Consider the following 110,739-nt stretch of genomic DNA (forward strand, 5'->3'; position numbering starts at 1 on the left):
GAGGGCGCGACCGTGCTGGTCACCCACGACCCGCTCGACGCGATGGTGCTGGCCGACCGGCTGATCGTCATCGAGCACGGCACGGTCGTGCAGGAGGGCCCGCCGGCCGAGGTCGCCCGCCATCCGCGCACCGACTACGTGGCCCGCCTGGTCGGGCTCAACCTCTATCGCGGCCTGGCCGAGGGCGTGCGGGTCAAGGTCGGCGAGGTGCTGCTGCACACGTCGGAGGAGCTCGACGGACCGGCGTTCGTGGCCTTCCCGCCCGCGGCCGTGGCGTTGTACCGCAGCCGCCCCGACGGCAGCCCGCGCAACCTGTGGCAGGCCCGGATCGAGGGCATCGAACGGCACGGCGACAACGTGCGCGTGCACCTCGACGGCCCCCTGACGGCCTTCGCCGACATCACCCCGGCCGCCGTCGCCGACCTCGACCTGACCCCCGGCCAGCGGATCTGGGCCTCCGTCAAGGCCACCGAGACGCACGCCTACCCGGCCTGAACGCCCCGATCCCACAGCCGTTCGCCCACGCCGACCCGGATGGTTCCTGCGCCGCTCCGCCGACTTGGCGGAGCGGCGGGCCACCGAGGAAATCGGGCGGAACCGGCTCTGGGCCACGAAGGCAGCCTCACGGAGTGAGGACGACCTTGTTGCACTCGTCCTGCTTGTGCTTGAACAGCTCGAACCCGCGCGGCGCCTCGCTGAGCGGCATGCGGTGCGAGACGACGAAGCTCGGGTCGATCTCGCCCGCGCGGATCCGCTGCAGCAGCGGCTCGGTGTAGCGCTGCACGTGGCACTGTCCGGTGCGGATGGTCAGCGACCGGTTCATGACGGTGCCCATCGGGAACTTGTCGACGAATCCGCCGTAGACGCCGATGACGGAGACCACGCCGCCGTTGCGGCAGGCCATGATGGCCTCGCGCAGCGCGTACGGCCGCTCGGTCTCCATCCGGGCGGCCTGCTTGGTGCGGTCGTAGGCGTACATGGCCGGGGTCGGGTGGTGGGCCTCCATGCCGACGGCGTCGATGCAGGCGTCGGGGCCGCGCCCGCCGGTCATGTCGCGCAGTGCGTCCAGCACGTTCACCTCCTCGTAGTTGAGCACCTCGGCGCCGGTGCGCTGGACCCGCCGCAGCCGGTACGGGAACCGGTCGATGACGATGACCCGCTCGGCGCCGAGCAGGAACGCGCTGGCCGCGGCGAACTGCCCGACCGGCCCCGCGCCCCAGATCGCGATGGTGTGGCCCGGCTTGATGTCGCACATCTCCGCACCCATGAAGCCCGTCGGAAAGATGTCCGACAGGAACAGCACCTGCTCGTCGGTCAGGTCGTCCTCGATCTTGATGGGGCCGACGTCGGCGAACGGGACGCGCACGTACTCGGCCTGCCCGCCGGCGAAGCCGCCCAGCATGTGGGAGTACCCGAAGATCCCGGCGGGCGCGTGGCCCATCAGCTTCTCTGCCATGCCCGCGTTGGGGTTGGAGTTCTCGCACAGCGAGTACAGCTCGGCCTCGCAGGCGAAGCAGGCCCCGCACGCGATGGGGAACGGCACCACGACGCGGTCCCCGGCGTGCAGGTCGCGCACGCCGGGGCCGACCTCGACGACCTCGCCCATGAACTCGTGGCCGAGGATGTCGCCCTTCTTGACGGTCGGGATGTAGCCGTCCACGAGGTGCAGGTCGGAGCCGCAGATCGCGGTCGAGGTGACGCGGACGATCGCGTCACGCGCGTTGAGGATCTGCGGGTCGGGGACGTCTTGGATCTCCAGGCGGTTGCGGCCCGCCCACACGTTGGCCTTCATGCCCGTCCTCCGATCGGTTGTGCGGGACGCTGGTGGAGCTGGCGCCGGGCGCGGTGGCCCTCGGGGCTGCCCTCGGAGCGGACCACCTCGCCGGTCTCCATGACCTGTTTGAAGCGGCGCAGGTCGTCGCGGAGCTGCTGCTCGGGGTGTTCGCCGAACATGCGGGCGACGGCGGCGGCGAGCTTGCGGCCGGGCGCGCCGTACTCCAGGGAGACGTCCACGACCGTGCCGTGCCCGCCGGGGCCGTCGGTGAAGCTGACCAGGCCGGCGGTGGCGATGCCGGTGCCGGGAACCGACCGCCAGGCGATCAGGTCGCCGAACCGCTCGTCGATGATCTCGGCCTCCCACTCCAGGTCGACGATCGGGCCCTTGGCCTTCCAGCGGGAGTGGCGCTGGTTGATGGTGCGTACCGAGTCCAGGTGGCCCATGAACGTGGGCAGGTTCTCCAGGTCGCGCCAGAAGCGGTAGACGTCGTCGCGGGGCTTGTTGATGGTGATGGAGGCGCGCACCTGGAGCGGGCCCTTGGCCTTGGCGGTGCCGCGCCGGGCGCAGGCGGCGTCCAGGGCGGTGAGGCCGGCGACGGCGCCGAGCGCGGCCAGCGCGCGGGTGCGGCGGGCGCCGGTGCGGCCGGCGGCGGCCCGGCCCAGGACGCCGAGGTCCATCGTGTCGCCGGCGACCCTGGTCCACACCCACTGGGCGGGGTTCTTGGCGCCGAGCAGCAGCGCGGCGTGCATGAGCTCGCGCCCGCCGACGAGCCTGGCGACGGCCGTGGCCCCGGGCGCGTCGTCGACGCCGCACAGGCGGGTCACGGCCCGCGGTGCCCCCAGTTGCGCCGCGCCCAGCGCGAGGCTGGCCCACCCGAGCGCACGGGCGAATTTGTCGGTCATCATGTGTCCTAACGCAGGTTGCAGTGGTTATGCGTACGCCGCAGGCGGCCCCCGGTCTGCTGACGCCCCCGCGTCCCTTGCCCCCGACAAAACGGATGACACCAGCGGATTCAGGCATTGAAGGTGGAGGTCGTCTGGATGGCCGTCCACGACGGACACCCGCCTCACCTGCTGCATCCAGACCTTCATCACCCGATACACGATGCATGTGCCGCACGACTGTGGGTATTCGGTCCCGGGATCCACCCGGCTACCGGCGAGGAGCGCTCATGGCCATCAGTGAGCCGCACCGGCCGGAGATCGTCGTCGGGCTCGTGGCGACCCCGCCGGACTATCCGGCGCAGGTGGTCGCGCGGCTCGCCGCCGAGCTGGCCGACCGGCTCGCCGAGCAGGTGGACCCGCACGTGCGGTGGACCGTCCGGGCAGGCTGGGGTGACGTGGCGCCGCGCCGCGACGGCGGCGTCGAGGCGCTGCTCGACGATCTCGCCCGCCGGCGCGCCGACGCCCGGTGGGACGTCGCGATCTGCCTGACCGACCTGCCGCTGCACACCGAGCGGGTGCCGCTGGTCGCGCAGACGTCCGCCCGGCGCCGCGTCGCGGCGGTGTCCCTGCCCGCGCTGGGGCTGTGCCAGCTGCGAGCGCTGCGCGCCGCCGTCCCGGATTTCGTGAGCCGGCTGCTCACTGACACCTCCGAGGAGCGGGTGCCGCCGGCCGGCCGGGCACCGGCCGAACTGGCCGCCCAGGTCGCCGCCATTCACCGGGTGGTCGGCGAGGCCGAAGCCGGGGAACTGGGCTACCTCGCCTCGCGGCTGGCCGGCCGGGTGCGGCTGCTGACCGGAATGATTCGGGCCAACCGCCCGGGGCGCGCCCTGCTGGGCCTGTCCAAACTCCTGGTCGGCGCCTTCGCCACGGCCGCGTTCGCGCTCACCACCAACACCATCTGGGAAATGGGTGACGCGCTCGGCGGACTCCGCCTCACCGTGATCATGTTTCTCGGGCTGACCGCGCTGGTGACCTGGCTGATCATCGCGCACGACCTGTGGGAGAAACCGGACCGCAGGACACCGGCCGAGCTGGCCCGGCTGTTCAACCTGGGCACGGTCCTCACCCTCGCCCTGGCCGCCGCGGTGTCCTATCTGGTGCTGTTCGCCGGAACGACACTCGTCGCGGCGCTGCTGATCGACACCTCCGTGCTGGCACGGAACCTGCAGCGGCCGGTCGATCTCACCGACTATCTGAAGCTGGCCTGGATCATCAGCTCGCTAGCCACCGTCGGCGGCACGATCGGCTCCGGGCTGGAGGACGAGGACACGGTGCGGGCCGCCGCCTACGGCTACCATCCCGAACCCGGCGGCTGGCGGGACGAGCGGGACGCGTGATCCCGCCTCGGGCCAGAAGCGCAGCCGGCGGCGTTCAGGCGCTGTGGCCGTCCTGGGACGGGTCGACGTACGTGATCTCCTGGATGGCGGCGACGTCGGCGAAGCCGGCGATCGTCAGGACGGGTTCGAGCACCGGGTTGGCGACGAGCCGGATCCGCGAGGCGTGCGTGAACAGCACGGTCAGGCCCGCGCTGTCCAGGTACTCCACCTCGCTCAGGTCGACGAGCACCATGCTGTCGCCGGTTCGGGCCAGCGCCTCCTCCAGGGCCCCGGCGTTGCTCATGTCGATCTCGCCGGCGGCGGCCAGGACCTGGGTGCCGTCCGGCCGCGTCGAGGCCGCAAGGGTCAGAGGGGTGGTCATGAGCTGATCCTCGCTTGCATGTCGACGGTGGTACCGGCCGCGCCGGGTTCGATGGTGACCTCGTTCATCAGGGCGCGCATGAGCGCCACGCCCCGGCCCCGGTGCGGGTTCGCCTCCGGCTCCGGAGGCTTCCAGCGGCCGGTGTCGGCGACGGTGAGCCGCAGGTCGCCGGGGGTGGCGACGGCCCGCAGGCGGATCGTCCGGCCGGGGGCGTTGCGGTGGCCGTGCTCGATCGCGTTGGCGCACGCCTCCCCCGCCGCCACGAGCACGTTCTGCACCAGCGAAGGGGTGAGCTGGCAGCGGGCCAGCCACTCCCGCAGGGCCGAGCGCACGGGGGCGAGCTGGCTCGACTCGGCCGGGAAGTCCACCTCCAGCGGGGCGGGCTGGCGGTAGAGCAGCAGCGCGACGTCGTCGTTGAAGCCGCCGTCCGGGGCGAGGGAGGACATGACGTCGCTGGCCAGCTCCTCGATCGGGGTGGACCGCCCGACCTGGACGGCGGTGCTGGCCTCGCCGATGCCCGCGGTCAGCGGACGCCGCCGCCGCTCGACCAGGCCGTCGGTGTAGAGCAGCAGGGTGGACCGGGGCGGCATGGTGCACCTGGCCTCGGTGCGCCCGCGGGCCGACCGTACGGCCAGCGGCGTCGAGCGGCCGCCCTCCAGCAGCTCGGTGCTGCCGTCCGCGTGGGCCAGGATGCCGGGGGGATGGCCGGCGCTGGAGTAGACGAGGTCGCCGGTGGCGGTGTCCAGGACGCCGCAGAAGACGGTGGTGCACTTGGCGCCCGGGATGAGGGCGGCGAACCGGTCGAGCGCGGTGAACACCTGGGCGGGCCCGGCGTCCTGGAGCAGCAGGGCCCGGCAGGCGCTGCGCAGCTGTCCCATGACGGCCGCGGCCTCCAGCCCGCGCCCCACGCAGTCGCCGACGACGATCCCGATGCGCTCGCCGGACAGCGGCACGATGTCGTACCAGTCGCCGCCGACCTCCAGCGGGCTGGTGGCGGGCTCGTAGCGCACGGCGAAGCCGCTGGGCAGCCGGGACGGGCCGAGGATGGCGCGCTGGAGCGCCACGGCCGCCTCGCGCTGCTGGTCGAGCTGGTGCACCCGGTGGAGGGCCTGGCCCAGGTGGCCGGCCAGCAGCGCCAGCAGGGTCTGGTCCTCGTGGGTGAACGGCCGGTTCTGGCCCAGGTCGATCCAGACGGCGAGCAGGCCCTCGGGGTGCTCCAGGGTGATGCCGGCCCCGTCCGTCTCGGAGGCGACGGCCCGCAGGGGCGGCTGCTCGCGCAGGCCCGTCAGCTTGGCCCGCACCTGTTCCGGCAGGTCCTGCCAGGCCGGGCCGGACGGCGCGGCGACCAGGCCGCGGGAGCCGTCCTCGTCCCAGACGACGGCCGCGACCTGCCGGGCGTGCCAGACCTCCTGCAGCGCGTCCAGCCCGCCGGCCAGGGCGTCGTTCATGTTGCCCGCCTGCGAGACGCGCAGGCCCAGCGCGGCGAGCGCGCTCTCGCGCTGCACGAGGTAGTGCTCGGCGGTCACGTCCCGCAGGGTGCCCACGACGCGGCGCCGCCGGGTGTCGGGGTCGGTGACCGAGTTGAACGTGACCGCGACCCACACCTGGTGCCCGTCGCGGTGGGTGACGGGGATGACCGCGCTGCCCCTGCCCTCGCCGACGAGCCGGCCGAACGCCTCGGCGACCAGGCCGTGGGCCTGCGGGTCGCGCCGCTCGTCCGGCCACCAGGGGTGCCGGGGCCGGTAGGGCAGGCCGTCGGGGCCGTAGCCGAGGATGTCGGTGAACGCCGAGTTGATCTCGATCACCGCGCCGTCCTCGTCGGTCACGAAGAACGCCTCCTGCAAGGAGTCGATCATGGCGTTGCGCCAGCGCGTGTGATGGTTGCGCAGCCGCGCCAGCTCCACGTTGGCCCGCGCCCGCGCCAGCAGCTCGGCCGCGGAGAACGGCTTGACCAGGTAGTCGTCGGCGCCCGCCGCCAGGCCCTCGATCGAGGCCTCCTGCCCCGCGCGCGCCGACAGCAGCAGCACCGGCACCCCGGCGGTACGCGGATCGGCCCGCAGGGCCGCGACCAGGGCCAGGCCGTCCAGGCGCGGCATCATCACGTCGCTGACCACGAGGTCGGGCTCCTCGGCGTGCACGGCGTCGAGCGCCTGGAGACCGTCGCCGACGGCGGTGACGTGGTAGCCGGCGCCCTTGAGCAGCCGGACGAGGTACTCGCGCATGTCCCGGTTGTCGTCGGCGATCAGCACCCGGGCCGGCGGGCCGTCGCTCGGCCCCTGTGAGCCGCCGCCGTCCGCCGAGACGTCCGAGGACGTCCCCGCGCCGGTGACGTCGTCCTCGGGCAGCCAGCGCAGCGCCTCCTGCACGAACGGCTCGGCGCCGGACGAGACCGACTCCGCCGGGCGGGCCGGCACCAGGCTCCCGGCCGGAAGGTGGTCGGCGCCGAAGGGCAGCCGGATGGTGAAGGTCGTGCCCTTGTCCTCGACGCTCTCGGCGGTGATCGTGCCGCCGTGCAGGCCGACGAGCTCCTGGACGAGAGCCAGCCCGATGCCGCTGCCCTCGTTGGAGCGCGAGCGGGCGCTCTCGATCCGGTGGAACCGCTCGAACAGGCGCGGCAGCTCCTCGGCCGGGACGCCGATGCCCGTGTCGGAGACGGTCACCACGGCCTGCCCGTCCCGCACGCCCACCTGGACGGCGATCGAGCCGTCGAAGGTGAACTTCAGCGCGTTGCTCAGCAGGTTGAGCACGACCTTCTCCCACATGCTCCGGTCGATGTAGACCGGTTCGTCCAGCGGTGGGCAGTCCACCTGGAAGGACAGGCCGGCCTTGTCGACCGCCGAACGGAAGACGCTGGCCAGGTCGGCGGTCACCGCCGCCAGGTCGACCGGCTCGTAGCGGGCCTGCATGCGGCCGGCCTCGATCCGGGAGAAGTCGAGCAGCGTGTTGACGAGCCTGCCCAGGCGCAGGGCGTTGCGGTGGACCACCTCCAGGTCCTGGCGCACCTCGGGGGCGGCGCCGGCCAGCGTGTTCCGCAGTTCCTGCACCGGGCCCATGATCAGGGTGAGCGGCGTGCGGAACTCGTGGCTGATGTTGGAGAAGAAGACGGTTTTGGCCCGGTCGAGCTCGGCCAGCTCCTCGGCCCGCCGCTGCTGGGCCTGGTAGCTGCGGGCCGAGGAGATGCCGGTGGCGACGTGCCCCGCGGCCAGCTCGACGAATCCGCGGTACCCGTCGTCCAGGGCGCGGTAGCGGTTGAGCGCGGCCACCAGGAACCCGTACGGCCTGCCTCCCTGCTGCAGCAGCGGCATCACCAGCGCGTGCGTGGGCGGCTCCGGCCAGTCCCCCGGCGGCAGCCCGGCGTACGGGGTCGCGTCGAGCGCCACGAGCGCCGGCTCGCCGCGGGCCGGGGTCTGGACCGGCCACACCGCGTCCGGGTCGCCGGGCGGGACGACGGCCGGGGCGGCCGGATGCCCGGCGGGCAGCCCGGTCGAGCCGGCCAGCCGCGCCCGGCCGTCGCCGTCGAACAGGTACGTCAGGGTGAAGGGCAGGTCCTGGAGGTTGCGGCCGAGCTGGCGGCAGGCGAAGGCGAGCATCTCCTGCTCGGTGCGGACCACGCTGGGGTCGGAGCCGAGATCGCGCAGGGTGGCCATGCGGCGTTCGCCGATGACCCGCTCGGTCTCCTCGCTGACCACGCAGAGCATGCCGACCACCGAGCCGTGGTCGTCGCGCAGCGGGCTGTAGGAGAAGGTGTGGTACGTCTCCTCCGGGTAGCCGGCCCGCTCCAGGAACAGCAGCAGCGCCTCGTCCCAGGTCGCCTTCCCGGTGGTCAGGACGGCGTCGATCCGCGGGCCGATGTCGTCCCAGATCTCCGCCCACACCTCGCGGGCCGGCCGGCCCAGCGCCCACGGGTACTTCTGGCCCAGCGTGTCGCGGCGGTAGGCGGCGTTGCAGAAGAACGTCAGCTCAGGCCCCCACGCCATCCACATGGAGAACCGGGACGACAGCAGGATGCTGACCGCCGTCTGGAGGCTCTGCGGCCAGTGCTCCGGACGGCCGAGCGGGGTCGCCTCCCAGTCGACCTCGGCCAGGTCACGGCCGACCTCGTCGTCCACGGTGAAGATCCCGGCACCGGCCGCCGCCGCCGGCCGCCGCTCACCGTGGTCGTCGTGTGTCATCCGGCTCCCCCTCGTTCGCTGCGGGCGCGCCTACCCCGCGTCGCGCCGGTGATGCCGCCGCGGCCGTGGACCAGCAGGTCAGGTATCACCTCGACCGTAGGTAGAATAGGGCAAATCACTCCGGGGGTCGGGCCTCCGCCCCTGCTCGGCGCCTGTGCCGGCGGAGCTGAGCGGAAGGAGCCGGACGTCAGCACCGCCGAAGACACGCACCGCGCGGCGGCCCTTCAGGGGCACGAACTCCCCGCCGTGCCGGGCCAGGCGACGCTGGACCGGGTGGCCTCGCTGGCGGCGCGCATGTTCCAGGCCCCCATGGCGACCGTGACGTTCGCCGGTGACGAGGGGGTGCGCCGGGTGGCCGCCCACGGCACGCCGGCCGGCTCGTTCCCCGGCGGCTGCGAGGAGAGCCTGTGCGCTGCCGTGCTCGCGCGGGGCGAGGTGTGCGTGATCCCGGACGTCACGGCCGACCCCGCGATGGCCGCCGATCCGTCCGGCGGGACCGGCGTGCGCTTCTTCGCGGCGGCCCCGATCACCGTCCCCGACGGCCGCTGCGTGGGCAGCGTCAACGTCATGGACGTCCGTCCCCGGCAGGCCGCGGACGAGGACGTCAGCGCCCTGCGCGATCTGGCCGCCCTGGTCATGGACGAGCTGGAGCTGCGCCTGGCCGCCTCGCGCACCCTGGCCACCGAGCGCGCGTTGCGCGCCGACGCCGAGCGCCTGGCGCGCACCCTGCAGCAGACGCTCGTCCCGCACACCCTGCCGGAGGTGCCGGGCCTGCGCGCGGCCGCCGCCTACCACCCCGTCTCGGTGGACGAGGTCGGCGGCGACTTCTACGACCTGTTCCCGCTCGACGGCAACCGCTGGGCGTTCTTCCTCGGGGACGTCTGCGGCAAGGGCGCCGACGCGGCCGTGCTGACCTCGCTCGTCCGCTACACCCTGCGCGCCGCCGCCGTCTACGACCCCGACCCGTGCGCGGTGCTGGCCAACCTGGACGCGGTCCTGCAGCAGGAGCACGCCGGTCAGGTCATGCCGCCGCCGTACTGCACGGCGGTCTTCGGCGTGCTCGACCCGGTGGCGGGCGGCTTCGAGGTCACGCTGGCGGGCGGCGGGCATCCGCCCTCGCTGGTGGTGCGCGCCGCAGGCGCGGTCGAGGCCGTCCATCCCGAGGGCGGGCAGCTCATCGGCATCCTGCGCGACCCGTACTTCGCCCAGGTGAGCACCCGTCTGGGGCCCGGCGACGCCCTCCTGCTCTACACCGACGGCCTGACCGAGGCGCGCACCGGCACCGGGGCCAGGCTGGACGAGGAGGGCCTGGCCGCCCACCTGGCCGCCGCCGCCCCCACCAGCGCCGACGGCCTGCTGGCCACGGTGCACAAACTGATCACGACCCTCGGCGACGGCGTGTCGGACGACACCGCGGTGCTCGCCCTGTCCGTCCCCGCCCGCTCGACGGGCGTCTGTTCTGAGGAGCCCCAGTGCAGCACGACCACGGTCTGACCATCACCTCTCAGCCCCACTCGGGACGCGTCCGCATCCTCACGGTGGCCGGCGACCTCGACCACCACACCTCCCCCCGCCTGCACGAGGCCCTGGACGAGCTCGGCCTCGCGCCGGGCGACGGCCTGGTGATCGAGATGTCGGGGCTGCGGTTCTGCGACTCCACCGGCATCTCCGTGCTGGTCAGCGCCCATCAGCGGGCCCAGGACGCGGGCGCCGGCCTGGCGCTGGCCGGGCTCAGCCCGGACATCGAGCACCCGTTCAAGATCATGGGGCTGACCCGCCTGCTGTCCTTCCACGACGACGTCGACAAGGCCGTCGCCGCCCTGCAGTGAGGCGCTAGCTGGTGGCCCGCCAGGCGAGCGAGAGGCCGGTGGCCGCCCGTTCGGTACGGATCTCCATCATGGTGCCCAGGATGGTGGCGTGGTCGGACACGACGGGAACGCCGTCGGGCGTGTAGGTGATCCGGGTGCTGACCAGCACGGCGCTGCCCTCGGGCTCGTGCAGGCGGCGCGCGGCGGCGGCGTCGAGCAGGCCGGGCCCGACCACCTCCGACGCGCGGGCGACCGCCACCCCCGCGTCGGCGAGCGCCGCGTAGAGGGAGACGGCGGTGAAGTCACGGTCGCGGATCTGGTCGGCCACCGGCCTGCGCACCCACGACACCTGATGGACGGCCGGCCGCCCGGCGAACTCCCGCACCCGCTCCAGCCGCAGGGCCGTGTCGCCGGGACGCAGCCGCAGCTCCGCGGCGATCCGGTCGGGGGCCCGGCGCATCGCCCGCCCGGCCACCACGGTCCGCACGTCATGGCCCTGTTCCCGCAGGTCGTCGGCCAGGCTGCGGAGCGAGCCGAGCTGGTAGGCCAGGTGGGGCGGGGCCACGTACGTGCCCTTGCCGGGCCGCTGCACGATCAGGTGCTCGTCGCTGAGCTCACGCAACGCCTGGCGCAGCGTCATGAGGGTGACCCCGTAGGAGGCGCTCAGCTCCCGTTGCGGAGGAAGCGCCTCCCCGGGGGCGTAATGGCCCGACCGGATCTTCGCGGCGAGGTCGGCGGCGATGGCGCGGTATCTCGCCTCGTGCCCGGCGTCGGGGGTCATCGTGGTGCGTCACTCCTGGTCGAGGGCCTTCCGCAGGGTCGCGACGAAGGCCCGCAGGTCGTCCGGCCCGGCGCCGTCGAGCACCCGCCGCATGACCGCGGCCCCGACCACCACTCCGTCGGCGTGCCGGCCGGCCTCCCGCGCCTGGTCAGGCGTGGAAATGCCAAATCCTAGCAAGATCGGCCGGTCGGTGCTGCGTCTGAGCCGGGCGGTGAGCTCCGCCGCCGAGGCGGCCAGGGTGGCCCGCTCGCCGGTGGTGCCCATCAGCGACACCGCGTAGACGAATCCGCGGCTGCGGCGCGCGATCTCGGCCAGCCTCGGCTCCGGCGTCGCCGGTGAGGCCAGCAGGACCAGGTCGATCCCGGCGGCGGCGGCCACGTCCGCCAGCTCGTCCGCCTCGTGCACCGGCAGGTCGGGCACGATCAGGCCGTCGACGCCGGCCCGCCGGAGCGCCGCGCAGAACGCCTCGGGCCCGTCGTGCAGCACGAGGTTGTAGTAGGTGCTGGCGATCAGCGGCACGCCCACGTCCCGCACGTCGGCGAGATCGGCGAGGATCCGGCGGGTGCTCGCCCCCCGGGCCAGCGCCGCCTGACTCGCCTGCTGGACGGTGACGCCGTCCAGCGTGGGGTCGGAGAAGGGCAGGCCGACCTCGACGGCGTCCGCGCCGGCCGCGGCGAACGCCCGCAGGTAAGCCGTCCACCCGGGCGTGATGCCGCCGGTGACGTACGGCATGAGCAGGGCGCGGCCGGTGTCCCGGCGGGCACGCAGGTGGCGCTCGACCGCGCCGGGGGTCAGGATGTCGGTCACAGCAGCTCCTTCAGGGCGGAGACGTCCTTGTCGCCCCGGCCCGACAGCGTCATCAGGACGGTCGATCCGGCGGGCAGCTCGCCGCCGGCCGCGCGGATCACCCAGGCCAGGGCGTGCGCCGATTCGAGCGCCGGGACGATGCCCTCGGTGCGCGCCAGCCGCAGCGCCGCGGCGACGGCCTCCTCGTCGGTCACCGTGACGTACCGGGCCCGGCCCAGTTCGCGCAGGTGGGCGTGCTCGGGGCCGACGCCCGGGTAGTCGAGTCCGGCGGCGACGGAGTGGGCCTCGACGATCTGGCCGTCGTCGTCCTGGAGGAACAGCGAGCGGCAGCCGTGCAGGACGCCGAGCCTGCCGCGGGCCGCCCCGGCGCCGCCCTCCGCCTCGACGCCGACGAAGCGCGCCGTGGTGCCGGCGAAGCCAGCGAACGTGCCGGCCGCGTTGGAGCCGCCGCCGACGCAGGCGACGACGTGGTCCGGGACGCCGGTCGGCTGGCCGGCCGCGAACTGGGCGCGCGCCTCCTCGCCGATGACCCGCTGGAACTCCCTGACCATCCACGGGTAGGGGTCCGGCCCGATGACCGAGCCGACGCAGTAGTGGGTGTCGCCGGTGACGCCGACCCAGTGCCGCATGGCCTCGCTGGTGGCGTCCTTGAGCGTGCGGCTGCCCGTGGTGACCGGGACCACCTCGGCGCCCAGCATGCGCATGCGGAAGACGTTCAGGCCCTGCCGCTCGATGTCCCGCTCGCCCATGAAGACGGTGGCCTCCAGCCCGAGCAGCGCGGCGGCGGTCGCGGTGGCCACGCCGTGCTGGCCCGCTCCCGTCTCGGCGATCAGCCGGCGCCGTCCCATCCGCCTGGCGAGCAGCGCCTGGCCCAGCACGTTGTTGATCTTGTGGGAGCCGGTGTGGGTGAGGTCCTCGCGTTTGAGGAGGAGCCGCACGCCCAGCTCCCCCGACAGCCGGCGGGCCGGGGTCAGCGGGGTCGGCCGTCCGGCGTGCAGCGCGAGCAGTTCGGCCAGCTCGCCGCGGAAGCCGGGGTCCGCCCACGCCTGCCGGAACGCCTCGTCCACCTCACGGCACGCCTCCACCAGGGACTCCGGCGCGTACCGGCCGCCGTACTCGCCGAACCGGCCGCGGGCTCCCGGCTCGCCCATCGGCCCGGCCGCCGGGGCGGGCTCGCGCAGTGGCGTCGCTTCTCGCATCCTGCTCACCTCGTTCTATAACTCTGACAAGAGTTCTATAACAGTGAGTGTGGCATGGCGACCGCCGGCCGCGCCACCCCGGCCCCGACTACGTCGCGGCGAACGGGGAATCTGGCACTTTCCAGTCGGAGGAGATCGTGATGAGCACTGAGGAGAGCGAGGGCGTGCGTCACGGGTGGGTGGACGACGTCCCCGTGGCATGGATCGAGCCGCCGGCCGGCGCGGGCGGAGCCACCGTGGCGTTGTGGCTCCCGCACCTGGGCGGCAGCACGAAAGCCTGCCTGCCCGCCATGCGCGAGCTGGCCGGACAGGGAATGACCGCCGTCAGCCTGGACCCGTGGCGGCACGGCCGGCGCGGCGGTGAGAGCGCCGCGCAGCTGACCGAGCGCGTCCTGGGCGACTTCCGCCAGGAGATGTGGCCGCTGCTGGGCCGTACGACGGTGGAGTGCGTCCGGGTCCTGGACTGGGCGGCCGCAGAGTTCGGCGCGGGACCCGGCGCGGTCGCGGGCGGGGTGTCGATGGGCGGCGACTGCGCGGTGGCGCTGGCCGGACTCGACCACCGGGTACGCAGGGTGGCGGCCGTCGCGGCCACCGCCGACTGGACCCGTCCGGGCATGTGCGCGCTGGACGACCCGGCCCGCCTCCTGCCGCAGGGGCACGCGGGCCGCCATGCCCAGTGGTGGTTCGACCGCCTGAACCCGCTCACCAACATCGGCGCCTACGCCCACGGCCCGGCCATCGCCTTCGAGTGCGGCGCCGACGACAGCCACGTGCCGCCGCAGGGCGCGCTGCGCTTCCGCGAGACGATCGAGCACGTCTACCCCCGGCACGCCGGCCGGATCAGGGTGACCGTGCACCCCGGAAGGGGCCACCTGGACGCGGCCCGCGACCCGGAACTGACCCGCCGGTGCCTGGCCTGGCTCGCTCAGCCCGACGGGCAGCCGTAGCCGCGGTCACGCCGGATCGGCATCGGGGACGGCTTCGAGGAGACGGGCGGCGAGGGCGCGGACGTGCCGGACGAGCTCGGGCGGCTCGTGCACCTCGAACGGCACGCCGAGCTGCGCGACCCACATCGCCAGCTCGTCCAGCGAGTGCGACCCGGCGGACAGGACGCAGGAGCCGTCGCCGGCCGGCTCGACCACCGCCATGGTCGGCGGCATCCGGGCGGCGACGACATCCGCCGGCGCCCGCACCGTGAACCGCCCCTGGTAGCGGTAGGGATCGACGGAGATCCGCTCGGAGACGTAACGCACGAGGTCGGCGGCGGGCGGCTCGCGAGGCGTGAAACGCGGGCCGTTCGGGGTGTGCAGCCGCAGCCGGTCGACGCGGAACGTGCGCCAGTCCGCCCGGCCGGTGTCCCAGGCCACCAGGTACCAGCGGCGACCCGAGTTGACCAGCCGGTACGGCTCCGCGGCACGGCGATCCCCGGCGCCGTCGTGGGAGCGGTAGTCGAACCGCAGGCTCTCCCGGCGGCGGACCGCCGCGGCGATCGCCGTGAGCGCGGCCGGGTCCACCGCCTCCGCAGCCCCCGCCAGCGGGACCGTGACCGAACGCAGGTCGCCGACGCGGTGCCGGAGCCGGGCCGGCAGCACCTGTTCGAGCTTGGCCAGGGCCCGGACCGAGGTCTCCTGGATGCCGGTCACGCCGGAGACCGCCGCCGTGCCGAGCCCGATGGCGACCGCGACCGCCTCCTCGTCGTCGAGCAGCAGCGGCGGGAGCCCGGCCCCGGCGCCGAGCCGGTATCCGGCCGTGCCCGGGGTGGCGTCCACGACGTAGCCGAGCTCGCGCAGCCGGTCGACGTCGCGGCGGACCGTGCGGGGCGAGACGCCGAGCCGTTCGGCCAGCTCTGCGCCCGACCACTCCCTGGGGGTCTGCAACAGCGACAACAGGCGCAACAAACGCGCCGACGTCTCCAGCATGCCGTTCATCCTAGGACCGAAGCTGTCCTAAGCCTTGTCTACGGTCATGGACATGAACGACGACCCGCGCATCCACCCGTTCCGCATCGACATCCCGCAGGCCCAGCTGGACGACCTCCGCGCCCGGCTGGCGGCGACCCGCTGGCCGGACGAGCTGCCCGGCGTCGGCTGGTCCTACGGCGTCCCGGTGGGCTACGCGAAGAGGCTGGCCGAGTACTGGCGCACCTCGTTCGACTGGCGGGACGCCGAGCGGCAGCTGAACGCCTTCGAGCAGTTCACCACCCTCATCGACGGGCAGAACGTGCACTTCCTGCATGTCCGCTCCCCCGAGCCCGGCGCGCTGCCGCTGATCGTCACGCACGGCTGGCCGGGCTCGGTCGCCGAGTTCATGAACGTCATCGGCCCGCTCACCGACCCGGCGGCCCACGGCGGCGACCCGGCCGACGCCTTCCACGTCGTCGCCCCCTCGATCCCCGGCTTCGGCTTCTCGGGCCCCACCACCGAGCCCGGCTGGGACCTGGAGCGGGTCGCGCGGGCGTGGGCCGAGCTGATGGATCGCCTCGGCTACCCCCGGTACGGCGCGCAGGGCGGTGACAGCGGCTCGGTGATCTCGCCGATGCTCGGCCGCGCCGCGCCAGGGAACGTCGTCGGCGTGCACGTCAACGGCGCGCTCGGGTTCCCCAGCGGCGACCCGGCCGAGCTGCGCGAGCTCACCCCCGCCGAGCTCGCCCGCCTCGCTCAGTACCAGGACCAGGACCGGGCCGGTTACGCGATCATCCAGGCGACCCGCCCGCAGACCCTCGCGTTCGGGCTGCACGACTCCCCCGCCGCGCAACTGGCGTGGATCGTGGAGAAGTTCAAGGAGTGGACCGACCCCGCCCGCGAGCTGCCCGAGGACGCGGTGGACCTCGACCAGTTGCTCACCGACGTGAGCGTCTACTGGCTCACCGGGACCGCCGCCTCCTCGGCCCGCCTCTACAAGGAGGGACAGAAGGGCTGGGGCGCGGTGGCCGAGTACTCCGGGCTGCCGCACGGCGTCGCCGTCTTCCCCGGGGACGCCGGGGTGCGCCGGATCGCCGAGCGCGAGCACAACGTCGTGCACTGGTCGGAGTTCGACCGCGGCGGCCACTTCGCCGCCATGGAGGCCCCCGACCTGCTCGTCGAGGACGTCAGGACCTTCTTCCGCCCCCTGCGCTGACTCCTCGGGTCGGCGTCGTGCGGGACGGTCAGCCCAGGTCGGCGTCGTGCACGAGGATGGCGGCCTGCACCCGGTTGGCCAGGGCCAGCTTGCTCAGCACCCGGCTGACGTGCGCCTTCACCGTGGCCTCCGTCAGCCTGAGCTCCCGGCCGATCTCGGCGTTCGACAGGCCGCGGGCCACGGCCCTGATCACGTCCTCCTCCCTGGCCGTCAGCGCCGCGAGCCGCCTGCGCGCCGACTCGGCACGGGAGGGCGCCCGGTCCACGAACGAGCCGATCAGCCGCTTGGTGACGGTGGGGGACAACATGGCCTGGCCCGCCGCGACCGTCCGGACGGCGGCGGCCAGGTCGCGCGGCGGGGTGTCCTTGAGCAGGAAGCCCACCGCGCCGAGCCGGAGCGCCTCGTGGACGTACTCGTCCAGGTCGAACGTGGTGAGCATGATCAACTTGGGCGCGTCCGGGGCGGCCAGGATGCGGGCGGCGGCGGTCAGGCCGTCGGTGCCGGGCATGCGCACGTCCATCAGGACCACCTCCGGCCTGAGCCGGGCCACCGCGGCCACGGCTCCGTCGCCGTCGGCCGCCTCGCCGACGACCACGATCTCGCCCGCCGCCTCCAGGATCAGCCGCAACCCCGACCTGACCAGCGCCTCGTCATCCACGACCAGGACGCGGATCATGCGGCGGGGATCCCGGCCAGCACCTGGAAGCCGCCCTCGTCCCGGGGACCGGCCTCCAGCCTGCCGCCGGCCAGCTCGACGCGTTCGCGCAGCCCCACCAGGCCCCAGCCCGAGCCGGGCAGGTCGCCGTCCGCCGCCGCGCAGGACCGGTTCCGGATCAGCACCTCCAGCTCGGCCGGCCGGTATCGGACGTAGACGTCGGTCTCGGCGTCGCCCGCGTGTTTGTGCACGTTGGTCAGCGCCTCCTGGACCACCCGGTAGGCGGTGCGCTCCGCGGTGGGCGGCAGCGGGCGGGGGCGTCCCTCGTCGTGGCGGTTGACCACGATGCCCAGGGCCCGGGACTGGTCGAGCAGGCGGTCGAGGTCGGCCAGCGTGGGCTGCGGGCCGCGTCCCGGATCGGGCGAGCGCAGCACGCCCAGCACCTCCCGCAGGTTCGTCAGCGCCTCCCTGCCCACGCCGCCGATGAGCGCGGCGGCCTCGGCCGTACGGGCGTCGGGGGCGTTGACCTCCAGCGCCCCGGCGTGCAGCACCATCAAGGACACCCGGTGGGCGACCACGTCGTGCATCTCCCGCGCGATGCGCGCCCGCTCCTGGTCGCGCGCCTGGTCGGCGCGGAGCACCTGCTCGCGCAGCAACTGCTCGGACTGCTCGCGCATCGCGTCGAGCACCTGCCGCCGGGCGCCCACCCACAGGCCGGCGACCAGCGGCAGCGCGAGCATCGCGCCGCCCATCAGCAGTACGTTGACGGCAGTGCCCGCGACCAGCGCGCGATACCCCTCGTTCCAGGACGACACCAGCCCCGCGAGCGCGAACAGCGCGACCGCGCCGGCGACGTAGAGCCACAGGTCGCGACGGCGGCGGAGCCGCGTGCCCGCGTAGTAGGAGGCCACCACCGCGGCGGGCCACATCACCAGCCAGAGGTGGGCCACCGCGCCCACCGCGACGAGCGGCCACAACCACCGCCGCCCGAGTGCCGCGGCCACCCCGCAGCACGCCGCCACCGCCACGAGCACCGGCAGGGGCAGCGCGGACCGCACCCCTGCCGAACCGGTCACCGAGGCCATGGACAGCAGGAGAACCGTCGTGCCGAGCGCCCACGGCGTGACCCGTTCGGCGATCGTCGATGTCCGGTCAATCATGGCCAGAGGCTACAAGTCCCGGCAGGCCACCCATCCCCTACGAAAGTCGCACATGGCCTGTGACTTTCGCCGGGGACGGTTCGGCGGGGGTGCGCGGCACGGTGGAGCGCATGCACAAGATCCTTGTCGCGGGTGCCCTCGCGCTCGCCGCCACCACTCCGCACCCCGCCCAAGCCGCGGCTGCTGAAGCCGTGACCACCGCGCCCGTGACCGCGCTGCCCGCGCCGACCGGCCCGTACCCGATCGGCAAGGTGGACCTGCACCTGGTGGACCGCGGCCGCCCCGACCCCTGGGTGACCGGCCGCGACGCCCGCGAGCTGATGGTCTCCCTCTGGTACCCAGCCCACAGAGGGACGGGCAGGCCGGCGCCGTACCTCACGCCGGAGGAGTCGGAACTGGTCCTCAAGGGCGTGCCGCAGCTCAAGGACCTCCCGTCCGACACGCTCGCCAGGACCAGGACGCACGCCCGCGCCGACGCCCCCGCGGTCAGGCGGAAGGGCGGATGGCCCCTGGTGGTCCTGTCGCCCGGCATGACGCTGCCCCGCGCGACGATGACCTCGCTGGCCGAGGAGTTCGCCACCCGCGGCTACCTGGTGGCGGCCGTCGAGCACACCTACGAGTCGGTCGCCACCACCTTCCCCGACGGCCGTACCGTCACCTTCGAGGCCGGCAAGGCCGGTCAGACCCCTGAGACGGGCGAGAAGGTGGCCCGGGTCAGGGCCGCCGACACCGAGTTCGTCCTCGACGAGCTGGACCGGAGCAGGCGCTGGAACGCGCTGATCGACGAGCGGCGCATCGCGATGGTCGGACATTCGGTCGGCGGCCAGAGCGCCGCGCACCTGCTGCCCGCCTCCCGGCGGATCAAGGCGGTGGTCAACCTCGACGGCACCTACAACCCGAAGACCCCCGCCCAGCCGCTGGACAAGCCCTTCATGATGATCGGCAACCCCCGGCACCAGCCGAGATCCGGCGGCCCCGACGGCTCGTGGGACACGTTCTGGCCGCACGTGACGGGCGACTGGAAGCGGTGGCTGACCGTGACGGGGGCCGAGCACATGAGCTTCATCGACTACGCGGTGCTCCAGCCGCAACTCGGCCTGCCCAAGACCCCGATCGACGGCGAACGCGTCATCGCGATCACCCGCAGGTACGTCACCGCCTTCTTGGACCTGCACCTCAAGCACAAGCCCGCCCCCGCCCTGGACAGGCCGTCACCGGACTGGCCCGAGGTGCGCTTCTGGTGACCACACCCGGAGCTCCGCTTCCGGCGAAGCGCGGCCCAGGCGATCCACGGCCGAGGCACTGTCCCGGCCGTGCGCGGTGCGGGGGATGAGAGCGCCGGGGACAGCGGCATCTCCAGGTCGACCAGCCGGCAGGAGCCGTCCGGTACGACGGTGACGTTGTTCGGCGTCAGGTCCCGCGACAGGAAGCCCCGGTCGTGCACGGCAGGTTGTCGGTTATCGCCCGGTGTGCCGGAGGATCGCGGCGGAGATCCGAGGAATCACCGGCGGCGGGAACCCGTGCCCCATTCCCTCGATGGGCAGGAACTCGCTGCCGGGAATCGCCGCCGCCAGGGCCTGGCCGTGAGCGAAGGGCGCCATGGGATCGTCCGAGCCGTGAATCACCAGAGTAGGAGCGGTGATCGAGCCGACCAGCCCGGAACGGTCGCGGGAGGCGAAGGCCGCGAGGATGTGGTTCTTCGAGGCGTGGCCCGCCTCGGTGGCGTTCTCGATCTCCCGCTCGATGATCGCGCGCGTGGCCGCCTCGTCGAACGCCGTCAATCGTCCGGCGAGAATGCGGGCCAGCTTGAGATGCGATTCGACGTGCTCCTCCCGGGTGCCGGGCGGGTTGGCGATCTGTTCGGCGTCCCAGGCGGCCAGTCGTGGATCGCGTGCCGTGCCCCGGAAGGTGTTGGTCGCGGGGTCGAGGGGCTCGGCGCTCGACATGATGACCGTCAGGCTGCGCAGCCGGTCAGCGTGTTCGAGCGCGATCTCCTGGGCGATCATGCCGCCCATCGACGCGCCGACCACGTCCGCCGTGGCGACGCCCAAGCCGTCGAGCAGGCCGATCGCGTCCTGGGCGAGGTCGATCATGGTGTACGGGTTCGCCTCGTAATCCACGCGGCCGGACAGCCCGGTGTCGCGGTTGTCGTAGCGGATGACGTACCGGCCTTCCTTCTGGAGAAGGCGGCAGAGCTCGTCGGGCCAGGTGGCGCCTCGGGCGCCGAGCCCCATCACGAGCAGCAGCGCGGGGTCGGCCGGGTCACCGAACGTCTCGCACCACAGGCGGATCCCGTTGGCCTCGACCATGCGTTCCATCATTCTGCCCCTCGTTCTGGCTCGCACCAGTGGCGACGACTGGCGCTACGACGTCCCGTACGAGGACGGGCGCGCACGGACCGTGCGCCGAGTCCGCTCCCACAGCGCCCTCCCATGAGCAAAAAGTATATACACGTTAACTTTTTACTTGATCCAGAGCCGTCACAATCCAGCCGGCACCTGCAGGACGGCGAGCATCTGGGCCCGCAGGTGCACGCTCAGCGCCCCGATGTCATCGCTCAGCCGGGCGGCGAGCACCGCCGTCACCATCCCCATGACGGAGGTGACGGCGATCCGCGCCGCGAGGTCCGACAGCTCCGGCCGTACCTCGATCAGCAGCCCGACCCATTCCTCACGTATCTGCCGCATCCGGCGGTTGAGCCGCCGCCGATCCTGCTCCGGCAGCCACAGCAGCTCGGCCTGCATGATCAGGGTCAGACTCCGGTTCTCGACGGAGGACCGGGAGAACCAGTCCACCAGGGCGATCAGCGCCTCCTGCGGGTCCCGGTCCCGGTCGGCCAGCGCGGCTTGCGTCCCCTCCTGAAGGCGTTCCAGCGACAACTCGATCAGGGCGAGGAGGATGGCCTGCTTGCCGGGGAAGTGCCGGTAGACCGCGGGGCCGGAGATGCCCACCGCGGCCCCGATGTCGTCGATCCCGGTGTCGGCGTAACCGCGCTCCACGAAGAGCCGGGCCGCCTGCAGCAGGATGACCCGCTTGCGCACCCCATGTTTGCGCCCCTGCGAGATGAGCGATTCCAGCTCGTCGGACTCGGCCACGTACGCACCTCTCTGAAAGAAACGGCAACCCCGGTTAACATATTGGATAGAGGCCGCCAGGCACACCGCGGAGGGGCACCCCGTCAGCTCCGGGCGGTTCCAGCACCTCGAACCCCTTCACCGCCACGTGCACCGCCGGCTCCCGCAGCGAGTTCGAGCCGGCCGTGAAGAGGCAGGTACGCGCGTCCACGCCTCCAGCCGTCCAGCGCTGGGCGACACACGCTTCGCCACCGTCTCCAGCGGGGGCGCAGCCTGACAGGATCGTGACCCATGATTGACGATTTCGCGAAGGACAACCTCCACGAGAGACTGCGACGGGACCGCAAGGCGCTGCTCTGGAAACTCGACGGCCTGTCCGAATACGACGCCCGCCGACCTTTGACAGTGACCGGGACCAACCTCCTCGGCCTGGTCAAACACCTGGCCACCGTCGAGGCCAGGTACTTCGGCGAGGTCTTCGACCGCCCTTCCCCGGAACCGCTGCCCCGATGGCAGGACTCCGACGGCAGCGATCTGTGGGCGACCGAGGACGAGACTCGCGATCAGATCATCGGGTTCTACCGGCGCACGTGGGAACACTCGGACGCGACGATCAACGAGCTGCCCCTCGACGCCCCCGGCCACGTGCCGTGGTGGCCGGAGTCAACGCCGGCCTGGCACATGAACCTGTTCGCCATCATGGTCCACGTGCTCGGCGAGTCCACCCGGCATGCCGGGCACGCCGACATCCTGCGCGAGGGCCTCGACGGCCGGACCGGGTCGCGCGCCGAATACGAGGAGCAGATCGACGAGGCAGCCCGTGCCGCCTACTGCGCGAAGATCGAGCAGGCCGCCAGGACGGCCCGAACCAACTAGGGCTCGACCCGCATCGCGCCACCGTGGCCGCGCCCTTGGCGGGCCACGGTTCACCTCCGCCCCCACCGGATTCCGGGGAAGGCGTCCTCGTCGCGCGGGTCCGTCCCGACCTCGGCGCAATCGACAGACGTCCTCGGCCGAGGAGGATGCCGCTCACAGCCACTCCGTTCGGTGGCCGGGGTAGCCGAACCGGTACGGCGTGGCGGTCATCCGCAGCGTCCGGCACGGGTATCCGGGCCGAGGAGGAACACTCGCCGCGAACCAGCAGCCATGAGCCCTCGCCGCCCACCGGAGCTCCCGCTGACTTCACCTTCAGGAAGGGCGCAGTGATGTCGGATCGCCCGCCCACCTGGTCTCCCGCAGGGCCGGGAGCCGCGGCCTCCATGGTGGGCACGCAAGGTCCGCCTTGGAGGCGCACTTCGATGAACGGGCTTCGCCGTACTGGACGGGATGTCTGGCTGAACCCTCCAGGCCGGCGGGGCGTCCTCTTGGTATGAAGAGATCGCGGTTGACCGTCATCGCGCTGCTCGCGTCGTTGTGCGCCTGCGGCCAGTCCGGTGCCGGCCCGGTGCCTTCTGTGGCCGGGACCGAGACGATCGTGTTGCCGCGGGCCGACCAGCCCAAAGCGCATCGGCCCACCCTGGAGCGGCTCAAGCGAGAGGCGGCGTCGTCGGGCCGCCCCCTGGAGGAGGTCGTCAAGCGGTACGCGACCCGGGTGGCTGCCACCTCCTCCCCCAGGCCGACGGACTTCGAGGGTTACGACCCTGCCGTGACCGACCCGGACATGGTCATCGACGGCATCCCCTACGCCGAGCTGGTCGACCTCGGGGCCGTCGCCAGATCGGAGGGCATCTCCTACGAGGAGGCCATCGACCGTTTCGGCTCACAGTCGTCCAACAGCCAGGTGATCGACAAACTGCATGCGGAGTTCCCTGACGAGATCTCCGGCGTCAGCTACGTCGACGGCCAGCGGGGGCTGCGCGTCGGCTTCAAGGGTCCCATCCCGGCTCGCGCGATCGAGCTGGCCAGGACCCTCCCCCTGGAGGTCACCCTGATCGGCGGCAAGGGATTCTCGGCCTCGGAGCTCCGGCAGGCCCAGGAGACGGTCGTCTCCTGGCTCCGGTCCCGTCCTGAGGTGGCCACGATGACGGCGCACCCAGATGAGGAGACCGGCCAGGTCAAGGTCACAATCCAGCCGAAGGTGATGCCGGACGATGCCGAGGAGTTCAAGCGTGGTCTTCAGCTCCCGCAGCCGGACAATCCGCGCATCACCGTCGAGGTCACGCTCTCCGCCGAATCGGTCGCCGTTCGGCCGCAGTGAAGGCCGCCGAAGCCCCCACGGCCCCAATTCAGCGCCCAACGAGCCCCCGTCATGACTCCGCCCGAACGCACTCTTGCCAGAGCCCTCACCGAGGTCGTCACCAGACTGGACCTCAGCGCCAGGCAGCTGACGGCCTGGGAGACACCGGCGACGCTCGGGCAACCACCTGAATGACGACCCGTTCGCCGAGCCGGCGATCGCGAGCCCTGTGATCACGGCAGATTCGACCGCTGCTGCCGGCCACGAAGCCTCTCCAGCGCGGCCGCAACCTCCTTGACCTGCTCAGGTTTCCGGGTGCTCCACTCGGAGACCTCGTTGAACCATCGGTTCCAGACCGCGCCCACAACCTCGGCTGTGACCTCTTCCTCACCGCGCACCAAAGCGGTCAGATCACGCACTTCAGGGTCGTACTCGTCCTCGGGAGCCCCCATGCCCAACAGGCCTTCGGGGTCGTACTGATTGATCAGCACACGGACAGCGGCGGCTACCTGATCATCCTTCATGCCTCCAGCATGCCCCTGCACCTCCGGGCCTTCCCATCACTCGCCGAACGTGCCTGGCAGGCCTTCGAACAGTCCTCGCAATCGGTGACCGCATGCTCAGTGCACAGCCCCAACCACTTGACCACTTCCGCCGCGGCCTCGTGCGCATTGACCGAACCGCTCCGCTTACCGGTCCCGGAATCGACGGTGATAGACATCCGGCGTGGAAAAGAACCTGGAGTTCCCTGACCTGCTGCGACTGATCGATGAACGGTCGACCGCCTTCCGCGCCACGGTCGCCGCCGCGCCCAGTCTCGACGCACCGGTGCCGACCTGCCCCGCGTGGAAGCTCTTCGATCTGGTGAAGCACCTGGGGGGAGGAGACCGTTTCTGGGCCGCCATCGTCGGCGCGGGGCCTGCCGACGCTCCCCCGGCCGAGGCCGCCGCCGCGCGCGCCGCGCTGGAAGTGCCGCGGGAGCGCGAGGCCCTGCTGGCCTGGCTTAAGGAGTCCACGCGACTTCTGCTGGACGTGCTGCGGGAGGCGGGCCCGGACGCCGGCTGCTGGGCGTGGTGGAGTGCCCTGCAGACGCCACGGACCTCCGGCGGAGTCGCCCGGCACCGGGTTCAGGAGAGCGCCGTGCACACGTACGACGCCCAGCTCGCCGCGGGCGCCCCGCAGCCGGTGCCGGCCGAGGTCGCCCTCGACGGTGTCGAGGAGTTCCTGTTCACCTGCGTCGCGACGCCCAGCGCCTGGCCGCACAAGCCCACAGCCTTCGACTTCCACGCCGCCGAGGGCCGCTCCTGGCGCCTCACGGTCGACGGCGACGGCGCACGCTCCATCCGCATCCCCGCGCCCACTGCCGCGCCCGGCGAGGACTGGGACGCAGCCGGCGCCTCCGTCCACGGCACGGCCAGTGAGTTGGTCCTCTACCTGTACGACCGTATCCAGGCCGACTCCTTGCACGTTGACGGAGACGCAACGCTGCTCGACCTGCTCCGCGCCTGGGAGCCGGAGGAGTAGGCCTCCAGGGACGATCGGACCGAGTCTTTGGCGCCATGACCACCGCGGCGACCTGATCGCCTTCGCCGCCCGCGAGCTACGAGGTCCGAGTCGCGCAGCCCGCGGTCCGAGGTGCGGTCCGGAGTGCGGTTCGGGCAGTCTGCGGCGCGCGGTGCGGCGTGTGGTTCTGGTTGTCTGCGGCGCGCGGTGCGGCGTGTGGTTCTGGTTGTCTGCGGCCGGGCGGGTGTTTCTGGTTGATGCCCGGTCCGCGCTGCCCGCAAGTCCGTTGCCCGGTGTCGCCCGCGGTCAGTCGGCCTGTGTCGCCTGTGGTTCGGGGCCGAGGGCTCGTTGGGTGAGTTCGGCGGCGACCGCTCGTTCCCGTAGGAGGGCGGCCTCGGCGCGTGCGGCGTCCAGTTCGGCCCGTACGTCCGCCAGGCGCATGCGCTCCAGCCGCAACTCCCCCAGCAGCTGGTCGCGTTCCTTGACCGCCGCCGCGGCCCGTACCTTCTCCCGGGCGTGTTGTCTGCGTTCCTTGGCCAGCGCCGCGGCGGCGTCCTCCTCGGCGGCCGCCAGCTTCCGGACCAGGTCGCCCACCTCGGTCGCGGCCTGGGCGGCCTCCCGCTGTGCGACCGCCCGGTCCCGCTCGGCCTCTGCGGCCGCACGCTCGGCACGTTCGGCCCGCTCAACGGCTCGCTCCCGCTCCTGCGCGGCCGCCTCCTCCCTGGCCGTGGCCGCGATCACCGCTCGCTCCGCCAGCTCGCGCGCCCGCCCGGCCGCCGCCGCCTCCTCCCGGGCGCGATCTCTCTCCTCCCGCGCCCGGTCCGCCTCCAGCCCGGCCTGTACGGCCTGCGCCCGCGCCTCCTCGGCCCGATCCTCGGCCGCCTCCGCCTGCTCGGCCAGCTCCTGGACGACCTGATCCCGGGTCTGCTCGGTCAGCTCCGCCTGGCGCGACGCCTCCTTCACCCGTCGTTCGGCCTGCTCGGCCCGCCGGACCGCCTTCTCGGCGGTCTGCAACGCCTGCCGTTCGGTGCTGGCCGCCTCGCGCAACGCGGCCAGGGCCTGCTCGCGGGCGCGTTCGGCGTCCTGCAGCGCCGTCTCGCGCTCGTTCTCGGCCTCCTCCAGCCGGGCTCGCATCTCGGCGGTCTGCCGGCGCGCGTGCTCGGTGGCCTCACGGGCCAGGCGTACCTGCTCGAAGGCCTGCTCACGTTCGGTGCGGGCGATCGCCACGCGCGTGTGCGCCTCTGCCTGGACGGCGCTCAGCTTGGCCTCGACCCCGGCCGGGCTCAGCTCGTCGGACAGGGCCTTGGCCAGCGGCTCGATGGCCGCGAGAAGCCCGGTCTCCATCCGGTCGTACAACTGCTCGGCCCTGGCCAGCGCTCCTTCCAGCCCGGGGGTGGCCCGCCGCAGCTCGCGCTCCCGCTTGGCCGCCGCCTGGCACCCCTTCTCCGGACAGTACGACTTCGGCCGCCCGCGCCCCGGCCGCTGCTCGATGGGAGCTCCACAATGCTTGCAAGGCGTCACCACGCCGACCTCCGCAGTCACGGCAACACCCTAACATTTTCTAATTTCTGGAAATTCAAATCCAGAAATTGACCATGCGCATGCGAGGTCGGGATGAAGTCGCCGCCGCAGCGACGTCCAGGATCGGTAGGACCTCGCCACCGCAGGTCAGCGTCCTGCCCGCGTGAACGGCCGGACGTCCGCCACTGAACGCAGACCCGGCCGCGCCGCCTCCGGCCCACCGGATGGACATGCAACGTCTCCGGCGTGTCGCCCTCTTCGCATCTCCGCCGCTCACCACAATGCCGTGCCGCACCGACAGTTCGTTCGTGTCCGCCGCCGTGCCAGCGTCCGCCACCGTGCCGGGCGTGACCACCAGCTCCACGTTCCCGCGCGCACACTCACAGGACGATGACCGCCTCGTAAGATTCGCGCCACCCTCGTCGGGCTCAGCGCCACGTCGCGCCACGCGGTGCGCAGGGCTGGCTGGCGGGGCAGCGTGAACACCCGGGCTCAGCGCCACGTCGCGCCACACGGTGCGCAGGGCTGGCTGGCAGGGCAGCGTGAACACCGTTATGAGCCCGCACGCGGTGACCGTGCGTTGCTGTGCCAGGACGCGCCCGCCGTGGCTGCGCGTGCGCCCGCCTGCGGCCGCCGGCGGTGGCTGTTCGTCCCTGTCGTGCCGGCGGAGCCGGCCGTCGAATTACCGGCTGTCAAGGAGTGGCACGGCGCCGCACATCGTGAGGGCCGCGGAATCATGGCGGCGTTCGCGCCGTCGCCCGGGGCGATCAAGGAGACAGGGCGGAGCTTCGGGGTGAGCGCGCCTGGCGATCAACTCCCGGCTCGGTCGAATCGCCGAGCGCCTCGACTCCGAGGTGAGCGCGCCTGACGATCAAGCCCCGGCTCGATCGAATCGTCGAACGTCTCGGCTTCGGGGAAGCTGCTCCGACGATCAAGTCCCGGCTCGCTTGAATCGCCGGGCGCCTCGACTTCGTAGCCACCCGGCCCGCTGCCCACGGGGGCCGACGTCGCGAGACGGCTGCGACGAGGGCGTCAAGGAGACCGGGGTCAGAGAGATTTGGACCGGAATCCGGCGTCAGCTGCGTTCTTTCGGGTCAGTGAACCCCTGCCGTCGCGGGCCGCCGAACGTCGTCAATGCCGGATTCCGCTCCGACGCACAGGGATTGGCGGGAAGACGGAACACCTGCCGCCGCTCGCGAGCCGCCCGGGATCCGGCAATCCGGCACATCGCGCACCAGGTGAGGGACTTAAACTGCACATCGTGTTTCCTCCAGTGAAGATCATCTCCAATGGGTTGGTGATTCGTGAGTTCGGGCCGCAGGATGCCGTGCCTGTGGCGGCATTCGTGGCCTCCGGGGATCGAACGGCCCTGCCGCCCGGCTCTCCACAGACGGTCGCCGACGTGCACGGGTGGCTGACCGACACCGTGCACCGGCGACGGCTGGACAGCGAGGGCGTACACCTGGCGATCGTGGAGCAGGCCACCGGCGAGATCGTCGGCAGTGTCGGGTTGCGCGACACAGACTGGGAGGCCGGCCGTACCGAGATCGGTTACGGAATTCACACTGGTCAGCGAGGTCGCGGCTACGCGACCGAGGCCGCGCGCGCGGTTGGACGGTGGGCGCTCGTCAACGATGGGATACGGCGTGTTCAGCTGCGCTCCCGGACCGACAACGCCGCTTCCCTAAGGGTTGCCGAGAAGGCCGGATACCAGCGGGAGGGCACGGTGCGGGTCGCGGAGCGCGACGGGTGCGAGGCTCATGACCTGGCCGTCTTCTCGATGATCGCCACATGAGCAGCCGCAGAGGCTGAAGAAAGCGCCGCTCGTGATCCGGGCGGACCTTCACCGACCAGTGGTCCGCCCTCGCCGCGCCGGTCACCGTGGCGGACCGGCGACGACCTCCAGCTCCACGTGGCGGGTCAGGTCGAGCTCGAAGCGCCCTTGATTACGCAGAGCCACCGCACCTCCGGTCGCTCCGACCCGAGTGGCCGGCCTTGGAGGCCGGCCACAGTCGAAGGTCGAGCCAAATCTCGTCGCTACCCCGCACCCGTGTAGATCGCACCGCTCAACGTGGCCGAGCTACTGATATCCCGGCTCAACTGGGCCCCGGACGGCAGAGCCCATGCTGCGCCGCCCGAGCCGGCCACGCCTCACCTGGCCCGATGCGGGGCGAGGTCGCGGCCGAGGAAGGCCAGCAGCCGCCGGTGGGCGGGTGCGCCTGCGGGCTGGTGAAGTTCGAGGCCGAACATTCCGGGGCGGCGGAAGGCGTCGAAGTCCATGCCGCGCATGGTGGCGAGCAAGTCGTCGCAGGCATGCTCGTCCACCAGCGTTTCCTGGTCGGTGGCGATCGCCAGGTCGACGCCGTGCACCAGGACCTCGGTCAGATGGATGAGTGCGGCCATCGGCCCGGGCACTTCCCCGAATCCCAGCCGCACGGTCGTCTTCAGGGCACCCTCGCGGCGCCAGGCCGCGAGGTCGAGCCGGGCGGCTCCGAGAAAGGCGCCCTGCGGGTCGGTGCCCAGCCAGTCATCCTCGTGCCGGCCGCCGGGGTCGGTGCCGGTGAGCTCGGCGGCGAAGATGCGCATGCCGCCGACGAGGTGGTTGAGCTCGGTGCGCACGTCCCATCCCGCGCAGGGTGTGGGGGCGGTGAGCCGCTCGTCGGTGATGCCCTTGACGATGGTCGTGGTCATGTGGACGGCCGGGTCGATCCGGCCGATGGTGTCGGTCATCTGGTTGCTCTTTTCGGTACTCATCGTGCTTGGGGATTGATCAGGTCCGGCCCGGGTTCACCGCTGAGGTTCACGGGTTGCCCCGGCTTTGAATCGGGCGGGCGAGAGGCGGACGGCGAGGGGTCCGCCGTAGCGGCGAACAGGGTCCGCGCCATCGGGTTGGCGATCGATGCGCCGATCACCGCGGTCGGGAACGGCAGGAAGGCGGCCAGGAGCAGGACCGGCGCGTGCCGGAACGCGAACCCCTTCGCCAGCCGGCGGACGACGTCCTTCAGCTGGTGGTGGCGGCGCCACACCCACCACGGCAGGACGAACGCCAGCGCGAACGCCAATGGGAGCCCCCGTTGGTCGACCAGGAAGTCCCACAGCCCCGGACTCCCCGTTGCTCCTCGTCCGGGAGCTCCGGCGCCACCGCCGGCAGCGTCATCGCGATCGCGAAGATCGCATCAGTGAAGAAGGCCGACCTCTCGGGAGCGAGCCCATGCTCCGGCCGCACATCTGCGTTCGCTGGTGCGCTTGTCGGTACCAGGCGTCCTCGTCGCCGGCCGGGATGGCCCGTGCGGTTCCGATCACCTCGCCCAGGTCGGCCCGCCGTGGGGAGCGAAGCACGCCGTACGAAGGGACTCGAAGAGGAACTTCACGGCGGACTCCCCTCATGGAGCGAGACGGAACGCGACCGTCTCGACATGTCGCACCATAGCCCCGGCCCGACCCGAGACGCAACCGTTCCGTCTCGGGTAAGCTCGGCGGCATGAGTCGATCGCCAGCAGCTCGCCCGCCCGGCGGGCCCGTGCTTCAGGGCGCCGTCACCGACGCGATCCGCACTGCCTTCCTCGAAGAGCTCGCCGAGGTCGGCTACGGAAGGTTGTCGCTGGAGGCCGTGGCCCGGCGTGCCGGCTCGGGCAAGGCCGCCATCTACCGGCGCTGGCCGTCCAAGGAAGCCGTGACCATCGACCTGATCACCCAAGTCTCCATCGCCGCAACCGACACCCCCGACACCGGAACCCTGCGCGGCGACGTCCTGGCCTTCCTGACCGCAGTCGACGAGGCGCTCCGGCATCCACTGGTGTCGCGCATTCTGCCCGACCTGTTCGCCGCGGGCGTCCACCATCCCAACATCGCCGACTCCCTGCGCGACAGGGTCGGTGGAGCTCGACGCGAGAAGGCGGTCAACGTCCTGCGGCGGGCCGTGGAACGCGGAGAACTCGCGCCCGACACCGACTTCGAACTCGGCCTGGACCTGCTGGCGGGCCCCCTCTACTGGAGCACCACCGTCCGCCAGGCCCCCGCCGACCCGGCCCGCCTGCAGCGGCTCGCGGACAAGGTGGTGGCCGCCCTCGCGGCATGACGAGGTGCCATCCCACCACCCGGCGACTTCAGCGGCCGTGGCGACGCGACCGGAGAAGGACCACCGATGCTCTTCGGAAGCCCCCACCGGCAAACCCGGCACGGAAGTCGGTGACGGTCGTCGACCGAAGCCAGGCTGTACCCCAGCTCGGAACCAGCCCGTTGTGACGTCGCTCACAAGCTGTCACAGCCACGGAGGGGGTTCCGTCTTAGAGCGCATGACGAACACGGAACGCACCACCGCACTGATCACCGGCGCCAACAAGGGGCTCGGTCTCGAAGCCGCCCGCCGCCTCGGCGCACTCGGCTGGACGATCTTCCTCGGCTCCCGCGACGAGGCCCGCGGGCAGGCCGCCGCCGCCCGGCTGGCCGAGGACGGCATCGACGTGATCATGATCCCCCTGGACGTGACCTCCGACGCGTCCGTGAACGAGGCCGCGCGGCTCGTCCGCGAGCACACCGACCACCTGGACGTGCTGGTCAACAACGCCGGCGCGCCGGGGAACGCCGTCCCGCCCGCGGACGCCACCGCCGGGGAGATCCACGCGGTCTACGACACCAACGTCTACGGCCCGGTCAGGGTCACCCACGCCTTCCTGCCGCTGCTCCAGGCCGCCGAGAACCCGCGGGTGGTGATGGTGTCCAGCGGCGGCGGCTCCTTCGCCGTCGTCACCGATCCGGACCAGCCCGTCTCGAAGATGCACGAGCTCGCCTACAGCTCCTCCAAGGCGGCCCTGAACATGATCACCGTCCGGTACGCCCACGCGCTCCCGCACATCAAGTTCAACGTCGCCACCCCCGGCGAGACCGCCAACCACAAGTTCGCCGCCACCGACATGAACCGTCACACCGGCCTGCTGACGGTCACCGAGGGCACGGACTCGATCGTCCGGCTCGCGACCCTGGGCCCCGACGGCCCGACCGGCGTCTTCGTCGACCGCCTCGGCCCGATCGCGTGGTGACCTCCGTGCGCCACCGGACCGGCCTGCCTGGCCACGAGGAGGTCCAGCCGCACGACTACCCTGCTGGGCGTCGTACGCAAGCACCTCCGGACGGGAAGGCCGAGCAGATGAGCCGCGGTACAGGAGCCGACGCGACCGACTCCCTGGCGGAGGAGCCGGACGTGACCGGTTACCGGCCGCTGCTGTTCTCCATCGCCTACGGGATGACCGGTTCCGTGGGCGACGCCGAGGACATCGTGCAGGACGCGTTCCTGGGCCTGACCAGGGCGCGCAACGCGGGCACCGTGATCACCGAGCCGAAGGCGTACCTGACGACCGCGGTGACGCGGCTGGGCATCGACCACCTGCGCTCGGCGCGGGTGCGACGGGAGACGTACGTGGGCGAATGGTTGCCCGAGCCGGTCGTGGCGCACCCCGGCGAGCCGGGACCGGCCGAGCACGCCGAGCTGGCCGACTCGTTGTCGATGGCGTTCCTCGTGCTGCTGGAGTCCCTGTCGCCGGTGGAACGGGCGGTGCTCATGCTGCGCGAGGTGTTCGGGTACGGCTACCAGGACGTCGCGCGGATCACCGGCAAGACCGAGGTGAACTGCCGGCAGATCCTCGCCCGCGCCAGGCAGCGCGTCGCCGCCGGCCGGCAGTCCCGCGACAGCGCGCCGACCCAGGCGCGGCGGGCGGCGGGCGAGGAGCTGGCCCGCAGGTTCTTCGACGCGGCCGGCGGCGGCGACCTGGACGCGCTGCTCGGCATGCTCGCGCCCGACGTGGTCCTGCACGGGGACGGCGGCGGCAAGGCCCAGGCGATGGCCAGACCGGCGGCCGGGGCGCCCCGCGTCGTCAAGATGCTGGTCGCGGGGCTGCGCCGGGTCCGCGCGCTCGGCGTCACGGTACGGACGGCCTGGGTCAACGGCCGCCCCGGCGCGGTCATGTACGACGCCGAGGGACGCGTGGCGGGCGTGGTCGAGCTGGACGTCGCCGACGGCGTGATCCAGGCGATCCACTCGGTGGTCAACCCGGACAAGCTCGCCCATCTCGGCCCGGTCTCCGACGTCGCCCGCCTCCCGGAGAAGTGAGCCGGGGGTCAGGAGGAGGCTGCGGCGGTGTAGCGGCGGGCCAGCTGGGCGAAGGCGTCCTTGAGCTCGGCGGGGCCGACGACCTCGATGTCGGCGTCGAACCTGCCGAGCGCGGCCGCCAGCCCCAGCCACGACCACGATCCCATGACGATCCGGCAGCGGTCCGGCCCCGCCTCCTCGACGAGCCCGTCCCGGACGTAACGGGACACGACCGCCGCGGGCAGCGCGAGGATCACCTCGCCGCGGCAGGGCCAGTCGCCCGCCTCGTCCGAGCCCCGGAAGCGCGCGGTGACGAAGGCGGCCACCCCGCCGCCGGGCAGCTCGCGGGGGGTGAAGCGCGGCCCGGTGGGCGTGCGCGGCCGGATGCGGTCGGCGCGGAAGGTGCGCCAGTCCGCGCGGTCGAGGTCCCACGCGACGAGATACCAGCGGCCGCCCCAGGTGACGAGGTGGTGCGGCTCCACCCGCCGGGGCGGCGGCAGCGCGCCGCCGTCGTCCGCCTCCGACGGGTAGTCGAAGCGCAACACCTCACGGGCATGGACGGCGGCGCTGAGTGCGACGAGCACCCCGCCGGCCACCTGCGGCTCGGGCCGTGCGCCCGCCCGTTCGACGGCGGTCACCTGGAGGGTGTCGATCCGGTGGCGCAGCCGTGCGGGCATGACCTGCCGGACGGTGGTGAGCGCCCGCGCCGCGGCCTCCTCGATGCCCGCCCCGGCGGTGGCGGCGATCTGGAGCGCGATGGCAAGCGCGACGGCCTGCTCGTCGTCGAACAGCAACGGCGGCAGCTCGCTGCCCGCGTCGAGCCGGTAGCCGCCGTCGGGGCCCTTGATCGCCGCGATGGGGTAGCCGAGGTCGCGCAGACGGTCGACGTCGCGGCGCACGGTGCGCGGGCTGACCTCCAGCCGTTCGGCGAGCAGCGCCCCCGGCCAGTCGCGGCGCATCTGGAGCAGCGAGAGCAGGGCCAGCAGGCGTGCCGAGGTCTTCTGCATGTTTCCCATGGTGCCGCAAGAAGAGGCCACAACCTGACCGCTTCCTCCGCCAGCATGGGCATCGCAACCGGGGGCCGGACGGCTCCCGGCGACCATGAGCCGAACCGGCGAGGAGCCTGCCATGTCTGTAAATGTCGTGATTCATCTGAACTTCCGGGGCGAGGCCGCCGCTGCGCTCGCGTTCTACCGGTCGGTGTTCGGCGGGGACGTCACCACCGTGACCTACGCGGACGCCGGGAACGTCCAGGACCCCGCCGACGCCGGCCGGGTGATGTGGGGCCAGGTGGCCGCGCCCGGCGGCTTCCGCCTGATGGCCTACGACGTGCCCGCCCGCCTGCCCTGGGACCAGGGCGAGAACGCGTTCTTCGTCTCGCTCGGCGCGGACACGGCCGAGGAGGCCGCCGCGTACTGGGAGGGGCTGGGCGCGGGCGCGACCGTCGTGCGGCCGCTCGGGCCCGCGCAGTGGGTGCCGCTGCACGGCATGGTGCGCGATCGCTTCGGGGTGACCTGGATCGTCGAGCACGGCGCGTCCTGAGCGCGGCAAGAAGAGCGCCCTGAACACGGGAAGAAGAGATGACCGTTCTAAGCACCAGGGCGCTCAACCGCGCCACGCTCGCCCGTCAGTTGCTGCTCGACCGCGCCGGCCTGCCGGTCCTCGACGCCGTCGGGCACCTGTGCGGCCTGCAGGCGCAGGAGCCGCAGGAGCCCTTCACCGGGCTCTGGTCACGGCTGCGCGCCTTCGACCCGGCCGCGCTGTCGGACCTGCTGACCGGCCGGGACGTGGTCCGGACTCACCTGATGCGGCGCACCGTCCACCTGGTCACCGCCGCCGACGTCCTGGCCTGGCGATCCCGGCACGACGCGATGTTGCGCCAGCGGGTGCTCGGGGTCTACCGCCGCGAGCTGGCCGGGGTGGACCTCGACGAGCTCGCGGCAGCCGGATGGGCGGTGCTGGCCGACGGCGAGCCGCGCTCGATGTCGCAGCTCGCGCGGGCGGTGGCCGATCGCTGGCCCGGGCCGGGGCCGCGGGCGCTGGGCGAGATGCTGGTCGCCGCGCTGGTCCCGATGGCGCAGCTCCCGCCGCGCGGGCTGTGGCGGACGCGGGCGGGCGTGCGCAACCTGCCGCTGTCGTCCTGGCTGGGGCGGGAGGTGGACCCGCCGTCCGCCGACGGCTCCGATCCCGTGGGGCAGGCTCTCGTACGGCGTTACCTGGCGGCGTACGGCCCCGCCGCCACGGCCGACCTGCGCGCCTGGTCCGGCCTGGCGGGCCTGCCCAAGGCCGTGGCGGCGGTACGCGACGAGCTGGTCGCCTTCCGGGACGAACGCGGCCGCGAACTGCTGGACCTGCCCGGCGCGCCGCGCCCCGACCCCGGCACGCCCGCCCCCGTGCGGTTCCTGCCGGCGTTCGACAACGCGGTACTCGGCTACGACGACCGCGGCCGCATCATCGACCGCGAACACCGCGGCCTGTCGGTCGCCGGCGCCCGGATGGTCCTGGTGGACGGCCGCGTCGCGGCCACCTGGACCGTCGAGGACGACACCGTGCTCGTCACGCCGCTGCGCGGCCTGTCCCCGGCCGAGCGCGCCGCCGTCGGCGAGGAGGGAGGTGCCCTGGCGTCGTTCCTCTCCGACGGGGCCGGCGACCGCACCCGGATCCTCGGCGGCTGAACACACCCCCATAAGCTCGGCCATACTGTCAGGACCGCGGGCGTCCCTGGTGATGGACGGGCCGGCGGGTAGGAGGTGGGGACGAGAGGAGCCGACACCATGAACGTGCCCGAGCACGACGCCGGGCCGCACCGGCCGCAGGACGGACGTCCCCGCGGGCTGCGCGACCTGACCCACGCGGGCGGGTACGTCGTGGACGACCGGGGCCGGATCGTCGAGGTCGCCCCGCGCACCGAGGCGCTGCTCCGCCGTCCCGCCGCCGAACTGCTCGGCGCGGACGCCCACGACCTGCTCCACCGCGGCCCGCGCGGAGAGACGCTGCCGCGCAGCCGGTGCGCGATGCGACGCCCGCTCATCACCGGCGGCACCTCCCAGGGCGAGCGGGAATGGCTGGCGCGCGGCGACGGCTCCCTGCTGCCGGCCTCCTGGCTGGTCACGCCCTGCCTGCTGGCCGACGGCAGGACCGGGGCGCTGGTGCTCTTCCACGACGCCGACGAGCCCGGCGCGCAGATCCCCGAGCCGGCGCACGAGACGTCGATGTCCGAGCTCGACCGGCTGGCGCTGCTGGCCGAGACCACCACGACGCTCACCGCCAGCCTCGACGTGGACGAGACGCTGCGCCAGCTCGTCCGCCTGGTGGTGCCGCTGCTGGCGGACTGGGTGGTGGTGGACCTGCTCACCGAGCACGGCGGCGTGAGCCGCGCCGCCGTCGTCCACCACGAGGACGGCGTCCTGGTGCACCACGAGGACCTGGAGGGGCCGATGCCCGCGGTTCCCGAGGAGTCGCCGATGCCGCTGTCGCGGGCGTTGCGCGGGGTCACCGCGACGCTGGCCGGGCCGGAGACCTACCAGGGCGCGCCCGACTCCGGCATCGCGGTCTTCCAGCAGGAGCTGTTCCGCAGGACCGGCATGCACTCGGCGGGCATCGCGCCCATCCGCGGCGTGCGGGAGGTGGTCGGGGCGCTGACGCTCGGCCGCGCCGAGCGGCCCGGCGCGTTCACCACCGCCGACCTGCTGCTGGTGGAGGACATCGCCCGGCGCGCGGGGCTCGCCCTGGACAACGCCCGCCTGTACGAGCGGCAGCGCCGGGTCGCCGAGACCATGCAGCGCCACCTGCTGCCGCGCCTGCCGTCGGTGCCCGGCCTGGAGATGAGCGCCCTCTACGTGCCCGCCCCCCGCGCCTCGCAGGTCGGCGGCGACTGGTACGACGCCTTCACCATGCCCGACGGCGCCACCGCCCTGGTGATCGGCGACGTGGTCGGCCACGACCTGGAGGCCGCCGCCGGGATGGCCCAGGTCTGCAACATGCTGCGCGCCTACGCAGGCGCCGAGCAGGACCTGCCCAGCGCCATCCTCGACCGGCTCGACCGCGCGGTGGTGCGCATGGCGCAGGCCACCATGGCCACCGTCGTCCTGGCCCGGCTGGAGCACACCGACGACGGCCGCTGGCTGCTGCGCTGGAGCAACGCGGGCCATCCGCCGCCGCTGCTGGTCGAGCGCGACGGCCGTACCCGCTTCCTGGAGGAGGGCCAGGGCCTGCTGCTGGGCACCGGCATCCGCGGGGAGCGCGCCGACGCCGTCGTGGAGCTGCCGCCGGGGTCCACCCTCGTGCTCTACACCGACGGGCTGATCGAGTCCCCGAGGCATTCCCTGGACGAGGGGCTGGCCCGCCTGAGCCGGTACGCCGCCTCCCACACCCACCGGCCGCTGAACGCGCTCGGCGACATGCTGCTGGCACGCGTCCGGCCCGAGGACAACGACGACGACGTCGCCATGCTGACGCTGCGCGTGCCGCCACGCGTCACGGCCCTGGACGGCCTGCGCGGCGGCGTGCTGAACGGCGGCCGGAGCCTGCCCGCGATCTGACGACCGGCGCGCGTCACGACCGTCCGCGCCGCGCGCCCGGGCAGACGTCCCGGTAGGGCACGTCCTTCAGGTGCCGCCGCCACTCCTGCGGGCTCATCGTGCGGCCCGCGCGCTCGCACACCAGGCGGGCCACGGACTCGGCGCCCACCGGGATCCGGATGATCGTGCCGGAGGTGTTGCCCGAGACGTACAGGGTCTGGTCGTCGGGGCTGAAGGCCAGCCGGTCGAGGATGCCGATGGGGAAGGAGCCGATCCGCTCCCGCGAGCCGACGTCCCAGACCTGGACGGTGTAGACGTCGTCGAACGTCTCCCCGATGGACCTGCCGATCAGCGCGAGCAGCGAGCCGTCGTGGCTGAACAGCACGGTCTCGACCTGCGCCCGGGCGGCCACGCGCAGCGCGGGCGGCAGTTCGCGGCCGCCGGCGACGTCCCACAGCTCGACAGTGGCCGAGCCGAGGGCGAGCACCTGCGCCTTGGGGCTGAGCGCGATCGCCAGGCCCGACCGGTTGAAGCCGGGGCCGACGGCCTTGCCGGTGCGCAGGTCGTAGACCTTGCCGGTGGCGGTCACCACGCCCGTGCCGTCGCGGGTGGACACGATGGTCTCGGTGGCCGTGGCCAGGGGGTGGCGGGCGAGCGTCCGGCCGGTGCCGGCGTCGAGGACGACCAGCTCGTTGCGGGCGTCCCGCTGGCTCAGCTCCTTGAGCGAGAGCACCAGGCGGCGGCCGTCGGGGGTGAACGTCTTCGACAGCACGAACTGCGTGCGCGGCACGGGGTGGCGCCACAACCGGCGGCCGGTGGCGACGTCCCAGAGGCCGGTCGAGGAGTCCGCGCCCTCGGCGGACAGCCGGGCGCCCGCCGGGTCGAACAGCTGCCCGCTGACGCCCGCGCTGCCGGCCATCGGGACGCCGAGCCGGCCGCCGTCCCACACGCGGACCGGCCCCGAGTCCTTGGTGGCGGCGGCCAGGCGGCCGTCCTGGCTGAAGGCGTCCAGCTCGTAGCCCTGCGGCAGCCGGGTGGAGGGGAGGCGGGAGGTCAGGTCGGCGGTGACGGTCGAGTTGTCGAGCACGTAGCGGACCGTGTGGCCGTCGGCCTCCAGCCAGACGTCCTCGGGCTCGCCCTCGGCCTGGTAGAGGGCGACCTCGTCGCCGTCGTCGGCGTCGAGCAGATGCAGGGTGCGGCCCTCGACGGCCAGCATCCGGCGGCCGTCGGGGCTCAGCCGCAGCCGTCCGGCCAGCGTGTCGTCCAGGGCCGACTCCTGCCAGAAGGGCCGGTCGGCGTCGGGCACCTTCCTGGCGGTGGCCAGGTCGAAGGCCGCGATGTCGCCGTTCGCGCACAGCAGCCGCCTGCTGTCCGGCGTGAACGCCACCACCGGCCCGCACGCCTTCGGCAGGCGGGTGTCCACGGTGAGACCGGGCAGGCGGATCACCTTGAGGCCGCCCTGGTTGGGCCCGACGCCCGCGATGTAGGCGCCGGAGGGCGCGATCGCCGGAGCGCCGCTCGCCTCCAGCTTCGGGGTGTAGGAGGCACCGGTCCTGGTGTCCCACAGGAAGTCCAGGGTGCTGTCGCGCATCACCGCGGCCAGGTTCTCGTTGCCGTCGAAGGCGACCTGCACGCCGCCCTCGCCGACGCGGTGCTCGCGCAGCTTGGCGCCCGTCCTGGCGTCCCAGGCGTAGGCCGTGTCCCTGCTGACCACCACCAGCGTGCGCCCGCTCGGGCTGAGCGCCGCCGCCGACGGCAGCGCGTCCAGGCCGCGCGGCCATCGCCAGAACGCGGTCTGCCGCCCGGAGGGCACGTCGTAGACCCGCACGCCGTCCTCGCCGGCGATGGCCCGGACGCGCCCGCCGGCCGCCGACGCCGACGCCGAGACGCCCTTGGCGCCGGGGTCGCGGAAGACGGCGCTCTCCGGCATCGTCAGCGAGGTCGTCAGGCTCCGCCGGGTGCCGGGAGTGGGAGCCAGCCGCCAGCCCGCCACGCTGAGCAGCATCGCCGTGACCGGGTCGCTCGTCCGCAGCCGGTCGGCCTCGGCGGCGGCCTGCCGCCCGACCGCCTGGTCGCGCTGCCGGCCAGCCAGGCTGCTCTGCTCGGTCACCTGCCTGCCGCGCAGCACGGCCAGGCCGCCCGCGGCCAGCGCAACCACCAGCAGCCCGGCCAGCGCGGCCGTGGTCAGCCGCCGGCGGCGCACGCGCCGCCTGGCCAGGCCGGTGCCCGCGGCCAGGAAGTCACGTTCGAGCGGGGTCAGCGTGATGTGCCTGCGGCCGGTGGCGGCCCAGGTCAGCGCCTGGTCGAGGCGGCTGCCCTGGAGCAGGTCGCCGTCCTTGCGGCCGTTGCCGGCCCACTGGCGGGCGGCGTCGCTGAGCTGGCCGAGCACGGCGAGCCCGTCGCGGTCGCCGTCCACCCAGACGCGCAGCCGCGGCCAGGCGCGCAGCAGCGCGGGACGCGACAGCGCCACCGCCTCGTTCTTCTGCGTCACCAGGTAGGAGAACACCTGGAGGATGTGCTCGATCGCGCGCGTCTCCCCCTCGGAGCGTCCGGCGAGCAGGTCCTCCTTCAACGCCCAGCGCACGGCCTCGTGCCCGTCCTCGGTGACCGTCACCAGGCGCAGGAACACCTCGGCGGCCAGCTCGCGCTCCTCGGGCGCGAGCGCGCCGTAGGCGTCTTCGGCGATCGTGCCGAGCGCCGGGTCGCCCTGCTCGGGCACGTGCACGCCCCTGGCGGCGCGGCTGCCCGCCGTCAGCAGCCCGCGGGTGTCGGCGCTGTTGCCGCTGACCAGGGCGAGCAGCAGGTCGCGGGCGGTGGGACGGGCCGCCGGGTCCTTCTCCAGCGCGGCCGACACCAGCGAGGCCAGCCGGGGCGGCAGCCCGCTCAGGTCGGGCTGGCTCGACAACACCCGGTGCATGACCCCGCCGAGGTTGTCGGCGCGGAACGGGTCCTCGCCCGTGGCGGCGAACACGATGATCGCGCCCCAGGCGAACATGTCGGCGGGCGCGCCCGCCCGCTGCCCGGTGAACACCTCGGGCGCCATGTACGTGGGCGTGCCGGCCACCTCGCCGGTCCTGGTCAGCGACATGTCCAGGGTACGCGCGACCCCGAAGTCGATCACCCGCGGGCCGTCGGTGCCGAGCAGCACGTTGTCCGGCTTCAGGTCCCGGTGGATCACGCCCGCGTCGTGCACGGCGGTCAGGGCGGTGGCGATCGCCGTGGCCAGCCGGTGCAGGTCGTCCCCGGCGAACCGGCGCCCCTGCTCGACCGCCCGGCGCAGGCTGGGGCCCGGCACGTACTCGCTGACGATGTACGGCCTGCTGCCCGACAGGTCGCAGTCGAGCACCCGCGCCGTGCAGAACGACGCCACCCGCCCGGCCGCGGCCGCCTCCTTGGCGAACCGCTCACGGCTCACCGGGCTGTCGGCCATGTGCAGCACTTTGAGCGCGACCCGGCGGCCTTCGGGGTCGTAGGCGTCGTACACCACCCCCTGGCCCCCGGACCCGAGCCGTCCGGCCAGCCAGTATTGCCCTATACGCTGCGGTTCTCCGGCGTTCGACGCTTCCACGGCGTGTTAGATGCCCTCTCCGGTCGCAAAGTTCCCCTCGCGCAGGTAGGCGTCCAGCGCGCCGGCGGCGGCGAGCATGGCCAGGCCCCTGGCCGTGAGCCGGTCGTGCCAGTCGCGCAGCGTCGCCTGCAGGGGTTCCATGCCGCCCGCCGCGCGCACCTGCTCCAGCACCTGCCGGATCTGCTCCAGCCCGTAGCCGCCGCGCCGCAGCTGGTGGGCCAGCAGCACGTCGCGGACGTCGGCGGCGGTGTAGACCCGGTAGCCGGTACGCGGGTCGCGCCGAGGCACGGTCAGCCCGGCCCGCTCCCACTTGCGCAACGTCGCCGGCTTGATGCGCAGCCGGCGGGCCAGCGGGCCGATGAACGTCACGCCCGGCTCCGGCTCGCGCGGCGGCGCCAGGTCGCGCAGCGCGCGTTCGACGGCCTCCAGCGTGCCGCGGTCCTCGGCGAGCTGGGCGTGGCCCTCGTCGATCAGGCGCAGCGCCGCCGCCAGGCCGCCGCCGTGCACGGCCCGCATGATCGCGGTCGCGGTCGCGTGCCCGTGGGCGGGGACCAGCGCCAGGAACGTCCGCAGCGCCGCCGCGTGGCGCGGGGTGTAGACGCGGTAGCCGTGCGCGGAACGCTCGGACGGCGGCAGGATCCCCGCCTCCTCGTAGTTGCGCACCGCCTGCGTGGACAGGCCGTGCGCGCGCGCCAGATCGATGGGCCGCATGTTGAAGCTATGCCCTCCTGCCCGCTGGGGAGATCGGCCAGAAGTTTACACGAGAAGTTCAACGATACGGTTGAAGGCATGACGGCCTCGATCCGGGACGCCGTCCAGGCGTTCACCGGCGGCGCCCTCGCCGCGCTGCTGCCCCCCGGCGTCCGCGTGCTGGGCCTGGGCGAGCCCACGCATGGCGTCGAAGCCTTCCTGGAGCTGCGCAACGAGCTCTTCCGCCACCTCGTGGAGCACGAGGGCTACCGGTCGATCGCCATCGAGAGCGACTGCCTGGCCGGCCTGACCGCCGACGCGTACGTCACCGGCGGCGACGTCACCCTCGACGAGGCGATGAGCCGCGGCTTCAGCCACGGGTTCGGCGCCTCGCCCGCCAACCGCGAGCTCCTGCGCTGGATGCGGGCCCGCAACGAGCGGTCCGCGCCGCGCGACCGGCTGCGCTTCGACGGCTTCGACGCCCCGGTGGAGATCACCGGCCCGGCCGCCCCGCGCCCGGCCCTGACCGCCCTGTACGACTACCTGGCCCCTCACCTCGACCTGCCCCTGACCCGCGAAAGGCTCGACGAGCTGCTCGGTCCCGACGAGCGCTGGACCGACCCGGCCGCCCTCACGGACCCCTCCCGGTCGATCGGCGGCACGCCGGAGGTCAAGGAACTCCGCCTGATCGCCGACGATCTGGGCGTGCTGCTGACCGCGCACGCCCCGCACCTGGCGGCCGTCACGTCCGGCGACGAGCGGTGGCGCGCCGGCCTGCACGCCCGCGCCGCCACCGGGCTGCTGCGCTACCACACCGGCATGGCCGACCCCTCGCCCCGCCGGCTCGGCGCGCTCATGAGCCTGCGCGACGCGATGATGGCCGGCAACCTCGACGCGATCGTCCGGCGCGAGGAGCGCCGGGGCCCCACCCTCGTCTTCGCCCACAACCGCCACCTGCAGCGCGACGAGAGCCGGTTGCGGTTCGCGGGCGAGGAGCTGCGGTGGTGGAGCGCGGGGGCGGTGATCGCCGCGTGCCTCGGCGACCGGTACGCCTTCGCCGCCTCGACGTTCGGCTCCCGCGGCGCCGACGTCCCGGCCTCCGACACCCTCGAAGGCCTGTTGTCGGACGTGTGCGACGCCCGCGCCGTCGTCGATCCGCGCCGCCTGGCCGGGGCGCTCGACCGCACGCCGGCGCCCCGCGTCCCGGTGGACCACACGTACCTGGCCCTCGACCCCGCCACCGTCCATCAGGCGGACGCGATCGTCTTCCTCAAGGAGATCTGAGGTCCGGCATTGTTGTTTATTATGTTTGGCGAATAATGTCCTCAGGGCGAATTCTTTTTGCGTGGCGACGCCGGACGCGCGCTCGTTAAAGTCGGGGTGACGTCAGGCTCCACGAAGCCCCAACCAGAGGACTCAGCTGATGAACTGCGGTCACTGCGACAGCCCCAATTCGCCCGATTCCCTGGTATGCGTTAATTGTGGCCGCCATTTCCAGGGCGATCGCCCGGCCGCGACGGAAGTCACCCGATATCTCTGCATCGCCATGATGCTCGACGCGAAAGTGCGTAATTCCACCATTCGCTCGATTCTTCATGACCGCTTCCGAGCCGTCGCCCAGTCCCCCGGCGTCGACCTGGCCACGATGCTCAAGTACGGCCTGATGGCCCGAAGACGCCAGCATGTGCGCGACGCCGTGCTGGCCGTGCTCGCCGTGGCCACCCTGGCCCTGCTGTCCAGCCCGCTCGTCCTGCTCCCGATCTTCCTGGCCTGGCTCGTCGTCTTCGCCGAGCTCTACGACGCCCACGAGTCGGTCATCCTGACCAGGCTGACCCGCGACTCCTTCGACCCGGCCGAGGCGCCGCTGCCCAGCTCGCCCGCGCTGCGCGACCATCTGGTGGACATCGCCGACCGCGGCGCCGGGAACGTCACGGTGTTCGCCGACTACTCGCCTTTCGTCGGCTACGGCAGCAGGATCAACAACTGGTCGTTCACCATGAACGTCGCCAAGGCCCGGCCCGGCGAGACGGTCGTGCCCTTCGCGGTCGGCGAGCTCTACGACCGGGTGGCCGCCGAGATCGCCGCCCTCGGCCTGCCCGGTCTCACCGTCGGCGACAAGCTCTTCGTCAACGGCCTCGACCTGCGTTACGAGACCGACCCCGAGCTCCAGGCCGCCGTGCTGCCCGACGCCCTCCTGCCGCCGGTGCCGACGGTGAGCGAGCGGTTCATCCACCAGCTGCGCGACAACCCGCGCACGCGGGCCCGCCCCTATCTCACGGTGAGCGTGACCGGCTGGGAGGGCGAGGTGGTCATCTCGATCTTCCTGCGGTTCGTGCTGCTCGCCGAGAAGGGCATGATGTTCACCGAGGCCGGCTACTCGCTGCTGCCGCCGCTGCGGGAGGCCTACCGCGACGTCGACCGGCTGGTCAACTGCGCGCCCTCGGAGCGGATGGCCCGCATCGCGCTGTCGGCGCTGCGGCGCACCGCCGCGGGGCTGGTGCTGGCCCTGCCCAACACCCTCGCCGCGCTCTCGGAGCCGAGAAGGCGCAGGCGGCAGCAGAAGGCGAGCATCAAGGCCATCCGCGGCCACACCTTCAACTACGGCGCGGCCTACAACCCCCGCGAGCACGCCACCGACCACCTCTACCACCGCTACTTCCAGCAGCTCGACAAGGAGATGTACGTCAAGGCCGCCGAGCAGCGCATCATGGACGCCGTCGCCGACTTCCTGGAGGAGCACAACGTCGACGTGAGCGACCTGCGCGACCGCCAGACGACCATCCTGAACAACGGCATCTTCGTCACCGGCCAGGCCCAGGTCACCGGGGCCAGCATGGCGGCCGGCACGGGCGCGGTCGCGCGGGTGGAGAGCCGCATCAGGCAGGGGGTCGGCCAGGCCGCCGCGGCGGCGCAGCGCCGGACCCCGGCCGGCTGACCCGATCCCCGAACGGGGCCGAGCGCTCATCGCGTGTCGCGCAGCCCCAGGATGTAGGTCGCGGTGAGCGCGACGGCGCGGTCGTCGTCCTGCGTCAGGTCGGCGAGGGCGCGTGACGCGGCGGCTCCCGGGATGTCGGCGAGCGCCTGCGTCAGCCGCCGGCGCGCGGACGGCTCGGCGCCACGCCGGGCGAGGCGGTCCACGAGCCCGGCGGCGATCGGGTCCGCCGCGCCGGGGCGGCCCGCCAGCGTGCTCAGGGAGTCGGCCGCGTCGACGTCGTTCGTCCCCTCGACGACCATGTCGATGAGCGTGGGGATGGCGTCGTCCACGCCGCGTGCCCCGAGCGCCAGGGCCGCGTAGCGGCGGACGACGACGTCGGGGCTGGTCAGGGCGTCCTGGAGCAGGGCGGTCGCCGTGGCGTCCGGGAGCTCGGCGATCGACTGGACCGCGCGCTTGCGCACCTCGGCCGCCGGTGCGTGCAGACCCTGCGCCAGCAGCGCGGCGGCGTCCTCGCCCGACTGCGCCAGAGCCCATCGCAGGGCTCCGGCGACGTTCGGGTCGCTCTCGCCCAGCGCCGCCTCGACCAGCGCCTCCACCGGGACCTCGGCGACCGCGGACAGCGCCGCGCTCTGGCGCCGGCCGGCGTTCTTCGACCCGAGGCCCTGCAGGAGGGAGACGACCTGGAGCACGTCGTCCCAGCCGGCGGGGTCGGCGGCGTCGATCCGGCGCAGTCGCGTGAGCAGCTCCGTCTCGGCCGCGATGCGCTCCCGGGTGCGCCGGATGAGGTCCTCGACGAGCCCGGACGGCGTGAAGCCGGGATCGTCGAGCGCCCGGCCGACGTCACGCAGCGACAGGCCCAGCGACCGCAGGCTCTCGATGTGGAAGATCCGCCGGATGTCCTCGCCGGAGTACTCGCGATAGCCGGCGTGGCTGCGGCCCGTCGGGCGCACCAGCCCGAGCGCGTCGTAGTGGCGCAGCATGCGGGCGCTCACCCCGGACCGTCGCGCGACGTCGCCGATCAGCACAGCCCATCATCCCTCCTGGCCGCCGGCGCCGAGGGCCACGACGCGCTTCGCCTCCTCGATCGCGAACTCGAATCCGGCCTCCGGGTCGCGCAGCAGCCGTTCCGTGGCCCCGGCGTGCGTGCGCACGCCGGGATCCGGGTCGGCCATCGCGGCCCGCAGCACCGGCTCGACCACCTCGCCGAGCGCGACCAGCGCCCGGCTGAGGCTCAGCTGGGTCTCCCGTCGGCCGCGCCCGAGCTGTGTCGACAATACTTCGGCCAGTCCGGGCTTCTCCTCTTCGGGTGCCAGCAGCACCGCGGTCCGCCAGGCGCTCCGCGCCACCTCCTCGTCGGCGTCGGTCAGCAGCTCGCGGGTGATCGCCGGCCACGCCCGCCGGTCGCCGATCTTGGACAGCGTGTGCAGCGCCTGGCTGCGGGCCTGCGCGCGTTCCGAACGCAGCTCGCCGAGCAGCCTCGGGACCGTCAGCTCCGCCGGGTGGCGGGTGAGCGCCCAGGTGAGCATGTCGCGCACGTGGAACTCCGGCTCGACCGCGCAGCGCTCGACGAGCGCGTCCACGAGGCGCGGGTCCGGCGTCGTGCCCACCGCCAGGGCCGCCCGCAGCCGTACGGACGGGTCGCCGGCCGCCAGCCCTCCGACGGCGCCGCTCGGGTCCGGGTCCTGTTCCTGCCTGGTCATCGGGACCACCTCCTCGGCGACCAGTGAAGACCTTGTCACAGTGTCAAGGTCAAGCGGCCCGGCCCGCGCGGTCAGTCGCGCGGCCCGGTGACCGCGTGCTGCCGTTCGGGCTCCACGGGCATCGGGCGTTCGTGGAAGCCGCCCTGCGCGCTCCGGACGATCACGCCGCTCTCCGGCCCGTGCTCCGCGTCGTGCCGGTCCTGGAGTCGCAGGCCGAGGCAGAGCCGGTGGGTCAGCCAGAAGGCGACGACCGGGCCGAGCAGGACGGCGTACCTGAAGAAGATCGTCACGGCCTCCACCGAGAGGTGGAACTGGTGGGCGAGCTGGTCGTTGGCCGCGGCGGCCCACAGCAGCCCGTAGAAGGCGACCCCGGCGGCGGCGACGGCGGTTCGCAGGGGCGCCTCGCGCGGCCGGTCCAGCACGGCCGGTCCGCTCGCCTCGGCGGCCAGGCGGCTCCTGCTCTTGGGCCGGCCGAGCGCGTCGCGCCGGCCGGGACGCCGCAGGACGAGGCGCTCGCCCAGCGGGTAGCTGGCCAGGACGGTGAAGAACACCCCGGGGACCACCAGCGTGGGCACCAGGACCGCGAGGCTGAGCGTGTACCCCCCGATCGTCAGCTCCCAGCCCGGCATGATCCGCAGAGCGCCGTCGAGGAAGCCCATGTACCAGTCGGGCACCGAGCCGGCCGAGATCTGGCCGGGCCCGGCCGGGCCGTACAACCAGATGGGGGCGATCTGGAAGGCCAGGCCGAGGATGACCAGGACGCCGATCGTCGTGCCCGCCATCAACGGCCGCACGCCCGCCCGAGCCGGGACCGGCGCGGCGAACCGCGAGTGCCCGTGCCGCCGCACCAGCCATTCACGGGCGGCCAGCAGCGCGACCATGGCCGCCGGGATCACCAGCACGTGCGTCCAGTACATGGTGGGGATGATGCTGTCGCCGGGGAACCCGGCGCCGAAGAGCAGCTGCGCGCCGTACGACCCCACGACAGGGATCGACAGCAGCACCGACTGGATCAGCCACAGGCTGCCGCCGGAGAGCATGTCGTCGGGCAGGATGTTGCCGGTCTCCCCCGCGGCCATCCCGAGCGGCAGCAGCGTCACCCAGATCAGCCACTGCGGCACGCGCGGCCGCCGGAACGCGCCGGTCACGAACATGCGCAGCAACTGCATCGCGACCGCCGCCACGAACACCAGCGCCGACCAGTGGTGCACCTGCCGGACGAAGAGCCCGCCGCGCACCTCCAGGCTCAGCCGCATGGTCGAGTCGAACGCCCTGCTGACCGGGACGCCGCTCAGCGGCGTGTACACGCCTTGGTAGAGCACCGGGGACATGTCCGGGTCGAAGAACACCATGAGGAACAGCCCGGTCACCACCAGGACGGCGAAGGACCAGATCGCCACCTCGGCGAACATGAACGACCAATGACCGAGCCCCGACGACTGACGTTTCCGCACCGATGAGCGCATCGGACCCTCCTCGTTTCGCCTTCGCCTTCAAGACGGGATCGGCGGCCGAGATGTGACGTCGAGGAGAGTGAGTTACGTCATAACGGGTCGTTCACGGCGGCGGGGCCTGCCGGAGCGCGGGCACTCCGGCAGGCCGACGTCAGCGGCGGGGCCGCGGCCTCACCCCTTCACCGCTCCGCCGAGCAGCCCGGAGACGAACTGCTTCTGGAAGACGAAGAAGATGAGCATCAGCGGCAGCGTGGCCAGCAGCGCGCCCAGCATCAGGCCCGAGTAGTCGACGCGGGTCAGCCCGGTGAGATGGCTGAGCGCGACCGGGAGCACGTACTTCTCCTCGCTGGTGAGCATGAGCAGGGGCCAGATGAAGGAGTTCCACTGGCTCATGAACGTGAAGATGACCAGCGCGCCAAGCTGCGGCCGGACCACGGGCAGCACGATCCGGTAGAAGATCCGCAGGTCTCCGGCGCCGTCCAGGCGTCCGCTCTCGATGAGCTGGTCGGGGAAGTCGAGGAAGGCCTGGCGCATGAGGAAGATGCCGAACGAGTTGGCCAGGAACGGGATGACGATCGACTCGTAGGAGTCGACCCAGCCGATGCTGGCCATCATCTGGAACAGCGGCACCAGCAGCACCTGGAAGGGGATCATCATCGTCGCCAGGATCACCGCGAGCAGCAGGCCGCGCCCGCGGAAGCGGTACTTGGCCAGGCCGTACCCGCCCATGGCGCTGACCAGCACGGACAGCGCGGTGTAGACGAGGGCCGTGCCGAGGCTGTTGAGCACCACGCGGGAGAAGCCGATCGTCTCCTCCAGCGACCGCAGGTTGTCCAGCAGGTCGTCGCCAGGCAGGAACGGGGGCGGGCTGCGGAACAGCTCCGACGTGTCGTGCGTGGAGGCGACGAACATCCAGTAGAACGGCGCGATGCTGACCACCGCGCCGGCCGCCATGAGCAGCCAGAGCAGCAGGCGTTTCATGACTTCTCCTTCCCGAACCACTTGAACTGGGCGTAGGAGAGCACCCCGATGAGCAGCACCACCACCCAGGCCATCGCCGCGGCGTAACCGAAGTCGAACTGCTTGAAGCCGACCTGGTAGAGCAGCAGGATCGGCGAGGTGGTCGCGTCGTCGGGGCCGCCGTCGGTGAGCAGCTTGTTCTCGTCGAACAGCTGGAGCGTGCCGATCGTGGAGGTGATCGAGCAGAACAGGATCACCGGCTTGAGCTGCGGCACGATCACGCTGACGAACGACCGCAGCGGCCCGGCCCCGTCGATCGAGGCGGCCTCGTACTGCTCCTTGCCGATCGCCTGCAGGCCGGCCAGCAGGATGATCATGTTGTAGCCCGTCCACCGCCAGGTGATGGACGCGATCAGCGCCACCCGCGCCCAGGCCGGGTCGTCCAGCCAGGCGATCTCGACGCCGAGCAGCTGGTTGACCATGCCGCCGTCGGTACGCAGCAGCACCCGGAAGACCACCGCGTAGGCGACCAGCGTCGTCACCGCGGGCAGGAAGTACGCGATCCGCAGCGTGGCGCGGAAGCGCAGCCACGACTGGTTGAGCACGTACGCCAGCGCCAGCGCCAGCCCGATCATGATCGGGACCTGCACGACCAGGATCAGCCCGACGTTGACCAGGGACTGCAGGAACCTGTCGTCGTGCAGGAGGCGCTGGTAGTTCTCCAGGCCGGCCCATTCGGTCACGCCGTCCTCGGTCCGCTGGAGGCTCTGCCAGAGGCTGGCCCCGAGGGGGTAGGCGAAGAAGAGCGCCAGCAGCGCGGCGGCGGGCCCCGCGAAGATCCAGGGGACCAGGCGGCGCCGAACGATCATCCGATCTCCCGCTTCGTGGCGGACGCGATCTGCTCGGCCGCCTCGTCCAGCACGGCCTTGGGGTCCTTGCCGCCCACCACCGCACGCTGCAGCAGCTTCTTCAGCAGCTCACTGGCCTCGGCGTCGTCGTCGGTGGACTCCACGGCCGGGATGGCGCGCACCTGGTCGGCGAAGATCTTGTTGACCGGCTGCCCGTCGAAGTACTCGACCGGCTCGGAGAAGTACGGGTCGGCCAGCGCGGGCAGGTAGGCAGGGAAGAGCGACTCCTGCTTCATCATCGACAGCTGGCTGTCCTTGTTGGCCGTGACGAACTCGACGAACGCCCACGCCGCCTGCTGGTTCTTCGTCTGGCCGGTGACCGCCAGCATGGACCCGCCGTTAGCCGAGGTGCGCACCCCGCCCGGCTCGAAAGCGGGCAGCGGGATCACGCCGAACTTGCCCTTGAGCTCCGGCATCTCCGACACCAGCGTGCCCGTCCACCAGACGGCGGTGGGCGCGACGGCCGCCTTGCCCTCCTTGGTCGCGGTGACCCGGCCGTCCCAGCCCTGCTCGTTCTGCAGCAGGCCCTTGTCGTTCATCGTCTTGATCAGGGTCAGCGCCTTGACGGCGGCCGGGGTGTTGACCGCGACCTTGCCGTCCACGAACCTGCCCTGCTTCTGCTGCTGCAACAGGGTGGTGAACAGCGGCTCGCTGTTGCCCAGGTCGGAGACCATGAGCTTCTTGCCGGTCTTGGCCTTCAGCGTCTCGCCGGCCTTGATCAGGTCGTCCCAGGTCTGGATGTCCTCGGCCTTGATGCCGGCCTGCTCGAAGTAGTCGCGCCGGTAGAACAGGCCGACGGGCGCGGAGTCCCACGGCAGCGCGAACAGCTTGCCGCCCTCGCCGGAGGCCGTCTGCCACTTGGCCGGGTCGAAGTCGGCCTTCAGCTTGCCGGCGACCGGCCCGAGGTCGGCCAGCCCGTTGGGGAAGTTCTTGGCGTAGCCGGGGACCCGCTCGTCCTCAAGGTGCACGACGTCGGGCAGGCCGGTGCCCGACTGCATGCCGACCGTGACCTTCTCGTAGATGTTGTCGTAGCCGACGTCCGTCACGTCGATCTTCACCTTGGGGTGCAGCTTGGTGAACTCGGGCGCCAGACGCTTCAGGGCGGTCGCACCCACGTCGAACGACCACACCTTGACCTCACCGGACAACTCCGCGGGGGTGGACGCGGCGATCGAGGGAGCGGGCCCCTTGGCCGTGCCCGTTCCGCCGGTCGCGCATCCGGCGGCGAGAAGTCCGGTGGCCAGCAGCCCGGCGGCGATTGTGTGGATCTTCACGGTGACCTCTGGATCTGTAACATGTCACACTCTGAATACTGAGTGCTGAGTAACGTACGCTGAATACGCCTGGCGCACCAGAGGTGAAATCGAACCGTTCCCGATGGATGTCAGCGGACGGGCGGAAAGGCCGTTTGCGTCCTGCTCGTCCTGCCGGAATGATCGGCCGCCATGGGGAACGTGCTGCTGACCGGCGCCACCGGAGGAATCGGAAGGCCGCTGGCCGCCGCGCTCGGCGCGGCCGGGCACCGGGTGATCGCCGTCGGACGTGACGTCGGGCGGCTGGACGTCCGCGGGATCGAGGCCGACCTGGCCGACCCCGCGTCGCTGGCGCCCGCCATGGAGTCGCTGGCGGCGGAGCTCACGGAGCTACGCGCGGTGGTGCACTGCGCCGGCATCTCCCCCGTGGAGGCCGTCGCCGAGGCCGGCCCCGACACGTGGCGGCGGACGATGGCGGTGAACGTGGCCTCCGCCGCCGAGCTCGTCCGGCTCGCGCTGCCCGCGTTGCGGCGGTCCAAGGGCCATGTGATCTTCGTGAACGCCTCTCCCGGGCTGACCGGCGTCCCGCGCTGGTCGGCGTTCGTGGCCAGCAAGGCGGCGCTGCGCGAACTGGCCGACTCGCTGCGCGAGGAGGAGGCCGTCCACGGGGTCCGGGTCACCACGGTCTACCCCGCGGCCACGGCGACCGACCTGCTGGGCGAGGTCAGGGCCGCCTTCGGTCGCCCGTACGACCCGCAGGCGTGCATCCGGCCGGAATCGCTGGCCGCGATGGTCGTGTGGGCGCTGAACGCGCCGGCCGACTCCTACGCCTGCGAACTGTCGGTGCTGCCGGGCTGAACCCGCCCGCGGCGGCGTGGATCGGCGCCCGCCGCCCCCGCCGCAGGGGCGCGGTGTCCGCCAGGGTCTGGCAGGAGGATCGCCGCGACCCGCACGCGGTCCAGGCGCGCGAGGGTCAGCGCTGCGCCGCGGTGTCGAGCTCGACCTCGATGTGCGGCGACAGCGCCCGCAGGAAGTCCGGCGCGTCGAAGATGCGCCCCGCCGACGCCACCCCGGCGGCCCTGGTCCGGCCGGTGAGGATGCGCTCGACGGCCTCCACCGCGAGCGGCGCGCTGACGGCGTAGATGTCCCGGCCGCGGGCCACCGCCCGGCGTTCCCCGGCGCCCGAACGCACGACCACGTCCACGACGAACGGCTGCGCCGACCGCCCGTGCTCGTCGGCCGCGACCGGCGCCGGGGTGTCGGGGTTCACCACGTCCGTGGCCGCCTCGACCGTCATGTAGTTGCGCACCTCCGGGATGTCCAGGTGGCTCGGGACGGTCACGATGTCGGCCATCGAGAACTCCGCGATGACGTCGCGCGTCCCGGTCGGCTCGGGGAAGGCCCACTTCCCGGCCGGTGCCCGGTCGTCGCGGTACTCCAGCCGGCCGCCGGCGTGGCGGACGCGCCGGTCGTCGCGCCGCTCCCTGGAGACCTTGCCCGCGGCCCGGGTGCCGGTCGTGGGGTGCCAGCTGTCCAGCCCGTAGGCCACGTGCGCCTCGTCGGCGCCGGTCCAGTCGTCCATCGCCGCCGTGACCAGCAGGTCGCCGAGCCCGCCGAAGAAGGCCATCGCGGGGACGATCACCGCCCCCGCCTCCCGGGCTCGCTCCGCGAACAGCTCGAAGGTGTCCACGTTGGCCTCGATCTCGGCCGCGACGTCCACGTACGGGACGCCGGCGCGCAGGGCCGCCTCGATCACGGGGGCGGCCGTGGCGGCGAAGGGCCCGGCACAGTTGATCACCGCGGTCACGCCGTCCAGGGCGCGGTCCAGCGCGGCCGGATCATCCACCGACGCCTGCCTGACCGCCGGCCCGGGGTACGCCTCGGCCAGCGCCTTGAGCGCGTCGCCGTCGCGGCCCGCCAGGACGGGCACCAGCCCGCGCCGCAGCAACTCCGCCACCACGAAACGGCCCGTGTGCCCGTACGCGCCGTAGACCGCCACCGCGGAGCCGGTCGTCCTCATCTGTGTCATGTGCGCATCAGCCATGCGGACATCCTGGCGGTCCACCGCGTCGCCGCACGAGCGTCCGGAACGACATAATGCGTACAATTCCGGACGTGACCACAGTCGCGGTAGCCGTCGCCGACGGGATCCTGCACTTCGAGCTGGCCCTGGCCTACGAGCTGTTCAGCTCGCCCCCGCCCGTCCCCGTCGAACGCTGGTACGAGCCGGTCATCTGCGGAGCCGGCCCCGTACGGGCCGACGGGCGGTTCCTGCTCGAACCCGACGCCGGGCTGGACCGGCTCGTCGGGGCCGACACGGTGATCGTCCCCGGCTGGGCGGAGGTGGACGAGGAGCCGCCGGCCGACCTCGTCGCGGCCGTGCGCGCGGCGCACGAGGCGGGCGCGCGGGTCGCCTCGCTGTGCACGGGCGCGTTCGTCCTGGCCGCGGCCGGCCTGCTGGACGGACGGCGGGCCACCACCCACTGGGCCCACACCGAGACGCTGGCCGCCCGCCATCCCCGCATCCAGGTCGATCCCGACGTGCTCTACGTGGACGAGGGCAGCGTGCTCACCGCCGCGGGCAAGGCCGCCGCCCTGGACCTGTGCCTGCACCTGGTCCGCCGCGACCACGGCTCGGCGGTCGCCAACGCGATCGCGCGCCGCCTGGTCGTGGCGCCGCACCGGCCCGGCGGCCAGGCCCAGTTCGTCGCCACCCCCGTCCCCGAGCCGCACGGGCATCCCCTCAGCGACCTGCTCGCCTGGGCGGGCCGACACCTGGACCAGCCCCTGACGGTGGAGGACCTGGCCCGCCGGGCGAACCTGAGCTCGCGCCACCTCGGCCGCCACTTCAGGTCGATGACCGGCACCACCCCGTTGCAGTGGCTGCTCACCCAGCGCATCCGTCGTGCCCAGGAACTCCTGGAGACCACCGACGACGGCGTGGACGCCATCGCCGAGGCCACCGGCATGGGCACCGCGGCCACGCTGCGCCGGCACTTCAACCGCACGGTCGGCGTGCCTCCGGACGCCTACCGGCGCACCTTCCGCGCCCGCGGGGCGACGCCCGCTCAGCGGCCGGCTGGGTGGAAGTCGTAGGGCTTGGAGTCGTACACGTAGTAGACGCAGTCGGCGCCCGCGGCGCATTTGCCCCAGTGCTCGGCCTTCGACGGGTAGTACAGGTAGTCGCCCGCGCCGATCCGGTACGTCTTGTGGCCCTTGACGTTCCACAACATCACGCCGGAGACGCCGACGACGTGCTCGGGGCTGGTGTGCCAGTGCGGCGGGAAGGGCGTGCCGGCTTTGAGGGTGAACACGGCCTCCGAGGGGCCGGTCTTCGGGTCGCCCTTCAGCTGCACGAACGTGCAGCCCTTCAGCCCCTCGCAGGGTGACCCGGCCTCCTTGTGCGAGTGGTGGACGACCTTGCCGGGGCCCGAGTCGGCGTACGCGCTCGGGGCGCCGAGCACCATGAGCGCCAGCGAACCGGCCGTGATCATTTGCTTGAGCATCTCAATCTCCAAGTGGACTGTGGTCCGAATATGTTCGGCAACGTATCGGACTGCGGTCCGGTTGGTCAAGGACGGCACGACCCGCCGCCGCGTGCCAGACTCCTGGCCATGGCGGACTCGACCAGGACGGACGGCGACGGCGGGCAGCTGCGCGTGGACGTCCTCGGCCCCTTGTCGCTGGTGACCGCCGGCGGCCCGGCGCGGGTCGGCGGCGCGCGGCTGCGGGCGCTGCTGGCCAGGCTGGCTCTGGACGCCGGGCGGGCCGTCCGGCCCGAGACCCTGGCCGAGGCGTTGTGGGACGACGCGCCGCCCGAGGCCCCCACGCACGCGTTGCAGTCGCTGGTGTCCCGGCTCCGGCGCGTCCTCGGGCATCCCGGGCTGCTCACCTCCGGCCCCGCCGGGTACCGGCTGGCCGTCGAGCCGGACGCCGTCGACGCCGTGCGGTTCGAGCGGCTGGTCAGGCAGGGGCGGGCGGCCGCTCGGGACCGGCCCGCCGAGGCGGCCGCCGTCCTGCGGGAGGCCCTGGGCCTGTGGCGCGGACCGGCCCTGGCCGACGTACGGGCGGCGCCGTTCGCCGCCGCCGAGGCCGACCGGCTCGAACGCGCCCGGCTGGCCGCCCTGGAGGACCGCATCGAGGCCGACCTGACGTTGGGCGCCGACCTGACACTGGGCGCTGACCCGACACTGGGCGCTGACCCGAGGCTGAGCGGCGACCTGACGTTGGGCGGCGGCCTGAGGCTTGACGGTGACCTGACGTTGGGCGCTGACCCGAGGCCGGGCGGTGACCCGAGGCTGAGCAGTGACCGGACGTTTGGCGCTGACCTGAGGCTTGGCGGTGGCCTGGGCCTGGTCGCTGAGCTGGAATCGCTGGTCGCCGCCCACCCGCTGCGTGAGCGCCTGCACGCCCAGCTCATCCGGGCGCTCGCCCGCGACGGGCGCGGGGCCGAGGCGCTGGCCGCCTACCAGCGCATCCGCGCCCGGCTCGCCGACGACTTCGGCGGCGACCCAGGACCGCACCTCCAACAAGCCCACCTGGCGGTCCTGCGCGGCGACCTTCCCGGCCCCCGCCGGCCTTCGGGGCCCTCCGGGCCGTCCAGGCCACCTGGCCCCTCCAGGGCGCCTGGGCCGTCCGGGCCACAGTCCGGGGCGCCCGGGCCACAGTCCGGGGCGCCCGGGCCGCCGTCCGGGGCGGGGTCGTCGGGGCAGCCTGGGCCATCCGAGCCATCCGGAGCGCCTGGGCCATCCGGGCCGCCTGGGCCATCCGGGCCGCCTGGGCTATTCGAGCCGCCTGGGCTATTCGAGCCGTCCGAGCCTTCCGGACCGCTTGGGCCGTCCGGGCCGTTGCCGTCGGGCCGGTCGCATGGCAATCTCGACGTCCCGCTCACCAGCTTCGTGGGCCGCGACGAGGACGTGCGGCGGGTGACCGGCCTGCTCGGCCGGGAACGGCTGGTCACCCTGGTCGGCCCCGGCGGGGCGGGCAAGACCCGGCTGGCCGGCGCGGTCGGCCGGCGGCTCACGCCGTCCGGCGGGGTGTGGTTCGTGCCGCTGGCCGCGGTGGGGCCCGACGACGTCCCCCGCGTGCTGCTCGACCTGCTCCGGACGCGTAAGGAGGGCGCGCCCGCGCGGGCCGAGCCGGACGACCTGGTCGAGCTCCTCGCGGACGACGATCTGGTCCTCGTGCTGGACAACTGCGAGCACGTGATCGAGGCCGCCGCCACGCTGTGCGGGACGCTGCTCGGCCGCTGCCCCCGGCTCCGGGTGCTGGCCACCAGCCGCGAACCCCTGCGCATCGACGGCGAGACCCTGCACCCGGTGCCGCCGCTGGACCTGCCAGAACCGGACGCGACGCCGGAGGCGGCACGGTCCGTCGCGGCGGTCCGGCTTTTCCGCGACCGCGCCGCCGCAGTACGGCCCGGCTTCGTCCTGGAGGGCGGCGCGCTGGCGGCGACCGTCGAGATCTGCCGTCGCCTCGACGGCCTGCCGCTGGCGATCGAGCTGGCCGCCGCCCGGCTGCGCGCCCTGCCGGTCGAGGCGGTCGCGGCCCGGCTGGACGACCGGTTCCGGCTGCTCAGCGCCGGCAGCCGGACGGCGCTGCCGCGCCACCGCACCCTGGCCGCCGCCGTCGCCTGGAGCTGGGATCTGCTCGACCCCGGCGAACGGTCCCTGCTGGAACGGCTGTCCGTCGTGCGCGGCAGCTTCACCGAGGCCGCCGCAGCCGCAATCGGCGGCTCGGATGCCGCGGCGGCGTTCGGCGGCTCGAAGGCCGCGGCCGCAATCGGCAGCTCTGACAACGCAGCCGCCATCGGCGGCTCGGAGGCCGCGGCGGCGTTCGGTGGCTCGAAGGCCGCGGCCGCAATCGGCGGCTCTGACGACGCGGCCGCCATCGGCGGCTCGGAGGCCGGGGCGGCCATCGGCGGCTCGGAGGCCGGGGCGGCCATCGGCGGGGCGGGCGACGTGCCGGAGTTGCTGGCGGCGCTGGTCGACAAGTCCCTGCTGCACCTGGTGGACTCCGCCGACCCGGCCGAGCCGCGCTACCGCCTGCTGGAGACCATCCGTGAGTACGGCCTGCAGCGCCTGGCCGACCGCGCCGAGGTCACCGCCACGCGCGACCGGCACGCCCGGTTCTTCCTGCGGCTGGCCGAGGCCGCCGACCCTCTCCTGCGCACGTCGGACCAGCTCCGCCCGCTGGCCCGCCTGTCGGCGGAACGGGACGACCTGTCGGCCGCGATCCGCTGGACGGTCGAGTCCGGGGACGCCGGACGGGCCGTGCGGTTCGGCGTCGCGCTGAGCTGGTACTGGTTCCTGCGGGACTTCCCGCCGGAGTCGCTCGACCTGCTCGGCCGCGTGCTCCAGGCCGACGGCCCGGCCGACCCGCGATCCCGCGCGCTGGTCGCCGCCGCCCACGCGATCGCCACCGTCGAGGCCGCCGGGCCGGAGGAGACCGACGCCGCCTTCGACCGGATCAGGACGGCCCTGGCCCAGCTCGTCCCGGGCACGCATCCCATCGCCGAGATGGCCCGCCTGGCGGTCGGCATAGCCGCGAAGGGCGACCACGCCGTACCGGCCGAGGGGACGGATCCGTGGAGCCGGTCGCTGGCGTTGCTGGTCAGCGGCGTGCTGGCCATGAACACCGGCCACCTCGCCGAGGCCGAGCACACCCTGGCCCGCGCACTGGCCGGGTTCGAGCAGCTCGGCGAGCGGTGGGGCCAGGGCATGACGCTGAGCGCCCTCGGCTCGGCGCTGGTCCGGTCCGGCGCAGGGGCCGCCGCGCCCGCCCTGGCCGAGCGCGCCACCAGGTGCTTCCGGGAGCTCGGCATGCCCGAGCACACCATGGAGAACGAGGTGGCCGCCGCGCTGCACCGGGCCGAGTCCGGCGACGTGGACGGCGGCCGGCGGGACCTGACCGGCCTGCTCGACCGGGCCGGGCGCAGCGGGTCGGCCGAGTCGAGCACCCAGGTTCGCCTGGGGCTGGCCCGGCTGGAGCTGGCCGCCGGGCGGGCGGCGGCGGCCCGCGAGCACGCCCTGGCCGGTCTGGCCTGCGCCCCTCCCGACCGCTCGACCACGCCGCCGCTGACCGCGCTGCTGCTGGGCGTCCTGGCTCGGGCGGACCTCGCCGAAGGGTTCCCCGACCAGGCGGCTCGTCGGCTCGACCATCCGGCGGTGCGCCTGACGCTGACCTGGCACACGCCGGTCGCGGCCGCGACCGCGGTGGTGGCCGCCGCGATCGAGCTCGGCCGGGACCGGCCGGAACGGGCCGGCCGGCTGCTCGGGGCCGCCACCGTCCTGGGCGGCTGGATCGGCCCCGGCGACCCCGACCTGCGGCGGCTCACCCGCCGGGCCGAGACCGCCCTGGGCCCCGCCGCGTTCGCCGCCGCACACGCGGGCGGCGCGGCGATGTCACGAGCACAGGCCGAGAGCCTGGTGACAGCAGCCGTCACGACGCCGCCCAGCTAGCGAGGCTCAGCCAACGCCGCCCGCCCAGTCACGCGCCGCCCGGTCACCGCGCCGCTCAGTCGGCGTCCGGCACCGGCTTGCCGAACATCGTGCAGGTCACCGCCGTCTGCAGCGCCTGGACGGCCTTGGCGAGCTTCGGGTCGGCCTCGAACTCGGCCCAGTACTCCGACGCGACGAGCACGGTGGCCGTGCGGCGGCCGGTCCGGTCGGTGAGGCCGGTGGTCAGGTAGCCCGGCATGCCGCCGTCGTGCCCCCAGAACGTGCCGCACGGATGGGCGGCGGTCTGGATGCCCAGCCCGTAGCCGGGCCCGTCCGGCTGCCGCGGGTCCATCGGGACGGTGGTGCGCAGCTGGGCGAGCTGGGCGGCGGGCAGCAGCCTGCCGGACATGAGCGCGGCGTGGAAGCGGGCCCAGTCCCGGGTGCTGGACACCACCGCCCCGGCCGGGCCGCCCCAGCCGGGGTCGTGGCCGGAGACGTCCACATGCCCGTCGTGGCGCGGCCCGGCGAGCCGCCGGAACGCGGCAGGCACCGCGGGCGGCTGGTGGGCGGCGTCCGGCTCGTAGCCGCGCGCGTACGGGCCGCGCCAGGCGGGCCCGGTCGCGTAGTAGGTATGAGCGAGGCCGAGCGGCCGGGCGATCCGGTCCCTGACCAGGCCGGCCAGGCTCGCCCCGGTGACCCGCTCCAGGACCGCGCCGACGGCGGCATAGCCGGTGTTGCTGTAGGACCACTTGGCGCCGGGCGCGAACAGCGGAGCGTGCTTCACCCCCAGGGCCAGCAGTTTCGCCGGGGTCCACCGCCGCCTGTCCTTGCCGAGCATCGAGGGCCGGATCGCGGGGTCGTCGGTGTAGTCGTACAGGCCGCTGGTGTGGTTCAGCAGCATGCGCAGCGTGATCGCGCCGCCGCCCGGCACCTGGCCGGGCAGCCACTTGTCCACCGGGTCGGTCAGGGCGAGCCTGCCCTCGGCCACGAGTTGCAGCACCAGCACGGCGACCATGGTCTTGGTGTTGGACCCCATGCGGAACTCGTCGTCCGCCTTGAGCACGTGGTCGCGTCTGGTCCAGGCGGCCTGCTCGGCGATCTCGACGGGCCGGCCCCGGCCGTCGTCGACCCGGACGAGCACGCCGGGCGCCCCGGCCGCCACCACCTCCCGCGCCAGGCGCTGCAGCAGGGCGGGCGTCCCGTCCAGGGCCGGCCGGGACGTGGCGGCGGCCGGGAGCGCCGCGACCACGGCCAGGCCCGCGGCCGGCACGGCGGCCGTGAGCGCGCGCAGCCACCGCGGCCGGGCGGCCCGCCGGGACGGGACATCACAGGGGTACATGAACCGGTTCCTCCTCCATCGGGTGACACCAACGCCCTCACCCTCGGGCCCCCTGCTCACAAACCGCACACATCCCGCTGTCAGCCCGCCGCCACGGCGATGAGTTCGCCCCACCGGCGGAGTCTCCATGGCGACGGGAAGGAGTGGTCCGAGTGGATCTGTACAGCGTGGTGTGCGTACGCGACCGGGCGGCGGCGCAGCAGTGGTACGAGGCGTTCTTCGGCCGCCCGGCGGACGAGGTCGTCGGCGAGGAGCACCTGTGGCAGGTCGGCGAGAACGCGTGGGTCGTCATCGACGACCGGCACATGCGCGCCGCGCGCGTCGGCGGCACCATGATCACGTTCGGCGTGTCCGGCCTCGACGACATCCTGGCCAGGCTGGCCGGGCACGGCATCGAGCACGGGCCCGTGGAGACGTACGGCAACGGCGTGCGTCACGTGGACGTCCTCGACCCGGACGGCAACAGCCTCTCGCTCGCCGAGGCCCCGCCGCAGTGATCCGGTTAGGCTCGGGACGTGTTCGACTCGCCCGACTTCGACCTGGCGCCCTACGCCGGCCTCGACACCTCGGCGTACGTGCGGCACACGTACAACAGCTGGGACGACGCCGGCTGGCGGTCGCTGCTGGTGCAGGGCTTCCGGCACGCGCCCGAGGCCGAGCACTTCGCGCTGCCCGCCGTGTCCGACCTGCATCTCGTGCTCTGCGTGGCGGGGAACGCCGACCTGCGGATGCACGCGGGCGGCAGGCCGGCCCGGCGGCGCTGGGTCCCGGGCCACCTGGAGCTGATGGTCCCGGGCCGGGCCGGGTCGATCAGCTACCGGGCGGCGGCCGGGCTGCGCACCGTCCAGGTGCACGTCCCCGCGGCGGCCGTCCGGCGGGCCGCCGACGCGCTGGGCGGTCGCGAGCCCGACCTGGAGGCGACCGCCGCGGCCCTGGCGGCCGGTGATCCGGTCGTCGAGCAGCTCCTGCGCGCGCTGCCGGGCCGCGCGGCGGCCGGCGACCTGTACGCCGAGTCCGCCGCCGCCTTCCTCGTGACGCACCTGCTGACCCGGGGCGGGGCCGAGCGCCTGCCCGGCCCGGAGCACGCGGCCGTCCGGGCGGCTGTCGCCATCATGACCGAGCGCCTGGCCGAGCCGCTGACGCTGGCGGCCGTCGCGGCCGAGGTGCATCTGAGCGTGTACCACTTCGTCCGGGTGTTCCGGGAGGGCACCGGCCAGACGCCCCACCGGTACCTCACCCGGTTGCGCGTCGAGGAGGCGCGGCGGCTGCTGTCGTCCACCTCGCTCAGCGTCGAGCAGATCGCCGGGCGGTGCGGGTTCGCCGGTGCGGGCTCGTTGTCGTCGGCCTTCCTGCGGCAGACCGGCGTGCGGCCGTCGGCGTACCGCAAGAACTGACCGATCGACGGCAATCGTGCGCATGGCCTCCGGGTGGGGCCGGTGCCTACGTTGGGGCTCATGCCGTACTCCTTCGCCGTGACCGCCCGCTCGCAGGCCGCCCCCGAGGCCGTCTTCGCGGCGCTCACACACGCCGCCACCTGGCCGTCGTGGTCGCCGATCGACTCCGCCGACGTCGAGGGCGGCGATCCGGCGGCCCGGCAGCAGGCGGGCGACACCAGGGTCTTCCGCACCGGGCGCAACGTCTCGCGCGAGCGCGTCGTCGAGCTCGTCCCCGACCGGCGGTTCGTCTACGACAACCTGGGCGGCCCGTTCCGCTCCTATCGCGGGACGGTCGAGCTCGCGCCGGCCGCCGGCGGCGGCACCGACATCACCTGGTCCGCCGCCTTCGAGCCGAGGATGCCGCTCTCGGGTGGCTTCTGGCGGTGGTACCTGACCCGTTTCGTGCAGGGCATGGCCGACGGCCTCGCCGCGTACGCCGCCCGCGCGGCGAAGTGACCGCGGCCCGATGTTTGGCGCGGCTGAACCGGGAAGAGTGGGTGGGCAACGTTCTCTAGATCATCAGGAGGAAACCCCTTGTCTCAGGACATGTGGAGCTACGGTTCCGACGTCTACGGCGACAAGACTCTCGACGTGGTCGGCTTCGACGTCGAGGCCACCGACGGCTCGATCGGCTCGGTGGACGAGGCGAGCCACACCGTCGGCGACAGCTACCTGGTGGTCGACACCGGTCCGTGGATCTTCGGCAAGAAGGTCGTGCTGCCGGCCGGCACCGTCACGCGGATCGACCCGCAGGAGCGCAAGGTCCACCTCGCGCGGACCAAGCAGGAGATCAAGGACTCGCCGAAGTTCGACGAGGACGCCGTGTACAACGACGACGTCCACCGCAACGAGGTGGGCGCGTACTACAGCCGCTTCAACGGCACCGTCTGACGTAACCCGGGTACCCGCCGGGGTGCCCGCCGGGCGCGACGCGCGCCGCAGCAGCTGCCAAGGCCCCACAGCTCTGCGACCGGCGGGCCCCCGAGGGCCGGACGTCTCAGGACGTCCGGCCGCTCTGCTGGGTCAGGATGCGCAGGGCGTCGGCGGAGGACGGGTCGGCCGGGGTGTAGATCTCGACCCGGTGGTCGGGGCTGTCGGGCTGGAGCCAGACCTGGTAGTCGACGTCGACCGCGCCGACCGTGGGATGCCGCAGGCGCATCGTGCCCACCGTGCAGTCGGCGACCTCGCCCACCGCCCACAACGCCGCGAACTCCGCGCTGTGCATCGTCAGCTCCCCGATCAGCTCCGCCAGGCGGGCGTCCGAGGGGAAGCGGCCCGCGGTGAGCCGGAGGTAGGCGACATGGATGCGGGCTAGTTCGTCCCAGTTGCGGTGCAGGTCGCGGAAGAGCGGATCCAGGAAGAACATCCTCGGGACGGACGGGCGGTCCGCCGGATCCCACGGCGCCTCGAACGGCAGATGCTCCCCCATCAGCGCATGACCCGTACGGTTCCACGCGAGCACGTCCCCACGCCGGCCGAGCACGACCGCCGGCGTCGTGTCCTTCAGCGACTCCAGCAGCGCGAGCACCCGCGGACGAGGCTCCTCCACGGGCGGCCGGGACAACCGGGACCGGGCCGGTTGCCGGGCGAGATTGTGCAGGTGGACGGTCTCGATCCGGTCGAGCCGCAGCACCCGCGCCAGAGCGTCGAGCACCTGCTCCGAGGCGGTCTCCGCCTGCCCCTGCTCCAGACGCGTGTAGTACCCGGCGCTCACCCCCGCGAGCTGCGCCAGTTCCTCGCGCCGCAGCCCCGGGACCCGGCGGCCCGTCCCGAACGTGCGCAGCCCGATCGCGGCGGGCGTGACCCGGTCACGACGGCTCTTCAGAAACGCTCCGAGACTCTCCACGCCACCGAGCCTAGGCCGACCGGCGGGCCGCGTGGGTACACCTGCTGGGTGCACCCACGCCAGGGGGATGGTTGCCGGGCGCGTCCTGCCCGAGTGTCGGCGCCATGTATCGACAGCACACGCGCACTTCCCCGGGCCTGCGGGCCTGGCTCGGTCTCCTGGTGATCCTCGGGCCCGTCCTGCTGGTCTCCATGGACGGCTCGATCCTGTTCCTGGCGATGCCCCGGATCAGCCAGGCCCTCACCCCCACCGCGGGCCAGGCCCTGTGGATCCTCGACGTCTACGGCTTCGCCGTCGGCTCCCTGCTGATCGCGTTCGGCAACCTCGGCGACCGGTACGGGCGGCTGCGGCTGCTCATGGTCGGCGCCGCCGTCTTCGGCGCCGGCTCCACGGCGGCGGCGTTCGCGCCCAGCGCCGAGCTGCTGATCGCGGCCCGCGCGCTGATGGGCGTGGCGGGCGCGACCCTGCTGCCGTCGGCGCTGGCCGTGCTGAGCGAGCTGTTCGCCGACCCGCGGCGCCGGGCGCAGGCCATCGGCGTGTTCGCCGCGGCGTTCGCGGCCGGGTTCGCCGCCGGGCCGATCGTGGGCGGCGTGCTGCTGGAACGGTTCTGGTGGGGGTCGGTCTTCCTGGTCAACCTGCCCGTCCTCGCCCTGTTCCTGGTCTTCGCGCCGATCCTGCTGCGCGAGGTGCGGGCGACCCGCGCCGGGCGTGTGGACGTGCCCAGCGTCGTGACGTCCGCGGCCGGGCTGCTGCTCGCGATCTACGCGCTCAAGCACGCCGCCGCCGACGGGCTGTCGGCCGTCCCGGTCGTCGCGGGGGCGGCCGGGGCGGGGCTGCTGGCGTGGTTCGTCCGCAGGCAGTGCGGCCTGGCGCAGCCGCTGATCGAGTTCTCGCTGTTCCGCGACCGGGTGTTCACCGTGGCGATCGTCACCGGGCTGCTGCCGCTGGCGGCGTGGTCGGCGACGGCGTACCTGTCGGGCGTCTACCTCCAGTCCGTGCTCGGCCTGCCCGTGCTGGACGCGGCGCTGCTCGCGTTGCCCGGCGCGGTGGTGCTCACCGTCACCTGCGTCGTCACGCCCTTCGTGGTGGACCGCGTCGGCCGGCGGGCCGCGCTCGCCGTCTGCCACTTCTCCGTCGCGGCGGGGCTGCTGCTCCTGCTCCCGACGGCCGTCACGGGCGGTGCCGGCTGGTACGTCGCGTCCACGGTCGTCGCGGGCGTCGGGTACGGCATCTCGTTCAGCGTCGTCGCCGACACCGCGGTCGGGGCCGTGCCGCCGGAACGGGCCGGAGCGGCGGGGGCGCTGGCCGAGACCAGCAACGAGATCGGCAACGCCCTCGGGATCGCGCTGCTCGGCTCGCTCGCCGCCCTGGTCTTCCGGCTCCGCGGGCCGGACCTGGCCCCCACCCTGGACGAGACCCTCCAGCTGCCCGCCCTCGTGCCGGCGGCGGCCGCGCAGGCCGAGTCGGCGTTCGTCGCCGGGCTGCACGTGGCCGCGGCGGTGGCCGGGGTCCTGCACGTGGTGCTCGGCGTCGTCGCCCTGCTGCGGGCGCGGGTGCGGGACGCCCCGCGGCCGGTCGGTCCTTGAGGGGCGGGTCCTCAGCCGTCGGTCAGGAAGGCGAGGGCGTCGGGGGCGAATCTCCTGTCGGTGAAGGTGCCGCTGTGGCTGCGGCCGGGGTAGACGACGAGCTGGGCGTCCGGGATGCCCTCGACCGTCTGCCGGGCCAGGTCCAGGGGGTAGACCAGGTCGTCGCCGCCCTGGATCAGCAGGGTGGCCGCCTTGATCTCGGACAGCCGGCCGCGCAGGTCGAAGCCGTCCTCGGCGTTGAGCACGGTGACGGCGTCGGAGTGGTCGGCGCGCCCGCCGTCCGACAGCCACAGCAGGCCCCTGAGCAGGACGCGGCCGAGGGCCGACGCGGTGACGATCTCGGCCAGCGCGGGGCTCGGCCGCCTGCCCTGGCGGGCCCGTTCGACGTAGCCGCGCTGGGCCCGCCGGCCGGCCGGGCCGAGGGTGCAGGCCGTGCCCGCCAGGACGAGCCGGTCGACCAGGCCGGGATGGTCGGCGGCCAGTTGCAGGGCGATGGATCCGCCGGTGGACAGGGCCAGCACGTTGACCGGTCCGTCGAACGTGGCCCTGATCGCCCGGGCGAAGATCGCGGCGAGGTCGGCCATCGTCGTGGTGGGGGGCAGCCCGGGCGGGCGGTTGACGACGTACACGGTGAAGTCCCGGGTGAACGGCCGGACCAGCCGCATCGTGGACCAGCGCGTCATGCCCGTGGGGTTGGCGGCCTGCGGGGTGTAGATCAGGACGATCAGCGGCGGCCCGTCGCCGGCCGACAGGTACGGCAGGTCGTTCAGCATGGGGGGATCCCTTCCGTGGCCGCACCGGCCGACTGTATCCGTATGAACAGATTGGATTTTTGTTCACAGCATACGCGAGAACGGGCGGCCCGTCGCGGCGTCGACGGCTCTGCGGCACCCGAGCCGATGGGCTACAGTCGTCCGCCATGGCCGACTCCTCCTACCTCACGGCGACGGCGCGCGCCTACGACGCCGTCGCCGACCTGTACGCCGACCTCGCCCGCGACTCGCTCGACCGCCTGCCGCTGGACCGCGCGCTGGTCGCGGCGTTCGCCGAACTCGTCCGGGCCGCCGGGCCCCGGCCCGTGGTCGAGGCCGGGTGCGGCCCCGGGTACATGACGGCCCACCTGCGTGACCTCGGCCTGGACGCGTTCGGCGTCGACCTGTCCCCCGCGCTGCTCGACATCGCCCGCAGGGACTATCCCGGCCTGCGTTTCGAACTCGGCTCGATGGACGCCCTCGACGTGGCCGACGGCGAGCTGGGCGGCCTGATCTCCTGGTATTCCATGATCCACGTCCCGCCGGCGGAACTGCCGCCGTACCTCGCCGAGTTCCGCCGGGTGCTGGCTCCCGGCGGCCACTTCCTGGTCGGCTTCTTCGAGTCCGAGGGCGGGCCGGTCACGGAGTTCGACCACAAGGTCACGCCGGCCTACCGGTGGCCGATCGACGAACTGGCCGACCTGGCCCGCAAGGAGGGGTTCGTCGAGGTGGGCCGGATGCTCCGCGAGCCGCTGGAGGACGAACGCTTCCGCCGCGGCCACCTGCTGATGCGCGCCGCGTCCCCCGACGACGCACACTAGGCGAACGAGCACACGGGCGTCCCGGCCCCGACCGGCATGCCCGCCGCCCGGACACGCAAGCGAGGTGAGGTGCCGTCCTCTTGAGACGAGTTGTCCTGGTCGTCATCGTCTGCGGCATGGTCCTGGCCGGCGGCGGGGTTCTGGTGTCCTTCGGGTGGCCCCTGATCTACCGGTGGCAGCACGAGGAGACGACGGCGCAGGCCGAGAAGGAGACGCGGCGGCTGGCCGACGGCTACGCGGGCGGCCTGCGAACCCTGCTCACCGGCCGGTGGCCGACGGACCAGCAGGTCCGTGATCTCGGCAACGGTTACGAGGTGCGCGTGTGGCACGTCACCAACCAGCAGCCGTCCGTCCAGGTTGAGATCGAGACGATCACCACCGTGCGCGAGTCCTTCGGCGGCGGCCTGTTCCGGGCCTGTTTCCACGTCGAGGCGACCAAGGCGGACGGCGGCGTCCGGGCCTCGGTCACTCCCCGCGGCCGGTGCTCGGGCTGACCCGCGCGCGTTCTGTGAGTTCGGTGTACTCCTTTTCGGTTGTGGCGAAGGCCAGGGTGCCGTGCTTCGGGTCGGTGAGCACGAAGTACAGCCAGGAGCCCGCGGCCGGGTGGAGGGCGGCCCTGAGCGCGGCCGCGCCGGGGTTGGCGACGGGCCCAGGAGGCAGGCCCTGGTGACGGTAGGTGTTGTACGGCGAACGCACCCGCACGTCCTCGACCGTGACGGGCCCCCGGAGCCTGCCGAGCGCGTAGCGGACCGAGCTGTCGACCTGCAGCGACATGCCGCGGGCCAGCCGGTTGCGCAGGACGCGGGCCACCTTCGGCATGTCGGCCTCGGTGGGCGATTCGGCTTGGACGAGACTGGCCACGATGACGACGTCCAGGGCGTCGGGCCGGGCGGCCAAGCCGAGTTCGTCCGCCGTCGCGCGGAAGCGGGCCACCATCTCGCCCAGGATCTCGGCCGGGGCGGCGGAGCCGGCGAACCGGTACGTGCCGGGGAAGGCGAAGCCCTCCAGCCCGCCCTTCGCGTACGGAGGCAGGCCGAGCGCCCGGCCGTCCCCGGCGGCCTTGGCGAACGACTCCGCGGGCCTGCCGGTCAGGCGGGCGAGCTCGTCGAACAGGCCGGAGACCCGCTCGCCGTCGTTGACGACCTCCACCTGAGCCCGTCCCGGACCGGGCCGCGCGGCCACGGACGGCTCCGGGCGGCCCGGCTCCGGCGCGAGCGCCCGGACGGCGACCGTGCCCCCGGCGGCCAGGACGGCGACGGCGGCCGCCGCCGCCAGCGCGACGCCCCTCCGGCGGGCAGGACGATGCCGCAGGAACCGGGCGGGACGTTGCGGGAGGAACCGGGCGGGAGGCGGTGGCGTCTGCTCGTCCGCCATGTCGGCGAGGGTCTCACGCAGCAGGTTCTCGATGTTCAACGGAACTCCCTCACGGCGCTCAGCTCGGGGGCGGTCTTCTTCAGCCGCTCCAGTGATCGGTAGATCTGGCTGCGGACCGAGCCCACGCGCACGCCCAGCAGGTCCGCGATCTCGGTCTCCGACTTGTCCTCGAAGTAGCGCAGGACGAGCATGGTCCGCTGCCGGGGCGTCAGCCGGGACAGCGCCGCCCGCATCGTCAGGCGCAGGTCGGCCGCGTCGGCGTGCCCGTCGCCGGGCCGGTCGAGCCGCTCCTCCGTGCTCACCTCCACGACCCGCGACCGGCGGCGCCACCGGCTCACCTGCTCGTGGTACATGGTGCGGCGGACGTACCCTTCGACGGCCTCGGGGTCGCGCAGGCCGCGCGACCGTCTTCGCCAGGGCCGACTGGACGAGGTCCTCGGCGGCGTGCCGGTCGCCGGTCAGCAGGTACGCCGTGCGGAACAGCGCCCCCGACCGGTCGATGACGAACTGCCGCAGAACCGCCTCGAAGCCTGGATCCACCCGTCCTCCTCCTCATGTCACCCACCAAGGACGAGCGGGCGTCCCGGAACTATGCCGGACGCCGGAATGGCCCAGGATTCGGCGACTTGAGTTCGCCCATAGGCGAACTCCTAGCGTCGGCCCCATGACGGAAACCAACGCCGACAGCCGCCTCCGGATCGCCGTGGTGATCGGAAGCGTGCGCAGGCCCAGAATGGCCGATCCGCTCGCCGCCTGGCTGGAGCGCGAGCTCAGCACCATCGACTGGCTCGACCTCGACATGATCGACCTGGCCGCGGTCTCGCTGCCGATGCACGAGCTGCAGCCCGGCGGAGGGGCCGCGTCCCCGATCGGCGACGCGCTCGCCGGCGCCGACGGGTTCGTGTTCCTCGTCCCGGAGTACAACCACAGTTTCCCCGCCGCCGTGAAGAACGCGATCGACTGGCACTTCACCGAGTGGGCGTACAAGCCGGTCGCGTTCGTCGGGTACGGCGCCTCCGGCGGCATCAGGGCCGTGGCGCAGCTGCGCATGGTCTTCCCCGAACTGAGGGCCGCCACGGTCCGCGAGTCGGTGCTGATCCCGATGGCGTGGGAGCACCTGGACGCCGGCGGCCGTTTCGTTCCCCCGCCGGGCACGACGCAGGCGCTGCACGCGACGATGGGCGAGCTGCGCACGTGGGCGCGGGCACTGCGGTCCGTCCGCGTCCCGGACCTGGCCGGTCGGCGGTGAGCAGGCTGACCGGGCCGGAACTGCGCGCCGCGGTCGTCCTGATGGCCGGCGGGCTGCTCGCGGTGCTGGACGCCACGATCGTCGTGGTGGCGCTGCCCGCGCTGATGGCGGCGTTCGGGGCGTCGCTGAGCTCTGTGCAGTGGGTCGTCACCGCGTACGCGCTCGGGATGGTGGCGACGATGCCGCTGGCCGCCGGGCTGGCCGCGCGCTGGGGCGCGCGGCGCGTGTACCTGGCGGCGCTGGTCGGCTTCGCGGTCGCCTCCGCCGCCGCCGGCGCGGCCGGCGGCCTGGACGGGCTGATCGCCGCGCGGGCGGCGCAGGGCCTCAGCGGCGGCCTGCTGGCGCCGCTGGGGATGGCGATCGGGTTCGGCGCGGTCGCGCCCGAACGCCGCAGCCGGATGACGGCGGTCACCGGGGTGCCGATGCTGGTCGGGCCGATCCTGGGCCCGCTGCTCGGCGCGGCGCTCCTGGGCGCCGGCTCCTGGCGCGCGCTGTTCTACGTCACCGTGCCGCTGGCGCTGCTGACCGCCGCGGGCGCGCCGGCCTGGTTGCCGGCCGGCCGCGCGGGCGGCCGGCGGGTCCGGCCGGACCTGGTGGGGGCGATCCTGCTGGTGCCCGGCATCGTCGCGGTGGCGTACGGCATCAGCGCCCAGGACAGCCCGGCCTGGACGCGGATCGCCGCGGTGGCCGCCGGCGCGGTGCTGGTCGCGGCCTTCTGCGCGCGGGCGCTGAGCCGTCCGGAGCCGCTGCTGCGGATCCGGCTGCTCGGCGATCCGACGTTCGGCCGGGGCGCCGCGGTGCTCGCCCTGTACGCCGCCCCCTACTTCGGCTCGGCTCTGCTGATGCCCGCCTACGTCCAGACGCTGCGTCTCGACAGCGCCTCGGTCACGGCGGCGCTGATGGTCCCCGGCGCGGTCGGCATGGGCCTCAGCCTGCAGGTGGCGGCCCGGCTGCTGGAACGGCTCGGCCCCCGGCGGGTCGTCGGCACCGGGCTCGGGCTCGTGATCGCGTCCGGCGTGGTCCAGGTGATCATCCTCGCGCCGGACACCCCGTACCCGGTGCTCGGGCTGTTCGCGCTGCTCCAGGGAGCGGGCACCGGCGCGATCATGATGCCGACGATGTCCGGTTCCAGCCGGAACCTCCACGGCCCCGACCTGGCCTCGGGTTCCGCGCTGTTGTCGCTGGTGAGCACGGTCGCCAACGGCATGGGCACCGTGGCGGTCGGCGCGCTGTTCACGGCGCTGACCGCCGCGATGACCGGCGGCGCGTCGCTCGCGGGCCTGGCCGCCATGGACGCGGCGGACAGGGCGGCGCAGGCGGTCACGGTCACCGACGCCCTGCGGCTGACCCAGGCGGCGGCCCTCGTCGTGATGTCGCTGGCCCTCGTCGTACGATTGCGCTCTCCGGCCCGGCACTCGGCGACACCGGGCCGGCGGGAGTCGGCTGAGAGGACGGTGAGCGCGCCGTGACCGTCACAAACCGTCCCGGCTCCGAGACGATCCCGGCCTCGCTCTCGGTCGGGCAGGTGGCCAGGGCCGCCGGGGTGACGCCCAACGCCGTCCGCTTCTACGAGCGCTACGGCGTGATCACCGGCCACCGCAACAGCGGCAACGCCCGCCGCTTCACCGTCGACGCGGTCTGCCGGATCAAGCTCGCCCTCGCCGCGCAGCGGGTCGGCATCACCCTCAAGGAGAGTGCCGACATCCTCTCCGGCATCCCGCCCCTGTCCCGCGACCTCGGCCAGTGGATCGCCGCGGGCGAGGAGCTGGTCCGGATCGGCCGGGCCCGCATCGACCAGCTGCAGACGACCGTGAACGAGCTGGCCACCCTGGATTTCCTCCAGTCCCCTTGATCGCCCTGCGGGCGTCGAGCGGCACGCCTGCCGCCCGCCCGCGGCCTTCGGGTGACTCATCCCCGATCGACAGGAACACATCATGAGCAACCTCCATGGCAAGACCGCGCTCGTCACCGGCGCGAGCAGAGGGATCGGCCGGGCCATCGCCCAGCGCCTGGCCGCGGACGGCGCGCGCGTCGCGGTCCACTACGGCGGCAACGACCAGGCCGCCGCGCAGACCGTCGCCGCGGTCGAGGCGGCGGGCGGGCAGGCGTTCGCCCTGCGGGCCGAGCTGGGCACGCCCGGCGACGCCGACCGCCTGTGGGCCGCCTTCGACGCCCGCGCCGACGGGCTGGACATCCTGGTCAACAACGCCGGCATCCTCAACGACGAGCCCGGCATCGAGCACGTCACCAGACGGCAGTTCGAACGGCTCTTCGCGGTCAACGCCACCGCCCCGTTCTTCGTCACCCAGCTCGCACTCCCCCGCCTGCGTGACGGCGGCCGGATCGTCAACGTCTCCACGATGCTGACCCGCGGCTCGGCGATGCCGACGGCGATCAGCTACGCGATGTCCAAGAGCGCGCTCGACGTGCTCACCTCGACGCTGGCCAAGCAGCTCGGGCCGCGCGGGATCACCGTCAACACCGTGGCGCCCGGCGTCATCGACACCGACATGCACCAGGGCAGACTCGTCGGGGAGGCGCTGACCTGGTTGTCGTCGTTGTCCCCCATGGGCCGCGTGGGCACCCCCGCGGACGTGGCCGACGCGGTGGCCTTCCTGGCCGGCGACGACAGCCGCTGGGTGACCGGCCACTGGCTGGACGCCTCGGGCGGCACCCTGCTCTGACGGCGCACCCCGGCCAGCCCCTACCCGAGCAGCCGCAGCACCCGCTCGGCCTGGACCGCGAGCGTGCCCGGCGGGTTGTGCGGCGCCGCCGGGCCGCCGGGGCCGAGCTGGAGGAACCAGCCCAATGCGATCAGGAGACGGAAATCCCGCACGCGCCGGGCCTCCGCCGGGGTGAGGTCGACCAGGGCCAGCAGTCGCCGCGCGTCCAGGGCGCCGTCGAGGCGGGAGATGTGCTCGCACAGCTCGCCCAGCTCGAAGGCGCGATCGTTGCGGCCGGAGTCCTCCCAGTCGATGAGCCGGACGCGGCGGTCGTGCTCGTCCCACAGGTAGTTCGCGCGGTTGCCGTCGGCCATCCCGAGAACGGGCGTACGGGGATCGGTGGCGAGGCCGTCGGGCGCGGAGGAGTCCAGCCAGGCGACGCCCGCGCGGTACGCCTCCCGCACCACGGGTTCGTCGCCGAGCTCGGGCCGCCTACCTGCCCAGGCCCGAGCCTTGGCCACGGCCGCCACGGGCCCCCAGGAGGCGGGGCCGACCGTCTCCACCACCCGGCGCGGCAGCCGGTGCAGCCGGTTCAGGGCGTCGGCCGTCGCCTGGATCTGCTCGCCGGTGGCCTGCTCGCCGCGCAGGACGCGGCCGGGCAGCCGGCTCATCACGATCAGCGGCGGACGGCCGTCGAGCGCGGCCCGCACGGGGACAGGGCCGAGGCCGGGGGCGTGTTCGGCGAGCAGGGTGAGCGCCTGCCATTCCCGGCGCGGCTCTCCCCGCCCCCACGAGGCGTACCGCTTGATCACGACGTCGTCGTGGAATTCGAGGTCGTGCGTGCATCGGCCGGCTGTCATCTGCCCGTCGCGCCCCTTCCGGTCCCGTGCGGCCGGCGGGCGGGTGGCCCTCCGACCAGGTCTCCCGCGAGGGGACGGAAGGGCTCCGAGCCTATCGGTCGCCGAGGGGCACGCGTCGCCGGAGCGGAGCCCCGACAATGGGAACATCATGGACAATCACCTCACCGCAGCCACGAGGGGACGCGCGCGGGCGCGCGAACTGGGCGTCGTCGTCGGCGCACTGCCGACCGGGCCGTTGAACGCGATCACCGACGTCGAAGGCGTCCTGGTCGGCCACACCACCCTCGACGACGGCGCCGACCTGCACACCGGGGTCACCGCCGTCGTCCCCCGTCAGCTCACCGCCGAAGGGCGGGCGCTGCCCGCGGCCGTGTACGCCGGCAACGGATACGGCAAACTGGTCGGCTCCACCCAGATCGACGAGCTCGGCGTGCTGGAGTCGCCCGTCGTGCTGACCGCCACGCTGTCGGCGTTCCGGGCGGCGGACGCGCTGCTCACCTACCTGATGGACCGCAGCCCGGAGGGCATCTCCTTCAACCCGGTCGTGGGCGAGACCAACGACGGCTACCTGTCCGACATCCGGCGCCGCCCGATCACCGAGCGGCACGTGCTGGACGCGCTGGAAGGTGCGTCCGGCGGGCTGCCCGCCGAAGGGTGCGTGGGAGCGGGCACCGGGACGACGGCGCTGGGCTACAAGGCGGGCATCGGCACCTCGTCCCGGCGGCCGGTGGCCGAGGGGGCCGCGGTGACGGTCGGGGCGCTCGTCCAGGCGAACTTCGGCGGCGTGCTGACCGTGGGGGGCGTCCCGATGCCGGTCGAGGAGCTCGTCCCGGGAGCCACCGGCGAGGAGCCCATCGGCAACTCCTGCATGATCGTGGTGGCCACCGACGCGCCGCTCGACGCGCGTCAGCTCGCCCGCCTGGCCCGCCGGGCGATCTTCGCCATGGGGCGCGTCGGGGCGTCGTACTCCAACGGGAGCGGCGACTACGCCATCGCCTTCAGCACCGCGTCGCCGGAGCTCCCGCGCCTGCCCGACGCCGGCCTGAACCCGCTGTTCGCCGCGGTCATGGACGCGGTGGAGGAGGCGCTGCTCAACTCGCTGTTCACCGCGACGACCACCACCGGCGTCCGCGGCCGGACCCGTCACGCCGTTCCGTACGATCGGCTGCCGCGGACCGGCGCGGGAGAGCCGGTCGGCTAGCTGTTCCGTCCCGTGAGGTGGGGCACGCGGCCGGCGGGTGGGCAAGCCGGTCAGGACGCCTGGACCTCGTCGAAGACGGCGATGGCTGTGGCGGGATCCGGGCCGACGAGACGTTCCAGGCCGTCCGCCGTCATCTTCGCCCACCTGCCGGCCCGTTCCCACATCCGTTCCTCGAAGGCGCGGACGGCCTCGTCCGGATCGCCGGGGCCGGCGGCAAGGGCCTCGGCGAGCTCGGCGCCCTCCAGCATCGCCAGGTTCGCGCCCACCCCCAAGGGCGGCATCAGGTGGGCGGCGTCCCCCAGGAGCGTCACCCCGGGGACGTGGGCCCAGGTGTGGGAGACGGGCAGGACGTAGAGGGGGCGGTCGGCGAACGCGGTGCCGCGGCGCAGGAGGTCGAGCACGGGGTCGGCCCAGCCCTCGAACAGCGCCAGCAGGCGGGACCGCACGGCTTCGGCGCCGTCCGAGCCCGTGCCGGTGTCCGCGTGCCGGTTCAGCGGCGCGCGGAACTGGGCGTACACCTTGACGTGGCCGCCGCTGTTGCGCTGGGCGACGATGGCCCGGTTCACGCCGTAGACGGCCACGGAGCCGTCGCCGATCAGCCGGGCGAGGTCCGGGTGGCGGGTGTCGACGTCGTCGAGGGAGGTCTCGACCGCGGTGACGCCGGTGTACTGCGGCGTCGCGGCAGAAAGCGCCGGGCGGACCCGGGACCAGGCCCCGTCCGCGCCGACCACGAGGTCGAACGTCTCCTGCCGCCCGTCGGCGAAGCGGAGCAGCACGCCGTCCCGCGTTCCGGGCGTCACCTCCGTCACGGCGTGCCCCCATCGGACGTCCAGGGAGTCGAGCAGCAGGTCGCGAAGCTGCCCGCGGTCGATCTCCGGATTGGCCCGGACGTCCGGACGGGGCCGCCAGTCGCGCAGCATGGTCCCGTCGGGGGCCAGGATGCGCATGGCCTGCCCCTCGGGACGGGACAGCGCCTGGAACTCGGCCAGCAGCCCCGCCTTGTCCAGCGCGCGCTGGCCCATCCCCTCGTGCAGGTCGATCGTGCCGCCCGGAGGATGGGCGTCGGGCGCGGCATCGCGTTCGAAGACGGTGACGGGATGGCCGTGACGGTGCAGGACGCGGGCGAAGGTGAGGCCCGCGGGGCCGCCTCCCACCACGGCGATACGTTGTCTCATGTCGATACACTGTATTGCTGCAATACGCCGTATCGCAACAGTACGATGTATCCATGACTGTGTGGGACCGTCCGGAGCCGCCGACCCGCCCCGCGCCGCTCGACCGGCAGCGGATCGTCGCCGCGGCCGTCGCGCTGGCCGACGAGGGCGGGCTGGAGGCGGTGTCGTTGCGCAAGGTCGCCGCCCGGCTCGACGTCGGCCCGATGCGGCTGTACGGATACATCTCCACCAAGGAGGAGCTGTTCGACCTCATGGTGGACGAGGTCCACGCCGAGATCCTGCCCGACGGGCCGCCCGGCGACTGGCGGGAGGCGCTGCGCGGCCACGCGGTCCGCACCAGGCAGGCCGCCCTCCGCCACGAATGGCTGGCCGACCTGCTCGGCGGCCGTCCGAGCCTGGGCCCGAACGCCCTCGCCGTGACCGAACGCACGCTGGCCGCCCTCGACGGCCTCGCCCACCTCGACACCGTCATGCACGCCGTGCAGACCGTCGGCGCGTACCTGACCGGCGCGATCAGGCGCGAGATCGCGCAGCTGCGGGCCGAGCGCGCCACGGGCCTGTCCAAGCTCGACTGGCAGCGCGCCTACGGCCCGCACGTGAGCCGGATGCTGGCCACGGGCCGCTACCCCACGCTGGCCAAGTTCGTGCACGACGGCACGGAGGTGGCCGCCGAGGAGTCCTTCGCGACCGGCCTGGAGTGGGTCCTCGACGCCGTGGCCGCCAGACTCGACCGGCCGCAGGCGTGACGCCCCCCGCGCCGCCTTCCGGGCCGCCCGCCACACCGCCCCCCGGGCCGCCTTCCGGGCCGCCCGCCACACCGCCCCCCGGACCGCCTTCCGGGGAGCCCACCACACCGCCCCCTGTGCCGCCTTCCGGTTCCGCCGCGGCGGCGCGCGCGGCGGCGGGCCGGCGGATGTGGCCGCTGTACGCGGCCGGGTTCACCACCGCGTTCGGCGCGCACGGCATCGCCGCCAACCTCGGCGGGTTCTCCACGGACGCGGTCACCTCGCTGCTCGTCCTCGGCGGCCTGCTGGCCCTGTACGACGGCGCCGAGGTGCTGCTCAAGCCCCTGTTCGGCAGCCTCGCCGACCGCGTAGGCGCCCGTCCGGTGCTGGTGGGCGGGCTGGTGGCGTTCGCGGTCGCCTCCGGCCTGTACGTCGTCGCCGACAGCCCCGGCTGGTTGTGGGCCGCCCGCCTGGGCCAGGGAGCGGCGGCCTCGGCGTTCTCACCGTCGGCCTCGGCGCTGGTGGCCAGGCTCAACCCGGCCGCCAAGCTCGGCCGGGCCTTCGGCGGCTACGGCTTCTGGAAGTCGATCGGCTACACCCTGGGCCCGCTGCTGGGCGGTGTGCTGGTGTGGGCCGGCGGCCTGCGGCTGCTGTTCGCGGTTCTGACCGTGCTGGGCGCGGCGGTCGCCGTGTGGGCCGCGCTGGCCGTGCCCGCGGTGCCGCCGCTGCCCAAGGTCCGCCAGACGGTGCTGGACCTGGCGCGGCGCCTGGCCGATCCGGCCTTCCTCGCGCCGACCGCCGCGCTGGCCGGGGCCACCGCCGCGCTGTCGGTCGGCGTGGGCTTCCTGCCCGTGTCCGGCCGGGCCGCCGAGCTGGGCACGGTCGCGACCGGCGCGGCGGTGTCCGTCCTGGCGGCGTGCGCGGCGGTGGTCCAGCCCAGGGCCGGGCGGGCCCTCGACGAAGAGCGTCTGTCGACCCGTACCGGCCTGCTGGGCGGGCTGCTGGTCACCGCGGCCGGGCTGGCCTGCGCCATGCTGCCCGGCCTGGCCGGCATCCTGTCGGCCGCCGTGCTGATCGGGGCCGGGACGGGGCTCATCACCCCGCTCGGTTTCGCCGCCCTCGCCGCCCGCACCCCGGCCGAACGCATGGGCCAGACCATGGGCGCCGCCGAACTGGGCCGGGAGCTGGGCGACGCCGGCGGCCCGCTGCTCGTGGCCGGCGTCGCCACCCTGGCCTCGCTCACCTACGGTTACGCGGCCCTCGCACTCCTGCTCGCCGCCGGCCCGCTCGTCGCCCTCACCCTGCGCCGCCGCACCCATTGAAGAACCGCCACGCCGGCGATCCCTCGCCGGGGTGTCCCACAGCATGGCCCCCACGAGCCCGTGCCGGCTCAGTCTCATACCCGACAAAGGTGGTACGGAAGATGTCGGGCCACCGGGGCCGGTGTGGTCGCAGGCTGGTGGCATGAATGACACGACCTTGGTATCCCGTTTCCTCCGCGACGGCTTCGTGAAACTGGAGGGAGCCGTCGCGCCGCGCGTGGCCGCAGACTGCGCGCGGCTGCTGTGGCGGGAGACGGGTTGCGACCCCGACGACCCGTCGACGTGGACGCAGCCCGTGCACTGGGTGGGCGGCATGGCGCAGGGGCCGTTCGCCGCCGCGCCCAACTCCCCCTTCCTGCACCACGCGTACGACCTGCTCGTCGGCGCGGGCCGCTGGGAGCCGCGCTACTCGCTCGGCACGTTCCCGCTGCGCTTCCCCCACGAGGACGAGCCGGAGGACGCGGGCTGGCACATCGAGGGCAGCTACCTGCCGGAGGGCGAGACCTGGTACTTCACGAATCTGCGCTCCCAGGGACGGGCGCTGTTGATGCTGTTCCTGTTCAGCGAGGTCGGCGAGGAGGACGCCCCGACCCGGATCCGGGTCGGCTCACACCTCGACGTGCCGAAGGTGCTGGAGAAGTACGGAGAGGACGGGGCGAGCGGGCTGACCCTCGCGCCCGACGTGGTGGCGGCGTCCGACCACCGGCCACTCGCCCTCGCCACCGGGTCCCCGGGCGACGTCTTCCTGTGCCATCCGTTCCTGGTGCACGCCGCGCAACCGCACCATGGGGTGCGACCGCGCTTCATGGCCCAGCCGCCGCTGATGCCGGCCGCGCCGTACGAACTGGAGCGGGCTGACGGTGCGTACTCGCCCGTGGAGATCGCGATCCGCCGGGGCCTGGGACGGGACACCCCCGGTCCGGACGGGGACGGCGCCGGCAGCAGCGCCGGGTAGACCTGCTTCACGGCTATCGTCGGCAAGATGGCCGTGAAGAGGGACGAGGACGGAGGCCAGCCATGCTGGAGCGGCTGAACCAGGCCCTGGAGCACATCGAGCGCCATCTCGACCAGGCCATCGACATGGAGCAGCTGGCACGCATCGCGGCCACCTCCGAGCACCACCTGCGCCGGATGTTCTCCGCCCTTGCGGGCATGCCGCTGTCGGAGTACGTCCGGCGTCGTCGGCTCACCCTCGCGGGCGCCGAAGTGCTCGCGGGGCGTGAAACGCTGCTGGAGATCGCGGTGCGCTACGGCTACGGCTCCGGTGAGGCGTTCGCGCGGGCGTTCCGTGCCATGCACGGCATCGGACCAGGCGAGGCCCGGCGTACCGGCGCCGCACTCAACTCCCAGTCCCGGATGGTCTTCCGTCTCGTCATCGAAGGGAGAAGCAGCATGCGGTACCGCGTCGTGGACAAGGCGGACTTCACCGTCGTCGGGTTCAAGACCCGGGTACCGCTGGTGCACGCGGGCCCGAACCAGGCGATCATGGACTTCGTCCGTGGGATCGACGCACAGACTCTGGAGCGCCTGGAGAAGCTGTCGGACCAGGAGCCGCACGGCATCGTCGCGGTCTGCGACGACATGGACCCCAGCCGCGCCGAGGGCACCGAACTCGACTACCACCATGGCGTGATCACCTCCGCGGCCGCTCCGGAGGGCACGACCACGCTGGACGTCCCGGCCGGTACGTGGGCGGTCTTCACCACCTCCGGGCCGGCGCCACAGGCCATCCAGGAGCTGTGGCGGGACGTGTTCACCGAATGGTTCCCGTCGAACCCGTACCGCACCCGCACCGGTCCCGAGATCCTGCGCATCCACCTGTCGCCGGACAAGACCGAGGCCGACGCCGAACTGTGGCTCCCGGTGGAACCCGAGCACAGCTGAACACCGCGGCCCCCGGACAGCCGGGCCTCAAACCTCGCGCTCGTTCGCGAGGCCGGAGCCAGACCTGCCCAAGACCGCGCCTTCATGTGCCGGCCCCTGCCCCCAGGGAGCGCGTTAGCAGACGTCGAGGTAGCCCCGCACGCAGGCGCAGATCAACGCCGCTTCGCGTCCGGACCCCGAAGGGCCGCCGCGACAGCGAGGCGGCCCTGTGACAGCGGGGTGACAGGCGTCGTTCGGGGCGTGTTAGGCGCTGATCCCTATAACCGTTGGCATGTCGATCACCGACCTCCTACGCCGGGAATGGGCCGCGTTCCGCCGTCCCGGCCGCCTGACCGCCCTTGCCGTCGCGGTCCTCGCCGTCATCGGGCTGGGCCTGTTGTCGGCGTCCGGGAGCCGTTCCTCCTGCGACGGCCCCTGCCCCGCCACCCCCGTGGCCGCCGACGGCTCCGCCGTCGGCGACACGTTCTGGTTCCTGCACCGCAGCCTGGGCCGCCAAGGCGCCATCACGGTCCGGATGACGTCCATGACCGGGACGATCACCTACCCCCCGCCGAACCACGACAGCATCGTCGCCGGTCTGGTGCCCTGGGCCAAGGCCGGGATCATCGTCAAGGACGGCACGCGCCAGGGCTCCCGCTACGCGGCCCTGGCCATGACCGGCGCCCACGGCGTGCGCTTCCAGTACGACTACCGGCACGACGTGGCGGGCAGCCGCGACCGGCTCCCCCGCTGGCTGCGCCTGACCCGCTCCGGCGACACCATCACCGGCGCCGAGTCCGCCGACGGCAACCGTTGGCACACCGTCGGCACGGCGACGCTGGCCGGGCTGCCGGACACCGTGCGGGTCGGCCTGTTCGCCACCTCACCCGGCGACCTCACGCTCCGCGAGACCGGCCTCGGCGGCGCGGTGGAGGAGTCGCGGTTCACCCAGGCCGTCGGCGTCTTCGACCACGTCACCGTCGAGGGCGGCGACGGCGGCTGGGTCAGTGAACCCGTCGGTCAGATGAACCAGACCGACTGGGAGAAGTACCACAATCCCTCCGGAGCCGTGCGGAAGGGCGAGGTCGTCACGGTCAGCGGCACCGGCGACATCGGGCCACTCGGCGAGGACAGCCCGCGCGTCGTCGAGAACCTCCTGGCCGGGCTGGTGCTCGCGCTCGCCGTCGTGCTCGTGGTGGCGGCCCGCCTCGGCTCGCGCACCGCCCGGGAGGCGGCCCCGCGGCGGGTGGTCGCCGCCCGCGCGGCCGTCGCAGGGGTGGCCGCCTTCGTGACCGGGCTGGTCGCCGCGGGGGTGGCCCTGCCGGTGGGCCTCGCGATCATGAAGGGGAACGGCGTGCCGGCGCAACCGCTGCCGCTGCTCACCGGGGCGCGGGTGATCGCCGGCGCCGGCCTGGTGCTCGCGCTCGGCGCCGTCCTCGCGTACGGGCTGGGCGTGTGGCTGCGCCGGACGGCGGTCCTCGTCACGCTCGCGCTGGTCGCGCTGCCGTACGGCCTGACGGCGTTCCCGCTGCTGCCCGACGCCGTCGCCGGCTGGCTGCTGCGGCTGACCCCGGCGGCGGGCTTCGCCGTGCTGCAGACGCGGGTGGAGTATCCGCAGGTGACCGCCCATTACGCGCCCTCGGCGGGATACTTCCCGCTGCCCGGATGGGCGGGGCTCGCCGTGCTGGGCGCGTACGCGGCGGTCGCGACGTGGTGGGCCCTGCGCCGCGGGGCCGCGCCGGGACCGTCCGCGCCGCCCGGTTCTGGCATCATCGCCGGATGATCCCCATGACGACCGACCGGCTGCTGCTGCGTCTGCCGGACGACGACGACCTCGCCCCCTTCACCGCCATGAACGCCGATCCCGAGGTCATGCGGTACATCGGCGACGGTTCCGTCCTGCCGCCGGACCCGGACCGCACGGCGGCGTGGATCGCGCGCGCCCGGCGGGAATGGCAGGAGAGCGGGCACGGCCCGCTCTCCGTCGTCGTGCGCGAGACCGGGCTGACGGCCGGCTGGGTCACCCTGGCGGTGCCCGCGTTCCTCCCCGAGATCCTGCCCGCCGTGGAGATCGGCTGGCGGCTCGGACGAGCGTACTGGGGCAACGGCTACGCCACCGAGGCGGCCGGACGGCTGCTGCGGTTCGGGTTCGCCGAGTGCGGCCTCGACCGGATCGTCAGCATCCGTCACGTGGACAACCAGCGGTCCCGCCGGGTGATGGACAAGCTCGGCCTGCGGTTCGCGTTCGAGACGGTGGTCCCGGGCCACGGACGGCCGGTCGCCGTGCACGAGATCACCAGAGCCGCCCACGAGGAGCCGGCACCTCACCCGCGCCTGCCGTAGACGCCGGCTGGCGGTTCCTGCGCCGCCATCCCCTGCGCTGCGCCTGGTCGGCGGCGGCCGGGCATGAGCCGCTAGGCGAGGTCACGGGGAGGCCCGGAGGGCCAGGCGACGTCGTCCACCGCGAGGAACGGCGAGAGCGCGACCGTGGCCGGCGTCACCCCCGCGAAGGTCATGACGTCCCTGTGCAGGTGCGACTGGTCGGCGTAACCGCTCTCGGCCGCCACCAGGGCGGCCCGCTCACCGGCGGCCAGACGGTGGGCCGCCTGGTCGAAGCGGATGAGCCGGGCGACCCGCTTGGGCGTGAGGCCGACCTGGGCGCGAAACCGGGCCCACAGGCGCTTGCGGCTCCAGCCGGCCTCGGCGGCGAGCCGCTCGACGGGCACCCGCCCGCCGCTGGCCGCCATCCGCCGCCACGAGAAGGCGACCTCCGGATCGGCGGCCCGGCCCTCGTCGGCCCGCCTGGCCAGCGCGTCCCGCGCGATCGCGAACCGGTCCTCCCATGACCGGGCGGCCCGCAGCCGCTCCTGGACGCGTTCGGCCTCGCGCCCCCAGAGGTCGTCGAGCGCGACCACCGTGCCGCTCAGTTCGGCGGACGCGCCCAGGACGGCGTGCGCCGCCATCGGCGACAACCGGATCTGCAGGCACTCCATCCGGCGGGTCAGGCCGCTCCCTCGCACCTGCCGGGGCGCGAGGCCGGCGACGACGCGTCCGAGTTGCCGGGAGCCGCGGTCGTCCTCGATGACGAACGGCTCGTCGCCGAGGTCGAAGAGCAGGGTGACCGCAGGGTGCGGGACCAGGGCGAGGTCGCGGAACTCGTTGGCCCGGTCGCTGAATCCCGCCATGACGACCCCGGGCAGGCCGCCGGGCCGCGACGGGACGGTGATCTCCCATCCGGGCACATGACCGCGAACCGGCACAACTGACCGCACCCCGCCATCGTACGAGCCCCGCGCCGCGGGTGATCTCGGCGGCCGGGACCACACCCGGCGAACACCACCCGGCTGGATTGCTAGGGTCACGCGCATGCGATCGACGTATCTCGCCTGGGACGATGCGGTTGACCTGTTCGAGCGGCGCGGCCTGCCGAAGGAGACGTACGGGAACCTGTACGAGGAGGAGTACATCCTCGTGCCCGGTCCCGCCACGGTGAGCGGCGAACTCCCCCTCGACGAGCACGAGCGCACGCCGTGGCGCGAGCACGCCCCCGACGCCGCGACCGGCTACATCGTGGACGGCGACCTGGTCGTCGACGGGAACGTGACCGACGTGGACGACGGCTCCGCCGCGCTGATCGTCCTGGGCGACCTGCGGGCGCGGAACGTCTACCTGGCCGGCGACGCCAAGCTGGTCGTGCGCGGCCACGTGACGGCCGAGACGTTCGTCGGCGACATGACCGACAAGCTGGTGATGATCCATGGCGACCTGCGCACCACCGTCTCGATCTTCTGGAACGAGTTCTGCCCCGACCTGGTCGCCGGCACCCTGCGCGGCAGGACCCTCACGCCGGCCTACCTCGACCTGTCCGACGCCGACGTCGGCGCCCTGGCCGACCCGTCGCCCGAGGTCCCGCTCAGCCGCCTCCTCGTGCCGGAACTGCTGATCAGCGGCGCCCCCGGCCCCGACGACCTGCCCGAGATCGGCGTCCGCGGCGACGTCCTGCGCGACCGCCTGCTGTCCGGCCTGCCCCTCACGATCGCAGGATGAGCTCCGCACGCCGATCGCGCATGACAGGCGTTTCCGCTAGGCAGATCCTCCATGGCAGGTGACGTAACCCCTTGATCGGCGCAATTCCGGCGCGCCGGAAGGCCGTCGCCGTCACGCTCCGGTTGCTGATATCTCAACTCTTGCCTACTGTGATCCCAGTTTGACCGGAGGGGACGCGGGCCGTCGCGCCCGCCGGAAACACTGGACGGAGAATGTCGTGACCACTGCACTCATCATCGGCGACCTCCAGCGGGGCATCACGGGCGGTTACCCGTTCGCCCAGCAGGTCGTGCCGCCGCTCACCGAACTGCTGCCCCGCGCCAGGGCGGCCGGCGTCCTGGTGGTGTTCGTGCACTTCGCGTTCCGGGCCAACGGGGCGGACGTGCCGCCCGGCAGCGCGCTGATGAAGTCGTTCTTCGAGGCCGGCGACGCCTTCCACGAGGGGTCGGCCGGAACCGAGCTCGCCCTGCCGGTCGCCGACGAGGACGTCGTCGTGCTGAAGCGCCGCGCCAGCGCGTTCGCCGGGACCGACCTCGACCTCGTGCTCCGCGCGCGGGGCGTCACCACTGTGGCGGTCGCCGGGGTCGCCACCAGTGCGATGGTGGCCGCGACCTGCTACGACGCGGCCGACCGCGGCTACCAGGTGACCGTGCTGAGCGACGGCTGCGGCGACGGCGATCCGGCCCTGCACGACTTCTTCGTGGACGCCGTCTTCCCGAGCCGGGGGTTCGAAGTGGTGTCGTGCGACAAGTGGCAAGTCTGATCGCGGACGGGCGGGAGGCGTCCCGGCCGCTCCACCGCGTGACCGCGCGATGGCTCACCTGCCCGCGTTGCTGCTGGTCGGCCAGGAGGTCACCGGCCTCGACCGCGCCGGCCAGGCGTACCGGGCGATCCGGCGTCAGATCATCGACCTGACGCCGCCGCCGGGCAGCGGCTTCAGCGAGGCGTCGCTCGCGCGGCAGTGGCAGATGAGCAAGACGCCGGTGCGCGACGCCCGGGCCCGCCTGCGGCGCGACGGGCTCGTGGACGCGCTGCCGCGCGCCGCGGCGTCGAGGGCCCGGCGCTGGTGCGGGTGCTGCGGATGGCCGCGTTGATCGCTCCGGAGGTGGCGAGCCCGCCCGGGGAGCTGGCGGGCGTCCACGAGCGCCTGCGCGCCCGGGACGCGGACGGCGCCCGCGAGGCCATGCGCGGCCGGTGCGAGCGCGTGCGCCGGGACGTGTTGCGGGTCCTGACCAAGAGCACCTCCGTCAGCCGGGCCGGCATCGAGATGCCATCCCAGACGTGGGCCCATCGCTCGGGACGACGCGACCGGGCTCGTGGAAACACTGTTCACGGTCAGCCGTGGGCGGTGGCGCCGGTTATGAGGTACATCAAGGACTCCTGGTTTCAGAACGAAGCACTCAGTTCCGACGCTGTAAGGCGGCGCAGAGCGCGTCGACCTCCTCGTCGGTGTTGTAGTAGTGCACCGACGCCCGCACCACGGCGGCCAGGCCACGCCCGCCCAGGTCGTAGCGGGCGGACGTGACCGCGGACACGCTGGTGTTGATCCCGGCCGCGCTCAGGCGGCGGTGCACGTCGGCAGCGGACTCGCCGTCGACGGTGAAGGTGACGATCCCGCACAGCCGCTGCCCCCGGTCCTGAACGGTCACCCGAGGCAGCTCCCCCAGCCGCCGCCGCAGCCGGGCGGCCAACGCGGTGACGCGCTCCGCGATCGCCTCGACGCCCCAGCTCAGGGCGTAGTCCACCGCGACGCCGAGGCCGATCTTGGCCGCGTAGTTGGCCTCCCAGTTCTCGAACCTGCGCGCGCCTGAACGGATCTCGTAGGTGTCCTGGCCGGTCCAGGTGGCAGCGTGCAGGTCGAGGAAGGGCGGTTCCAAGGTGTCGGCGAGCCGCTCGGAGACGTAGAGGAAACCCGTGCCGCGCGGCCCGCGCAGGAACTTGCGGCCGGTGGCCGACAGCAGGTCGCAGCCGAGCTTCCGCACATCGACCGGGAGTTGCCCGACGGACTGGCAGGCGTCGAGCAGGAACGGTACGCCCGCGGCGCGGGTCAGCCGGCCGATCTCGGCCGCGGGGTTGACCAGTCCGCTCTGGGTCGGGACGTGGGTGACGGCCACGAGCTTGACGTCGGCGGCGAGCCGCCGCTCCAGGTCGCGCACCGACAACTGGCCGTGCTCGTCGTCGTCGACCACCTCGACCCGAGCGCCGGTACGGCTCGCGACCTGCAGGAAGGCGATCACGTTGCTGGCGTACTCGGCGCGGGAGGTCAGGATCCTGTCCCCCGGTCCGAAGCGCAGCGCGTAGAAGGCCATGTCCCAGGCGCGGGTGGCGTTCTCGACCACGGCGATCTCGCCCGGCAGGCAGCCGATCAGCCGGGCGATCGCCTCGTAGACCGCGTTCACCTGCGGAGCCGCGACGGCGGCGGCCTCGTATCCCCCGAGCCGCCCCTCCAGCCGCAGGTGTCCGATGACGGCGTCGAGCACCGGGGCCGGAGCGAGCGCCGCACCGGCGTTGTTGAGGTGCACCACCTCGGCGCATCCCGGGGTGTCGAGGCGGGCACGTGCCACATCCAGGAGACTCACGGCAGTCGAGGTCCCGCCTCGCGCTGGGCGGCGAGCCAGTTCTCCACCTCGTCGGCCCGGCTGGGCAGCGCGCCGGACAGGTTGACCGCGCCTTCCGCGGTGACCAGGATGTCGTCCTCCACCCGGATCCCGATCCCGCGGAGCTCGGCGGGAACCAGATCGTCCTCCGGCTGGAAGTACAGCCCGGGCTCGACGGTCAGCACGTTGCCCGCGCCGAGCTCGCCCCCGCGATAGCGCTCGGGCCGGGCGTTGGCGCAGTCGTGCACGTCGGTGCCCAGCATGTGGCCGAACCCGTGCAGCGTCCACCGCCAGTAGTGCATCGACGCCGGGTCCATCGCCTCGTCGGCGCTCACCTTGAGCACCCCCAACTCGACCAGGCCCTCGGCGAGCGCCCGCATGCAGGTCAGATGGACGTCGGCGAACTTCACCCCCGGTTTGACCGCTGCGATACCGGCCTGCTGGGCGGCGTGCACGATGTCGTAGACCTCGCGCTGGAGCGGGGTGAAGACACCGGAGACCGGCAGGGTGCGGGTGATGTCGGCGGTGTAGAGCTGATGGCCCTCCACTCCCATGTCCATGAGCAGCAACTCGCCGGGCGCGGTGAAGCCGTCGTTGCGCTTCCAGCACAGGATCGTGGCGTGCGCTCCGGCGCAGACGATCGAGCCGTAACCGACGTCGTTGCCGTCGTGCCGGGCGCGCAGCCCGAAGACGCCTTCGATCAGCCTCTCGGACACACCCCGGTCGGCGGGCAGCACCCGGGCGACGTCCTCGAACCCCCGGATGGTGGCGTCCACCGCCTCCTGGAGCCGGCGGATCTCCCACTCGTCCTTGACGAGCTTGAGTTCGGCGATCGCCGCCGCGAGCGCCCGGTCACGGACGTCGTCGGCGGGCACGGCCGCGTCGACCCTGGCGTCGAGCCCGCGCAGCACCCGGGTGCGCCCTGGCACGCATCGCGCCAGGGCGGCGTCGAGGCCGGCCAGCGGGGCGGTGTCGACACCGAGCTCGGTCGTCTTCTCGTCGAGCGTACGGCGGCGCCCGGCCCACAGCTCGCCGGCCCGGTCGCGGAAGAACTCGTCCGTCTCCCGCGAGGAGCGCTGGTGGGTGTAGAGCAGGGCGTCACCGCCCGGTCGCAGGACCAGCACACCGTCGGGGTCGTGGTCGCCGGTGAGGTAGGAGAAGTCGCTTCCCGGGCGGAAGCGGTAGAGGGTGGCATTGGCGCGGATCTTGGCAGGTCCGGTGGGGATGACCAGCGTCTCCCCGGGAAAAGCGCGCGACAGCTCGGCGCGGCGGCGCGCGTGGTGCGGCACGCCCGGTTGGGGACGCACGTCCAGCGGCTGGTCGAGCCAGGCCGCGCGCATGAACTCCAGGAGCCTGGGCGGGAAGTCGGGGTCGTGGGCGGCCTTGGCCATCACCGGCTCCCGGCCCAGTCGACGTGGAGTTCTTCGTGAGCGGCGAAGCGCAGGAGATGCCTGGTGACGACGTCCTGGACGCCGCCCAGCGCGTCGAGGTCCGCGGCCTCGACGACCAGGACGAGCACCCCCTGGCTCGACCGCAATGAGCAGGCGCCCGAGCGGAAGGTGATCGTCGCGCACCCCGGGCCGGTGTGCTCGGCGGCGGCCTTGTGGCCCAGATGGGAGACGAGCTGTTTGGCGTACCGCTCGGGGCGGTCGGTCGCGACGTGTGCCGTGGACACAAGCATGCGCCCTCCAAGTGTTTAGATATGTCGACGCTTTAGGCGCTCGGCAGTCTGCCAACGTCCCGCGCGATTTGTCAAAAGCGTCGACGATCCTCGACACTTGACCCCATGACCGATGAGCAGCTCCTCCCTCTGCGCTCATCCGCGCAGTACAAGGCGCTCGGGCACCCGATGCGCCACCGCATGGTGAACCTGCTGCGCCAGCGCCCGGCCACCCTCAGCGAGCTGACCACCGCGCTCGACTCCACCAAGGGCACGGTCGGCTACCACGTGCGGGTCCTGCGCGAGGCCGGGCTCGTCCGCCTCGCGAGCACCCGCCAGGTGCGCGGCGGCACTGAACAGCGCTTCGAACTCGTCAACCGCGGCTTCCAGCTCGACGAGGAGACCGGCGCCAGATTCCTGCACGACGCGGCCCTGGCCGAGATGTCACCCGTACGACCGGGCGACCCTGGCCACACCGTGCTGCACCACGTCTGGCTCACCCCGGAAGAGGCCCGCACGCTGGCAGGACGGATCGAAGACTACGAACACGGTCAGCGCCTCAACCCCGAGCACGGCACCGAGCCCTACGGACTGCTCCTCAGCCTCTACCGCGCCGACATCCCCCGCCTGCCACCGGAAGGTCGCCCCACGTGACAACCACGCCGACCGGCCGACGGGGCGACAAGCTGCTGCCGTTCCTCAGCAGAGGACGACATCCCCCTGCGCGACGCCGAGCAGATGGTCAACCAGCTAGCACTGCATGGTGAGCCGGGCTTGGTCGAAGCGGTGGGTGGCCAGGTGTTCGGGGCGGATCAGCCAGTAGAGGGCGCCGGTGTCACCCCACGTCATCTTCGCGTCGCTGTCACTGTCGAACTGGGCGAGCAGGATCCAGCGTTGGGCTTCCCGGTCCAGGGCGGGGGTGCCCCAGGAGTGAACGCCGCCGAGCGCCGCGTTCGCGACCTCGTACTCCACCGGGCCCTGCACCGGTACGGCGTGGCCGCCGATCTGGTGGCCGATGCGGGTGCGCAGCCGCCGAAAGGCCCGGACGAACGGCCGGAGCGGGGCGGGGGTCTCGCGAGGGTCGGGCCAGGGCCTACCGTCGCCGAGCAGGGCTTCCCGGGCCTGAGGCAGCCACAGGTCGGGGGCGCTCTCCTCGACGCCTGCGGCCAGTTCCACGTACGGGTACGGTTCCAGCTCCCGGGGTGTTTCCGCCCGGAGAACCGGCGTGCCTCCCGGGACGTACAGCACCTGGGCCCCGTCCCACGTCTCGGGGGCGTCGAGGGAGCCGGACGAGCCGCCGTCGTCCATGTCGTCGTGGCCGTCGGAACAGAAGAACAGCAACGTCCCGTCCTGCGGGAAGGCCGCCGGCAGCCCGGCGCGAGGGAGCGCCGAGCACCGCACCGATGCGACGAAGGACAGCGGGCCGTGCCCCGGCCACCCGGGCCAGACGGCCCCGGCCGGCAGTTCCGGCTCCCCGCCGAGGGTGGCGACGGCCTGCTCGCCGTCCGCGGCCCGGCGCAGACGTACGCATGGACGCAGCAGTGCGGTCCACCGGTCGGCGAGGTCGGCGGGCAGATGCTCGGCGGCGAGACGGGAGTATCGCTCATCAGTCATGAGAGCCATGGTGCAGCGCGTCACTGACGTCCGTGCCGTCCACCGGACCGGTCGATGACAGTCCCGCCACTGCCCGCCTCGGACGCGGTGACGCGGGCTGAGTCTCGTCCAAGAAAACCCCGCGGCTGCGCGACTTCGCACAAGATCCGCGTCCCCAATTGCAAACATCTCTTCGCGAACAAGTCTTTGCGAAGGACTGTTTGCGGTCTACGCTGCCTGACATGACCGAACCCTCCGAGAGCGTGGTCGTCCTCGACGCCAAGGGCCTGCGGGCGCTGGCCCACCCGGTACGGGTGCAACTCGTGGACCTGCTGCGCAAACACGGCCCGTCCACCGCCACCCGCCTGGCCGAACGCCTGGGGGTGAACTCGGGCACCGCCAGCTACCACCTGCGCAGGCTCGGCGCCGCCGGGTTCGTCGCGGAGGACACCGAGCGCGGCAACGCCCGCGAACGCTGGTGGCGCTCGGTCCACCACGTCACCCGGCTCACCGATGACGAGCTGTCGGAGCGGGAGCCCGAGGCGGTGCTCGCCTACATGCAGTCGATCGCCGCCCTGTACGGCCTGCGCACCCAGCGGACGCTCAACGAGCTGCCGACCATGCCGGCGGAGTGGCGGCGGGTGCTCGACCTCAGCTCCATCGCGCTGCGGATCACGCCGGAGGAGGGGCTTCGGCTGCGCGAGGAGCTGGCGGAGGTCGTCGACCGCTACCGGCGCGACACGCCCGGCCAGCCGGCGCCCGAAGGAGCCGCCCGGGTCTCGCTGATCACCCAGCTCCTGCCCGAGCTGCCGGATGCAACCGATCCGCCCGAGGGTGCGTGATGGGGGCGCGCGAGTCGTTACGCCCGATGGCCGGCCTGCTCGCGGCCATGACGGTGTCGCTGACCGCGACGCGGGTGTCGGCCATCGCGTTGCCCTGGTTCGTCCTGACGACGACCGGGAGCCCGGCGCGGACCGGGATGGTGGCGTTCGCCGAGATGGCCCCGTACGTGCTGGTCAAGGCGCTGGCCGGGCCGCTGGCCGACCGGGTCGGGCCGCGCCGGATCTCCTGGATCGGGGACGTGGTGAGCGCCGCGGCGGCCGGGGCGGTCGTCCTCCTGCACGCCCTGGACCTGCTGCCGCTGGGCGCGCTGATCGCCCTCGTCGCGGTGGTCGGCGCGGCCCGCGGTCCGGGCGATCTGGCCAAGGAGATCATGATTCCGGAGGCGGCCGAGCGCGGGCGGGTGCCGCTGGAGCGCGCCACCGGGCTGATGGGCGTGACCGAGCGGCTGGCCCAGACGGTGGGGCCCGCGGCGGGCGGGGCGGTGGTGGCCCTGCTCGGACCGCTGGCCAGCCTGGGCATCAGCGTCACGTGCTTCGCGCTCGGATCGGTGATCGTGACGTGGGCGCTGCCGCGCGGCATGGGACACCGCGCTCCGGCGGAGGAGGCTCTGGAGGCGAAGGAGGGCTACTGGCGGCGGTTCGGCCAGGGCTTCACGTTCCTGCGCGGCGAACCGCTGCTGCTGTCCGTGGTCGTCATGGTCGGCGTCACGAACCTGCTCGACGCGGCCTTCAGCCAGGTGCTGGTGTTCGTGTGGGCCAGGGAGTCCGGTCACGGCGCCGCCGTGGTCGGCCTGAACAGCAGCGTCATGGGGTTGGCGGCGGTCGGCGGCAGCCTGGTCGCGGCCGCAGTGGCGCACCGGATGCGGCGCAGGCCCGTGTTCTTCGTGGCGTTCCTGCTCGCCGGGCCGACCCGGTTCCTCGTCCTGGCGGTGGATCCGCCGTTGTGGGCCATGGCGGCGGTGTTCGCGGTGGGCGGCTTCGCCGGCGGGTTCCTCAACCCGATCCTCGGGGCGATCTCCTACGAGCGGGTGCCCCGGAGCCTGCTGGGCCGGGTCAACGCGCTGAAGGACTCCCTCGCCTGGGCCGGCATCCCGCTCGGCGGGCTGGTGGGCGGGGCGCTGGTGGCGGTCGCGGGGCTGACGCCGGTGCTGCTCGCCGGCGGTGCGGTCTACGCCCTCACCACGAGCCTGACGGGGCTGCGGCCCGAGTGGCGGCAGATGGACCGGCTCCGCGGCCAGGGCCCGCCCGTCCCGCCCGCCTCGCCGGCGCTGCCCGCGCCACCGGTCACCCGCCGGCGGCGATCTTGAGGAGCACCACGCCGCCGATGATCGCGGCGAACGAGGCGAGCTGGGCCGGCGTGATCTTCTCCTTGTAGATCAGCGCGCCGAGGACGCCCCTGCCGATCGAGCCAATGCTTGCATGTGCATGTATGCTTTTGTCAATCCCGCGTCCGAGAGACCGGGTCCTCAGAGAAGGAGGAGGCTTCCATGGCTCCGACGACACCCACTCCGCACCCGGCCCCGGCGCCCTCGGCGGTGTCCAGCTCCTGGAACGACGTCCTGCTGCTGCACGCCCGCGTGGAGAACGCCCTGGCCACCGCCCTCCAGCGGCGGCACGGCATCGGCCTGTCGGAGTACCGGGCGCTCGGCCATCTCGCCACCTCGGACGCCGGCGAGCTGCGCATGCAGGAGCTGGCCGACCGGATCGGGCTCAACCAGAGCTCCGTGACCCGCCTGGTGACCCGGCTGAACACGGCGGAGCTCACGTACCGGGACCTGTGCCCGGACGACAAGCGCGGGGTCTACACCGTCATCACCGACGCGGGCCGGGCGCGCTACGCCGAGGCGAACGTCACCTACGAGGCGACGCTGAGGACCGCCCTGGAGGAAGCCGCCCAGGCCGACCCGCGGCTGGCCGCCGCGCTGCCGGCCCTGGGCCTGCTCGACCGGTGACCCCGCCATTCCCCTTGTTTCGAATATCGAGGAGTTGAACATGCGTGCTGTGCGGATCACCCGCTTCGGCGGCCCGGACGTCCTGACGGTCGCCGAGGCGCCGCCGCCCCGGGCCTCGGACGGCGAGGTGCTGGTGAGGGTCGTGGCCTCCGCCTTGAACCCGGTTGACGACAAGACCCGTGAAGGGGTCATCGGAGAGGGCACCCCTCCCCTGCCGACGACCCTGGGATGGGAATTGGCGGGCATCGTCGTGGACAGCCGGGACGATGCGCTGCCCGTGGGTGAACGGGTCTTCGGCATGTCCCACCAGCTCGGCACGGGCCGGGGGACGTGGGCCGACCTCGTGGCCATGCCCGCCGGCTCGCTGGCCGTGGCGCCGTCGGCGGTCAGCCTGGTGGAGGCGGCGACGCTGCCGTTGCCGGGGCTCACCGCCCTGCAGACGCTCGACTGGCTGGACGTCCGGGCGGGCGAGCGGCTGCTGGTGGCGGGCGCGGCCGGCGCGGTGGGCGGGCTGGCCGTGCAGCTGGCGCGGGCGCGCGGCGCCCGGGTGGACGCGCTGGTCTCCAGGCCGGCGCAGGTCGAGGTGGCCACCGAGCTGGGGGCCGAACGGGTCACGACCGACCCCGCCGACCTTCCGGCGGCGGCCTACGACGCCGTCTTCGACACCTTCGGGGCCTTCGCCGTCGAGGCCGTGGCCGACGGAGGCCGCTACGCCTCCGTCGCCACCCAGGCCGGGCCGGTGCCCGACCTGTCCCGTCGATCGGTCCGCACCACCGTCAACCAGGTGCGCGAGGACGGCCCCGGCCTCGCCGAGCTGGCCAAGGCCGTCGACGCGGGCCAGGTGAGGACCCGGGTCGAGGCCCAGTACGGCCTGCAGGACGTCGGTGCGGCCCACGAGCACTTCCGGCGCGGCCGGCTGAGCGGCAAGATCGCCCTGGTGCTCTGAGCCCGGCGGCGCTCAGATCATCCGGCGCAGCGCGGTCTCCACGGCGTCGATCAGCGCGTCCCCCTCGGTCTGCGGGTGCCGGGCCAGGCCGAGCTCGACGTCGGGCAGGGCGGGCAGGGCGTCCGGGTCGTGGCAGGCCATGTCCGGTTCGAGGTTGCCGGGCATGAGCGCGGCGACCCCGAGCCCGGCCCGCAGCGCCGCGAGCACCCCGGCCAGGCTGTTGCTCTCGAACACCGGCCGCCACCGCCGGCCGGTGCGGTCGAGCGTCTCCACCACCGACGTGCGCCACGCGCACGTCCCGGTGAACAGCACCACCGGCAGCGGATCGGCGGCCGGGTCGACGCCCTGGCCGACCGCCCACACCAGCGGGCGCCGCACGGTCCAGCGCGGCGGCGCGGGAAGGTCGCTCGCCTCGTCGAGCACGAGCTGCACGCGGCCCGCGTGGTAGGCCTCCCGGATCGTGACGCCGGAGAGGCTCAGCACCTCCAGCGTCGCGCCGGGGTGCAGCCGGGCCAGGTCGGCGAGGGCCTGCGGCAGCTGCGCCGCGGCCAGGTCCTCCAGCAGCCCGACGCCGCAGCGGCCGGTGAGCGCGCGCCCGGTCGCGGTGAGCGCCTGCGCGGAGAGCGACAGGATGCGCTCGGCGTAGGGCAGCAGCTCCTCCCCCGCCCGCGTCAGCGACACGCCGGACGGCGACCGGTGGAGCAGCGGGCGGCCGACCGCGCTCTCCAGCTTGCGCAACTGCTGGCTGAGCGCGGGCTGGGTGTGCCCGAGCGCGGTGGCGGCGCGGCTGATGCTGCCCGCCCGCACAGCCGTGACGAACGACCGCAGCAACGACGTGTCCAGGTCTCTGGCCATAAGCATCCATTATGCCGGGTCCAACGAAAAAACGTCTTCCTATGGCCCGCGGGATGACCTAGCGTCGCCCGGGTGACCGGATACCGACAGGTTCTCGCCGTGCGCGGGATGGCGGCGCTGCTGGGCGTCTCGCTGCTCGCCCGTGCCGCGATCACCGCCGACGTGACCGCGCTGACCATGTACGTCGTGCTGCGCCTGGACCTGGGCTACGTGGCGGCGGGCGGGGTCGCGGCCGCCCTGACCGCCGGGGTGGCGCTGGGCGGGCCGCTGCTGGGCCGCATGACGGACCGGCGGGGGCTGCGCGCCGTGCTCACGATCACCGTCGCGTCGCAGGCGGTGTTCTGGGCGAGCGTGCCCGTCCTTCCGTACGCGGTGCTGCTGGGCGCCTCCTTCGCGGCGGGGCTGCTGATGGTGCCGGTCCAGGCGGTGACCCGGCAGGCGATCGCCGCGATGACGACGCCGGGGCAGCGGCGGGCCGCGTTCGCGCTGGAGTCGGTGCAGGGCGAGCTGGCGTACATGGTGGGGCCGGCGGTGGTGATCCTCTGCGCGGCGGAGCTGTCTCCCCAGGCCGTGGCGTGGGGGCTCGGGGCGGTGATCGTGACCGGCGGGATCGGGATCGCCCTGCTCGATCCGCCGCTGCGGGCCGAGGGCGAGGTGGCGACCGGCTCGCCCGCCCGTCCGGCGCGCCGGGAGTGGCTGGACCGCCGCATGGTCGCCATGCTGGCGATGGGGTTCGGCGCCACGGCCCTGCTCAGCGGCATCGACCTGGCCATCGTGGCCACACTCAAGGAGGCGGGCCAGGTGTCCTGGGCCGCCGCGGTCGTGGCCGTGTTCGGCGTGACCTCCGTCGCCGGCGGCCTGGTCTACGGCACGCTGCGCCGTCCGATGCCGACGTGGCTGCTGCTCGGCCTGCTCGGGCTGCTGACGATCCCCGCCGGGCTGGCCCACGACTGGCGCTGGTTGTGCCTGGCCGTCGTCGGCGCCGGGCTGCTCACCGCGCCGACCCTGTCCACGGTGGCCGACGCGGTGAGCCGGCTGGCGCCGGCCGGCGTACGGGGCGAGGCCACGGGCCTGCAGGCGTCGGCGGCGAGCGCGGGCTTCGCGCTCGGCTCGCCGATCGCCGGGCTGGCGATCGACGCCGCGCTGCCAGGTGGCGGCTTCGCGGCCGCCGGGCTGGCCGGCCTCGCCGCGGCCCTCGTCGGGCAGCTGTTGTCCCGCTCCCGGCGGGCGGACGACCGCCCGCCGGGCCGGCAGTCTGGACCTACATCAGAAGAAAGGGGAAGTCCTGTTTCGTCCTCCGATTCGGTGGGATGTCGATCTTGATGCGGCGCGCGACCTCGTCCCGGCCGACGCCCAGCCCGAGGCTGATCAGCCGTTCGGGACGCAGCGGGACGGGATCGTCGAAGGCGACCGTGATCCGGACGGGCCACGGACTCTCCGGAACGGGCGGCGCGTCGAGCTCCCAGCACCCGTCCCAGTCGAGCGAGTACCGGTTCCGGCGGGCGGCCGCCGGGTCGAGCAGGGCCCGCGCCACGAGGGACGGCGAGTTGCCCGAGTACCCGGCCAGCAGGCCGGCGTCCAGCGAGCGGACCGGAACGCGGTCGTGGACGGTGAGCTTGCCGGTCCGGTCACAGGCCACGCAGTTGACCAGGAGCCAGACGTCGAGCAGCTTGCCGTTGGCGTTGACGCGGAACCGGCCGTCACCGACGGTGGCCCGCCCGGACGGACAGGCCACGCACCGCAGGACGAGCAGGGGCAGGCGGGTGCGCCGCACCACCCAGGGCAGCACGATATGAGGATGTGAAGACATGATCTCTCTGAAGACCTGACGAAGAGCACGGAGAACAGAGCCGACGGCGTCCGTCGGCGACCGATGCGCGGGAAGGTGTCAGGTCTGAAGAGCAGGCGGCGTCATGCGCGCGATGTCCTCACGAAGGGGTTGGTCAGGGGGCGCTCAGCTCAGGCGGGCGCGCAGCAGGCAGAACTCGTTGCCCTCGGGATCGGCCAGGACGTGCCACGGCTCCTCGCCGGTCTGGCCGACGTCGGCCGGACGCGCCCCGAGCTTGAGCAGGCGGTCGAGCTCGGCGGCCTGGTCGCGGTCGGTGGCGTTGACGTCGAAGTGCAGCCGCAGCGGGCCTGCCTTGGGCTCGGTGGTGGGGTCGAAGACCAGGGTGGGCTGCAACCCGCCGAACCCCTCCCGCGGGCCGATCTCCACCGAGCCGTCGTCCGGGGTGTCGAGCACGACGAAGTCGAGCACCTCGCACCAGAAGGCGGCCAGGCCGTGGGCGTCTCGGGCTGGGACGATCAGTTCGGAGATGCGGCAAGCCATGATCGGCACCCTACCCGTCGCCGGCCGCCGCCCTCCAATGCTTAACGGCCCCCCGGCGACGTGCGGCCCCGGCATCCGCGGCGATCACTTTGCAGTGGCTTGATCACCATCGTTCTCTCTCCGGGTACGTGACCTGATACACCCTGTAAGGGAGGGGGCGGGCGATGACCGTGAGGTTGGCATGGGTCTGCGCGCTGCTGGCCGTGATCGCCGCGGTGGTCCCACCGGCGCTGAGCGCGAAGCGCGCCAAGGAGCCGTCCGCCGCCGCCCGCGCCGACCTGTCGTCCGTGCCGTTCGGGGTGTTCCTCGCCTCCGACTGGCGCGGGCCGCACCTGCTGGGCGCGTTCGAGTCGTGGCTGGGGGCGGAGGTCCGGGTGGGGCGGACGTACGTGCCGGGCGAGGCGTGGAACGCGCTCGGCGGGCCGGACTTCGTCCTGCAGCCGTGGATGCGGTGGCGGGCGGCCAAGCCGGGGCGCATGCTCGTGCTCAACGTGCCGATGGTCATGCCGAACGAGGGCGGCCTGCCGGACGAGGCGGTGTCGGTGCTGCTGAACGCCGGCGCGGACGGCGCGTTCGACCCGTACTTCGACCGGCTGGCCCGGACGCTGGTGGCCGGGCGCGCGCCGGACACGGTGATCGTCCCGGGCTGGGAGATGAACGGCCTGACCTACTCCAGCCGCTGCTCGGCCGACCCGCCGGCGTGGCAGGCGTACTGGCGGCGGATCGTCGCGGTGATGCGGGCGGTGCCCGGACAGCGGTTCCGCTTCGACTTCAGCCCCAACCGAGGCCCGGACGCCATCGGCTGGACCGAGTGCTACCCCGGCGACGACGTGGTGGACATCATCGGCATGGACAGCTACGACCAGGGCCCCGGCCACCGGTTCGCCGACTACGTCGACCAGCCGTACGGGCTGGAGGCGCAGGCCGACTTCGCCGCCGCGCACCGCAAGCCGATCTCCTTCCCCGAGTGGGGGCTGTTCCGGTACGGGGACCGGCCGGAGTTCGTGCGCGACATGCTCGACTGGATCGCCCGGCACGACGTGGCCTACCACTCGATCGTGGACTACTGCCCGCACGGCGTCTGGCAGTGCCCGGCCAACCCGCGGTCGTCGCGGGTGTTCCGGCAGCTCATGCGCGACCCCGCCTTCCGGCGCGGTCCGTCGGCGCCGCCGACCACCCCGCCCGCCACGTCACCCGCCCCGACGTCCCCGCCCGCGCCCGCCCCCTCCCCTGAGCCGAGCGGGAGCGGGTCGCCGGCGCCTCAGCCCCGCCCGGCCGTCACCGACGCGCCCGCGGCGGCACCGGCCGCGGCCTGACCCGGCCGGGCCAGGCGCAGCGTGTGCGCCGCCAGCCGGTCGAGGGTGACGCCGAGGTCGAACTCGGCCGCCCGCGACGGCGCCGCCCGTTCCTCCGCGCGCCGCACGGCCGGATCGGCCAGCCGGGCCACGATCGCCGCGGCCAGCGCCCGCGGGTCCTGCGGCTCGACGAGCGCTCCGGTGGCCGGGGTGACCACCTCCGTGAGGCCGGGGACGGCGGCCGCCACCACGGACCGCCCGCTGGCCATGGCCTCCAGCACGGTCAGCGGCAGCCCTTCCCAGCGGGAGGGCAGCACGACCAGGTCGGCGGCGGCGTACCAGGACCGCGGATCGGCGCTGGCCCCCGGCATGAGGACGCCGGGCGGCGCTTCGCGGCGCAGGCGGGCGAAGTCGTCCCCGTCGCCGACGAGCGCCAGGCAGGCGTCCGGCACCTGGGCCGCGACCTGCCGCCAGGACTCCACCAGCAGGTCCTGGCCCTTCTGGCGGGTGATCCGGCCGACGCAGACGACCAGCGGCGCGTGCGGGGACAGTCCGAGGCCCCGGCGGGCGGCGACGCGCTCGTCCGGTGTGACGGGACGGAACCGGGCCAGGTCCACGCCGTTGCGGACGACGGCCAGCGGGCCGCCCACGCCCGCGTCCCCGGCCTGCCGGTGCTCCCCCTGGCCGACGCAGAGCACGAGATGCGTCCACCGGGTGGCGGCCCGTTCCCAGGAGGCGGCCGCGGCGGCGAGCGTGCCCCGGCCGGCCAGCCAGGACCAGCCGTGCGGCTGGAACAGCGTCGGCACGCGGCCACGCAACACGATCCGGCCGACCAGCCCGGCCTTGGAGGAGTGCAGATGCACCACGTCAGGACGGAACCGGCGCACGATGCGACCGAGGGCGACGGCGGCGGCCAGATCGGCCGGATGCGGCGCCCGTACGGCGGGCCAGGGCAGATGCGGCAGCCCGAGGGCGGCCAGCCGCTCGCGGAGCGGTCCGCGCGGCGGCGCGGCGACGGCGACCGTCCAGCCCCGGCGGCGCTGGTCGGCGCAGGCGCTCTCGACGCAGGCCGCGACGCCGCCCTCGGTGGGCTGGGTGACGTGCAGCACGCGCGGGGTGAAGGTCGTCATCGCGGCCTGCGCAGGACCCGGTCGAGCGCCGCGCAGCGGCCCCGGAGCGCCCGGCCGCGCACCCGGGCGCGGGCGGCGAGGGCGTAGAGCGTCGCGGCCGGCGTCCTGGCCAGCAGGAGCCGGTTGCTGACCGCCGGCCGGCCGCCCCACTTGGTCTTGTGGGACTCGGCCCCGCGCAGCAGCGACATCGTCGGCCGGCCCAGCCGGTGCGCGAGCCCGAGGTCGGTGCGCAGCAGCATGGTCACGACGTCCACCTGGCCGCGCAGGTCGGGATGGGTGCCGTAGAGGTAGCCGCCGACGAAGTCCTTGCCCACGACCAGCAGGTCCACCGCGACGACCCGGCCGTCCAGGTGGTATTCGGTCAGCTTGGCCTGCCGGTCGGCCAGCAGCCGCCGGGCGGCCCGGGCCAGGTGGGCGTGGAAGCGCGGCCTGGTGTGCTCGACGTTGATGCCGCGGCCCTGCCACTGGAGGGCGTGCAGGTCGAGCAGGCGCGCGACGGCGTGCTCGGCCTCGTCGGCCGGCACGTCCCGGACCTCGATCGGGGCGTCGTCCACGCGTCTGAGCTCGCGGCGCAGCTTGGTGCCGTTCCTGCCGGGCAGCCCGGCGAGCAGCTCGTGGAGGGGGACGCCGGGCAGTTCGACGCAGGTCGAGGCGGGCAGCCGCCAGGAGCGGCCCGGCCAGGCCGCCGCGAGCCGTTCGGCGTCGGCCCCCGGGCGCACCTCCGGCAGGTCGAGCACGTCCCATCCGGGCAGCTCGGCCAGGGCCCGGCCGAGCGCCGCCGGCAGGTCGGGGTCGCCGTCCTCGATCAGCACGTCCGTGTAGTCGGACTGGTCGCCGCCGAGCGGCCGCAGGACGCGCAGCCCCGCGCGGCGGACGGTCATGACGGGGGCCGCGGCGACCAGCCGTCTCCGCCGGCGCAGCAGGACCACGTTCAGGCCCGGGGCCTCGCCGTAGGTCTCCCACCAGGACGACAGCCAGGCGTGCGACTGGAACGGCGTCGCCGCCGGGGAGCGGTCGTGCAGGCCGGCCCACTCCCCCGCCAGGGCGTGCAGGCGTTCCGCGCCGGTCACGACCTCGGTGGCCAGGTCCGGGGCCTGGCGGATCGCGGTGGTCATGCCGACGCCGTCTCGGCCGGCCGGCGCGCGGGCGGGACCTGCCGGTCGTCCCGCCGGTCGTCCTGCCGTGGCCCGGCGGGGGCGGCCAGCCAGATCAGGGCGGCCAGCAGCAGGCCGCCGGCCGTGCTGACGGCGGTGGCGAGCAGGGGCCGCGGCGAACTGGGCGTGGCGGGCGGCACGGCGGGAGCGAAGCTGGACAGCCGGACGCCGGTGTCGGCGCTGTGCCGGTTGGCGTAGGCGGTGAGCGCGGCCGTGGCGCTGTTGGCCCGCCGGGCGGCCTCGTCAGGGGTGCCGGCGAGGGCGGCCAGCCGGATCAGCGGCGCGTCCGGCGAGGCCGACGCCTGCAGCGTGGTCCGCAGCAGCTCGCCGTCGGCCAGGTAGGCGTCGCCGGTCCCGGCGAGCAGGCCGGGGTGGACGGTCACCCTGGCGTAGGCCTGCGCGAATTCGGCTTCCTGGGTGGGCACGCCCTGCCGTACCGAGCTGACGACCGCGTAGGCGTCGGCGGTGTAGACGGGCTCCTGGGTCAGTGAGTACGCCAGCCCCGCCCCCATGCCGATCAGCGGGAGCGCGAGCAGGGACCAGGTGCGGAGCGCGCCGGCGGCGCGCTGGACCGGGTGAGTCATGACAGCCTTTCCTGGTGGCGCCTGGTGAGCAGGCGGTCGTAGAGGTCGTGCAGGCGCCGGGCTTGCCGGCGCACGTCGTAGCGGTCGAGGGCCGGGGGCGGCGGCAGGCGGGTGCGCGGTCCGTCGCGGAGCGCGGCCAGCTCGGCGGCCAGCCGGTGGGGCGGCACCCGGCGGGCGCCGGGCACCGTCCCGGGGGGCAGGTCGTCGATCGCCGGGCAGGCGCCGTACAGCACGGGCAGCCCGGCGGCGAGCGCCTCGACGACGGCCAGGCCGAACGTCTCCTCCTGCGAGGGGGCGGCCAGCACGTCCATGGCCGACAGCAGGGCGGGCACGTGCACGCTCTCCCCGGCGAAGACGACGCGCCGCCCGACGCCGAGCCGCTCGGCCAGCGAGCGCAGCCGGGGTTGTTCCGGCCCGGCGCCGACGAGCAGCAGCACCGCGCCGTCCAGCCGCGGCAGCGCCTCGACCAGCAGGTGGAAGTTCTTGCCCGCCACCAGGCGGCCGACCCCGCCGACGACGAACGTCTCCGGCGGGATGCCCAGGCTCAGCCGGGCCTGGCCCGCGGCGCGCGGATCGTGGCGGAAGGCGGCCAGGTCCACGCCGTTGGGGATGGTGACGACGCGCGAGGGCGGCAGGCCCCAAACGTGCAGCCGGTCGGCCACGGTGGGCGAGACGGCGACGACGGCGTGCGTCAGCCGGGCGCTCGCCCGGTACAACGCGCGGACGGGCGCCGTGACCGGCCTTCCCTCGATGTGCCGGGCCCCCGCCGAGTGCTCGGTGCTGACGACGACCGGCACGGCGGCCAGCCGGGCGGCCGGCGGCGCGTAGACGCAGGCGCGGTACAGGTGCGCGTGCACGACCTGGTAGCGGCCGGTGCGCATGAGGGCGGTGAGCCGGGGCAGCGCCCGCAGGTCCCGGTTGCCGCCCATGCCGACGGCGCGTACGGGCGTCCCGGCGGCCCGGATGGCGTCGGCCAGGGCGCCGGGCCGGGTCAGGACGGCGACCTCGCTGGCGCAGTCCATGTGCGGCAGGAGCGTGCGCAGTTGCTGCTCGGCCCCGCCGGCGGCCAGCCCGGTGATGACGTGCAGGACCTTCATCGGGGCCGCCCCCAGCGCAGCCGGTGGCAGGCGGTCTTGGCGAGCAGCCGGGCGGCGGTGTCGCGGTCGCCGACGTAGCGGCGGGGCAGGGCGTGCGTCCCGGCGAGCCGGCCGGGGCGGACGGCGCAGGCGTGCTCGTAGCCGGCCTGCCGGACGGCGGCGACCTCGCGGGCGGTCAGCTCGCCGTAGGGGTAGGCGAAGCCGGTGACGGGGGCGCCGAGCACGTCCTGGAGCAGGAGCTTGCTCGTGGTGAGCTCGTCGGCCAGCTCGCCGGGGCCGGCGGCCGGCAGGTGGGGATGGCTGCGGGTGTGGGAGCCGACCTCCATGCCGGCGGCGGCCACCCGGCGCAGCGTGCCGGCGTCCATCAGGGGGCGGGGGCTGACGCCGCGGTCCCAGGCGTTGTGGCCGCCGATCCGGCCGGCGACGACGTACACGGTCGCGGTGAAGCCGTATCCGGCCAGCACCGGGACGACGTCGGTGGCGAAGTCGGCGTAGCCGTCGTCGAAGGTGAGCCCGACGAGCCCGCGCCGGTCGCCAGGATGGTTCAGCAGTTCGCGCACCGACACGCCGCGCAGCCCGCGCCGGGCGAGCCAGCGTATGTGCGTGGCGAAGCGCTCGGGGGTGACGACGATGTCGAAGGGGTCCTCGCCGCGCTCGGCGACGGAGTGGTACATCCAGATGAGCGGCAGCGCGCCGGTGCGCGTGCTCATACGCGCTCTCCTTCCCTGACGGTCGTGACGGCCCTCCGCAGCGGCGACAGGCCGAGGCGTTGGAGGCCGGCCAGCATGAGGGCGGCGGTCACGGTGATCCCGGCGGCGTTGGCCAGCGCGATGCCGCCCTGCGCCATGCCGGGGACGAGCGCCACGGCCAGCGCCGCGGTGAGGGCCAGCCCGGCGGCCATCGCCAGGGCCGGGTACCACAACCCGCGCCACCCTCCGGCGCAGAAGTAGGCCCGGCAGACCACGCCCACGACGGTGTGGCCCAGCAGGCCGATCGCGTAGAGCCGCAGGACGTGCTCGGTGGCGGTGGCGGCGGCGTCGTCGAAGGCGCCGCGGTGCAGCAGCACGCCCACGATCGCGGGCGCGAAGGCGACCAGCAGCGCGGCGGCGGTGACCGTGACGGCCGCCGCCGTCGCCAGGTCGCGGGCCAGCAGCCGCCAGGCCCCGCGGGTGTCGCCCGCGGCGATGCTGCGGGCCAGGTGCGGATAGGTGACGGTGGCCAGCATCAGCGAGACCACCATCGGCACCTGGGCGATCTTCTGGGCGTAGTTGAGATGGGAGATCGCGCCCGCGGGCAGGTCGGCGGCGAGCACGCGCTCGACCAGCACCTGGCCCTGCCGCAGCAGCGTGAAGGCGATGATGGGCAGCAGCGCGGCGACCGGCAGCACCAGGCGCCGGGGCAGCCGCCGGGGCAGGCCGACCCGCCGCAGGTACGCCGGCGCCTGAATGGCCACCATGAGGACCGCGCCGGCGGCGACGCCCCACGCGGCGGCCCGCACGCCGAGCGCGTCGTGCCAGATCGCCAGGCAGCCGACGAGCGCCAGGTTGTAGGCCAGGCCGGTGGCCGCGGGCGGGCCGAAGACGTGGTGGGCCCGCAGGGCCGCGCTGGCGTACCCCGCCAGCGCGAACGGCAGGATGCAGCCGCAGCAGATCCGCCAGCACTGGACGGCCAGCCCGCCCTGGGGCAGACCGGGGGCCAGCGCCCCCACCAGCCAGGGCGCGCCGGCCGCGGCGCAGACGGCGACGGCGGCGAGCGCGGCGGCCAGGGCGGGCAACGTCCGCTCCACCAGCGCCGCCCGCTGCCGCGCCCCGGACGCCGTGCTGAACAGCGGCACCAGCCACAGGGCCATCGCCCCCTCGATGAGCAGCGGCGCCGCGGTCTCGGGCACGGTCCAGGCGACCAGGAAGGCGTCGGTGTCGGCGTTGGCGCCGAACAGCGCGGCCATCAGCAGGTCGCGGACGTAGCCGAGCGCCGAGCCGGCGCCGACGAGCATCGCGGTGAGGGCCGCGGCGCGCAGGTCGGCCGCGCCCCGGCTCAGCACGCGGGCCGCCGCGACGGGGACGCGGCGGCGCCGGTCCATCCCGTCGCCAGGCCCAGCATGACCGACATGACCAGGCTGGTCGCTCCGCCGATGTCGGCGTAGGCGAAGTCCACCGCCAGCCACGTCACGAAGCCCGCGGCGGCCAGCCCCGCCGGGCCGGAGCGGCCGGGCCGGGTCAGGGCGCGCACGAGGGCCCCGCCCACGAGCAGCGCGAACGCCGCCAGGCCGAGGAGCCCCTGCTCGCTGAGCACCAGCAGGTACATGTTGTGCGGGGACAGCAGCGGCTGGCGGCGGTATCCGCCGGCCGGGTCCTCGACGTCGCTGCCCGAGGACAGGGCCAGCGGCGCGTAGGTGTCCCGCCAGGCGGCGAACCCCTTGGGGCCGACGCCGGTCACCGGGTGGTCCCGCCACATGCCGGCCGCCGCCTGCCAGAGCTGGTACCGGTCGGCCACCGACCGGTCGGGCTGGTCCACCGAGGAGGTGATGGAGGCGACGCGCTCGGCGATGACCCCGCCGCCGGGCCCGACCAGGAGCGTCAGGAGCACGGCGGCGGCCACGGCGGCCACGGCGGCCCGCGCGGCCAGCCGCGCGCCGCGCAGCACGAGCATCACCGCGACGGCGCAGGCCACCGCGAGCCAGGTGCCGCGGCTGAGCGACATGACCAGCGGCGGGCACAGCGCCGCCGCCGCGACCAGGGCGGCGGCGCGCCGGGCCGGTCCGCCGGTGAGCGCGACCGCCAGGGCGATGATCAGCCCGAAGCTGACCACGCTGGCCAGCGCCATGACCTCGCCGGCGCCGAACGTGCCGACCGCGCGGATGGGCAGGCCCGCGTAGGAGGCGCCGCTGCCCGTGAGCGCCTGCCAGCAGCCGAGCCCGGCCTGGACGATCGCCACGGCCGCGACGGCTCCGCCCACCAGCAGCAGGTCGGACCGCTGCCGCACCGCCACCGTCACCGCGACGGGGACCAGGACGAACACCTGGAGGAACCGGGCCAGGCCGGGCAACGCCAACAGGAAGTCGGGCGCCGCGAGGGCGGCCGCCGTCGCCGCGAGCGCCGCGGGCGCGGCGAGCAGGGCCCACCGGCCCGGACGCGCGCCGCCGCGCGCCAGACTCACCGCGACGGACACCAGCAACCCCAGCGACATCAGATCGGCGACCCGCGGCTGGACGACGTCGGCGGCCTGCGGTCCGGCGGGCACGCACACGGCGATCACGGTCAGCGCGGCCCACACGCTGGGACGGCCCGGCAGGCGGCACAGGGACGACAGGAACGCCCTGATCACGATCGTCCCGGCCACAGCAGGCAACCGACCGTCCGGATCAAGATCTTGATGTCGCGGCGCAGGGACCAGGTGTCGATGTAGTGGTTGTCCAGCCGCGCCCGGTCCTCGATCGAGGTGTCGCCGCGCAGGCCGTGCGTCTGGGCCCAGCCGGTGAGGCCGACGGGCAACCGGTGGCGGCGTCCGTAGTGGTGGTCGCCGCGGGAGAACAGCTCCACGAAGTGCGGCCGCTCGGGCCGGGGGCCGACCAGGCTCATGTCGCCGCGCAGCACGTTCCACAGCTGCGGCAGCTCGTCCACGGAGCAGGAGCGCAGCAGCCGGGCCGCGCGGGTCAGGCGGGGGTCGTCGTCGATGCTCCAGCGGGTGTCGGACTCGCCGGCGCGCAGCGGGGCGAACGTGCGGAGCTTGATGATCTCGATGGGCGCCCCGGCCATCCCCACCCGGACCTGGCGGAACAGCACGCCGGGTCCTCCTTGCCCGCGCAGCAGCAGCATGCAGGCGGCCAGCACCGGAGCGCTGACGACCAGCCCGGCCGTCGCCAGCACGACGTCCAGGGCGCGCTTGAGCGGCCAGGACGCGCGCCGCTGCGGCAACGGCCGCATGCGCAGCATCGGGAACCCCCGGACGTGCTCGCCGTCGGGGACGAAGTCGACCAGCACGCCGCCGGGTTGCGGCGCCAGGTACACCGGGTACCCCGCCTGTCGGGCCTGTTGCGCGAGCCGGTGGGTCTGCTCCTCGCCGCCCGGCGGCGGGGCCAGGACCACCACGCGGGCGCGGTGCCGGCGGGCCATGGTGAGCAGGGTCTCCGGATCGTCCACGATCGGCTCGTACGGGGCCTGGCCCAGCACGTCGCAGGCGCCGCCGACGGGCAGCAGGCCGTACTCGGTGTGCCGCACCAGGGTCAGCGCGAGGTTCCTGGCGTGCGCGCCTGACCCGACGACCAGCGTGGGCACGCGTGCGCCGCGGCGGCGGGCCTGGCGCAGCACCGCGCAGACCAGCCCCCGCCCCACCAGCGTCAGCCCGAGGTAGACGGCGACGATCCGGGCCGACTCGCCCGTCCAGACGGCCAGCGTCGTCTGATGGTCGAGGGCGGCGACGGTCAGCGCGCCGGTGATGGCGGTGGCGCATCCGCCGCGCCACATCCATCCGTCCATCACGGACGGCGACAGCCGGATCCGGTACGTGCCGCCCGCCAGGTTCAGCAGGACGAGCAGCCCCGCCGCCAGGCCGGCGAGCAGCGCGCCGTACCCGGCGTCGAGCACGGGCGCGGCCAGCGCGGCGGCGTCGACGCTCGCGTCGGCGAAGGAGCAGATGGTCCAGCATGTCACCGGACGCCGCCGGCCGGGGGCGTGGCGGGAGGCGCCTCGCTGCGACAGCAGCATGCCCTTGGACGGGGGGTGCGGGAAGGGTTCCTCTTCCCGAAGGGGTGTGACCATATCTGCTCCACTGCGGAAAACAACGGCGATCAATTCAGAGCGTGATATCCACGAACAGGGGGTGGATATGGCTGTCTTACTTATCGCGAAAATTCGCTCATCTTTGGCCTCCATTCCGATAATCGCCCCGATTCGCGGGCAGCGACCAACTTACTTGGAGCGTTCACGGGTACGGCCGTGTGGACGGGATGGCGTCCCACAAAGATTGCGAATTTTCGGGTGTCGCGAAGCTCTGCTATTTGTCCCGGTTCGCCGTTCAGGTAGCGATGAAGATCTTTGCCGGGCCATGGCGGCGGTATGACGCCGCAGGACGTCGTGGTAGATCAGCGGGGGGCCGGCGCTCGCCGGCCGGGGCCGGCGGCTGAGCCGCGAACTGCGGACATAGCCCGAATTGGCAAAATTGCCGCGCTCAGGGAATCGGGCAATAGAGACATTCCGTCCGTCGATTTCAGGACGTTTCTCGCAGCCGGTACGGCCGACGTCCCGGGAACGGCTCGCGGACGCCCTGCGAGCCCTCCTGCCGACGGCAGGGCCGCGAGCCGCCGGAGTGGATCGGGGGCGGAGGACGGGAGCGCCCGGCCCTCCGCGCCCCGGCGCGGGCAGCGACAGGGACCACGTAGGTCGGAATGACCATGCGTTGAGCTCGCCTTTAAGGCAACTGAAAGATCGTTTCCTAGCGTGGCCCGCATGAGATTCAGCCCGTTCCTGGCGGCCATCGCCGCCGCCATGCTCCTCGCCCCCTCGCCCGCCATGGCCACGGCCAAGGCCGCGGCCCCTGCCGCCGCCGAGGAGTCCGACCGCGAGATCGTCCTGGCTCAACTCGACTACACGACCGGGCTGTCGGTGACCTTCACCGACAGCGTCCCGTCCGACGAGGTCGGGATGGTCCAGACCGGCCCGATCGGCCGCGCCCCCCTCATCGTCCTTGACGACGAGGACACCCTCCTGGAGACCTATCTGGAGGTCACCCCGCCCGACGTCGCGGTCCCCCGGCGTCTCGTCGAGGACCACGGCGCCGACCTGCCCGCCGAGCTGCAGCGACGCAGGATCACCAGCGAGCCGGTCACGGCGGGTGGCCTGACCGCCCCGGCGAGCGCGGTCCGCTCCGGCACGGCGTCCTGCACCTGGTCGATCTTCGGCTGGACGGGCTGGCACGACGACGGCATGCCCGGCCTGCCGGCCAAGTCGTACAGCACGTTCGACTTTGGCGGCTTCAAGCAGAAGATCACCGAGAGCTACATCGCCAACTGCACCCCGCCGAGCTCGACGAGCAACCTCTGGGCCCGGCACCGGGTCTACTACAGGAACGCCCTCGGCAACTTCGTGAAGCACTTCGAGGGCATCGTGCCGCCGGCGCACCACCAGGCCGTGGTGAAGAAGGGCGCGATCAAGCGCCACCGCGCCGTCTCCTACGACGACAACTGGAACGCCGACCCGGCCTGCTTCGACTGCATCTACGCCCGTGAGGGCCGTTTCCGCAGCTAGCACCAAGCCCGGCGGCCGCTTCCCGCGCAGCGCGCGGGAAGCGGCCTTCCGCACGTCAGGCCCGGTGCAGGAGCTCGTGCACGGGCCGCGTCATCATGGACGGTCGCGGGCCGGCAGCCGGTCGCGGTTCATCCGGCGGCTCGCGCTAATGTTCCGCGAACGGAACGCTTTCTGCGAAGAGGAGCCACATGACGTCCCAGGAAGACACGGCCGCTCCCGGCCGGGCCGTGCACGCGGGGTCCGCCGGTCCGGAGGCGCCCCTGGCCGGGCAGGTGGCGATCGTCACGGGCGGCTCGGCGGGGCTCGGCCGGGCCATCGCGCAGGGTCTGGCGTCCGCCGGCTGCACGGTGGTGCCGGCCGGCCGGCGGTTGGCGGCGTGCCGGGAGGCGGCGGCCGAGATCACCGCCGCGACCGGCGTCGCCGCCTCGGGCATGGCCTGCGACGTCACCGACGAGGACGCGGTCCAGGCTCTCGTGCGGGACGTCGTCGCCGCGCACGGCCGCCTGGACGTGCTGGTGACCAGCGCCGGGATCCAGGCCCGCGGCGAGCTGGAGACCCTCGACGCCGCCACGCTGCGCCGCTGCCTCGACGTCAACGTCGTCGGCACCTTCCTGGCCTGCCAGGCCGCCGTGCCGGTGATGCGCGAGGCCGGGTACGGCCGCATCGTCACCCTGGCCAGCGCTCTCGGGCTCGTCGGCGCCGCGGGCCGGGCGGGCTACGCGGCCAGCAAGGGCGCGGTCGTCCAGCTCACCCGCAGCCTCGCCGTCGAGCTGGCGGGCACCGGCGTCTGCGTCAACGCCCTGGCCCCCGGACCCTTCCGCACCCCGCTGAACGAGGGCGTCGAGGACGACCCGCACGTGCGGGAGTTCCTCGACCACCAGGTCCCCATGAGGCGCTGGGCCGACCCGGGCGAACTCGTCGGCGCGGCGGTCCTGCTGGCCGGTCCGGCGGCCTCCTACCTCACCGGCGCCGTGCTGCCGGTCGACGGAGGCTGGACCGCCCACTGAAGGCGTCCGGCCGCTGTCTGATCCCACGAAGCCCGGGGTGCTCTTTGGTGTCCCGCACGATTCGGTCCCGCCGCACAGTGCCGTAGCGTCACCGTGACACTTGAGCATTCGGAGGGCCGGCACGTTGATCGCGATCAGGGAACTCCATGGGATCGCGGAGTTCGAGCAGGTCAGTGAGCTGTTCGACGGGATCTGGCACTTCGACCCGGACAGCCGGCCGATCACGGTCGAGCTGATGCGGGCGATGTCGCACGCGGGCAACTACGTGGCCGGCGCGTACGACGACGCGGGCCGCCTGGTGGGCGCCTCCGTCGGCTTCTTCGGGGCGGGCAACACGTTGCACTCCCACATCACCGGCGCGGCCGGCGGCCACGGCATCGGCTTCGAGCTGAAGCTGCACCAGCGCAGCTGGGCCCTGGAGCGCGGCATCGACCGCATCACCTGGACCTACGATCCGCTGGTGCGCAGGAACGCCCACTTCAACCTGGCCAAGCTGGGCGCCCGTCCCGAGGAGTACCTGCCGAGCTTCTACGGCGTCATGACCGACGCCATCAACCAGGGCAGCGACTCCGACCGCGTGCTGGCCTCCTGGTCGTTGTCGGCGCCGCACGTGGCGGCCCTGGTACGGGGCGAGCCCGGCCGGCGGCCCCTCCCGGCGGACGCCGCGATCGTGCTGGCCGACGAGGACGGACGGCCGGTGACGCGCGACAGCGACGCCGCCACCCTGCTCGTGGCGCTGCCGGAGGACATCGAGGCGCTGCGCGTCACGGACCCCGGCGCCGCCAAGGCGTGGCGGCTGGCCGTCCGCGAGGTCCTGGGCGGCCTGCTCGTGGAAGGCGGCGTGGTGACCGCCTTCCACGACAAGGCGTTCTACGTGGTGGAGCGGCCCAGCCTGGGCACGGCCTCCAGCAGCGACCGGGTGTAGTCGTGGGCGGGGGCGCCGACCACTTCCTCGGTCGGCCCCAGCTCCACGATGCGCCCCTGGTGCAGCACCGCGACCACGTCGGAGACGTAGCGCACCACGGCCAGGTTGTGCGAGATGAACAACATCGACAGGCCCAGCTCGTCGCGGAGCCTGCGCACGAGGTTCAGCACCGAGCCCTGGACGGACACGTCCAGGGCGCTGGTGATCTCGTCGGCGACCAGCAGGTCGGGCTCGGCGCCCAGCGCCCTGGCGATGGCCACGCGCTGACGCATGCCGCCTGACAGCTCGCGCGGGTAGCGGGTGGCCACCTCCGGCGGCAGGGAGACGAGCGACAGCAGCCTCTCGACCGAGCCCTTGCCGCAGCCCTCGGCGATGGACGCCCCGACCTTCATCCGGGGGTCGAGCGAGGCGTAGGGGTCCTGGAAGACCATCTGGACGCGGCTGGCGCCGGTGATGGTGCCGGTGTGCGGCACCAGGCCGCTCACCGCCCTGGCCACCGACGACTTGCCCGACCCCGACTCGCCGACCAGCCCGACGATGGACCCGTTCGGCACCTCCAGGGTGATGTCGTCGACGGCGGTGAACGAGCCGAACCGCACTGTCAGGTTCTCGATGATCATCAGACCTCCCAGCAGGCGACCTGGTGCGCCTTGCCGTACGACGTCAAAGGGGGACGCTCGCCGGCGCAGCGGGCCGTGGCGAGCTCGCAGCGGGCGGCGAAGGCGCAGCCGTCGCCCACGTCGGAGGGGGCGGGCTGACGGCCGGGGATGCTGGCCAGCGGCAGCGACCTGTCGGTGTCCATGTCGGGCAGCGAGTCGATGAGCGCCCGCGTGTAGGGGTGCGCGGCGCCGGTGGCCAGCAGTTCGACCGGGAGCTGCTCGACGACGCGGCCGGCGTACATGACGACGACCACGTCGCACAGCTCGCCGACGACGGCGATGTCGTGGGAGATGAACAGCGCCGCCGCGCCGGTCTCGTCGGTGACCTCGCGCAGCAGCTTGAGTATCTGCCGCTGCACCGTCACGTCGAGCGCGGTGGTGGGCTCGTCGGCGATGAGCAGCCTGGGGGTGCCCATGAGGCCCATGGCGATGACGGCGCGCTGCCGCATGCCGCCGGACAGCTCGTGCGGGTGCCGTCGCGCCACCCGTTCGGGCGCGGGCAGGTGCACGTGGCCGAGCCGGTCGACGGCGCGCCGGTGGGCTTCGGCCTTGCCGGCGCCCTGGTGCACGATCGCGACCTCGGCCAGCTGGCCGCCGACCTTCAGCGCGGGATTGAGCGAGGCCATCGGGTCCTGGAAGACCATGGCGAGCGCGGTTCCGAGCTCCTTGGGCGACATCTCGGAGATCTCCTGGCCGTCCAGCGCCAGCCTGCCCGCCGTCACCACGCCCGGGTACGGCACCAGCCCGCCGATCGCGGCGGCGGTGAGGCTCTTGCCGCTGCCCGACTCCCCGACCAGCCCGGCGATCTGCCCGGGCGCGACGGTCAGCGACACCCCGCGCACCGGCGTGACGCCGCCGGGGAAGGTCACCGTCAGGTCCCTGACCTCCAGCACCGCCTCGGGGTCCGGCTCGCCGGGGGCGGGCGGCGCGGCGGGCCTGGCCTCCCGCGTGTGCACGGCGGTGCGGGCGGCGGCCTTGGCCAGCGCGTCCCCCAGCAGGTTGAAGCCGATGCCGGCCAGCGCGACCGCCAGGGCGGGCCCCAGCGCCACCTCGGGCGTGACGTAGATGCGGCCGAACCCGTCGAACAGCAGCCGCCCCCAGTCGAAGTCGGGCGGCTGCACGCCGAGGCCCAGGAACGACATCCCGGCCAGGCCCAGCAGCGCGCCGCCGAGCGCCTGGGTGAGGTTGAGGATGAGCGGCTCGGCGATGTTGGGCAGCACGTGCCTGGTCAGCACGCGCATGCGCGGCACGCCGAGCATCCGGGCGGCCGCGACGTAGTCGGCGCCCGCGACGGTCGCGGCCAGCGTCTGGGTGAGCCGGGCGAAGCTCGGGGCGATGGCCACGCCGATGCCGAGCACCGCGCCCTTGGCCCCGAGCCCGGCGACCACCGCGGTGAACATGGCCAGCAGCAGGCCGGGGAAGGCGACGAGCGCGTTGACGGCGCCGGTGACGAAGCGGGCGCCGCGCGGCGGCAGCACCGAGGGCAGCGCGCCGAGCACGGTGCCGACGGCCGCGCCGAAGAGCGTGGCCGCCAGCGCGAGCAGGAGGGAGAACCGGCCCGCGACCAGGACCCTGGCCAGCAGGTCGCGTCCCAGGTTGTCGGTGCCGAGCGGATGGGCGGCCGAGGAGCCCTGCAGGATGGCGCCCGCGTCGATCTTCTCCGCCGCCGCGCCCCAGATCGGCGGGCCGACGACGGCCAGGACCACCAT

At 73.6% G+C, this 110,739-nt stretch carries 105 protein-coding genes (2 of these 105 cut by a window edge); 53 read left to right on the forward strand and 52 right to left on the reverse strand.

Going from position 1 to position 110,739, the window contains the following annotated elements; translation table 11 throughout:
* Window positions 1-495 carry the 3' portion of an ABC transporter ATP-binding protein gene (locus ACWEJ6_RS05975; RefSeq protein ID WP_452421633.1) on the forward strand. 552 nt of this gene lie to the left of the window's left edge, so 495 of the gene's 1,047 nt are visible here — the last part of the coding sequence; its start codon lies off the left edge, out of view; it ends in the stop codon at window positions 493-495.
* 127 nt (window positions 496-622) lie between these two features.
* Here ACWEJ6_RS05975 and ACWEJ6_RS05980 read toward each other — a convergent pair whose 3' ends face one another.
* Window positions 623-1,792, reverse strand: a complete 1,170-nt coding sequence (locus tag ACWEJ6_RS05980) for a zinc-dependent alcohol dehydrogenase (RefSeq protein ID WP_387674903.1) — start codon at window positions 1,790-1,792, stop codon at window positions 623-625.
* Entirely contained in the window at window positions 1,789-2,682 is an 894-nt protein-coding gene (locus ACWEJ6_RS05985) for an SRPBCC family protein (RefSeq protein ID WP_452421635.1), read from the reverse strand. The genes ACWEJ6_RS05980 and ACWEJ6_RS05985 overlap by 4 nt, the downstream gene beginning before the upstream one ends.
* 266 nt (window positions 2,683-2,948) lie before the next feature.
* Between ACWEJ6_RS05985 and ACWEJ6_RS05990 the strand changes: the two genes are divergently transcribed.
* Complete coding sequence (locus ACWEJ6_RS05990; protein WP_452421637.1) at window positions 2,949-4,058, forward strand: hypothetical protein; 1,110 nt, start codon at window positions 2,949-2,951, stop codon at window positions 4,056-4,058.
* A gap of 34 nt (window positions 4,059-4,092) precedes the next feature.
* Here the strand turns inward: ACWEJ6_RS05990 and ACWEJ6_RS05995 are convergent, their stop codons facing one another.
* Complete coding sequence (locus ACWEJ6_RS05995; protein ID WP_358286916.1) at window positions 4,093-4,419, reverse strand: STAS domain-containing protein; 327 nt, start codon at window positions 4,417-4,419, stop codon at window positions 4,093-4,095.
* Window positions 4,416-8,591, reverse strand: a complete 4,176-nt coding sequence (locus ACWEJ6_RS06000; protein WP_452421640.1) for a SpoIIE family protein phosphatase — start codon at window positions 8,589-8,591, stop codon at window positions 4,416-4,418. The genes ACWEJ6_RS05995 and ACWEJ6_RS06000 overlap by 4 nt, the downstream gene beginning before the upstream one ends.
* A gap of 246 nt (window positions 8,592-8,837) precedes the next feature.
* Here ACWEJ6_RS06000 and ACWEJ6_RS06005 point away from each other — a divergent pair, with 246 nt between their 5' ends.
* A complete protein-coding gene (locus tag ACWEJ6_RS06005; protein WP_452421642.1) occupies window positions 8,838-10,085 on the forward strand; it encodes a PP2C family protein-serine/threonine phosphatase in 1,248 nt (415 codons plus the stop codon).
* Window positions 10,064-10,420, forward strand: a complete 357-nt coding sequence (locus tag ACWEJ6_RS06010; RefSeq protein WP_452421644.1) for an STAS domain-containing protein — start codon at window positions 10,064-10,066, stop codon at window positions 10,418-10,420. The genes ACWEJ6_RS06005 and ACWEJ6_RS06010 overlap by 22 nt, the downstream gene beginning before the upstream one ends.
* A 4-nt stretch (window positions 10,421-10,424) precedes the next feature.
* Here the strand turns inward: ACWEJ6_RS06010 and ACWEJ6_RS06015 are convergent, their stop codons facing one another.
* The 3 genes from ACWEJ6_RS06015 to trpB are packed head-to-tail and all read right to left on the reverse strand — an operon-like array spanning window position 10,425 to window position 13,186.
* On the reverse strand, window positions 10,425-11,180 hold the full coding sequence (locus ACWEJ6_RS06015; RefSeq protein ID WP_364335892.1) for a GntR family transcriptional regulator: 756 nt from the start codon (window positions 11,178-11,180) through the stop codon (window positions 10,425-10,427).
* A 9-nt stretch (window positions 11,181-11,189) separates the two neighbouring features.
* Window positions 11,190-11,987, reverse strand: a complete 798-nt coding sequence (gene trpA, locus ACWEJ6_RS06020) for a tryptophan synthase subunit alpha (protein ID WP_387674882.1) — start codon at window positions 11,985-11,987, stop codon at window positions 11,190-11,192.
* Window positions 11,984-13,186 (reverse strand): tryptophan synthase subunit beta, encoded by a 1,203-nt coding sequence (gene trpB / locus ACWEJ6_RS06025; RefSeq protein ID WP_452421647.1) that lies wholly within the window; start codon window positions 13,184-13,186, stop codon window positions 11,984-11,986. The genes trpA and trpB overlap by 4 nt, the downstream gene beginning before the upstream one ends.
* Before the next feature lie 140 nt (window positions 13,187-13,326).
* Here trpB and ACWEJ6_RS06030 point away from each other — a divergent pair, with 140 nt between their 5' ends.
* On the forward strand, window positions 13,327-14,133 hold the full coding sequence (locus ACWEJ6_RS06030) for a prolyl oligopeptidase family serine peptidase (RefSeq protein ID WP_452421649.1): 807 nt from the start codon (window positions 13,327-13,329) through the stop codon (window positions 14,131-14,133).
* A gap of 6 nt (window positions 14,134-14,139) precedes the next feature.
* Here ACWEJ6_RS06030 and ACWEJ6_RS06035 read toward each other — a convergent pair whose 3' ends face one another.
* Window positions 14,140-15,105: a helix-turn-helix transcriptional regulator gene (locus ACWEJ6_RS06035; protein ID WP_452421651.1), complete on the reverse strand. Its 966-nt coding sequence runs from the start codon at window positions 15,103-15,105 to the stop codon at window positions 14,140-14,142.
* Window positions 15,106-15,157: 52 nt separating this feature from the next.
* Between ACWEJ6_RS06035 and ACWEJ6_RS06040 the strand changes: the two genes are divergently transcribed.
* Window positions 15,158-16,303 carry an epoxide hydrolase family protein gene (locus tag ACWEJ6_RS06040; RefSeq protein WP_452421653.1) on the forward strand — a complete coding sequence of 382 codons (1,146 nt, stop codon included), beginning with the start codon at window positions 15,158-15,160 and terminating at the stop codon, window positions 16,301-16,303.
* A 28-nt stretch (window positions 16,304-16,331) separates the two neighbouring features.
* On the opposite strand, the gene ACWEJ6_RS06045 is transcribed toward ACWEJ6_RS06040, so the two are convergent.
* A complete protein-coding gene (locus ACWEJ6_RS06045; protein ID WP_452421655.1) occupies window positions 16,332-16,979 on the reverse strand; it encodes a response regulator in 648 nt (215 codons plus the stop codon).
* The gene (locus tag ACWEJ6_RS06050) at window positions 16,976-18,118 is read right to left on the reverse strand and encodes a sensor histidine kinase (protein WP_452421657.1); all 1,143 of its coding nucleotides are present in this window, start codon (window positions 18,116-18,118) and stop codon (window positions 16,976-16,978) included. The genes ACWEJ6_RS06045 and ACWEJ6_RS06050 overlap by 4 nt, the downstream gene beginning before the upstream one ends.
* Window positions 18,119-18,228: 110 nt before the next feature.
* Here ACWEJ6_RS06050 and ACWEJ6_RS06055 point away from each other — a divergent pair, with 110 nt between their 5' ends.
* A complete protein-coding gene (locus ACWEJ6_RS06055; protein ID WP_452421659.1) occupies window positions 18,229-19,362 on the forward strand; it encodes an alpha/beta hydrolase family protein in 1,134 nt (377 codons plus the stop codon).
* 213 nt (window positions 19,363-19,575) lie between these two features.
* Here the strand turns inward: ACWEJ6_RS06055 and ACWEJ6_RS06060 are convergent, their stop codons facing one another.
* Both ACWEJ6_RS06060 and ACWEJ6_RS06065 read right to left on the reverse strand, forming a co-directional pair.
* Window positions 19,576-20,439, reverse strand: a complete 864-nt coding sequence (locus tag ACWEJ6_RS06060; RefSeq protein ID WP_452421661.1) for an alpha/beta fold hydrolase — start codon at window positions 20,437-20,439, stop codon at window positions 19,576-19,578.
* A gap of 159 nt (window positions 20,440-20,598) precedes the next feature.
* Window positions 20,599-21,213, reverse strand: a complete 615-nt coding sequence (locus tag ACWEJ6_RS06065) for a TetR/AcrR family transcriptional regulator (protein WP_452421663.1) — start codon at window positions 21,211-21,213, stop codon at window positions 20,599-20,601.
* 270 nt (window positions 21,214-21,483) lie between these two features.
* On the opposite strand from ACWEJ6_RS06065, the gene ACWEJ6_RS06070 reads away from it, so the two are divergent.
* Complete coding sequence (locus tag ACWEJ6_RS06070) at window positions 21,484-22,068, forward strand: DinB family protein (protein WP_387674844.1); 585 nt, start codon at window positions 21,484-21,486, stop codon at window positions 22,066-22,068.
* A gap of 508 nt (window positions 22,069-22,576) precedes the next feature.
* Window positions 22,577-23,389 (forward strand): hypothetical protein, encoded by an 813-nt coding sequence (locus ACWEJ6_RS06075; protein WP_452421665.1) that lies wholly within the window; start codon window positions 22,577-22,579, stop codon window positions 23,387-23,389.
* Window positions 23,390-23,601: 212 nt separating this feature from the next.
* On the opposite strand, the gene ACWEJ6_RS06080 is transcribed toward ACWEJ6_RS06075, so the two are convergent.
* Complete coding sequence (locus tag ACWEJ6_RS06080) at window positions 23,602-23,892, reverse strand: hypothetical protein (protein WP_452421667.1); 291 nt, start codon at window positions 23,890-23,892, stop codon at window positions 23,602-23,604.
* Window positions 23,893-24,094: 202 nt separating this feature from the next.
* Between ACWEJ6_RS06080 and ACWEJ6_RS06085 the strand changes: the two genes are divergently transcribed.
* A complete protein-coding gene (locus tag ACWEJ6_RS06085) occupies window positions 24,095-24,892 on the forward strand; it encodes a maleylpyruvate isomerase family mycothiol-dependent enzyme (RefSeq protein ID WP_452421669.1) in 798 nt (265 codons plus the stop codon).
* A 285-nt stretch (window positions 24,893-25,177) separates the two neighbouring features.
* Here the strand turns inward: ACWEJ6_RS06085 and ACWEJ6_RS06090 are convergent, their stop codons facing one another.
* Window positions 25,178-26,215 (reverse strand): hypothetical protein, encoded by a 1,038-nt coding sequence (locus tag ACWEJ6_RS06090; RefSeq protein WP_452421671.1) that lies wholly within the window; start codon window positions 26,213-26,215, stop codon window positions 25,178-25,180.
* Window positions 26,216-27,665: 1,450 nt separating this feature from the next.
* Between ACWEJ6_RS06090 and ACWEJ6_RS06095 the strand changes: the two genes are divergently transcribed.
* A complete protein-coding gene (locus ACWEJ6_RS06095; RefSeq protein WP_452421673.1) occupies window positions 27,666-28,187 on the forward strand; it encodes a GNAT family N-acetyltransferase in 522 nt (173 codons plus the stop codon).
* Between the two features lie 356 nt (window positions 28,188-28,543).
* On the opposite strand, the gene ACWEJ6_RS06100 is transcribed toward ACWEJ6_RS06095, so the two are convergent.
* Both ACWEJ6_RS06100 and ACWEJ6_RS06105 read right to left on the reverse strand, forming a co-directional pair.
* A complete protein-coding gene (locus ACWEJ6_RS06100) occupies window positions 28,544-29,122 on the reverse strand; it encodes a TIGR03086 family metal-binding protein (protein ID WP_452421675.1) in 579 nt (192 codons plus the stop codon).
* A gap of 20 nt (window positions 29,123-29,142) precedes the next feature.
* A complete protein-coding gene (locus ACWEJ6_RS06105) occupies window positions 29,143-29,454 on the reverse strand; it encodes a hypothetical protein (protein WP_452421677.1) in 312 nt (103 codons plus the stop codon).
* Window positions 29,455-29,873: 419 nt separating this feature from the next.
* Here ACWEJ6_RS06105 and ACWEJ6_RS06110 point away from each other — a divergent pair, with 419 nt between their 5' ends.
* From ACWEJ6_RS06110 to ACWEJ6_RS06120, 3 genes are all read left to right on the forward strand, one after another.
* Complete coding sequence (locus ACWEJ6_RS06110) at window positions 29,874-30,470, forward strand: TetR/AcrR family transcriptional regulator (protein WP_387674825.1); 597 nt, start codon at window positions 29,874-29,876, stop codon at window positions 30,468-30,470.
* A gap of 217 nt (window positions 30,471-30,687) precedes the next feature.
* The gene (locus tag ACWEJ6_RS06115; protein ID WP_452421679.1) at window positions 30,688-31,431 is read left to right on the forward strand and encodes an SDR family NAD(P)-dependent oxidoreductase; all 744 of its coding nucleotides are present in this window, start codon (window positions 30,688-30,690) and stop codon (window positions 31,429-31,431) included.
* Window positions 31,432-31,538: 107 nt separating this feature from the next.
* Complete coding sequence (locus ACWEJ6_RS06120; RefSeq protein ID WP_452421681.1) at window positions 31,539-32,498, forward strand: RNA polymerase sigma-70 factor; 960 nt, start codon at window positions 31,539-31,541, stop codon at window positions 32,496-32,498.
* Window positions 32,499-32,506: 8 nt separating this feature from the next.
* Here the strand turns inward: ACWEJ6_RS06120 and ACWEJ6_RS06125 are convergent, their stop codons facing one another.
* A complete protein-coding gene (locus tag ACWEJ6_RS06125; protein WP_452421683.1) occupies window positions 32,507-33,484 on the reverse strand; it encodes a helix-turn-helix transcriptional regulator in 978 nt (325 codons plus the stop codon).
* A 121-nt stretch (window positions 33,485-33,605) separates the two neighbouring features.
* Between ACWEJ6_RS06125 and ACWEJ6_RS06130 the strand changes: the two genes are divergently transcribed.
* From ACWEJ6_RS06130 to ACWEJ6_RS06140, 3 genes are all read left to right on the forward strand, one after another.
* On the forward strand, window positions 33,606-34,019 hold the full coding sequence (locus ACWEJ6_RS06130) for a VOC family protein (RefSeq protein WP_452421684.1): 414 nt from the start codon (window positions 33,606-33,608) through the stop codon (window positions 34,017-34,019).
* A 38-nt stretch (window positions 34,020-34,057) separates the two neighbouring features.
* Entirely contained in the window at window positions 34,058-35,152 is a 1,095-nt protein-coding gene (locus ACWEJ6_RS06135; protein WP_452421686.1) for a winged helix DNA-binding domain-containing protein, read from the forward strand.
* 99 nt (window positions 35,153-35,251) lie between these two features.
* Entirely contained in the window at window positions 35,252-37,018 is a 1,767-nt protein-coding gene (locus ACWEJ6_RS06140) for a SpoIIE family protein phosphatase (protein ID WP_452421688.1), read from the forward strand.
* Window positions 37,019-37,031: 13 nt separating this feature from the next.
* Here the strand turns inward: ACWEJ6_RS06140 and ACWEJ6_RS06145 are convergent, their stop codons facing one another.
* Together ACWEJ6_RS06145 and ACWEJ6_RS06150 are read right to left on the reverse strand one after the other, a co-directional pair.
* Window positions 37,032-40,565: a protein kinase domain-containing protein gene (locus ACWEJ6_RS06145; protein ID WP_452421690.1), complete on the reverse strand. Its 3,534-nt coding sequence runs from the start codon at window positions 40,563-40,565 to the stop codon at window positions 37,032-37,034.
* Between the two features lie 6 nt (window positions 40,566-40,571).
* A complete protein-coding gene (locus tag ACWEJ6_RS06150; protein WP_452421692.1) occupies window positions 40,572-41,276 on the reverse strand; it encodes a MerR family transcriptional regulator in 705 nt (234 codons plus the stop codon).
* Window positions 41,277-41,354: 78 nt separating this feature from the next.
* Here ACWEJ6_RS06150 and ACWEJ6_RS06155 point away from each other — a divergent pair, with 78 nt between their 5' ends.
* Together ACWEJ6_RS06155 and ACWEJ6_RS06160 are read left to right on the forward strand one after the other, a co-directional pair.
* Window positions 41,355-42,539, forward strand: a complete 1,185-nt coding sequence (locus ACWEJ6_RS06155) for an erythromycin esterase family protein (protein ID WP_452421694.1) — start codon at window positions 41,355-41,357, stop codon at window positions 42,537-42,539.
* Between the two features lie 280 nt (window positions 42,540-42,819).
* Window positions 42,820-44,190, forward strand: coding sequence for a hypothetical protein (locus ACWEJ6_RS06160; RefSeq protein ID WP_397157005.1), 1,371 nt, complete (start codon window positions 42,820-42,822; stop codon window positions 44,188-44,190).
* 26 nt (window positions 44,191-44,216) lie between these two features.
* Here ACWEJ6_RS06160 and ACWEJ6_RS06165 read toward each other — a convergent pair whose 3' ends face one another.
* The 6 genes from ACWEJ6_RS06165 to ACWEJ6_RS06190 all read right to left on the reverse strand — a co-directional run bounded on the left by ACWEJ6_RS06165 (window position 44,217) and on the right by ACWEJ6_RS06190 (window position 50,486).
* Window positions 44,217-45,215: a HEAT repeat domain-containing protein gene (locus tag ACWEJ6_RS06165; RefSeq protein ID WP_452421696.1), complete on the reverse strand. Its 999-nt coding sequence runs from the start codon at window positions 45,213-45,215 to the stop codon at window positions 44,217-44,219.
* A gap of 6 nt (window positions 45,216-45,221) precedes the next feature.
* Entirely contained in the window at window positions 45,222-45,929 is a 708-nt protein-coding gene (locus ACWEJ6_RS06170) for a HEAT repeat domain-containing protein (protein WP_452421698.1), read from the reverse strand.
* A gap of 32 nt (window positions 45,930-45,961) precedes the next feature.
* Window positions 45,962-47,356 carry a cytochrome b gene (locus ACWEJ6_RS06175; protein WP_452421700.1) on the reverse strand — a complete coding sequence of 465 codons (1,395 nt, stop codon included), beginning with the start codon at window positions 47,354-47,356 and terminating at the stop codon, window positions 45,962-45,964.
* Between the two features lie 159 nt (window positions 47,357-47,515).
* A complete protein-coding gene (locus tag ACWEJ6_RS06180; protein WP_358286995.1) occupies window positions 47,516-48,325 on the reverse strand; it encodes a carbohydrate ABC transporter permease in 810 nt (269 codons plus the stop codon).
* A complete protein-coding gene (locus tag ACWEJ6_RS06185; protein ID WP_387674786.1) occupies window positions 48,322-49,173 on the reverse strand; it encodes a carbohydrate ABC transporter permease in 852 nt (283 codons plus the stop codon). The genes ACWEJ6_RS06180 and ACWEJ6_RS06185 overlap by 4 nt, the downstream gene beginning before the upstream one ends.
* Entirely contained in the window at window positions 49,170-50,486 is a 1,317-nt protein-coding gene (locus ACWEJ6_RS06190) for an ABC transporter substrate-binding protein (RefSeq protein WP_358286997.1), read from the reverse strand. Before ACWEJ6_RS06190 ends, ACWEJ6_RS06185 begins: the two co-directional genes overlap by 4 nt.
* Window positions 50,487-50,657: 171 nt before the next feature.
* Here ACWEJ6_RS06190 and ACWEJ6_RS06195 point away from each other — a divergent pair, with 171 nt between their 5' ends.
* Entirely contained in the window at window positions 50,658-51,323 is a 666-nt protein-coding gene (locus tag ACWEJ6_RS06195) for an SDR family NAD(P)-dependent oxidoreductase (RefSeq protein WP_452421702.1), read from the forward strand.
* A 115-nt stretch (window positions 51,324-51,438) separates the two neighbouring features.
* Here ACWEJ6_RS06195 and ACWEJ6_RS06200 read toward each other — a convergent pair whose 3' ends face one another.
* The gene (locus tag ACWEJ6_RS06200; RefSeq protein ID WP_452421704.1) at window positions 51,439-52,509 is read right to left on the reverse strand and encodes a saccharopine dehydrogenase family protein; all 1,071 of its coding nucleotides are present in this window, start codon (window positions 52,507-52,509) and stop codon (window positions 51,439-51,441) included.
* Between the two features lie 71 nt (window positions 52,510-52,580).
* On the opposite strand from ACWEJ6_RS06200, the gene ACWEJ6_RS06205 reads away from it, so the two are divergent.
* Complete coding sequence (locus ACWEJ6_RS06205) at window positions 52,581-53,561, forward strand: helix-turn-helix domain-containing protein (protein WP_452421706.1); 981 nt, start codon at window positions 52,581-52,583, stop codon at window positions 53,559-53,561.
* Here ACWEJ6_RS06205 and ACWEJ6_RS06210 read toward each other — a convergent pair.
* Complete coding sequence (locus ACWEJ6_RS06210; RefSeq protein ID WP_452421708.1) at window positions 53,534-53,971, reverse strand: cupin domain-containing protein; 438 nt, start codon at window positions 53,969-53,971, stop codon at window positions 53,534-53,536. The two genes, ACWEJ6_RS06205 and ACWEJ6_RS06210, sit on opposite strands and share 28 nt — an antisense overlap.
* 108 nt (window positions 53,972-54,079) lie before the next feature.
* Between ACWEJ6_RS06210 and ACWEJ6_RS06215 the strand changes: the two genes are divergently transcribed.
* Window positions 54,080-57,925, forward strand: a complete 3,846-nt coding sequence (locus tag ACWEJ6_RS06215; protein WP_452421710.1) for an AfsR/SARP family transcriptional regulator — start codon at window positions 54,080-54,082, stop codon at window positions 57,923-57,925.
* Window positions 57,926-57,980: 55 nt separating this feature from the next.
* On the opposite strand, the gene ACWEJ6_RS06220 is transcribed toward ACWEJ6_RS06215, so the two are convergent.
* Window positions 57,981-59,243, reverse strand: coding sequence for a serine hydrolase domain-containing protein (locus ACWEJ6_RS06220; protein WP_452421712.1), 1,263 nt, complete (start codon window positions 59,241-59,243; stop codon window positions 57,981-57,983).
* 152 nt (window positions 59,244-59,395) lie between these two features.
* On the opposite strand from ACWEJ6_RS06220, the gene ACWEJ6_RS06225 reads away from it, so the two are divergent.
* From ACWEJ6_RS06225 to ACWEJ6_RS06240, 4 genes are all read left to right on the forward strand, one after another.
* Window positions 59,396-59,740 carry a VOC family protein gene (locus tag ACWEJ6_RS06225; RefSeq protein WP_387674764.1) on the forward strand — a complete coding sequence of 115 codons (345 nt, stop codon included), beginning with the start codon at window positions 59,396-59,398 and terminating at the stop codon, window positions 59,738-59,740.
* 18 nt (window positions 59,741-59,758) lie between these two features.
* A complete protein-coding gene (locus ACWEJ6_RS06230) occupies window positions 59,759-60,637 on the forward strand; it encodes a helix-turn-helix domain-containing protein (RefSeq protein ID WP_452421715.1) in 879 nt (292 codons plus the stop codon).
* A 60-nt stretch (window positions 60,638-60,697) separates the two neighbouring features.
* Window positions 60,698-61,135: an SRPBCC family protein gene (locus ACWEJ6_RS06235; protein WP_364335961.1), complete on the forward strand. Its 438-nt coding sequence runs from the start codon at window positions 60,698-60,700 to the stop codon at window positions 61,133-61,135.
* A 78-nt stretch (window positions 61,136-61,213) separates the two neighbouring features.
* Window positions 61,214-61,570, forward strand: a complete 357-nt coding sequence (locus tag ACWEJ6_RS06240; RefSeq protein ID WP_352356660.1) for a PRC-barrel domain containing protein — start codon at window positions 61,214-61,216, stop codon at window positions 61,568-61,570.
* Window positions 61,571-61,676: 106 nt separating this feature from the next.
* Here the strand turns inward: ACWEJ6_RS06240 and ACWEJ6_RS06245 are convergent, their stop codons facing one another.
* A complete protein-coding gene (locus tag ACWEJ6_RS06245) occupies window positions 61,677-62,525 on the reverse strand; it encodes a helix-turn-helix transcriptional regulator (RefSeq protein WP_452421717.1) in 849 nt (282 codons plus the stop codon).
* Window positions 62,526-62,629: 104 nt separating this feature from the next.
* On the opposite strand from ACWEJ6_RS06245, the gene ACWEJ6_RS06250 reads away from it, so the two are divergent.
* Window positions 62,630-64,111: an MFS transporter gene (locus ACWEJ6_RS06250; RefSeq protein ID WP_452421719.1), complete on the forward strand. Its 1,482-nt coding sequence runs from the start codon at window positions 62,630-62,632 to the stop codon at window positions 64,109-64,111.
* Window positions 64,112-64,122: 11 nt separating this feature from the next.
* Here the strand turns inward: ACWEJ6_RS06250 and ACWEJ6_RS06255 are convergent, their stop codons facing one another.
* Window positions 64,123-64,884, reverse strand: a complete 762-nt coding sequence (locus tag ACWEJ6_RS06255; protein ID WP_387674749.1) for an alpha/beta fold hydrolase — start codon at window positions 64,882-64,884, stop codon at window positions 64,123-64,125.
* Between the two features lie 146 nt (window positions 64,885-65,030).
* Here ACWEJ6_RS06255 and ACWEJ6_RS06260 point away from each other — a divergent pair, with 146 nt between their 5' ends.
* A complete protein-coding gene (locus tag ACWEJ6_RS06260; RefSeq protein ID WP_397157033.1) occupies window positions 65,031-65,684 on the forward strand; it encodes a class I SAM-dependent DNA methyltransferase in 654 nt (217 codons plus the stop codon).
* 80 nt (window positions 65,685-65,764) lie between these two features.
* Window positions 65,765-66,178: a hypothetical protein gene (locus tag ACWEJ6_RS06265; RefSeq protein WP_452421722.1), complete on the forward strand. Its 414-nt coding sequence runs from the start codon at window positions 65,765-65,767 to the stop codon at window positions 66,176-66,178.
* On the opposite strand, the gene mltG is transcribed toward ACWEJ6_RS06265, so the two are convergent.
* Both mltG and ACWEJ6_RS06275 read right to left on the reverse strand, forming a co-directional pair.
* Window positions 66,150-67,097, reverse strand: a complete 948-nt coding sequence (gene mltG, locus ACWEJ6_RS06270) for an endolytic transglycosylase MltG (RefSeq protein WP_452421724.1) — start codon at window positions 67,095-67,097, stop codon at window positions 66,150-66,152. The two genes, ACWEJ6_RS06265 and mltG, sit on opposite strands and share 29 nt — an antisense overlap.
* On the reverse strand, window positions 67,094-67,396 hold the full coding sequence (locus tag ACWEJ6_RS06275; RefSeq protein WP_452421726.1) for a sigma-70 family RNA polymerase sigma factor: 303 nt from the start codon (window positions 67,394-67,396) through the stop codon (window positions 67,094-67,096). Before ACWEJ6_RS06275 ends, mltG begins: the two co-directional genes overlap by 4 nt.
* A 326-nt stretch (window positions 67,397-67,722) precedes the next feature.
* On the opposite strand from ACWEJ6_RS06275, the gene ACWEJ6_RS06280 reads away from it, so the two are divergent.
* From ACWEJ6_RS06280 to ACWEJ6_RS06295, 4 genes are all read left to right on the forward strand, one after another.
* Window positions 67,723-68,307: an NADPH-dependent FMN reductase gene (locus ACWEJ6_RS06280; protein WP_452421728.1), complete on the forward strand. Its 585-nt coding sequence runs from the start codon at window positions 67,723-67,725 to the stop codon at window positions 68,305-68,307.
* The gene (locus ACWEJ6_RS06285; RefSeq protein ID WP_452421730.1) at window positions 68,304-69,776 is read left to right on the forward strand and encodes a DHA2 family efflux MFS transporter permease subunit; all 1,473 of its coding nucleotides are present in this window, start codon (window positions 68,304-68,306) and stop codon (window positions 69,774-69,776) included. Before ACWEJ6_RS06280 ends, ACWEJ6_RS06285 begins: the two co-directional genes overlap by 4 nt.
* Window positions 69,773-70,159: a MerR family transcriptional regulator gene (locus ACWEJ6_RS06290; RefSeq protein ID WP_452421732.1), complete on the forward strand. Its 387-nt coding sequence runs from the start codon at window positions 69,773-69,775 to the stop codon at window positions 70,157-70,159. The genes ACWEJ6_RS06285 and ACWEJ6_RS06290 overlap by 4 nt, the downstream gene beginning before the upstream one ends.
* An 82-nt stretch (window positions 70,160-70,241) precedes the next feature.
* The gene (locus ACWEJ6_RS06295; RefSeq protein ID WP_358287034.1) at window positions 70,242-70,991 is read left to right on the forward strand and encodes an SDR family oxidoreductase; all 750 of its coding nucleotides are present in this window, start codon (window positions 70,242-70,244) and stop codon (window positions 70,989-70,991) included.
* Between the two features lie 20 nt (window positions 70,992-71,011).
* Here ACWEJ6_RS06295 and ACWEJ6_RS06300 read toward each other — a convergent pair whose 3' ends face one another.
* Window positions 71,012-71,830, reverse strand: a complete 819-nt coding sequence (locus ACWEJ6_RS06300) for a phosphotransferase family protein (RefSeq protein ID WP_452421734.1) — start codon at window positions 71,828-71,830, stop codon at window positions 71,012-71,014.
* 148 nt (window positions 71,831-71,978) lie between these two features.
* Between ACWEJ6_RS06300 and ACWEJ6_RS06305 the strand changes: the two genes are divergently transcribed.
* Window positions 71,979-73,031 (forward strand): P1 family peptidase, encoded by a 1,053-nt coding sequence (locus ACWEJ6_RS06305; RefSeq protein ID WP_452421736.1) that lies wholly within the window; start codon window positions 71,979-71,981, stop codon window positions 73,029-73,031.
* Between the two features lie 50 nt (window positions 73,032-73,081).
* Here ACWEJ6_RS06305 and ACWEJ6_RS06310 read toward each other — a convergent pair whose 3' ends face one another.
* A complete protein-coding gene (locus ACWEJ6_RS06310; protein ID WP_452421738.1) occupies window positions 73,082-74,206 on the reverse strand; it encodes an FAD-dependent oxidoreductase in 1,125 nt (374 codons plus the stop codon).
* Window positions 74,207-74,259: 53 nt separating this feature from the next.
* On the opposite strand from ACWEJ6_RS06310, the gene ACWEJ6_RS06315 reads away from it, so the two are divergent.
* The 6 genes from ACWEJ6_RS06315 to ACWEJ6_RS06340 all read left to right on the forward strand — a co-directional run bounded on the left by ACWEJ6_RS06315 (window position 74,260) and on the right by ACWEJ6_RS06340 (window position 80,459).
* On the forward strand, window positions 74,260-74,952 hold the full coding sequence (locus ACWEJ6_RS06315) for a TetR/AcrR family transcriptional regulator (protein WP_452421741.1): 693 nt from the start codon (window positions 74,260-74,262) through the stop codon (window positions 74,950-74,952).
* A 116-nt stretch (window positions 74,953-75,068) separates the two neighbouring features.
* Window positions 75,069-76,253: an MFS transporter gene (locus tag ACWEJ6_RS06320; protein WP_452421743.1), complete on the forward strand. Its 1,185-nt coding sequence runs from the start codon at window positions 75,069-75,071 to the stop codon at window positions 76,251-76,253.
* Between the two features lie 142 nt (window positions 76,254-76,395).
* Window positions 76,396-77,208, forward strand: coding sequence for a phytanoyl-CoA dioxygenase family protein (locus tag ACWEJ6_RS06325; protein ID WP_397157054.1), 813 nt, complete (start codon window positions 76,396-76,398; stop codon window positions 77,206-77,208).
* Window positions 77,209-77,270: 62 nt separating this feature from the next.
* A complete protein-coding gene (locus tag ACWEJ6_RS06330) occupies window positions 77,271-78,137 on the forward strand; it encodes an AraC family transcriptional regulator (protein ID WP_452421745.1) in 867 nt (288 codons plus the stop codon).
* Between the two features lie 271 nt (window positions 78,138-78,408).
* Window positions 78,409-79,899 carry a hypothetical protein gene (locus ACWEJ6_RS06335; protein ID WP_452421747.1) on the forward strand — a complete coding sequence of 497 codons (1,491 nt, stop codon included), beginning with the start codon at window positions 78,409-78,411 and terminating at the stop codon, window positions 79,897-79,899.
* On the forward strand, window positions 79,896-80,459 hold the full coding sequence (locus tag ACWEJ6_RS06340; protein ID WP_452421749.1) for a GNAT family N-acetyltransferase: 564 nt from the start codon (window positions 79,896-79,898) through the stop codon (window positions 80,457-80,459). The genes ACWEJ6_RS06335 and ACWEJ6_RS06340 overlap by 4 nt, the downstream gene beginning before the upstream one ends.
* Before the next feature lie 71 nt (window positions 80,460-80,530).
* Here the strand turns inward: ACWEJ6_RS06340 and ACWEJ6_RS06345 are convergent, their stop codons facing one another.
* Window positions 80,531-81,388 (reverse strand): helix-turn-helix domain-containing protein, encoded by an 858-nt coding sequence (locus ACWEJ6_RS06345; RefSeq protein WP_452421751.1) that lies wholly within the window; start codon window positions 81,386-81,388, stop codon window positions 80,531-80,533.
* Between the two features lie 94 nt (window positions 81,389-81,482).
* Here ACWEJ6_RS06345 and ACWEJ6_RS06350 point away from each other — a divergent pair, with 94 nt between their 5' ends.
* The 3 genes from ACWEJ6_RS06350 to ACWEJ6_RS06360 all read left to right on the forward strand — a co-directional run bounded on the left by ACWEJ6_RS06350 (window position 81,483) and on the right by ACWEJ6_RS06360 (window position 83,257).
* Window positions 81,483-82,163, forward strand: coding sequence for a polymer-forming cytoskeletal protein (locus tag ACWEJ6_RS06350; protein ID WP_452421753.1), 681 nt, complete (start codon window positions 81,483-81,485; stop codon window positions 82,161-82,163).
* 217 nt (window positions 82,164-82,380) lie between these two features.
* On the forward strand, window positions 82,381-82,926 hold the full coding sequence (locus tag ACWEJ6_RS06355) for a cysteine hydrolase family protein (RefSeq protein ID WP_358287058.1): 546 nt from the start codon (window positions 82,381-82,383) through the stop codon (window positions 82,924-82,926).
* Between the two features lie 49 nt (window positions 82,927-82,975).
* On the forward strand, window positions 82,976-83,257 hold the full coding sequence (locus tag ACWEJ6_RS06360) for a GntR family transcriptional regulator (protein ID WP_452421755.1): 282 nt from the start codon (window positions 82,976-82,978) through the stop codon (window positions 83,255-83,257).
* A 306-nt stretch (window positions 83,258-83,563) separates the two neighbouring features.
* Here the strand turns inward: ACWEJ6_RS06360 and ACWEJ6_RS06365 are convergent, their stop codons facing one another.
* From ACWEJ6_RS06365 to ACWEJ6_RS06375, 3 genes are read right to left on the reverse strand one after another with little or no spacing between them, the layout of a single operon-like run.
* Window positions 83,564-84,727 (reverse strand): aminotransferase class V-fold PLP-dependent enzyme, encoded by a 1,164-nt coding sequence (locus ACWEJ6_RS06365; protein WP_452421757.1) that lies wholly within the window; start codon window positions 84,725-84,727, stop codon window positions 83,564-83,566.
* 11 nt (window positions 84,728-84,738) lie between these two features.
* Complete coding sequence (locus ACWEJ6_RS06370; protein ID WP_452421759.1) at window positions 84,739-86,151, reverse strand: aminopeptidase P family protein; 1,413 nt, start codon at window positions 86,149-86,151, stop codon at window positions 84,739-84,741.
* On the reverse strand, window positions 86,151-86,441 hold the full coding sequence (locus ACWEJ6_RS06375) for a DUF2218 domain-containing protein (protein ID WP_387674685.1): 291 nt from the start codon (window positions 86,439-86,441) through the stop codon (window positions 86,151-86,153). Before ACWEJ6_RS06375 ends, ACWEJ6_RS06370 begins: the two co-directional genes overlap by 1 nt.
* A 105-nt stretch (window positions 86,442-86,546) precedes the next feature.
* Here ACWEJ6_RS06375 and ACWEJ6_RS06380 point away from each other — a divergent pair, with 105 nt between their 5' ends.
* On the forward strand, window positions 86,547-87,074 hold the full coding sequence (locus ACWEJ6_RS06380; RefSeq protein WP_452421762.1) for an ArsR/SmtB family transcription factor: 528 nt from the start codon (window positions 86,547-86,549) through the stop codon (window positions 87,072-87,074).
* 96 nt (window positions 87,075-87,170) lie between these two features.
* Here the strand turns inward: ACWEJ6_RS06380 and ACWEJ6_RS06385 are convergent, their stop codons facing one another.
* The gene (locus ACWEJ6_RS06385) at window positions 87,171-88,034 is read right to left on the reverse strand and encodes a YwqG family protein (RefSeq protein WP_452421764.1); all 864 of its coding nucleotides are present in this window, start codon (window positions 88,032-88,034) and stop codon (window positions 87,171-87,173) included.
* Window positions 88,035-88,255: 221 nt separating this feature from the next.
* Between ACWEJ6_RS06385 and ACWEJ6_RS06390 the strand changes: the two genes are divergently transcribed.
* The 4 genes from ACWEJ6_RS06390 (at window position 88,256) to ACWEJ6_RS06405 (ending at window position 91,753) form a co-directional block, all read left to right on the forward strand.
* A complete protein-coding gene (locus ACWEJ6_RS06390; protein ID WP_452421766.1) occupies window positions 88,256-88,855 on the forward strand; it encodes an ArsR/SmtB family transcription factor in 600 nt (199 codons plus the stop codon).
* Entirely contained in the window at window positions 88,855-90,162 is a 1,308-nt protein-coding gene (locus ACWEJ6_RS06395; RefSeq protein WP_452421768.1) for an MFS transporter, read from the forward strand. Before ACWEJ6_RS06390 ends, ACWEJ6_RS06395 begins: the two co-directional genes overlap by 1 nt.
* A gap of 180 nt (window positions 90,163-90,342) precedes the next feature.
* Window positions 90,343-90,807: a MarR family winged helix-turn-helix transcriptional regulator gene (locus ACWEJ6_RS06400; RefSeq protein ID WP_452421770.1), complete on the forward strand. Its 465-nt coding sequence runs from the start codon at window positions 90,343-90,345 to the stop codon at window positions 90,805-90,807.
* Between the two features lie 40 nt (window positions 90,808-90,847).
* A complete protein-coding gene (locus ACWEJ6_RS06405) occupies window positions 90,848-91,753 on the forward strand; it encodes an NADP-dependent oxidoreductase (RefSeq protein WP_452421772.1) in 906 nt (301 codons plus the stop codon).
* Between the two features lie 12 nt (window positions 91,754-91,765).
* On the opposite strand, the gene ACWEJ6_RS06410 is transcribed toward ACWEJ6_RS06405, so the two are convergent.
* Window positions 91,766-92,608: a LysR family transcriptional regulator gene (locus tag ACWEJ6_RS06410; RefSeq protein WP_387674666.1), complete on the reverse strand. Its 843-nt coding sequence runs from the start codon at window positions 92,606-92,608 to the stop codon at window positions 91,766-91,768.
* 72 nt (window positions 92,609-92,680) lie between these two features.
* Here ACWEJ6_RS06410 and ACWEJ6_RS06415 point away from each other — a divergent pair, with 72 nt between their 5' ends.
* A complete protein-coding gene (locus ACWEJ6_RS06415) occupies window positions 92,681-93,931 on the forward strand; it encodes an MFS transporter (protein WP_452421774.1) in 1,251 nt (416 codons plus the stop codon).
* Here ACWEJ6_RS06415 and ACWEJ6_RS06420 read toward each other — a convergent pair.
* Together ACWEJ6_RS06420 and ACWEJ6_RS06425 are read right to left on the reverse strand one after the other, a co-directional pair.
* On the reverse strand, window positions 93,870-94,397 hold the full coding sequence (locus ACWEJ6_RS06420) for a DUF1062 domain-containing protein (RefSeq protein ID WP_452421776.1): 528 nt from the start codon (window positions 94,395-94,397) through the stop codon (window positions 93,870-93,872). The two genes, ACWEJ6_RS06415 and ACWEJ6_RS06420, sit on opposite strands and share 62 nt — an antisense overlap.
* 165 nt (window positions 94,398-94,562) lie before the next feature.
* Window positions 94,563-94,937: a VOC family protein gene (locus tag ACWEJ6_RS06425; RefSeq protein WP_352356769.1), complete on the reverse strand. Its 375-nt coding sequence runs from the start codon at window positions 94,935-94,937 to the stop codon at window positions 94,563-94,565.
* Between the two features lie 164 nt (window positions 94,938-95,101).
* Here ACWEJ6_RS06425 and ACWEJ6_RS06430 point away from each other — a divergent pair, with 164 nt between their 5' ends.
* Window positions 95,102-96,253 carry a glycoside hydrolase family 26 protein gene (locus ACWEJ6_RS06430; RefSeq protein WP_387674657.1) on the forward strand — a complete coding sequence of 384 codons (1,152 nt, stop codon included), beginning with the start codon at window positions 95,102-95,104 and terminating at the stop codon, window positions 96,251-96,253.
* Here the strand turns inward: ACWEJ6_RS06430 and ACWEJ6_RS06435 are convergent.
* Genes ACWEJ6_RS06435 through ACWEJ6_RS06470 form a run of 8 tightly spaced genes read right to left on the reverse strand, consistent with a single transcriptional unit; the run spans window position 96,199 to window position 104,954 of the window.
* The gene (locus ACWEJ6_RS06435) at window positions 96,199-97,362 is read right to left on the reverse strand and encodes a glycosyltransferase (protein ID WP_452421779.1); all 1,164 of its coding nucleotides are present in this window, start codon (window positions 97,360-97,362) and stop codon (window positions 96,199-96,201) included. The genes ACWEJ6_RS06430 and ACWEJ6_RS06435 overlap by 55 nt on opposite strands.
* Window positions 97,359-98,477: a GNAT family N-acetyltransferase gene (locus ACWEJ6_RS06440; protein WP_452421781.1), complete on the reverse strand. Its 1,119-nt coding sequence runs from the start codon at window positions 98,475-98,477 to the stop codon at window positions 97,359-97,361. Before ACWEJ6_RS06440 ends, ACWEJ6_RS06435 begins: the two co-directional genes overlap by 4 nt.
* Window positions 98,474-99,100 carry a YveK family protein gene (locus ACWEJ6_RS06445; protein WP_387674649.1) on the reverse strand — a complete coding sequence of 209 codons (627 nt, stop codon included), beginning with the start codon at window positions 99,098-99,100 and terminating at the stop codon, window positions 98,474-98,476. Before ACWEJ6_RS06445 ends, ACWEJ6_RS06440 begins: the two co-directional genes overlap by 4 nt.
* On the reverse strand, window positions 99,097-100,197 hold the full coding sequence (locus ACWEJ6_RS06450) for a glycosyltransferase (RefSeq protein WP_452421783.1): 1,101 nt from the start codon (window positions 100,195-100,197) through the stop codon (window positions 99,097-99,099). Before ACWEJ6_RS06450 ends, ACWEJ6_RS06445 begins: the two co-directional genes overlap by 4 nt.
* Entirely contained in the window at window positions 100,194-100,907 is a 714-nt protein-coding gene (locus ACWEJ6_RS06455) for a polysaccharide deacetylase family protein (protein ID WP_452421785.1), read from the reverse strand. Before ACWEJ6_RS06455 ends, ACWEJ6_RS06450 begins: the two co-directional genes overlap by 4 nt.
* Window positions 100,904-102,277, reverse strand: coding sequence for a murein biosynthesis integral membrane protein MurJ (gene murJ, locus ACWEJ6_RS06460; RefSeq protein WP_452421787.1), 1,374 nt, complete (start codon window positions 102,275-102,277; stop codon window positions 100,904-100,906). Before murJ ends, ACWEJ6_RS06455 begins: the two co-directional genes overlap by 4 nt.
* Window positions 102,232-103,536 carry an O-antigen ligase family protein gene (locus ACWEJ6_RS06465; protein WP_452421789.1) on the reverse strand — a complete coding sequence of 435 codons (1,305 nt, stop codon included), beginning with the start codon at window positions 103,534-103,536 and terminating at the stop codon, window positions 102,232-102,234. The genes murJ and ACWEJ6_RS06465 overlap by 46 nt, the downstream gene beginning before the upstream one ends.
* On the reverse strand, window positions 103,518-104,954 hold the full coding sequence (locus tag ACWEJ6_RS06470) for an exopolysaccharide biosynthesis polyprenyl glycosylphosphotransferase (RefSeq protein WP_452421791.1): 1,437 nt from the start codon (window positions 104,952-104,954) through the stop codon (window positions 103,518-103,520). Before ACWEJ6_RS06470 ends, ACWEJ6_RS06465 begins: the two co-directional genes overlap by 19 nt.
* 687 nt (window positions 104,955-105,641) lie before the next feature.
* Between ACWEJ6_RS06470 and ACWEJ6_RS06475 the strand changes: the two genes are divergently transcribed.
* The 3 genes from ACWEJ6_RS06475 (at window position 105,642) to ACWEJ6_RS06485 (ending at window position 108,371) form a co-directional block, all read left to right on the forward strand.
* Window positions 105,642-106,439 carry a hypothetical protein gene (locus ACWEJ6_RS06475; protein ID WP_452421793.1) on the forward strand — a complete coding sequence of 266 codons (798 nt, stop codon included), beginning with the start codon at window positions 105,642-105,644 and terminating at the stop codon, window positions 106,437-106,439.
* A 188-nt stretch (window positions 106,440-106,627) separates the two neighbouring features.
* Window positions 106,628-107,446, forward strand: a complete 819-nt coding sequence (locus ACWEJ6_RS06480; RefSeq protein ID WP_452421795.1) for an SDR family NAD(P)-dependent oxidoreductase — start codon at window positions 106,628-106,630, stop codon at window positions 107,444-107,446.
* Window positions 107,447-107,546: 100 nt separating this feature from the next.
* Window positions 107,547-108,371: a GNAT family N-acetyltransferase gene (locus ACWEJ6_RS06485; protein ID WP_452421797.1), complete on the forward strand. Its 825-nt coding sequence runs from the start codon at window positions 107,547-107,549 to the stop codon at window positions 108,369-108,371.
* Here ACWEJ6_RS06485 and ACWEJ6_RS06490 read toward each other — a convergent pair.
* Both ACWEJ6_RS06490 and ACWEJ6_RS06495 read right to left on the reverse strand, forming a co-directional pair.
* Window positions 108,317-108,991 carry an ABC transporter ATP-binding protein gene (locus ACWEJ6_RS06490; RefSeq protein WP_387674623.1) on the reverse strand — a complete coding sequence of 225 codons (675 nt, stop codon included), beginning with the start codon at window positions 108,989-108,991 and terminating at the stop codon, window positions 108,317-108,319. The genes ACWEJ6_RS06485 and ACWEJ6_RS06490 overlap by 55 nt on opposite strands.
* On the reverse strand, window positions 108,991-110,739 hold the 3' portion of the coding sequence (locus ACWEJ6_RS06495) for a dipeptide/oligopeptide/nickel ABC transporter permease/ATP-binding protein (RefSeq protein ID WP_452421799.1). 51 nt of this gene lie beyond the right edge of the window; the window shows 1,749 of its 1,800 coding nt (coding positions 52-1,800); the start codon falls outside the window, past its right edge — the gene reads right to left on this strand; it ends in the stop codon at window positions 108,991-108,993. The genes ACWEJ6_RS06490 and ACWEJ6_RS06495 overlap by 1 nt, the downstream gene beginning before the upstream one ends.

Source organism: Nonomuraea sp. NPDC004702, assembly GCF_053601695.1.

Excerpts from the sequence above, each read along its gene's own strand:
- ACWEJ6_RS05980 (WP_387674903.1), bottom strand. The coding sequence starts at position 1,792 with ATGAAGGCCAACGTGTGGGCGGGCCGCAACCGCCTGGAGATCCAAGAC.
- ACWEJ6_RS05985 (WP_452421635.1), bottom strand. The coding sequence starts at position 2,682 with ATGATGACCGACAAATTCGCCCGTGCGCTCGGGTGGGCCAGCCTCGCG.
- ACWEJ6_RS05990 (WP_452421637.1), top strand. The coding sequence starts at position 2,949 with ATGGCCATCAGTGAGCCGCACCGGCCGGAGATCGTCGTCGGGCTCGTG.
- ACWEJ6_RS05995 (WP_358286916.1), bottom strand. The coding sequence starts at position 4,419 with ATGACCACCCCTCTGACCCTTGCGGCCTCGACGCGGCCGGACGGCACC.
- ACWEJ6_RS06000 (WP_452421640.1), bottom strand. The coding sequence starts at position 8,591 with ATGACACACGACGACCACGGTGAGCGGCGGCCGGCGGCGGCGGCCGGT.
- ACWEJ6_RS06015 (WP_364335892.1), bottom strand. The coding sequence starts at position 11,180 with ATGACCCCCGACGCCGGGCACGAGGCGAGATACCGCGCCATCGCCGCC.
- trpB (WP_452421647.1), bottom strand. The coding sequence starts at position 13,186 with ATGCGAGAAGCGACGCCACTGCGCGAGCCCGCCCCGGCGGCCGGGCCG.
- ACWEJ6_RS06030 (WP_452421649.1), top strand. The coding sequence starts at position 13,327 with ATGAGCACTGAGGAGAGCGAGGGCGTGCGTCACGGGTGGGTGGACGAC.
- ACWEJ6_RS06035 (WP_452421651.1), bottom strand. The coding sequence starts at position 15,105 with ATGCTGGAGACGTCGGCGCGTTTGTTGCGCCTGTTGTCGCTGTTGCAG.
- ACWEJ6_RS06040 (WP_452421653.1), top strand. The coding sequence starts at position 15,158 with ATGAACGACGACCCGCGCATCCACCCGTTCCGCATCGACATCCCGCAG.
- ACWEJ6_RS06045 (WP_452421655.1), bottom strand. The coding sequence starts at position 16,979 with ATGATCCGCGTCCTGGTCGTGGATGACGAGGCGCTGGTCAGGTCGGGG.
- ACWEJ6_RS06050 (WP_452421657.1), bottom strand. The coding sequence starts at position 18,118 with ATGATTGACCGGACATCGACGATCGCCGAACGGGTCACGCCGTGGGCG.
- ACWEJ6_RS06055 (WP_452421659.1), top strand. The coding sequence starts at position 18,229 with ATGCACAAGATCCTTGTCGCGGGTGCCCTCGCGCTCGCCGCCACCACT.
- ACWEJ6_RS06060 (WP_452421661.1), bottom strand. The coding sequence starts at position 20,439 with ATGATGGAACGCATGGTCGAGGCCAACGGGATCCGCCTGTGGTGCGAG.
- ACWEJ6_RS06070 (WP_387674844.1), top strand. The coding sequence starts at position 21,484 with ATGATTGACGATTTCGCGAAGGACAACCTCCACGAGAGACTGCGACGG.
- ACWEJ6_RS06080 (WP_452421667.1), bottom strand. The coding sequence starts at position 23,892 with ATGAAGGATGATCAGGTAGCCGCCGCTGTCCGTGTGCTGATCAATCAG.
- ACWEJ6_RS06090 (WP_452421671.1), bottom strand. The coding sequence starts at position 26,215 with ATGGAGACCGGGCTTCTCGCGGCCATCGAGCCGCTGGCCAAGGCCCTG.
- ACWEJ6_RS06100 (WP_452421675.1), bottom strand. The coding sequence starts at position 29,122 with ATGACCGACACCATCGGCCGGATCGACCCGGCCGTCCACATGACCACG.
- ACWEJ6_RS06110 (WP_387674825.1), top strand. The coding sequence starts at position 29,874 with ATGAGTCGATCGCCAGCAGCTCGCCCGCCCGGCGGGCCCGTGCTTCAG.
- ACWEJ6_RS06115 (WP_452421679.1), top strand. The coding sequence starts at position 30,688 with ATGACGAACACGGAACGCACCACCGCACTGATCACCGGCGCCAACAAG.
- ACWEJ6_RS06120 (WP_452421681.1), top strand. The coding sequence starts at position 31,539 with ATGAGCCGCGGTACAGGAGCCGACGCGACCGACTCCCTGGCGGAGGAG.
- ACWEJ6_RS06125 (WP_452421683.1), bottom strand. The coding sequence starts at position 33,484 with ATGCAGAAGACCTCGGCACGCCTGCTGGCCCTGCTCTCGCTGCTCCAG.
- ACWEJ6_RS06130 (WP_452421684.1), top strand. The coding sequence starts at position 33,606 with ATGTCTGTAAATGTCGTGATTCATCTGAACTTCCGGGGCGAGGCCGCC.
- ACWEJ6_RS06135 (WP_452421686.1), top strand. The coding sequence starts at position 34,058 with ATGACCGTTCTAAGCACCAGGGCGCTCAACCGCGCCACGCTCGCCCGT.
- ACWEJ6_RS06140 (WP_452421688.1), top strand. The coding sequence starts at position 35,252 with ATGAACGTGCCCGAGCACGACGCCGGGCCGCACCGGCCGCAGGACGGA.
- ACWEJ6_RS06150 (WP_452421692.1), bottom strand. The coding sequence starts at position 41,276 with ATGCGGCCCATCGATCTGGCGCGCGCGCACGGCCTGTCCACGCAGGCG.
- ACWEJ6_RS06155 (WP_452421694.1), top strand. The coding sequence starts at position 41,355 with ATGACGGCCTCGATCCGGGACGCCGTCCAGGCGTTCACCGGCGGCGCC.
- ACWEJ6_RS06175 (WP_452421700.1), bottom strand. The coding sequence starts at position 47,356 with ATGCGCTCATCGGTGCGGAAACGTCAGTCGTCGGGGCTCGGTCATTGG.
- ACWEJ6_RS06180 (WP_358286995.1), bottom strand. The coding sequence starts at position 48,325 with ATGAAACGCCTGCTGCTCTGGCTGCTCATGGCGGCCGGCGCGGTGGTC.
- ACWEJ6_RS06185 (WP_387674786.1), bottom strand. The coding sequence starts at position 49,173 with ATGATCGTTCGGCGCCGCCTGGTCCCCTGGATCTTCGCGGGGCCCGCC.
- ACWEJ6_RS06195 (WP_452421702.1), top strand. The coding sequence starts at position 50,658 with ATGGGGAACGTGCTGCTGACCGGCGCCACCGGAGGAATCGGAAGGCCG.
- ACWEJ6_RS06200 (WP_452421704.1), bottom strand. The coding sequence starts at position 52,509 with ATGGCTGATGCGCACATGACACAGATGAGGACGACCGGCTCCGCGGTG.
- ACWEJ6_RS06210 (WP_452421708.1), bottom strand. The coding sequence starts at position 53,971 with ATGCTCAAGCAAATGATCACGGCCGGTTCGCTGGCGCTCATGGTGCTC.
- ACWEJ6_RS06215 (WP_452421710.1), top strand. The coding sequence starts at position 54,080 with ATGGCGGACTCGACCAGGACGGACGGCGACGGCGGGCAGCTGCGCGTG.
- ACWEJ6_RS06220 (WP_452421712.1), bottom strand. The coding sequence starts at position 59,243 with ATGTACCCCTGTGATGTCCCGTCCCGGCGGGCCGCCCGGCCGCGGTGG.
- ACWEJ6_RS06235 (WP_364335961.1), top strand. The coding sequence starts at position 60,698 with ATGCCGTACTCCTTCGCCGTGACCGCCCGCTCGCAGGCCGCCCCCGAG.
- ACWEJ6_RS06250 (WP_452421719.1), top strand. The coding sequence starts at position 62,630 with ATGTATCGACAGCACACGCGCACTTCCCCGGGCCTGCGGGCCTGGCTC.
- ACWEJ6_RS06255 (WP_387674749.1), bottom strand. The coding sequence starts at position 64,884 with ATGCTGAACGACCTGCCGTACCTGTCGGCCGGCGACGGGCCGCCGCTG.
- ACWEJ6_RS06260 (WP_397157033.1), top strand. The coding sequence starts at position 65,031 with ATGGCCGACTCCTCCTACCTCACGGCGACGGCGCGCGCCTACGACGCC.
- ACWEJ6_RS06280 (WP_452421728.1), top strand. The coding sequence starts at position 67,723 with ATGACGGAAACCAACGCCGACAGCCGCCTCCGGATCGCCGTGGTGATC.
- ACWEJ6_RS06295 (WP_358287034.1), top strand. The coding sequence starts at position 70,242 with ATGAGCAACCTCCATGGCAAGACCGCGCTCGTCACCGGCGCGAGCAGA.
- ACWEJ6_RS06300 (WP_452421734.1), bottom strand. The coding sequence starts at position 71,830 with ATGACAGCCGGCCGATGCACGCACGACCTCGAATTCCACGACGACGTC.
- ACWEJ6_RS06305 (WP_452421736.1), top strand. The coding sequence starts at position 71,979 with ATGGACAATCACCTCACCGCAGCCACGAGGGGACGCGCGCGGGCGCGC.
- ACWEJ6_RS06310 (WP_452421738.1), bottom strand. The coding sequence starts at position 74,206 with ATGAGACAACGTATCGCCGTGGTGGGAGGCGGCCCCGCGGGCCTCACC.
- ACWEJ6_RS06315 (WP_452421741.1), top strand. The coding sequence starts at position 74,260 with ATGACTGTGTGGGACCGTCCGGAGCCGCCGACCCGCCCCGCGCCGCTC.
- ACWEJ6_RS06325 (WP_397157054.1), top strand. The coding sequence starts at position 76,396 with ATGAATGACACGACCTTGGTATCCCGTTTCCTCCGCGACGGCTTCGTG.
- ACWEJ6_RS06330 (WP_452421745.1), top strand. The coding sequence starts at position 77,271 with ATGCTGGAGCGGCTGAACCAGGCCCTGGAGCACATCGAGCGCCATCTC.
- ACWEJ6_RS06335 (WP_452421747.1), top strand. The coding sequence starts at position 78,409 with ATGTCGATCACCGACCTCCTACGCCGGGAATGGGCCGCGTTCCGCCGT.
- ACWEJ6_RS06340 (WP_452421749.1), top strand. The coding sequence starts at position 79,896 with ATGATCCCCATGACGACCGACCGGCTGCTGCTGCGTCTGCCGGACGAC.
- ACWEJ6_RS06350 (WP_452421753.1), top strand. The coding sequence starts at position 81,483 with ATGCGATCGACGTATCTCGCCTGGGACGATGCGGTTGACCTGTTCGAG.
- ACWEJ6_RS06360 (WP_452421755.1), top strand. The coding sequence starts at position 82,976 with ATGGCTCACCTGCCCGCGTTGCTGCTGGTCGGCCAGGAGGTCACCGGC.
- ACWEJ6_RS06370 (WP_452421759.1), bottom strand. The coding sequence starts at position 86,151 with ATGGCCAAGGCCGCCCACGACCCCGACTTCCCGCCCAGGCTCCTGGAG.
- ACWEJ6_RS06375 (WP_387674685.1), bottom strand. The coding sequence starts at position 86,441 with ATGCTTGTGTCCACGGCACACGTCGCGACCGACCGCCCCGAGCGGTAC.
- ACWEJ6_RS06380 (WP_452421762.1), top strand. The coding sequence starts at position 86,547 with ATGACCGATGAGCAGCTCCTCCCTCTGCGCTCATCCGCGCAGTACAAG.
- ACWEJ6_RS06385 (WP_452421764.1), bottom strand. The coding sequence starts at position 88,034 with ATGACTGATGAGCGATACTCCCGTCTCGCCGCCGAGCATCTGCCCGCC.
- ACWEJ6_RS06390 (WP_452421766.1), top strand. The coding sequence starts at position 88,256 with ATGACCGAACCCTCCGAGAGCGTGGTCGTCCTCGACGCCAAGGGCCTG.
- ACWEJ6_RS06395 (WP_452421768.1), top strand. The coding sequence starts at position 88,855 with ATGGGGGCGCGCGAGTCGTTACGCCCGATGGCCGGCCTGCTCGCGGCC.
- ACWEJ6_RS06400 (WP_452421770.1), top strand. The coding sequence starts at position 90,343 with ATGGCTCCGACGACACCCACTCCGCACCCGGCCCCGGCGCCCTCGGCG.
- ACWEJ6_RS06405 (WP_452421772.1), top strand. The coding sequence starts at position 90,848 with ATGCGTGCTGTGCGGATCACCCGCTTCGGCGGCCCGGACGTCCTGACG.
- ACWEJ6_RS06410 (WP_387674666.1), bottom strand. The coding sequence starts at position 92,608 with ATGGCCAGAGACCTGGACACGTCGTTGCTGCGGTCGTTCGTCACGGCT.
- ACWEJ6_RS06425 (WP_352356769.1), bottom strand. The coding sequence starts at position 94,937 with ATGGCTTGCCGCATCTCCGAACTGATCGTCCCAGCCCGAGACGCCCAC.
- ACWEJ6_RS06430 (WP_387674657.1), top strand. The coding sequence starts at position 95,102 with ATGACCGTGAGGTTGGCATGGGTCTGCGCGCTGCTGGCCGTGATCGCC.
- ACWEJ6_RS06435 (WP_452421779.1), bottom strand. The coding sequence starts at position 97,362 with ATGACGACCTTCACCCCGCGCGTGCTGCACGTCACCCAGCCCACCGAG.
- ACWEJ6_RS06440 (WP_452421781.1), bottom strand. The coding sequence starts at position 98,477 with ATGACCACCGCGATCCGCCAGGCCCCGGACCTGGCCACCGAGGTCGTG.
- ACWEJ6_RS06445 (WP_387674649.1), bottom strand. The coding sequence starts at position 99,100 with ATGACTCACCCGGTCCAGCGCGCCGCCGGCGCGCTCCGCACCTGGTCC.
- ACWEJ6_RS06450 (WP_452421783.1), bottom strand. The coding sequence starts at position 100,197 with ATGAAGGTCCTGCACGTCATCACCGGGCTGGCCGCCGGCGGGGCCGAG.
- ACWEJ6_RS06455 (WP_452421785.1), bottom strand. The coding sequence starts at position 100,907 with ATGAGCACGCGCACCGGCGCGCTGCCGCTCATCTGGATGTACCACTCC.
- murJ (WP_452421787.1), bottom strand. The coding sequence starts at position 102,277 with ATGGACCGGCGCCGCCGCGTCCCCGTCGCGGCGGCCCGCGTGCTGAGC.
- ACWEJ6_RS06470 (WP_452421791.1), bottom strand. The coding sequence starts at position 104,954 with ATGGTCACACCCCTTCGGGAAGAGGAACCCTTCCCGCACCCCCCGTCC.
- ACWEJ6_RS06475 (WP_452421793.1), top strand. The coding sequence starts at position 105,642 with ATGAGATTCAGCCCGTTCCTGGCGGCCATCGCCGCCGCCATGCTCCTC.
- ACWEJ6_RS06480 (WP_452421795.1), top strand. The coding sequence starts at position 106,628 with ATGACGTCCCAGGAAGACACGGCCGCTCCCGGCCGGGCCGTGCACGCG.
- ACWEJ6_RS06490 (WP_387674623.1), bottom strand. The coding sequence starts at position 108,991 with ATGATCATCGAGAACCTGACAGTGCGGTTCGGCTCGTTCACCGCCGTC.